The sequence below is a fragment of the Paramagnetospirillum caucaseum genome, from assembly GCF_000342045.1.
GTDB classification, from domain to species: Bacteria; Pseudomonadota; Alphaproteobacteria; order Rhodospirillales; family Magnetospirillaceae; genus Phaeospirillum; species Phaeospirillum caucaseum.
Map to the genome: position 1 here is coordinate 55273 of NZ_AONQ01000003.1, position 103450 is coordinate 158722.

The 103450-nt window shown below is 69.0% G+C and carries 92 protein-coding genes, 2 pseudogenes and 2 riboswitches (1 of these 96 cut by a window edge); of the genes and pseudogenes, 38 read left to right on the top strand and 56 right to left on the bottom strand.

The window, feature by feature from the left end; genetic code table 11:
- Together H261_RS01910 and H261_RS01915 are read right to left on the bottom strand one after the other, a co-directional pair.
- Window positions 1–345: the 5' portion of a glycosyltransferase 87 family protein gene (locus tag H261_RS01910; protein ID WP_040475590.1), read on the bottom strand. Its footprint begins 1122 nt before the window's first position; 345 of the gene's 1467 nt are visible here — the first part of the coding sequence; its start codon is at window positions 343–345; its stop codon lies off the left edge, out of view.
- Between the two features lie 103 nt (window positions 346–448).
- Window positions 449–3913 (bottom strand): pyruvate carboxylase, encoded by a 3465-nt coding sequence (locus H261_RS01915; RefSeq protein ID WP_008613716.1) that lies wholly within the window; start codon window positions 3911–3913, stop codon window positions 449–451.
- 147 nt (window positions 3914–4060) lie between these two features.
- On the opposite strand from H261_RS01915, the gene H261_RS01920 reads away from it, so the two are divergent.
- Together H261_RS01920 and H261_RS01925 are read left to right on the top strand one after the other, a co-directional pair.
- Window positions 4061–4837, top strand: a complete 777-nt coding sequence (locus H261_RS01920) for an FCD domain-containing protein (RefSeq protein ID WP_008613717.1) — start codon at window positions 4061–4063, stop codon at window positions 4835–4837.
- Window positions 4837–5274 (top strand): nucleoside deaminase, encoded by a 438-nt coding sequence (locus H261_RS01925; protein ID WP_008613727.1) that lies wholly within the window; start codon window positions 4837–4839, stop codon window positions 5272–5274. The genes H261_RS01920 and H261_RS01925 overlap by 1 nt, the downstream gene beginning before the upstream one ends.
- Before the next feature lie 4 nt (window positions 5275–5278).
- Here the strand turns inward: H261_RS01925 and H261_RS01930 are convergent, their stop codons facing one another.
- Both H261_RS01930 and H261_RS01935 read right to left on the bottom strand, forming a co-directional pair.
- Complete coding sequence (locus H261_RS01930; RefSeq protein ID WP_040475591.1) at window positions 5279–5755, bottom strand: TNT domain-containing protein; 477 nt, start codon at window positions 5753–5755, stop codon at window positions 5279–5281.
- Between the two features lie 95 nt (window positions 5756–5850).
- Window positions 5851–7371 (bottom strand): UbiD family decarboxylase, encoded by a 1521-nt coding sequence (locus H261_RS01935; protein ID WP_008613731.1) that lies wholly within the window; start codon window positions 7369–7371, stop codon window positions 5851–5853.
- Between the two features lie 191 nt (window positions 7372–7562).
- On the opposite strand from H261_RS01935, the gene H261_RS01940 reads away from it, so the two are divergent.
- Both H261_RS01940 and H261_RS01945 read left to right on the top strand, forming a co-directional pair.
- Window positions 7563–9341: an HD family phosphohydrolase gene (locus tag H261_RS01940; protein WP_008613733.1), complete on the top strand. Its 1779-nt coding sequence runs from the start codon at window positions 7563–7565 to the stop codon at window positions 9339–9341.
- A 3-nt stretch (window positions 9342–9344) separates the two neighbouring features.
- Window positions 9345–9866: a dihydrofolate reductase family protein gene (locus tag H261_RS01945; protein WP_008613734.1), complete on the top strand. Its 522-nt coding sequence runs from the start codon at window positions 9345–9347 to the stop codon at window positions 9864–9866.
- Here H261_RS01945 and H261_RS01950 read toward each other — a convergent pair.
- Genes H261_RS01950 through H261_RS01960 form a run of 3 tightly spaced genes read right to left on the bottom strand, consistent with a single transcriptional unit; the run spans window position 9851 to window position 13143 of the window.
- The gene (locus H261_RS01950) at window positions 9851–11164 is read right to left on the bottom strand and encodes a TAXI family TRAP transporter solute-binding subunit (RefSeq protein WP_008613735.1); all 1314 of its coding nucleotides are present in this window, start codon (window positions 11162–11164) and stop codon (window positions 9851–9853) included. The two genes, H261_RS01945 and H261_RS01950, sit on opposite strands and share 16 nt — an antisense overlap.
- A 22-nt stretch (window positions 11165–11186) precedes the next feature.
- Window positions 11187–12773 (bottom strand): copper resistance D family protein, encoded by a 1587-nt coding sequence (locus tag H261_RS01955; protein WP_008613736.1) that lies wholly within the window; start codon window positions 12771–12773, stop codon window positions 11187–11189.
- Between the two features lie 10 nt (window positions 12774–12783).
- Window positions 12784–13143, bottom strand: coding sequence for a copper resistance CopC family protein (locus H261_RS01960; RefSeq protein ID WP_052004127.1), 360 nt, complete (start codon window positions 13141–13143; stop codon window positions 12784–12786).
- Between the two features lie 160 nt (window positions 13144–13303).
- Between H261_RS01960 and H261_RS01965 the strand changes: the two genes are divergently transcribed.
- Window positions 13304–14269, top strand: a complete 966-nt coding sequence (locus H261_RS01965; protein WP_008613738.1) for a glycosyltransferase family 2 protein — start codon at window positions 13304–13306, stop codon at window positions 14267–14269.
- Here the strand turns inward: H261_RS01965 and H261_RS01970 are convergent, their stop codons facing one another.
- Together H261_RS01970 and H261_RS01975 are read right to left on the bottom strand one after the other, a co-directional pair.
- Window positions 14270–14686 (bottom strand): bacteriohemerythrin, encoded by a 417-nt coding sequence (locus H261_RS01970; protein ID WP_008613739.1) that lies wholly within the window; start codon window positions 14684–14686, stop codon window positions 14270–14272.
- Between the two features lie 47 nt (window positions 14687–14733).
- Window positions 14734–15501 (bottom strand): DODA-type extradiol aromatic ring-opening family dioxygenase, encoded by a 768-nt coding sequence (locus H261_RS01975; protein ID WP_008613741.1) that lies wholly within the window; start codon window positions 15499–15501, stop codon window positions 14734–14736.
- Window positions 15502–15593: 92 nt separating this feature from the next.
- Here H261_RS01975 and H261_RS01980 point away from each other — a divergent pair, with 92 nt between their 5' ends.
- The 3 genes from H261_RS01980 (at window position 15594) to thiC (ending at window position 19580) form a co-directional block, all read left to right on the top strand.
- Entirely contained in the window at window positions 15594–16523 is a 930-nt protein-coding gene (locus tag H261_RS01980; protein WP_008613742.1) for a LysR family transcriptional regulator, read from the top strand.
- A gap of 219 nt (window positions 16524–16742) precedes the next feature.
- The gene (locus tag H261_RS01985; protein ID WP_008613744.1) at window positions 16743–17507 is read left to right on the top strand and encodes an SPOR domain-containing protein; all 765 of its coding nucleotides are present in this window, start codon (window positions 16743–16745) and stop codon (window positions 17505–17507) included.
- A 48-nt stretch (window positions 17508–17555) separates the two neighbouring features.
- Window positions 17556–17668, top strand: a riboswitch (TPP riboswitch).
- A 55-nt stretch (window positions 17669–17723) separates the two neighbouring features.
- On the top strand, window positions 17724–19580 hold the full coding sequence (gene thiC, locus H261_RS01990) for a phosphomethylpyrimidine synthase ThiC (RefSeq protein WP_008613745.1): 1857 nt from the start codon (window positions 17724–17726) through the stop codon (window positions 19578–19580).
- Between the two features lie 76 nt (window positions 19581–19656).
- Here the strand turns inward: thiC and H261_RS01995 are convergent, their stop codons facing one another.
- Window positions 19657–20382 carry a pentapeptide repeat-containing protein gene (locus tag H261_RS01995; RefSeq protein ID WP_008613748.1) on the bottom strand — a complete coding sequence of 242 codons (726 nt, stop codon included), beginning with the start codon at window positions 20380–20382 and terminating at the stop codon, window positions 19657–19659.
- A 222-nt stretch (window positions 20383–20604) separates the two neighbouring features.
- On the opposite strand from H261_RS01995, the gene H261_RS02000 reads away from it, so the two are divergent.
- Window positions 20605–23028: a bacteriohemerythrin gene (locus H261_RS02000; protein WP_008613750.1), complete on the top strand. Its 2424-nt coding sequence runs from the start codon at window positions 20605–20607 to the stop codon at window positions 23026–23028.
- A 98-nt stretch (window positions 23029–23126) separates the two neighbouring features.
- On the opposite strand, the gene H261_RS02005 is transcribed toward H261_RS02000, so the two are convergent.
- Both H261_RS02005 and H261_RS02010 read right to left on the bottom strand, forming a co-directional pair.
- Window positions 23127–24488 carry a GH1 family beta-glucosidase gene (locus H261_RS02005; protein WP_008613753.1) on the bottom strand — a complete coding sequence of 454 codons (1362 nt, stop codon included), beginning with the start codon at window positions 24486–24488 and terminating at the stop codon, window positions 23127–23129.
- Window positions 24489–24538: 50 nt separating this feature from the next.
- Window positions 24539–24823: an acylphosphatase gene (locus H261_RS02010; RefSeq protein WP_008613754.1), complete on the bottom strand. Its 285-nt coding sequence runs from the start codon at window positions 24821–24823 to the stop codon at window positions 24539–24541.
- 130 nt (window positions 24824–24953) lie between these two features.
- On the opposite strand from H261_RS02010, the gene H261_RS02015 reads away from it, so the two are divergent.
- Complete coding sequence (locus H261_RS02015) at window positions 24954–25343, top strand: hypothetical protein (protein WP_008613755.1); 390 nt, start codon at window positions 24954–24956, stop codon at window positions 25341–25343.
- A gap of 12 nt (window positions 25344–25355) precedes the next feature.
- Here H261_RS02015 and H261_RS02020 read toward each other — a convergent pair whose 3' ends face one another.
- Together H261_RS02020 and H261_RS02025 are read right to left on the bottom strand one after the other, a co-directional pair.
- Window positions 25356–25763 carry a rhodanese-like domain-containing protein gene (locus tag H261_RS02020; RefSeq protein ID WP_008613757.1) on the bottom strand — a complete coding sequence of 136 codons (408 nt, stop codon included), beginning with the start codon at window positions 25761–25763 and terminating at the stop codon, window positions 25356–25358.
- A complete protein-coding gene (locus H261_RS02025; protein ID WP_235062845.1) occupies window positions 25760–27541 on the bottom strand; it encodes a potassium/proton antiporter in 1782 nt (593 codons plus the stop codon). The genes H261_RS02020 and H261_RS02025 overlap by 4 nt, the downstream gene beginning before the upstream one ends.
- A 115-nt stretch (window positions 27542–27656) precedes the next feature.
- On the opposite strand from H261_RS02025, the gene dapF reads away from it, so the two are divergent.
- The 3 genes from dapF to ftsY are packed head-to-tail and all read left to right on the top strand — an operon-like array spanning window position 27657 to window position 30759.
- The gene (gene dapF, locus H261_RS02030; RefSeq protein WP_008613759.1) at window positions 27657–28511 is read left to right on the top strand and encodes a diaminopimelate epimerase; all 855 of its coding nucleotides are present in this window, start codon (window positions 27657–27659) and stop codon (window positions 28509–28511) included.
- Window positions 28508–29764, top strand: a complete 1257-nt coding sequence (gene mtaB, locus H261_RS02035; protein ID WP_008613760.1) for a tRNA (N(6)-L-threonylcarbamoyladenosine(37)-C(2))-methylthiotransferase MtaB — start codon at window positions 28508–28510, stop codon at window positions 29762–29764. The genes dapF and mtaB overlap by 4 nt, the downstream gene beginning before the upstream one ends.
- Complete coding sequence (gene ftsY / locus H261_RS02040) at window positions 29761–30759, top strand: signal recognition particle-docking protein FtsY (protein WP_008613761.1); 999 nt, start codon at window positions 29761–29763, stop codon at window positions 30757–30759. The genes mtaB and ftsY overlap by 4 nt, the downstream gene beginning before the upstream one ends.
- A gap of 47 nt (window positions 30760–30806) precedes the next feature.
- Here ftsY and H261_RS02045 read toward each other — a convergent pair whose 3' ends face one another.
- From H261_RS02045 to H261_RS02060, 4 genes are all read right to left on the bottom strand, one after another.
- Window positions 30807–32138 carry a methyl-accepting chemotaxis protein gene (locus tag H261_RS02045; RefSeq protein WP_008613763.1) on the bottom strand — a complete coding sequence of 444 codons (1332 nt, stop codon included), beginning with the start codon at window positions 32136–32138 and terminating at the stop codon, window positions 30807–30809.
- An 11-nt stretch (window positions 32139–32149) separates the two neighbouring features.
- The gene (locus H261_RS02050; protein ID WP_008613765.1) at window positions 32150–32680 is read right to left on the bottom strand and encodes a PAS domain-containing protein; all 531 of its coding nucleotides are present in this window, start codon (window positions 32678–32680) and stop codon (window positions 32150–32152) included.
- Window positions 32681–32773: 93 nt separating this feature from the next.
- Window positions 32774–35818 carry a CHAT domain-containing tetratricopeptide repeat protein gene (locus tag H261_RS02055; protein WP_008613767.1) on the bottom strand — a complete coding sequence of 1015 codons (3045 nt, stop codon included), beginning with the start codon at window positions 35816–35818 and terminating at the stop codon, window positions 32774–32776.
- 111 nt (window positions 35819–35929) lie between these two features.
- A complete protein-coding gene (locus H261_RS02060) occupies window positions 35930–37582 on the bottom strand; it encodes a SpoIIE family protein phosphatase (protein ID WP_081608833.1) in 1653 nt (550 codons plus the stop codon).
- A gap of 378 nt (window positions 37583–37960) precedes the next feature.
- On the opposite strand from H261_RS02060, the gene H261_RS23170 reads away from it, so the two are divergent.
- Entirely contained in the window at window positions 37961–40168 is a 2208-nt protein-coding gene (locus tag H261_RS23170) for a putative bifunctional diguanylate cyclase/phosphodiesterase (RefSeq protein WP_152426648.1), read from the top strand.
- 34 nt (window positions 40169–40202) lie between these two features.
- On the opposite strand, the gene H261_RS02070 is transcribed toward H261_RS23170, so the two are convergent.
- From H261_RS02070 to H261_RS02080, 3 genes are read right to left on the bottom strand one after another with little or no spacing between them, the layout of a single operon-like run.
- Window positions 40203–41519, bottom strand: a complete 1317-nt coding sequence (locus H261_RS02070; RefSeq protein ID WP_008613772.1) for an ATP-binding protein — start codon at window positions 41517–41519, stop codon at window positions 40203–40205.
- Window positions 41506–42177, bottom strand: a complete 672-nt coding sequence (locus tag H261_RS02075) for a response regulator transcription factor (RefSeq protein ID WP_008613773.1) — start codon at window positions 42175–42177, stop codon at window positions 41506–41508. Before H261_RS02075 ends, H261_RS02070 begins: the two co-directional genes overlap by 14 nt.
- Window positions 42174–42464, bottom strand: coding sequence for a PepSY domain-containing protein (locus H261_RS02080; RefSeq protein ID WP_040475609.1), 291 nt, complete (start codon window positions 42462–42464; stop codon window positions 42174–42176). The genes H261_RS02075 and H261_RS02080 overlap by 4 nt, the downstream gene beginning before the upstream one ends.
- Before the next feature lie 114 nt (window positions 42465–42578).
- On the opposite strand from H261_RS02080, the gene H261_RS26465 reads away from it, so the two are divergent.
- Genes H261_RS26465 through H261_RS02090 form a run of 3 tightly spaced genes read left to right on the top strand, consistent with a single transcriptional unit; the run spans window position 42579 to window position 43995 of the window.
- Entirely contained in the window at window positions 42579–42701 is a 123-nt protein-coding gene (locus tag H261_RS26465) for a hypothetical protein (RefSeq protein WP_008613775.1), read from the top strand.
- On the top strand, window positions 42698–43534 hold the full coding sequence (locus tag H261_RS02085; protein WP_008613776.1) for a DUF1924 domain-containing protein: 837 nt from the start codon (window positions 42698–42700) through the stop codon (window positions 43532–43534). Before H261_RS26465 ends, H261_RS02085 begins: the two co-directional genes overlap by 4 nt.
- Window positions 43534–43995, top strand: coding sequence for a diheme cytochrome c (locus H261_RS02090; protein WP_008613778.1), 462 nt, complete (start codon window positions 43534–43536; stop codon window positions 43993–43995). Before H261_RS02085 ends, H261_RS02090 begins: the two co-directional genes overlap by 1 nt.
- Before the next feature lie 68 nt (window positions 43996–44063).
- On the opposite strand, the gene H261_RS02095 is transcribed toward H261_RS02090, so the two are convergent.
- Window positions 44064–44558 carry an SH3 domain-containing protein gene (locus H261_RS02095; RefSeq protein WP_040475592.1) on the bottom strand — a complete coding sequence of 165 codons (495 nt, stop codon included), beginning with the start codon at window positions 44556–44558 and terminating at the stop codon, window positions 44064–44066.
- Window positions 44559–44739: 181 nt separating this feature from the next.
- Here H261_RS02095 and H261_RS02100 point away from each other — a divergent pair, with 181 nt between their 5' ends.
- A complete protein-coding gene (locus H261_RS02100) occupies window positions 44740–45726 on the top strand; it encodes a 2-hydroxyacid dehydrogenase (protein WP_008613782.1) in 987 nt (328 codons plus the stop codon).
- Window positions 45727–45789: 63 nt separating this feature from the next.
- Here the strand turns inward: H261_RS02100 and H261_RS02105 are convergent, their stop codons facing one another.
- The 9 genes from H261_RS02105 to groES all read right to left on the bottom strand — a co-directional run bounded on the left by H261_RS02105 (window position 45790) and on the right by groES (window position 52916).
- Window positions 45790–46296 carry a Spy/CpxP family protein refolding chaperone gene (locus H261_RS02105; RefSeq protein WP_008613784.1) on the bottom strand — a complete coding sequence of 169 codons (507 nt, stop codon included), beginning with the start codon at window positions 46294–46296 and terminating at the stop codon, window positions 45790–45792.
- Between the two features lie 99 nt (window positions 46297–46395).
- The gene (locus tag H261_RS02110; protein ID WP_008613785.1) at window positions 46396–46842 is read right to left on the bottom strand and encodes a DsrE/DsrF/DrsH-like family protein; all 447 of its coding nucleotides are present in this window, start codon (window positions 46840–46842) and stop codon (window positions 46396–46398) included.
- Window positions 46829–47629: a HesA/MoeB/ThiF family protein gene (locus tag H261_RS02115; RefSeq protein WP_008613790.1), complete on the bottom strand. Its 801-nt coding sequence runs from the start codon at window positions 47627–47629 to the stop codon at window positions 46829–46831. The genes H261_RS02110 and H261_RS02115 overlap by 14 nt, the downstream gene beginning before the upstream one ends.
- A 10-nt stretch (window positions 47630–47639) precedes the next feature.
- Window positions 47640–48599, bottom strand: a complete 960-nt coding sequence (gene cysK, locus H261_RS02120) for a cysteine synthase A (protein WP_008613792.1) — start codon at window positions 48597–48599, stop codon at window positions 47640–47642.
- 55 nt (window positions 48600–48654) lie between these two features.
- Entirely contained in the window at window positions 48655–49110 is a 456-nt protein-coding gene (locus H261_RS02125) for an RrF2 family transcriptional regulator (protein ID WP_008613794.1), read from the bottom strand.
- 3 nt (window positions 49111–49113) lie between these two features.
- Window positions 49114–49578 carry a dUTP diphosphatase gene (dut, locus tag H261_RS02130; protein ID WP_008613796.1) on the bottom strand — a complete coding sequence of 155 codons (465 nt, stop codon included), beginning with the start codon at window positions 49576–49578 and terminating at the stop codon, window positions 49114–49116.
- Window positions 49578–50783, bottom strand: a complete 1206-nt coding sequence (gene coaBC, locus H261_RS02135) for a bifunctional phosphopantothenoylcysteine decarboxylase/phosphopantothenate--cysteine ligase CoaBC (RefSeq protein ID WP_008613798.1) — start codon at window positions 50781–50783, stop codon at window positions 49578–49580. The genes dut and coaBC overlap by 1 nt, the downstream gene beginning before the upstream one ends.
- Window positions 50784–50941: 158 nt before the next feature.
- The gene (groL, locus tag H261_RS02140) at window positions 50942–52600 is read right to left on the bottom strand and encodes a chaperonin GroEL (RefSeq protein ID WP_008613801.1); all 1659 of its coding nucleotides are present in this window, start codon (window positions 52598–52600) and stop codon (window positions 50942–50944) included.
- 28 nt (window positions 52601–52628) lie between these two features.
- Window positions 52629–52916 carry a co-chaperone GroES gene (gene groES / locus H261_RS02145; RefSeq protein ID WP_008613804.1) on the bottom strand — a complete coding sequence of 96 codons (288 nt, stop codon included), beginning with the start codon at window positions 52914–52916 and terminating at the stop codon, window positions 52629–52631.
- 244 nt (window positions 52917–53160) lie between these two features.
- Between groES and H261_RS02150 the strand changes: the two genes are divergently transcribed.
- Both H261_RS02150 and H261_RS02155 read left to right on the top strand, forming a co-directional pair.
- The gene (locus H261_RS02150; RefSeq protein ID WP_008613805.1) at window positions 53161–53811 is read left to right on the top strand and encodes a DUF2076 domain-containing protein; all 651 of its coding nucleotides are present in this window, start codon (window positions 53161–53163) and stop codon (window positions 53809–53811) included.
- A gap of 71 nt (window positions 53812–53882) precedes the next feature.
- Window positions 53883–54125, top strand: coding sequence for a DUF1178 family protein (locus H261_RS02155; RefSeq protein WP_008613806.1), 243 nt, complete (start codon window positions 53883–53885; stop codon window positions 54123–54125).
- Window positions 54126–54257: 132 nt separating this feature from the next.
- Here the strand turns inward: H261_RS02155 and H261_RS02160 are convergent, their stop codons facing one another.
- The 7 genes from H261_RS02160 to purD all read right to left on the bottom strand — a co-directional run bounded on the left by H261_RS02160 (window position 54258) and on the right by purD (window position 62861).
- On the bottom strand, window positions 54258–54794 hold the full coding sequence (locus H261_RS02160; RefSeq protein ID WP_008613807.1) for an NADH-quinone oxidoreductase subunit B family protein: 537 nt from the start codon (window positions 54792–54794) through the stop codon (window positions 54258–54260).
- Window positions 54791–56341: a hydrogenase large subunit gene (locus H261_RS02165; protein ID WP_235062846.1), complete on the bottom strand. Its 1551-nt coding sequence runs from the start codon at window positions 56339–56341 to the stop codon at window positions 54791–54793. The genes H261_RS02160 and H261_RS02165 overlap by 4 nt, the downstream gene beginning before the upstream one ends.
- Window positions 56308–57798: a hydrogenase 4 subunit F gene (locus H261_RS02170; RefSeq protein WP_008613811.1), complete on the bottom strand. Its 1491-nt coding sequence runs from the start codon at window positions 57796–57798 to the stop codon at window positions 56308–56310. The genes H261_RS02165 and H261_RS02170 overlap by 34 nt, the downstream gene beginning before the upstream one ends.
- Complete coding sequence (locus H261_RS02175) at window positions 57795–58463, bottom strand: hydrogenase-4 component E (protein WP_008613814.1); 669 nt, start codon at window positions 58461–58463, stop codon at window positions 57795–57797. The genes H261_RS02170 and H261_RS02175 overlap by 4 nt, the downstream gene beginning before the upstream one ends.
- 5 nt (window positions 58464–58468) lie before the next feature.
- Window positions 58469–59416, bottom strand: a complete 948-nt coding sequence (locus H261_RS02180; RefSeq protein ID WP_008613817.1) for a respiratory chain complex I subunit 1 family protein — start codon at window positions 59414–59416, stop codon at window positions 58469–58471.
- Window positions 59413–61422 (bottom strand): hydrogenase 4 subunit B, encoded by a 2010-nt coding sequence (gene hyfB, locus H261_RS02185; RefSeq protein ID WP_008613819.1) that lies wholly within the window; start codon window positions 61420–61422, stop codon window positions 59413–59415. The genes H261_RS02180 and hyfB overlap by 4 nt, the downstream gene beginning before the upstream one ends.
- Window positions 61423–61586: 164 nt before the next feature.
- The gene (gene purD, locus H261_RS02190) at window positions 61587–62861 is read right to left on the bottom strand and encodes a phosphoribosylamine--glycine ligase (RefSeq protein WP_008613821.1); all 1275 of its coding nucleotides are present in this window, start codon (window positions 62859–62861) and stop codon (window positions 61587–61589) included.
- Window positions 62862–62946: 85 nt separating this feature from the next.
- Between purD and xseA the strand changes: the two genes are divergently transcribed.
- A complete protein-coding gene (xseA, locus tag H261_RS02195) occupies window positions 62947–64458 on the top strand; it encodes an exodeoxyribonuclease VII large subunit (RefSeq protein ID WP_040475611.1) in 1512 nt (503 codons plus the stop codon).
- A gap of 83 nt (window positions 64459–64541) precedes the next feature.
- On the opposite strand, the gene H261_RS02200 is transcribed toward xseA, so the two are convergent.
- Window positions 64542–66155 carry a stimulus-sensing domain-containing protein gene (locus tag H261_RS02200; protein ID WP_008613825.1) on the bottom strand — a complete coding sequence of 538 codons (1614 nt, stop codon included), beginning with the start codon at window positions 66153–66155 and terminating at the stop codon, window positions 64542–64544.
- 9 nt (window positions 66156–66164) lie between these two features.
- Window positions 66165–66863: a response regulator transcription factor gene (locus H261_RS02205; RefSeq protein WP_008613826.1), complete on the bottom strand. Its 699-nt coding sequence runs from the start codon at window positions 66861–66863 to the stop codon at window positions 66165–66167.
- A 70-nt stretch (window positions 66864–66933) separates the two neighbouring features.
- Window positions 66934–67158: riboswitch (cobalamin riboswitch) on the top strand.
- 91 nt (window positions 67159–67249) lie between these two features.
- Here H261_RS02205 and H261_RS02210 point away from each other — a divergent pair.
- The 6 genes from H261_RS02210 to H261_RS02235 all read left to right on the top strand — a co-directional run bounded on the left by H261_RS02210 (window position 67250) and on the right by H261_RS02235 (window position 70506).
- Window positions 67250–67900, top strand: a complete 651-nt coding sequence (locus tag H261_RS02210) for an energy-coupling factor ABC transporter permease (RefSeq protein ID WP_008613827.1) — start codon at window positions 67250–67252, stop codon at window positions 67898–67900.
- Entirely contained in the window at window positions 67897–68169 is a 273-nt protein-coding gene (locus tag H261_RS02215; RefSeq protein WP_008613828.1) for an energy-coupling factor ABC transporter substrate-binding protein, read from the top strand. Before H261_RS02210 ends, H261_RS02215 begins: the two co-directional genes overlap by 4 nt.
- Window positions 68166–68900, top strand: a complete 735-nt coding sequence (gene cbiQ / locus H261_RS02220; protein WP_008613830.1) for a cobalt ECF transporter T component CbiQ — start codon at window positions 68166–68168, stop codon at window positions 68898–68900. Before H261_RS02215 ends, cbiQ begins: the two co-directional genes overlap by 4 nt.
- The gene (locus tag H261_RS02225; RefSeq protein WP_235062847.1) at window positions 68888–69691 is read left to right on the top strand and encodes an energy-coupling factor ABC transporter ATP-binding protein; all 804 of its coding nucleotides are present in this window, start codon (window positions 68888–68890) and stop codon (window positions 69689–69691) included. The genes cbiQ and H261_RS02225 overlap by 13 nt, the downstream gene beginning before the upstream one ends.
- A gap of 30 nt (window positions 69692–69721) precedes the next feature.
- Window positions 69722–70156, top strand: coding sequence for a rhodanese-like domain-containing protein (locus H261_RS02230; protein ID WP_008613834.1), 435 nt, complete (start codon window positions 69722–69724; stop codon window positions 70154–70156).
- 86 nt (window positions 70157–70242) lie between these two features.
- Window positions 70243–70506, top strand: coding sequence for a hypothetical protein (locus H261_RS02235; RefSeq protein ID WP_008613837.1), 264 nt, complete (start codon window positions 70243–70245; stop codon window positions 70504–70506).
- Window positions 70507–70570: 64 nt separating this feature from the next.
- On the opposite strand, the gene H261_RS02240 is transcribed toward H261_RS02235, so the two are convergent.
- The 4 genes from H261_RS02240 to H261_RS02255 all read right to left on the bottom strand — a co-directional run bounded on the left by H261_RS02240 (window position 70571) and on the right by H261_RS02255 (window position 74548).
- Window positions 70571–72610, bottom strand: a complete 2040-nt coding sequence (locus H261_RS02240) for a bifunctional aldolase/short-chain dehydrogenase (protein WP_008613839.1) — start codon at window positions 72608–72610, stop codon at window positions 70571–70573.
- Window positions 72611–72675: 65 nt separating this feature from the next.
- A complete protein-coding gene (locus H261_RS02245; RefSeq protein ID WP_008613845.1) occupies window positions 72676–72861 on the bottom strand; it encodes a hypothetical protein in 186 nt (61 codons plus the stop codon).
- Window positions 72862–72918: 57 nt separating this feature from the next.
- Entirely contained in the window at window positions 72919–73737 is an 819-nt protein-coding gene (locus tag H261_RS02250) for a M23 family metallopeptidase (protein WP_235062848.1), read from the bottom strand.
- A gap of 28 nt (window positions 73738–73765) precedes the next feature.
- Window positions 73766–74548, bottom strand: a complete 783-nt coding sequence (locus H261_RS02255; protein ID WP_008613849.1) for a hypothetical protein — start codon at window positions 74546–74548, stop codon at window positions 73766–73768.
- Window positions 74549–74727: 179 nt separating this feature from the next.
- On the opposite strand from H261_RS02255, the gene H261_RS02260 reads away from it, so the two are divergent.
- The gene (locus tag H261_RS02260; RefSeq protein ID WP_008613851.1) at window positions 74728–78186 is read left to right on the top strand and encodes an FAD-dependent oxidoreductase; all 3459 of its coding nucleotides are present in this window, start codon (window positions 74728–74730) and stop codon (window positions 78184–78186) included.
- A gap of 51 nt (window positions 78187–78237) precedes the next feature.
- Here H261_RS02260 and mutS read toward each other — a convergent pair whose 3' ends face one another.
- The 4 genes and pseudogenes from mutS to H261_RS26695 form a co-directional block, all read right to left on the bottom strand.
- Window positions 78238–80844 carry a DNA mismatch repair protein MutS gene (gene mutS / locus H261_RS02265; RefSeq protein ID WP_085988753.1) on the bottom strand — a complete coding sequence of 869 codons (2607 nt, stop codon included), beginning with the start codon at window positions 80842–80844 and terminating at the stop codon, window positions 78238–78240.
- A gap of 53 nt (window positions 80845–80897) precedes the next feature.
- The gene (locus H261_RS25915) at window positions 80898–81257 is read right to left on the bottom strand and encodes a DUF2442 domain-containing protein (RefSeq protein WP_407636084.1); all 360 of its coding nucleotides are present in this window, start codon (window positions 81255–81257) and stop codon (window positions 80898–80900) included.
- Window positions 81167–81355: a DUF4160 domain-containing protein gene (locus H261_RS26690; RefSeq protein ID WP_407636085.1), complete on the bottom strand. Its 189-nt coding sequence runs from the start codon at window positions 81353–81355 to the stop codon at window positions 81167–81169. Before H261_RS26690 ends, H261_RS25915 begins: the two co-directional genes overlap by 91 nt.
- Window positions 81333–81443, bottom strand: a pseudogene (locus H261_RS26695) (DUF4160 domain-containing protein); the annotation flags it as partial. The pseudogene H261_RS26695 and the gene H261_RS26690, both read right to left, overlap by 23 nt.
- Before the next feature lie 141 nt (window positions 81444–81584).
- On the opposite strand from H261_RS26695, the gene H261_RS02280 reads away from it, so the two are divergent.
- The 3 genes from H261_RS02280 to H261_RS02290 are packed head-to-tail and all read left to right on the top strand — an operon-like array spanning window position 81585 to window position 85859.
- Complete coding sequence (locus H261_RS02280) at window positions 81585–82112, top strand: hypothetical protein (RefSeq protein WP_008613863.1); 528 nt, start codon at window positions 81585–81587, stop codon at window positions 82110–82112.
- Window positions 82113–82139: 27 nt separating this feature from the next.
- A complete protein-coding gene (locus tag H261_RS02285) occupies window positions 82140–84440 on the top strand; it encodes an NADP-dependent malic enzyme (protein ID WP_008613865.1) in 2301 nt (766 codons plus the stop codon).
- Window positions 84441–84452: 12 nt separating this feature from the next.
- Window positions 84453–85859 (top strand): sensor histidine kinase, encoded by a 1407-nt coding sequence (locus tag H261_RS02290; protein WP_008613867.1) that lies wholly within the window; start codon window positions 84453–84455, stop codon window positions 85857–85859.
- Here H261_RS02290 and H261_RS02295 read toward each other — a convergent pair.
- Together H261_RS02295 and H261_RS02300 are read right to left on the bottom strand one after the other, a co-directional pair.
- Window positions 85828–87039, bottom strand: a complete 1212-nt coding sequence (locus tag H261_RS02295; RefSeq protein ID WP_081608834.1) for a multidrug effflux MFS transporter — start codon at window positions 87037–87039, stop codon at window positions 85828–85830. The two genes, H261_RS02290 and H261_RS02295, sit on opposite strands and share 32 nt — an antisense overlap.
- Window positions 87032–87739, bottom strand: a complete 708-nt coding sequence (locus H261_RS02300) for a M48 family metallopeptidase (RefSeq protein ID WP_008613872.1) — start codon at window positions 87737–87739, stop codon at window positions 87032–87034. Before H261_RS02300 ends, H261_RS02295 begins: the two co-directional genes overlap by 8 nt.
- A gap of 86 nt (window positions 87740–87825) precedes the next feature.
- On the opposite strand from H261_RS02300, the gene H261_RS02305 reads away from it, so the two are divergent.
- Window positions 87826–89280 (top strand): cobyric acid synthase, encoded by a 1455-nt coding sequence (locus H261_RS02305; protein ID WP_040475595.1) that lies wholly within the window; start codon window positions 87826–87828, stop codon window positions 89278–89280.
- On the opposite strand, the gene cbiB is transcribed toward H261_RS02305, so the two are convergent.
- Entirely contained in the window at window positions 89263–90258 is a 996-nt protein-coding gene (gene cbiB / locus H261_RS02310) for an adenosylcobinamide-phosphate synthase CbiB (protein WP_008613876.1), read from the bottom strand. The genes H261_RS02305 and cbiB overlap by 18 nt on opposite strands.
- Before the next feature lie 145 nt (window positions 90259–90403).
- Here cbiB and H261_RS02315 point away from each other — a divergent pair, with 145 nt between their 5' ends.
- From H261_RS02315 to H261_RS02340, 6 genes are all read left to right on the top strand, one after another.
- Window positions 90404–91375 carry a sirohydrochlorin chelatase gene (locus H261_RS02315; protein ID WP_008613878.1) on the top strand — a complete coding sequence of 324 codons (972 nt, stop codon included), beginning with the start codon at window positions 90404–90406 and terminating at the stop codon, window positions 91373–91375.
- Between the two features lie 9 nt (window positions 91376–91384).
- Window positions 91385–92002, top strand: a complete 618-nt coding sequence (locus H261_RS02320; RefSeq protein ID WP_008613880.1) for a precorrin-8X methylmutase — start codon at window positions 91385–91387, stop codon at window positions 92000–92002.
- Window positions 91999–93174: a bifunctional cobalt-precorrin-7 (C(5))-methyltransferase/cobalt-precorrin-6B (C(15))-methyltransferase gene (locus tag H261_RS02325; RefSeq protein ID WP_008613882.1), complete on the top strand. Its 1176-nt coding sequence runs from the start codon at window positions 91999–92001 to the stop codon at window positions 93172–93174. Before H261_RS02320 ends, H261_RS02325 begins: the two co-directional genes overlap by 4 nt.
- The gene (cobI, locus tag H261_RS02330; protein WP_008613889.1) at window positions 93171–93869 is read left to right on the top strand and encodes a precorrin-2 C(20)-methyltransferase; all 699 of its coding nucleotides are present in this window, start codon (window positions 93171–93173) and stop codon (window positions 93867–93869) included. The genes H261_RS02325 and cobI overlap by 4 nt, the downstream gene beginning before the upstream one ends.
- On the top strand, window positions 93860–95653 hold the full coding sequence (cobJ, locus tag H261_RS02335) for a precorrin-3B C(17)-methyltransferase (protein WP_040475596.1): 1794 nt from the start codon (window positions 93860–93862) through the stop codon (window positions 95651–95653). The genes cobI and cobJ overlap by 10 nt, the downstream gene beginning before the upstream one ends.
- Before the next feature lie 221 nt (window positions 95654–95874).
- The gene (locus tag H261_RS02340; RefSeq protein ID WP_008613903.1) at window positions 95875–97332 is read left to right on the top strand and encodes a M48 family metalloprotease; all 1458 of its coding nucleotides are present in this window, start codon (window positions 95875–95877) and stop codon (window positions 97330–97332) included.
- Here H261_RS02340 and H261_RS02345 read toward each other — a convergent pair.
- The 5 genes and pseudogenes from H261_RS02345 to gpmI form a co-directional block, all read right to left on the bottom strand.
- Complete coding sequence (locus H261_RS02345; RefSeq protein WP_008613914.1) at window positions 97325–97834, bottom strand: RNA pyrophosphohydrolase; 510 nt, start codon at window positions 97832–97834, stop codon at window positions 97325–97327. The two genes, H261_RS02340 and H261_RS02345, sit on opposite strands and share 8 nt — an antisense overlap.
- A complete protein-coding gene (locus H261_RS02350; protein ID WP_008613915.1) occupies window positions 97831–99252 on the bottom strand; it encodes a divergent polysaccharide deacetylase family protein in 1422 nt (473 codons plus the stop codon). Before H261_RS02350 ends, H261_RS02345 begins: the two co-directional genes overlap by 4 nt.
- 21 nt (window positions 99253–99273) lie before the next feature.
- Window positions 99274–100638, bottom strand: coding sequence for a S41 family peptidase (locus H261_RS02355; RefSeq protein WP_008613917.1), 1365 nt, complete (start codon window positions 100636–100638; stop codon window positions 99274–99276).
- Window positions 100635–102068, bottom strand: a complete 1434-nt coding sequence (locus tag H261_RS02360) for a murein hydrolase activator EnvC family protein (protein ID WP_008613919.1) — start codon at window positions 102066–102068, stop codon at window positions 100635–100637. The genes H261_RS02355 and H261_RS02360 overlap by 4 nt, the downstream gene beginning before the upstream one ends.
- Before the next feature lie 72 nt (window positions 102069–102140).
- Window positions 102141–103450: pseudogene (gpmI, locus tag H261_RS02365) on the bottom strand (2,3-bisphosphoglycerate-independent phosphoglycerate mutase); the annotation flags it as partial.

Genomic DNA, 103450 nt, shown 5'->3' on the forward strand with positions numbered 1-103450 from the left:
TCCCCCCGCCGAGCGGACGATGGAGCGCACCGCCAGGCAAAGCGCGATCACCGACGCGAAGGAGGCCAGCCGCCCGGCCATGTTGACGTCGCCGGTCAGGTGCGACAGGGCGCCCACCAGATAGAACGACAGCGGCGGGTAGTTGTTGAAGAAATAGGGCGAGCCGGTGTCGTAGAGCGGCAATCCGGCGGCGGCGCGCAGCTGGAGATAGGCGTTCCAGCCCTCGGTGTTGTCGATCTCGTAATCCCAGAAGATGCGGGCCAGGGGATAGGCGAGCAGCACCAGGGCCAGCCCGGCCAGGGCGTGGACGGTCAGCCTGTAGGACCGCTCGGCATCGCCGCTCACATCATTCCCCCCGCGCATCGCTCCTCCGTTCCCGACGGATTCGCCCTTCCGGAGCGGAGTGCCACAGAAGCTTCGGCCACGCAAGCGGGATGCGGGCGTCCCCTTATCCCCCCAGGATCACCAGCAGGTCCTTGGCCTCCACCTGGGTGCCGGGGGTGACCGCCACCGAGGCGATGGTGCCGGCCCGTTCGGCCCGCACCGCCGTTTCCATCTTCATGGCCTCGATGGAGACCAGCAGGTCGCCCTTTTCCACCATCTGCCCGGCATGGATGGCGACGCTGACCACCAGGCCGGGCATGGGGGCGCCCACATGGTCGGCGTTGCCGGGTTCCGCCTTGGGCCGCGCCGCCCTGGCGGGGGCTACCTTGCGGTCGAACACCCTGACGGTGCGCGGCTGGCCGTTCAGCTCGAAGAACACCTTGCGCGAGCCGTCCTCTTCCGGCTCGGCGGTGGCGAGGTAGCGGACGATCAGGCTCTTGCCCTTCTCCAGGTCGATGCTGATCTCCTGGCCGGGCTGCATGCCCCAGAAGAACACCTCGGTGGGCAGCGCCGAGACGTCGCCGTACTGGCGCTGGTGGGCGGCGAAATCGGCGAACACCTTGGGATACATCAGGTACGAGGCCAGTTCCGCCTCGGACAGCTTGCGCCCGGCCTTCTTCTCGGCCTCCTCCCGGGTGGCGGCAAGGTCGGCGGGCGGCAGCACCGCGCCGGGCCGCACCGTGATGGGCTTGGCCGCTCCCAGAACCTTCCTTTGCAAGGCCGCCGGGAAACCGCCCACCGGCTGGCCGAGATCGCCCCTGAAGAACGACACCACCGATTCGGGGAAGGCGATCTCCTTGTCGGGGTCCAGCACGTCGTCGGGCGAGAGGTTGCTGGTCACCATCATCAGGGCCATGTCGCCCACCACCTTGCTGGTCGGCGTCACCTTGACCACGTCGCCGAACATGGCGTTCACGTCGGCATAGGCCTTGGCCACCCAGTCCCAATGCTGCTCGACGCCCAGGCTCCGGGCCTGGGCGCGCAGGTTGGTGTACTGGCCGCCCGGCATTTCGTGCCCGTAGACCTCGGCGGTGCCCGAGCGGATCTCCGCCTCGAAGGGGGCGTAAAGGGTCCGCACCCCTTCCCAATAGCGCGACAGGCCGTTCAGCGCCCCCTGGTCCAGGCCGGGGTCGCGGTCGTGACCGGCCAGGGCGGCGCAGATGGAGCCCAGCGGCGGCTGGCTGGTCAGCCCGCTCATGGAATCCATGGCGGCGTCCACCGCGTCCACCCCGGCGTCCACCGCCGCCAGCACGCTGGCCGCCGACAGGCCCGAGGTGTCGTGGGTGTGGAAGGCGATGGGCAGGCCCACCTCCTGCTTCAGGGCCTTGACCAGCGCCGCGATGGCGCGCGGCCGGGCCAGGCCGGCCATGTCCTTGATGCCCAGAACATGGGCGCCGGCCTTCTCCAGCGCCTTGGCCATGGTCACGTAGTACTTGAGGTCATATTTGGGCCGGGCGGCGTCAAAGATGTCGCCGGTATAGCAGATGGCCGCCTCGCAGACCTTGCCGCTCTCGCGCACCGCCTCGATGGCCACATGCATGTTGTCGACCCAGTTGAGCGAGTCAAAGACGCGGAACACGTCGACGCCGTTTTCCGCCGCCTGGGCGACGAAATGCCTGACCACGTTGTCGGGGTAGTTGGTGTAGCCCACCGCGTTGGCCGAGCGCAGCAGCATCTGCAGCAGCAGGTTGGGCATGGCGTTTCGCAGGGCTCTAAGACGCTCCCACGGGTCTTCCCGCAGGAAGCGCATGGCCACGTCGAAGGTGGCGCCGCCCCAGCATTCCACCGAGAACAGGCCGGGCAGCAGCCGGGCATAGGCCGGCGCCGCCGCCAGCATGTCGTGGCTGCGCATGCGGGTGGCGAACAGCGACTGGTGGGCGTCGCGCATGGTGGTGTCGGTGACCAGCACCCTTTTGCTGTCCCGCATCCACCGGGCCAGGCCCTCAGGCCCCAGCCGGTCCAGCAACTGCTTCGAGCCGGCGGGGGGCTCGGCCGCGGGGACGGGCGGCAAATCGGGGCGGTGGCCCAGCAAGGGGCGCTTCAGGCCCATTACGTCCGGGTTGCCGTTGACCATCACGTCGCCGACGAAGGACAGCACCCTGGTGGCGCGGTCCTTGCGGTCCTGGCGGGCGAACAGTTCCGGCGTCTCGTCGATGAAGCGGGTGGTGTAGGCGCAGCCCACGAACTTGGGATGCTCGATCACCGCTTCCAGGAAGGTCAGGTTGGTGGCGACGCCCCGGATGCGGAACTCGCGCAGCGCCCGGTCCATGCGGGCGATGGCCTCTTCCGGGGTGGGCGCCCAGGCGGTGACCTTCTCCAGCAGGGAATCGTAGTGCCGGGTGATCAGCGCCCCGGAAAAGGCGGTGCCGCCGTCCAGCCGGATGCCGAAGCCGTTGGCGCCGCGATAGGCGGTGATGCGGCCGTAATCGGGAATGAAGTTGTTGGCCGGGTCCTCGGTGGTGATGCGGCACTGGATGGCGTGGCCGTTCAAGGGAATGTCGGCCTGCCGGGGCACGTCGGAACCCGGGGCGCCGATGGGCGCGCCGCCGGCGATCCTGATCTGCGCCTTGACGATGTCGATGCCGGTGACCACCTCGGTCACCGTGTGCTCCACCTGGACGCGGGGATTGACCTCGATGAAGTAGAAGGCCCCCGTCTCCATGTCCATCAGGAACTCGACGGTGCCGGCGTTCTCGTAGGCGGCGGCGCGGGCCAGGCGCACCGCCGTCTCGCACAGCTCGGCCCGCCGCTGGCCGTCGAGATAGGGGGCCGGGGCGCGTTCGACCACCTTCTGGTTGCGGCGCTGTACCGAGCAGTCGCGCTCGTAGAGATGGACCAGATTGCCCTGGGAATCGCCCAGGATCTGCACCTCGACATGGCGCGCCCGGCGCACCAGCTTTTCCAGGTAGACCTCGTCGTTGCCGAAGGCGGCCTTGGCCTCGCGCCGCGCCACCGCCAGCATTTCCTCCAGTTCGCTCTCGGCCTCGATCACCCGCATGCCGCGCCCGCCGCCGCCCCAGCTGGCCTTGAGCATCAGGGGATAGCCCACCGCCTGGGCTTGGCGCTTGCATTCGGCCAGATCGGCGGGCAGCGGACCGGTGGCCGGCATCACCGGCACTCCGGCCTTCTGCGCCAGCTCGCGCGCCGCCACCTTGTTGCCCAGCAGGCGCATGACGTCGGAGCCGGGGCCGACGAAGGCCATGCCCGCCGCCCGCACCGCATCGGCGAAATCGGGATTTTCCGACAGGAAGCCGTAGCCGGGATGCACGGCGTCGCAGCCGGCTTCCTTGCCCACCCGGATCATCTCGTCGATGGCGAGATAGGCCTCGATGGGGCCCTTTCCCTTGCCGATCAGGTAGCTTTCATCCGCCTTGAAGCGGTGGAGCGCGAAGCGGTCCTCGGTGGAATAGACCGCCACGGTGCCCAGCCCCAGTTCGGTGGCGGCGCGGCAGATGCGGATGGCGATCTCGCCGCGATTGGCGACCAGCAGCTTGCGGAAAGGGGGGTTGCCCGAGGCGGAGGGGATCATGGTTCACCACATTGATCATTGATGAAGCGTTGGATAAATCTTTTTACCACTCTTGTAAACAGGCGCTTTGAGCTTACCATTAATCAGAGGCGTCTTTACACGAGCGGAAGGTGGGGGTAGACAAAACCAGCATATAGAGGGCAGCACATGACGGAACCGATCAGGCCGGCCAAGCTGGCCGACACCATCGCCGACCACCTGGAACAGCTTATCCTCGAAGGAAGCCTGCGGCCAGGAGAACGCCTGCTGGCCGAGCGCGAGCTGGCCCAGCGCTTCGACGTCTCGCGCCCCTCCCTGCGCGAGGCGCTGGAGAAGCTGGAAAAGCGCGGCCTGCTGAAATCGGGGCGCGGCGGGGCGACCTTCGTGGCCCCCCTGCTGGGCGAGGGCTTCACCGAGCCCCTGTATTCCGCCCTGGCGTCGCGGCCGGAGACCACCTTCGACTATCTGGAGTTCCGCCGCTTCGTCGAGGGCTCGGCCGCCTATTTCGCGGCGCTGCGCGGCACCGACGTGGACCGCGACCTGATCCGCGAATGCTTCGAGAAGATGGAAGCCGCCCACCAGCAAGACGATTCCAGCGACGAGGCCGAATCCGACGCCGATTTCCATCTGGCGGTCTACGAGGCGTCGCACAATCTGGTCATGCTGCACATCATGCGCTCGCTGTCGGACATGCTGCGCAAGGACGTGTTCTACAACCGCGCCAAGCTCTATCAGCGCCAGGGGGTGCGGGAATTGCTGCTGGAGCAGCACCGCGCCGTCTACCTGACGGTGATGGCCGGCGATCCCGACGCCGCCAAGGCCGCTGCCGAGGCCCATATCGACTTCACCCGCGACGCCCTGACCGAGATCGCCAAGGCCGACGCCCGGCTGGAGGTATCGCTCCGCCGCATCGCCAAGACCGATCTGGTGACGGCCAAGCGCTGATGGCCGGCTTCATGGCCCAGGCCCTGGCCGAGGCAGCGGCCGCCGGCACCCGCGGCGAGGTGCCGGTGGGTGCGGTGATCGTCCGGGACGGCCGGGTGATCGCCCGGGCCGGCAACCGGGTCGAGGAACTGGGCGATCCCACCGCCCACGCCGAGATGCTGGCCATCCGCGCCGCCACCGCCCCCGGCGACCGGCGGCTGGAGGATTGCGACCTCTACGTGACCCTGGAACCCTGCCCCATGTGCGCGGCGGCCATCTCCCTGGCCCGCGTGCGGCGGCTGTATTTCGGCGCCTACGATCCCAAGGGCGGCGGCGTCGAGCACGGCGCCAAGGTCTTCGACCATTCCACCTGCCACCACCGCCCCGAAATCTATGGTGGGCTGGAGGAGAGCCGCGCCGCCCTCCTCCTGCGGGATTTCTTCGCCGCCCGGCGCTGATGCCTCAGCCGCAGGACGGACGCCCGGCCTCCGCCACCTCGATCGCCCCTTCAGCCAGCAACTGGGCGGCGGTGGCGGTGGTGCGGAACTGAAGGGCGCCGCCCTTCTGGTCGAACCAGGCCGGAGTCCTGCCCGACCAGGCCACCAGCGGCTTGACCACCCGGTAGCTGAAATAGGCGGCGCTGACGCAGTCGTAGGGCAGGGCCCGGGTCGAGAAGGCGGTGCCCTGCGGATTGAACCGGGTTCCCGTCTCGCAGCCGAAGCGGTCGATCACCATGCCGGGCGGCAGCACCACCGTGGTGGAGATCTCGGTGCTCCACTCGTGGACCGGCCAGCGCAGGTTGCCCCTGCCGTCCTTCCAACGGCTGGAGATGTCGGGACGGATATCGGCGACGCTACAGCCGGCCATGGCCGGACCGCCCGCCAGCGGCAGGCCCAGCCCGGCAAGGACAACAGCGGTCAGCAACAATCGCGTGCGCATGGATCATTCTCCCCCAGGCCCATTCCTTGGGGAGGATGATGCCTCGAACGGCGATCGCAGTCACGTCACATGCAACTATATAATGTGGCGAGTTGTTAGGGCTTGCGCCATATGGGCACCCCACTTCCGGGCAGGCCGTACTCCGCCCAGCGCTGGCTGACCCGGTCCACCACCTCCTGGTCCATGCGCAGCTTGACGCCCCATTCCCGGTGGGTTTCCGGCGGCCACTTGTTGGTGGCGTCCAGGCCCAGCTTGCCCCCTAGGCCCGATTCCGGGCTGGCGAAGTCCAGGTAGTCGATCGGGGTGCCCTCCACCACCGTGATGTCGCGGGCCGGGTCCATGCGGGTCGAGATGGCCCACATGACGTCCTTCCAGTTGCGCGCGTCGATGTCGTCGTCCACCACGATGACGAACTTGGTGTACATGAACTGCTTGAGGAAGCTCCAGATGCCGAACATCACCCGCTTGGCGTGGCCGGGATAGGCCTTCTTGATGGACACCACGGCGATGCGGTAGGAGCAGCCCTCGGGCGGCAGCCAGAAATCGACGATTTCCGGGAATTGCTGCGCCAGCAGCGGGATGAACACCTCGTTCAGCGCCTCGCCCAGCACGCTGGGTTCATCCGGCGGCCGTCCGGTGAAGGTGGAGAGGTAGATGGGGTCCTTGCGCATGGTGATGGCCGAGACGCGGAAGACCGGGAAGTCCTCCACCGAGTTGTAATAGCCGGTGTGGTCGCCGTAGGGGCCTTCCGGGCCGCTCTCGTCGAGCATGACGTGGCCTTCCAGCACGATCTCGGCCTCGGCCGGCACCTTCAGCGGCACCGTCTTGCACTCCACCAGCTCCAGCTTCCTGCCGCGCAGCAGACCGGCGAACTGGTACTCGGACAGGGTCTCGGGCACCGGGGTCACCGCGGCGATGATGGTGCCGGGATCGGCGCCGATCACGATCGCCGCCGGCATGGGCTCCGTCTTCTCCTTGGCCCAGCGCTGGAAGTGCTGGGCGCCGCCCCGGTGCTTCAGCCAGCGCATCAGGGTGGTGTTCCTGCCCGTCACCTGCATGCGGTAGATGCCCAGGTTGAAATTGTCGCGCTTGTCGTCGGCGGGATTTGGCCCCTGGGTCACCACCAGCGGCCAGGTGATCAGCGGCGCCGGCTCGCCCGGCCAGCAGCCCTGGATGGGCAGTTGCGACAGGTCGACGTCGCCGCCCTTCAGCACCACTTGCTGGCAGGGCGCCGAGCCCACCGTCTTGGGCCGCATGGCCATCACCGTCCGGGCCAGCGGCAGCATCTCCAGAGCTTCCCGCCAGCCGCCGGGCGGCTCGGGCTGTTTCAGGAAGGCCAGGGTCTCGCCCACTTCCCGCAATTGGGCCGGCTCGCGGTCCATGCCCCAGGCCACCCGCTCCACCGTGCCGAACAGGTTGACCAGCACCGGCATGCCGTAGCGGGAGCCGTCGGGCCGCACCACGTTCTCGAACAGCACCGCCGGGCCGCCCTCGGCCAGCAGGCGGGTCTGGATCTCGGTCATCTCCAGATGGGGCGATACCGGCGCGCTCACCCGCTTCAGCCGGCCGGCCTTTTCCAGGCGGGTGACGAAGTCGCGCAGGGATTCGTAGGGCATGGGGGCTCTCCTGTGGTCCGGCGCACAGGGGAGTACGATCCCGCCTTGCCGTCAAGGCCGACATGCCCCAGATAAGTTTCAGACACAAATGTGATAAGATGTAGTGTCCTCACCCGACTTCACGCCATGGCCGTTTCGGCGTAGGCTGGTCGGGGTTATCGCTTGATCTTCCCTGAGGGGGATGGCTGTCCATGGCTTCGGTCCATAAGAAGGAAGAGCGTTACCGGACGCTGATCGAGCTGGGCATCGCGCTGTCGGCCGAACGCAACCACAATCGCCTGATGGAGAAGATTCTCCTGGGCGCCAAGAGCATGTGCAACGCCGATGGCGGCACGCTCTACCTGATGACCGAGGCCAAGGACGGGCTTCGCTTCGAGATCATGCTGAACGACACGCTGAACATCGCCATGGGCGGCACTACGGGAAAGCCCATCCCGTTCCCGCCGCTGCGCCTCCACGACGACCAGGGCGAGCCCAACCACAAGAACGTGTCCAGTTCCTGCGCCCTGACCGCCCAGACGGTCAACATCGCCGACGCCTACGACGTGGACAAGTACGACTTCACCGGCACCAAGGCCTTCGACGCCAAGACCGGCTACCGTTCCAAGTCGTTCCTCACCGTGCCATTGAAGAACTACGAGGGCGAGGTGATCGGCGTCATCCAGCTGATCAACGCCCGCGACGGCCGCAACCGCATCGTGGAATTCGGCCCCGACATCACGCCGCTGATCGAGGCCCTGGCCTCCCAGGCGGCGGTGGCGCTGGACAACCAGCGCCTGATCGAGGCCCAGAAGAATCTGTTCAAGAGCTTCATCCAGGTGATCGCCGGCTCCATCGACGCCAAGAGCCCCTATACCGGCGGCCACTGTCACCGGGTGCCGGCCATCACCTTCATGCTGGCCCAGGCGGCCTGCGACGCCACCGAAGGCCCCTTCGCCGATTTCTCGCTGACCGAGGACGAGTGGTACGAGCTGGAAGTGGCCGGCGGCCTGCACGATTGCGGCAAGGTCACCACCCCGGAATACATCGTCGACAAGGCCACCAAGCTGGAGACCATCTACAACCGTATCCACGAGGTCAGGATGCGCTTCGAGGTGGCCAAGCGCGACGCGGTCATCGCCTATCTGGAAGGGCTGGTGGCCGGCGAGGAGAAGGCCGACATCCTGAAGGCCCGCATGGATGCCGAACTGGCCCAGCTGGATGCCGACTTCGCCTTCGTCGCCGAATGCAACGTGGGCGGCGAGTTCATGGCCCCCGACAAGGTCGAACGGCTGAAGGCCATCGCCGAGCGCAGCTGGGTCCGCACCCTGGACGACACCATGGGCCTGTCCCTCGACGAGACCCGGCGGCGCACCGGCGACGAGCCCAAGCCGCCGGTGGCGGAGAAGATGCTGGCCGACAAGGACTGGCACATCGTCCCCCACGAGATCAACGTGGACGTCAGCCGCTACGATTCCGAGGGCTTCAAGATGAAGCCGCTGGAGCACCGCTACAATCTGGGCGAGCTGTACAATCTGGCCATCGGGCGCGGTACCCTGACGGCGGAAGACCGCTTCAAGATCAACGACCACATCGTCCAGACCATCTTCATGCTGAAGGCCCTGCCGTTCCCCAAGAACCTGTCGCGGGTGGCCGAATGGGCCGGCGGCCACCACGAGAAGATGGACGGCGGCGGCTATCCCAAGGGCCTGAAGCGCGACGAGATGTCGCTGCCCGCCCGCATGATGGCGGTGGCCGACATCTTCGAGGCGCTGACCGCCGCCGACCGCCCCTACAAGAAGCCCAAGACCCTGTCGGAATCCCTCAAGATCATGTCGTTCATGGTCAAGGACCAGCACATCGATCACGAATTGTGGGAACTGTTCCTGACCTCCGGCGTCTGGAAGGAATACGCCGAGAAGTACCTGCGCCCCGAACAGGTGGATGCGGTGGACGTCTCCAGCTACCTGCCCAGGAAGGCGGCCGAATAGGGAATGGACGCCGGCTTTCGCGCCTATATCGCCGCCAGCCTGGACGGCTACATCGCCGATGGCGACGGCTCCATCGCCTGGCTCAAGCCGTTCGATGCCATCGATTACGGCTTCGACGAGTTCATGGCCCATATCGGCACGGTGGTGATGGGCCGCACCACCTACGAGCACCTGCACGCCATGGGGCACTGGCCCCACAACGACAAGCGCTGCATCGTGGTCACCTCGCGCTCCATGGACACCGCCCCCGACAACGTCGAGCCCTGGGTGGGCGACCTCGCCCAGCTGGTGGCCGAACTGAAAGCCTCGGCCGCCGGCGACGTCTGGGTGGCGGGCGGGGCCAAGGCGCTGCGCGCCTTCCTCGATCTCGGCGCCATCGACCATTTCGACCTGTTCGTCATGCCGGTGCTGCTGGGCCGGGGCCGCCCGCTGTTCGAGCCCAGCGAGCGGTGCGGCCGCATGACCCTGCTGGGGGCCAAGACCTACATCAACGGCGTGGTCCGCCTCAGCTACGTGGTGGGGTGAGGCGCGCCGCCTCCCCGCCGGGCCATGGTCAGCGCCTCGCGCGCCGAATCGTAGGCCAGGCGGAAGGCGTCCAGCCCGCGCGGCGAGATGCTGCCGTCGGCCAGTCCGCCCAGCACCTCGTCGAGCACCGCCTCCAGCTCGCTCTCCACCGCGTCCAGTTCCGTCCCGTCCCGGCCGGCGCGGGCCCGGTCGCGCAATCCCATCAGCGCCTGGGCGCGCCGCCCGGCGTGGATGGGGGCGCGGCGGAACACCGTGCCGTAGAGGGCGGCGGCGCCCGAGCCCAGGATGCCGGCCGCCGACAGCCCTACGTAAAGCAGGTCGGAATAGCGGTCGAAGAAGGTCTTCACGTCGCTGGCCACGTACTGGTCGGCGCCGGGATGGATGGCGATCAGCCCGCCCTTCTCGGTGGCGGGCGGCTCGATCCGGGTGGCGAAGCTTTCCTCGACGGCCAGCTGGCGGCCGCTTTCGAACAGGGCGCGCATCAGGTCGACCACCTGGGCTTCCGGCATCTTGGCGCGGGCCACCAGGATGCGCTGCAGCGCCACCGTCTCCAGCTCCTCGTCGGGAATGCGCGGCGAGCCGACCAGCAGCCCCGCCTCCAGGGTCTCGGCATAGAGGCCGGGCATCTTGCGCTCCAGGGCCTTGGCGTCGCGGATGGCGTGGACGGTGAAGCCCTTCAGCCTGTGCGCCAGATCCTGGAAATCGTCGGCGCCGGACAGGCGCGACAGCGGTTCGAGCACCACCACCACGTCGGCGGCCCCGCCGGGGCCGAGCAGCTGGTCCAGCGCCGCGCTGGGTGGCACGGTGCGCAGATTGATCAGCTTGGGATCGTGCTTGTACTGTTCCAGCAGACGGCGGACGAAGGTCTCGTTGCGGCCGTCGCGCCCCACCACCACGGCGCGGCGGCGCTCCATGTCGGCCAGCGACTTGAACTTGCTCCGGGGCGGGGTGATCAGCAGCAGCACCTCCTCCTCCAGGATGGCGATGGCCCGGGCGCTGGGGGGGATGCGGCGTTCGTCGGTGCGCACCACCACCAGGTCGGCCTCGTGCTGGGCGAAGCGCGGCAGATTGTGGATGGCGGCGTCGCTGGCCAGCACTTGCAGGCGGATCGAGGCGCGGTTGTTGGTCAGCACCTCGGCCAGCTTGCGGGCGAAGCGGTGCTCGGGCGAGGCCTCGGGGCCGACGGCGATGGTGACGGTGGTGGGCTTGTAGTACCAGTACCCCACCGCGCCGACCACCAGGGCGGTCAGCGCCAGGGTCAGCAGGGCGAGCAGCAGGATCTTGGTGCGGTTACGCATTAATCCCGCCTCCCGTCCGCCGTCAGGGCAGTTCCCGGTAGAACATCAGCAGCACGCCGACCATGGAGAAGCATACCGGCCACAGCAGGCCGGCGACCCGCCGGGCCCTTCCGTCGCCGCGGATTTCCAGCCAGCGCAGCCAGCCGGCCATGACGCCGAACAGGCCCATGGGGATGTGGCTGAACTCGATCAGGAAGCGCTCCTTGACGTCGGTCAGGGTGTGGTTGTGCACCAGCAGCAGCCCGGCCCCCACCGCGCACAGGATGGGGAAGATCAGGGCGGCGCGCTCGCTCTTGAGGCGGCCGGTGCGCACCGCCCATTCGAACAGGCCGAAAGGAAACAGCAGCAGCCCCACCACCCGGTGCTGGAAGACTTCCGGGTCGGCCAGGGTCTCGAAGAAGCCGTGCGGACCGATGGGCCAGCTTTCCGGGTCCGAGCGGATGATGATGGCGGTGCCGATCACCAGGAACAGCAGCGGCCAGTGCCGCGCCGGGCCGACGCCCATGCGGTGCGCCATGGCGCCCAGGCCCATGGCGAGCACGAAGATGCCGGCCCAGTTGTGGTTGAATTCCGACCACATCCTGTCGGCGGTCTCGCTGGCGGCGGTCTTCTCGATGCCGATGGAGAGGGTCTCCGACGGCGGGCTGACCAGGCGCGGCGCCCGCACCGGCGCCATGCGCTCGACGATCTCCATGATGGTCGCCTGATGCTGGGTCTGGTCGGCGGCCGGCGGCTGCGAGGCCATGGAGGCGGCGATCATCAGCACGGTGACGCCGATGCCGATCTCGACCTCGGCGAAGCGGCGCAGGCGGAACTGACCCTTGTCGGCGGCTTCCGAGCGGGTGGACTTGCGGTTCATGGCCGCCAGCAACAGCAGCACCGACAGCAAGATGATCTTGGCTCCGGTCATGATGCCGTAGGCGGTGCCGATCAGGGCGCCCGGCGTGGAGATGTAGCCCCAGGCCAGCATGGCGGCGCCCAGCAGCAGCAGCCCCACCGCCCCGGTGAACAGGTGCGAGAAGCGCATGCCGACCAGCAGGCGGTCGCGGGATTCCTTCACATGGGTCAGCGCCAGCAGCATGAAGGGAATGCCGCCGATCCAGAGCGAGGCGCCGGCCTGATGCAGGGCGTCGGCCAGGATGTAGTACTCGCGCTCGTCCACCCGGGCGAAGGCGTGGCTGGACATCACCGAGGCGCCCAGCACCACCGCCGCCAGCAGCGCCATGGACGGCACCTGGGCCGGGTTGGCCTGCATGCGCGCCGTCACCGCCAGGGCCATGGCGGCGGTCGCCATGATCAGGTTCCACTGGACGAAATCGGCGCCCATGGCGTCGCCGGGCTCGATCTTCAGCCCGGCCACCAGTTGGGAGAGGTTGGCGAAGATGGACAGCCCGGCCACCAGGGCCAGGGCCAGGCCGCCCCTGGCGGTCCAGGTCAGGCCGGTGCGCTCCATGGCCAGGACCCGGCCGCCCAGCTTGGGGGCCAGCGGCCGGGTGAAGCCGAACAGGAACAGCACGCCGCCCAGGATCACCGATTGGGCGGTCAACTGGAGCCCGCGCAGGATGACGGCGAAGAAGGCCAGGATGTCGGGAGGCAGGGTGGTCAGCATGGCCGCGCTCTTAGGGGGTGATGGTGATGAAGGGAACCTGGCCGCGGCTGACATGGCCGTCCACCGACAGCACGTCCCAGAACAGGGTATAGCGGCCCGGCCCCAGCCCCTCGACGCGGGCGATCAGTTCGGCCTCGCTGGCGCCCTGCAGGGGGGCGAGGGTCTTGGCCCCGCCCGCCCCCTTGAGCGACAGGCGCGAGCGCTTGGCGTCGATGCGGCTGTTGTAGCGCAGGCGGAACTCCACCTTGCTCCCCACCACCTCGGCCTCGGCGGGGGGCGAGGATTCCACCAGGACGGCGTGGGCGCGGGCATCGGCGGCGGCCAGAAGCCCCACGGCCACCATCAGCGGAAACAGCACGGATCGGATCATCGGATGAAAGCCCCGCAAGCGGTCGGAAGTTCGGGCCTGACCGTGCCATGGACCAGCGTTGCGGGCAAGTCCACAGCGCAGGGAAAACCCGCAAAGCTGCGTTGCTCCGAAAGGGCCATGGTGCGATGCTTGCGGCATCGCTCTTGCCGGACGGATTGTCATGACCGCGGATTCGCAACCGATTTCGCCGCCCACCCTGTCGGTGGTCATCCCCTGCTACAACGAGGGGGAGAACGTCGCCCTGCTGTTCGGCCGGCTGCTGCCGGTGCTGGAGGGGCTGGCGGTTCCGTTCGAGGTGATCTGCGTCAACGACGGGTCGCGGGACGACACCCTGGACCGCCTGCTGGAGGCGCAGAAGGGCGAGGCGCGCCTCAGGATCGTCGACCTGTCGCGCAATTTCGGCAAGGAGAAGGCGTTGTCCGCCGGGCTGTTCCACTCGCGCGGCCGGGCGGTGGTGCCCATGGACGCCGACCTGCAGCACCCGCCCGAGGCCATCGCCGATCTGCTGGCCAAATGGCGGGAAGGCTTCGAGGTGGTGTTCGCGCGGCGCGACGCCCGCACCGGCCAGGGCCTGTCGGAAAAGCTGTTCGCCAAGGGCTTCTACTGGGTGTTCGACCACCTGTCCGACGTACGCCTGCCGCGCGAGGTGGGCGATTTCCGCCTGATGGACCGCAAGGTGGTGGACACCATCAACCGCATGCCCGAGCGCTCGCGCTTCATGAAGGGCATCTTCGCCTGGGTGGGCTACCGCCAGGCCGAGATCGTCTATCACCAGGGCGAGCGGGCGGCGGGAACCACCAAGTTCAATTCATGGAAGCTGCTGCGTTTCGCCTTCGACGGCCTGACCTCGTTCTCCAACTTCCCCCTGCGCGTCTGGGGCGGAGTGGGCGCCATGATCTCGTCGCTGGCTTTCCTCTACATCGTGTTCCGGCTGATCCGCGCCATGATCTGGGGCGTCGACCTGCCCGGCTACGAATCCATCCTGATGTCGGTGCTGTTCCTGGGGGGCATCCAGCTGCTGACGCTGGGCATCATCGGCGACTATCTCGGCCGGGTGTTCGACGAGGTCAAGGGCCGGCCCCTGTTCATCGTCCGCCAGCTCTACGAGCCGGACGGGACGGGCTGATCAGGCGGCTCCCCCGCCGGAGACGGGTTCGGCATAGGGGCGGTAGCGCAGATCCTTGCCGATGATGTGGCGCATCAGCCACTTGGACAGGAAGTCCAGGGTCTCCGACGCGGTCACCGAGGCCGGGTTGTCCAGATGGCGGCTCCGCATGTCCAGCACCTCCTTGACCATGGAGCGGTGCACCGCCTGATGCTCCTCCAGGTCGGGATAGGAGCAGGCCGCCAGCAGCTTCTCCTCCTCGGCGAAGTGATAGCGGGTGTAGTCCAGCAGGTCGGCCAGCACGCTGTCCACGGCGGCGGCGGCATCGCCGCTCATGGCGTCGAATACCTGGTTGATCAGGTCCACCAGCTTCTTGTGATGCTCGTCCATGCGCGGCACGCCGACGCTCAGGTTTTCCGTCCACTGCAGATAGGCCATGGGCCACCCCTCATTTAACCTTGATCAAGTCTAGCATGGGGCGGGGGCTACCGGAACCCGTAGGCGTCCATGGCCAGCACGCCGGAATCCACGCCGCTATGCAGGCGGACCGCCTCGCCGCGGGCGGCGGCACCCAGGGCGACGAACAGCGGCAGCAGATGCTCCTCGGTGGGGTGGTTGTGCTCGGCATGGGGGGCGCGGGCGCGATAGTCCAGCAGCGCCGCCACATCACCCTGCTCCGCCTTTTCGGCCAGCCAGCCGGTGAACTCGGCCACCTCGGGCTCCACCGCCGCCTCGGTGCGGCGGCGGTAATAATCCTCGAGATTGTGGGTGGCGGCGCCCGAACCGATCACCAGCACGCCCTCGGCCGCCAGGGGCGCCAGCCGGCGGCCCAGGAAGTAGTGATGCGCCGCCCCGGCCTGGGGCTGCACCGACATGGGCACCACCGGCACGTCGGCCTCGGGCCACATCAGGCTCATCACCGACCAGATGGAATGGTCGATGCCCGCGCCGGGATCACGGCGGCAGGCGGCCCCCAGCCGGTCGGCGGCCCGGGCCGCCACCAGCGGCGCGCCGGGCGGCGCATAGCTCAGCTGATACAGTTCCGGGGGAAAGCCGAAGATGTCGTTGATCTTGTCCGGCCAGGCGGCGAAGCCCAGCACCGGCTGGCTGGTCTGCCAATGGGCGGAGACGGCGATGATGGCGGACGGCCTGGGCACCCTCCGGCCCAGCTCCATCAGGAAGCGGCGGGTGGGAGTGTCCTCCAGCACCATCAAGGGCGAGCCGTGCGACAGGAACAGGGTGGTGAAATCCATGGTCTTTCCCTCCAGCCGGAAAAGAATACCCTTTCCGGCGGGCCCGCAACAATGCAGGATGATTTAAACATATTGTTGCCTGGGAGGCATCGATGACGCCCCGTTTCGATACGATCCTCGCCTTCGTTCGGGTGGCGGAAACCGGCAGCTTCTCCGAGGCGGCGCGGCGGCTCAGCCTCTCCAAGTCCATGATCAGCCGTCAGGTCTCGGCGCTGGAGGCCGATCTGGGGGTGCGGCTTCTGCACCGGACCACCCGCTCGCTGTCGCCGACCGAGGCGGGACGGGCCTATCTCGAACGCTGCCAGCGCATCCTGGCCGATTTCGACGAGGCCAACCTGCTGGTCAGCCATCTGCAGGCGGTGCCGCGCGGCCGGCTCAGGGTCAGCGCGCCGCTGTCCTTCGGCGTCGGCCACCTGTCCGCCTGCCTGCCCGGCTTCCTGGAGCGCTATCCCGAGATCGAGCTGGAGATGGGCCTCACCGACCGCCACGTGGATCTGGTGGAGGAAGGCTGGGACGTGGCGGTGCGCATCGGCCGGCTGGCGGATTCGTCGCTGATCGTCCGCCGCCTCGCCCCGGTCCGCCGGCTGGCGGCGGCTTCGCCCGCCTATCTGGAGCGGCGCGGCACCCCCGCCCGCCCCGAGGACCTGGCCGGCCACGACTGCCTGACCCACGGCACCATGATCCATTCGGAATGGCGCTTCATCGAGGGTGACGGCAAGCCCATGCAGGTGGAGGTCAAGGGACGCTTCCACGCCGACAACGGCGACGTGCTGCGGGACATGGCCCTGGCCGGCCTGGGCATCGCGCTGCTGCCCAGCTTCTTTCTCGGCGACGACATCCGGGCGGGAAAGCTGGTGCCGCTGCTGGAAACCTATGTGCCGCTGGATTCGTCGCTCAACGCCGTCTATCCCCACGGCCGCCATCTCTCGCCCAAGGTGCGGGCCTTCGTGGATCATCTGGCGGCGAGCTTCGGTCCCGAGCCCTACTGGGACCGGGGCCTCACGGCACCAGGGACCAGGTAACGCCGCGCCGGCGGCGCGGCCGGGGCGGCATGGCGGCGGCACGGCATGGCGGCCGGATCAGGGAGGCGAGGGGGGCGAAGGGGGCCCTGGCTCCGTCCAGAACTTCCAACAGCGTCGCCCAGTCTGTAAGGTCTAGTGGCATGACAGCACCCAAGGATCGGCATCGGGGCCGCAGACGGCTCCGGATTTGAGACTACTCCCTTGAACGGATGGCCTTCTGTGAACCCGTGCGCAAAACTCAGGTATTTTCTTCCGCTGCTCGCCCTGGGCCTGCTCGCCGGCTGCTCCGACGCGCCGCCGCCCATGCAGACCGTCCGCGACCACTATTTCTACGGCGGTCTGGCGGCGTTCCACGAGGACATGCACCCCGAGGCCGCCCGCCAGTGGCAGCGTGCCGCCGAACTGGGCGACGGCGAGGCGGCCCGCAACCTGGGCCATCTCTACCGCCAGGGACTGGGGGTGGAGGCCGACGGCCACATCGCCGCCGCCTGGTACCAGGTGGCCGCCGATGCCGGGGTGATCAGCGCCGAATACAATCTGGGCATGCTCTACATGAAGGGCGGGACCGGCCTGCCCGCCGATCCCGCCGAGGGCCTGAAGCGGCTGGGCCAGGCGGCCGCGGCGGGCTTCATCCCCGCCAAGGCCGAACTCGACCGCCTGGCCGCGCCGCCGCCGCCCGCCGCCGCGGTGGCGGCAGCCGAGCCGCCGCCTTCCGCGGCCGAGCCCCCCGCGGCCGAGCCGGCTCCGCTGCGCATGCAGATCGGTTCGTACCGCACCAAGGCGGCGGCGGAACAGGACTGGAAACGCCTGCGCCTCAAGACTCTCCGCCCCGAGGTCGTCGCCAACACGGTGGAGGGCCAGGGCCGCTGGTACCGGCTGGTGGCGGTGGGCCCGCCCGAGGCGGTGGAAGCCTTCTGCGGCTCGGCCCAGGCCAAGGGCATGTCCTGCTGGTCGCGGAATCGGCGGAACCCCGTTGCAAAATAAGGTCTTGTAAAGCTTGACTCCCAGGCCGGGAAAAGCCCAATCTTTGCCATCTTTCCGAAGGGGAGCCCCGCTCGAGGGGCTGAGAGGCCGGCCATGGGCGCCGGCGACCCTTGGAACCTGATCCGGGTCATTCCGGCGAAGGGATCGGAACTTCCCAAGCTTCCGCCTCCTCCCGTCCGGACCCTGCCCGCCGCCAGCTGCGAAGGAAGCACGACGATGTCCGAGTCCGCCCTGAAGATCACCACCGGCCCCCTGCCGGGATCACGCAAGATCTACGTCGAGGGATCGCGTCCCGACGTCCGGGTGGCCATGCGCGAGATCGACCTGACGCCGGGCTGCGGCGAGCCGCCGGTGCGGGTCTACGACTGTTCCGGCCCCTACACCGACCCGGCGCTTTCCGTCGATATCGCCAAGGGCGTGCCGCGGCTGCGCGAGCAGTGGATCCTGGAGCGCGGCGACGTGGAGCATTACGAGGGCCGCGCCCACCGGCCCGAGGATGACGGCCTGAAGCCGGGCGAGACCATCGGCGTGCCGGTGTTCGACCGCGCCGCCCTGGGCCTGCGACCCTTGCGCGCCAAGCCGGGCAAGGCGCCGACCCAGCTGGCCTATGCCCGCGCCGGCATCATCACGCCGGAGATGGAATACGTCGCCATCCGCGAGAACATGAAGCGGGCCGAGCTGCACGCCGCCGCCGTCCGCGATGGCGAGGATTTCGGCGCCGACATTCCCGACCAGTGCACGCCGGACTTCGTGCGCGCGGAAATCGCGCGTGGCCGCGCCGTGCTGCCGGCCAACGTCAATCATCCGGAAGCCGAGCCGATGATCATCGGGCGCAACTTCCTCACCAAGATCAACGCCAATATCGGCAATTCCGCCGTGGCCTCCTCGGTGGAGGAGGAGGTGGAGAAGATGGTGTGGGCCACCCGCTGGGGTGCCGACACCGTCATGGACCTGTCCACCGGACGGCACATCCACGCCACGCGGGAATGGATCATCCGCAACTCGCCGGTTCCCATCGGCACGGTGCCGATCTATCAGGCCCTGGAGAAGGTGGACGGCAAGGCCGAGGAGCTGACCTGGGAGATCTTCCGCGACACCCTGATCGAGCAGGCCGAGCAGGGCGTGGACTATTTCACCATCCATGCCGGCGTGCTGCTGCGCTACATCCCGCTGACGGCGAAGCGGACCACCGGCATCGTGTCCAGGGGCGGTTCGATCATGGCCAAGTGGTGCCTGGCGCACCACAAGGAGAATTTCCTCTACACCCATTTCGAGGACATCTGCGAGCTGCTGAAGGCCTATGACGTGGGCTTCTCGCTGGGCGACGGGTTGCGCCCCGGCTCCATCGCCGACGCCAACGACGCCGCCCAGTTCGGCGAGCTGGAGACCTTGGGCGAGCTGACCCACAAGGCCTGGGCCCACGATTGCCAGGTGATTATCGAGGGGCCCGGCCACGTGCCCATGCACAAGATCAAGAAGAACGTGGAAAAGCAGATCGAGCTGTGCGGTGAGGCGCCGTTCTACACCCTCGGGCCGCTGGTCACCGACATCGCGCCGGGCTACGACCACATCACCAGCGCCATCGGCGCGGCGATGATCGGCTGGTTCGGCACCGCCATGCTGTGCTACGTGACGCCCAAGGAACACCTGGGCCTGCCCGACAAGCAGGACGTGCGCGAAGGCGTGGTCACCTACAAGCTGGCCGCCCATGCCGCCGACCTGGCCAAGGGCCATCCCGGCGCCCAGGTGCGCGACAACGCCCTGTCCAAGGCCCGCTTCGAATTCCGCTGGAAGGACCAGTTCAACCTGTCGCTCGACCCGGAAAAGGCCCTGGCCTTCCACGACCAGCACCTGCCGGCCGAGGGCGCCAAGCTGGCCCATTTCTGCTCCATGTGCGGCCCGAAATTCTGCTCCATGAAGATCAGCCAGGAAGTGCGCGACTTCGCCGACGCCCAAGCCGGCATGGCCGAGATGAGCGAGAAGTTCGTGGCCGAGGGCGCCGAAATCTACCATACCGAGCCGGCCCAGGCTCATCACGCCGAGACGCAGCGGGCCAAGCCGGCGGCGGAGTGATCCATGCGGGCGGGACGCCCGCGCTCCGGGGAGAGGCTGTTTCCTTGGAGTGCGGGCGTCCCGCCCGCTTTTCGTCCTACCGCCTCTCCTCGGCGGTGAACAGGGTGGCCAGGGCCTCGGTCACCCCCGGCGGCACGTTGCGGGCGCCGTCGAACACCGTGTGCAGCAGATCGGCCTTGGCGAAGTCGGCGCCGTCGAGATCGGCCCGCACGAAGCGGGCGAAGCGCATGGACGCCCCCGACAGCCGCGTTCCCTTGAGGTTGGCGCCGGTGAAATCGGCCCCTTCAGCCGCCGCGCCGGTCATGTCGGCGCCCGACAGATCGGCCCCGGCCAGTTTGGCCTCCTCGAACACGCCGCGCAGCATGTAGACCCCGGCCATCTTGGCCTGCGACAGGTCGGCGCGCTCCATCAGCACGTCCTTGAGGAAGGCGCCCTTGAACTCGGCGCCCACCAGCCTGGTGGCGATCAGGTTGGCCCCGAACAGATAGGTGTCGCTGAGATCGGCCCCCGTCATGTCGGCTTCGTCGAAGATGGCGTGGAACAGGTCCGCGCCGGCGAACACCGCCCCCTTCAGGCTGGCTCCGCTCAGATTGGCCCATTTCAGGTTGGCCTTGGCGAAGCGGGCGCCGTCCAGCCGGGCGCCGCGCAAATCGACGTTCTCCAGCATGGCCCCGGAAAAGTCGCAGCCCGTCAGGTCGGCCCTGGGGGCCGGGCGGCACTGGGCGAAGGCCGGACCCGCCGACGGCAGCAACCCCGCCGACAGCAGCAACACCGCCGGCAACAGCAACAACAGACGACGCATGGCGCCCCTCCCACTCTCTCCCCACTGTCATCGACATGGGGCGGCGCGGGCCGGACTTAAAGGGGTATATGCCATATACGTTAATGCCTGCTCGATACCTTGGTATGTAGGAAGTTTGTATCATTACGCTTTCTTCCTATCCCTCCCATTCTAAAGGACTGTGTGCCTTGGGTGCGCACATGCGCCTCGGCGCGGCCGTCGGCTTCTTGGGGGGAAGCGCCAATGTTCAATCTCAACGTTTCTGGCCGCATCTATGCGGGCTTCGGACTGGTCGTCCTGCTGCTGGCGGCGTTGGCCGGGCAGTCGATCATCACATTGGGCAATACCGGCGGCCATCTGGCCGACTATGCCCATGTCTCCGACAACGCCCTGCGGGTGCTGCGGATCAAGGCGGCCTTCACCGAAATCCGCCGCAACGTCGTCGTCTTCGCCAACAATGCCGACCCCAAGCTCCTGGAGCAGGTCCGCGCCATGCAGGGCGTGGTCGCCAAGACCCTGCCCGAGGCCGTCGCCGCCACCGCCGACGCGGGACGCAAGGCCAGCCTGACCAGGATGCAGGAGCTGTTCGCCGCCTATATGGCCGATTTCGACAAGGTCGCGGCGCTGCGCACCTCCCGCGACGACCTGGTCAACAACCGCCTCAACGTGGTCGGCGCCACCGCCCGCAAGGACCTGAGCGAGATCGCCCACGGCGCCATGGAGGATGGTGATTTCGAGGCGGCGGCGCAGACCGGCATCGCCGAGGAAGCCCTGATGCTGGCCCGCCTCAACGCCACCAAGTTCCTGGCCACTCCCACGGAGGAGCTGAACACGGAGGTCGAGGCCAATATCGCCCGCTTCGTCGCGGAAGCCGAGAATCTGTCGAAGCGGCTGCGCAATCCCGAACGCAAGCGTCTGGCCGGCGATGCCCTCAATAACGCCAAGGCCTATCGCGACGCCTTCACCGCCGCCTCGACGGCGACCCGCAGTCTCGACACCCTGGTGTTCAAGAATCTGGTGGGCCTGGCCATCCAGTTTGCCGATCTGGCCGACCAGACCGTCGCCTCCCAGGACCAGGCCATGCATCACGAAACCGACGAGATCAAGGAGGAGATGGCGCGCAGCACCACCACCACCTGGATCGGCGCCGCCCTCGCCCTTGGTCTGGCCGGGTTGCTGTCGGTGCTGATCGCCCGCTCCATCGTCACGCCGCTGTCGGCCATGACCGGGGCCATGACCGAGCTGTCCAAGGGCAACAAGACCGTCGACATCCCGGCGCGCGAGCGCACCGACGAGATCGGCGCCATGGCCACGGCCATGGAGATCTTCAAGGAAAACACCCTGAAGATGGACAGGCTGCAGGCCGAGCAGGAGGCGAACAAGGTGAAGGCCGAGGCCGACCGCAAGGCGGCGCTGCATCACATGGCCGACACCTTCGAGGAAAGCGTCGGCAAGGTGGTGCAGACGGTGACCTCGGCTGCCACCCAGCTGCAGGGGGCGTCGAGCCAGATGGCCGGCACCGCCCACGAGACCAGCGCCCAGGCCACCAACGTCGCCTCGGCGGCGCAGCAGGCCTCGGCCAACGTAGAGACGGTGGCCGCCGCCACCGAGGAACTGGCCGCCTCCATCTCGGAGATCGCCAAGCAGGTGGAGCGCTCGCAATCCGTGGCCTCCCGCGCCGAGCAGGAGGCGGAAAGCACCACGACCCAGGTCCGCTCCCTGTCGGACAATGTGGGCCGCATCGGCGAGGTGGTGGTGCTGATCAACGACATCGCCGCCCAGACCAACCTGCTGGCCTTGAACGCCACCATCGAGGCGGCGCGGGCCGGTGACGCCGGTAAGGGTTTCGCCGTGGTCGCCAACGAGGTCAAGAACCTCGCCAACCAGACCGCCAAGGCCACCGACGAGATCGCCAGCCAGATCAAGGCGGTGCAGGAAGGGACCGGCAACGCGGTCCGGGCCATCGACACCATTTCCAAGGTCATCTCGGAAATGGGCGAGATCAGCGCCTCGGTCGCCTCGGCGGTGCAGGAACAGACCGCCGCCACCGCCGAGATCGCCCGCAACGTCGAGCAGGCCGCCGCCGGCACCACGGAAGTGTCCAGCAACATCGACTCGGTGGAACAGGCGGCCCGTGAAACCGGCCACGCCGCCGAGCAGATCAGCGAATCGGCCACCGACCTGTCCAAGCAGGCCGAATTCCTGCGGGCCGAGGTCGGCCGCTTCCTGCATCAGGTCCGCGCCGACAAGTCGGACATGCGGCTGCTGGAATGGGAGAATGCCCTCAATACCGGCGTGGCCTCCATCGACCGCCATCACCAGGAGATGTTCGACCAGATCAACCGCTTCTACGGCGAGATGATGAGCGGCAACGGCGATGCCGCCATCAAGGGCATCATGACCCAGGTCGGCAAGTCCTTCGAACCCCACTTCCGGGAAGAAGAAGACATCATGACCCGGAACGCCTTTCCGAGCCTGGACGAGCACCGCCGCCGCCACCGCGAGTTCCTCGACAGGTTCGAAGGCCTGAAGCGCGAGGTGGAGGCCGGCAAGGACGGCGCCACCGGGCGGATGTTCCAGTTCGTCGCCGGCTGGTTGAAGGAGCATATCCGCCACGAGGACGGCCGGCTCGCCACCTTCCTGCGGGACAAGAAGGCCGTCGCCTGACGGCCGGCGGAGCGGAGGGAGCCGACTTACGCTCCGCCGGCCTCCGCGCCGGTGAGGGAACCCCCTCCGCCCAGGGGCGGAAGGGCTGACGGTCCCGGTTATTCCACCCGGCCGGTCCTGATCACCTCGGCGAACCATTTGTAGCTGTCCTTGGGGGTGCGCTTCAGGGTGTCGTAATCCACCCGGATGATGCCGAAGCGCTTGGACAGGCCGTAGGCCCACTCGAAATTGTCCAGGAGTGACCACACCAGGTAGCCCTTGACGTTGCAGCCGTCCTTGACGGCGCGCGCCACCTCGGCCACGTGGTCCCGGATGAAGGCGACGCGCTCGGCATCGTGGACCTGGCCGTCGGGGGCGACCACGTCGTCATAGGCGGCGCCGTTCTCGGCGATGAACACCGCCGGATTGCCGTACAGCTCCTTGAACTCGCGCAGCAGATCGTAGAGCCCGTCGGGCTGCACCGGCCAGGCCATGGCGGTCCAGCGATCGCAATGGGCGTCGCCCCAGAACACGTCGAAGGGGTGGCCCTCCTCGTGCTTCATGGTCATGCGGGAGTAATAGTTGATGCCCAGCATGTCGATGGGGAACTTGATGGTCTCCATGTCGCCCGGCTTGACGATGGGGGCCATCTTCTCGGCCAGCACGTCGGGAATGGCGCCGCGCATGACGCCGTCCAGCGGCACCCGGTTCCACACCGCGTCCCAGCGGATGGCGGCGGCGCGGTTCCTGGGGTCGTCGTCCTGGGAGCGGCAGGGCTGCAGGTTGATCACCGTACCCAGCACCGCGTCGGAATGCTCGGCCCGGATGGCGCGCAGCGCCGTGCCCTGGGCCAGATTCTGGTGGTGCAGGGCCTTGAGGATGCCGTCCTCGCCCAGCTTGTATCCCGGCGCGTGCTCACCGATGCCGTAGCCGATGATGGCGACCACGTTCGGCTCGTTCAGCATGTACCAGTCCTTGACCCGGTCGCCCAGGCGCGCCGTCGCGATGCGGGCGTATTCGGCGAAGGGGCCGACGATGTCGCGCCCCTGCCAGCCGCCCTTGTCCTCCAGCGGCTGCGGCAGGTCCCAGTGGTAGAGGCAGGCCATGGGCTTGATGCCGGCCTCGAGGATCTTGTCCACCAGCCGGTCGTAGAAATCGAGGCCCTTCTCGTTGATGGCGCCGGTCCCCGCCGGGACGATGCGCGGCCAGGCCAGGGAGAAGCGGTAGGCGCCGAATCCCGCCGCCTTCATCAGGGCGATGTCCTCGGGGTAGCGGTGGTAGTGGTCGCAGGCCACCTTGGCGCTGGACCCGTCCATGATCTTGCCGTCGGCGGTGAACTTGTCCCAGATGGTCATGCCGCGCCCATCGGTGTCATAGGCGCCCTCGATCTGGTAGGCGGCGGTCGACGCCCCCCAGAAGAAATCCTTGGGGAACTGGCGCCCTCCCTTGGGGGCGGCATCGGCGGCTTTGGCGATGGTCATGGCGGCGGCTCCAGCTAGGATTTGGCGGCGGGAAAGAGAGAGTTTCATGATCAGGCGGTGGGGCGCTGGTGGAAGCCCGACGGCGGCGCTTCGGACGAGCTTTCGCTCTCCACCCGGGTGACCAGGGCGGCGGGCGGCCCCCGGTGGCAGGCTTCGACCATGTCGCGGACCAGATGGGAGGGACCGTGGAACAGCGCCTCGACCCGCCCGTCCACCAGGTTGCGCACCCAGCCCGACAGCTTGCGGGCCTGGGCCTGCTCGACCGTCCAGCCCCGGAACCAGACTCCCTGGACCCGGCCCTCGATCAGGACGCGAACGGTGACCTCGCCTGTCATCTGCGCTCCTCCATGGGAATATATAACCACGCCCGCCGCACTCCCGGAAGGGGGGATGCTTGACCGGGCTCAATGTGGCCGGGGCGGCAATGCTGTTTTGGTGGGCCACCCTGCCCACGGAGCCCCCGCCATGAACATGATCGCCCCCGAACCCCAGGCCGAAATGCTGACCCTGCTGGAACACGCCGTCGTCGCCCATGCCAACGTGGTGCAGGTCCGCGTCGCCGGCGATCAGGCGGTGATCGAGATTCTGGCCACCGGCAGCGTGGTGGTGTCGCGGGAGATGCCGCTGGCCCGCTGCGCCGACCTGCTGCCTGCCGCCTTCAGCCTGTGCGACGAATCCGAGGACTACCAGTACAATACCTCGCGCTCGGCCCGCATGACCGGCCTCAAGTCGGCACTGCCCAAGGGCTTGACCATGGTGTTCCTGCAGTTCTTCCCGGCCCGCGACGGCCAACGCCACCTGGTGGCGCGGCTGACCTACGACAGCGACACCTGCTGCGGCACCTGCGGCGGGTGAGGGAAGGGGGGATCACCCCTTCCTGTGTTCGGGCTTGGGCCCCACCGGCCCGCCCGAGTCCTTCCAGGCCTTGAAGCCGCCTTCCACATGGGCGACGGGGGCGAGGCCCATGTCCTGTACCGCCCGCGTCGCCAGGGCCGAGCGCCACGCCGACTGGCAGTAGAAGACGAAGCGCTTGGCCTGGCCGAAGACCTCCTTGTAATAGGGGCTGGTGGGGTCGACCCAGAATTCCAGCATGCCGCGCGGCGCGTGGAAGGCGCCGGGAATCATGCCTTCGCGCTCCAGCTCGCGCACGTCACGGATATCCACGAACACCATGTCATCTCGGCCATGCAGGGCGATGGCCTCCGCCGTGGGAATGGTGGTGATCAGGGCGTTGGCCTCGTCGATCAGCTGCCGATGGGTTTTCACCAGGGTCATGCGCGTTTCCTCATCCAGCGTTTCAGCATCGCCTTCAACTCGGTTCCGGTCTGGAACACCGGCAGCCGGGGGGCGTCGATGCGGGTGGGTTCCACCGCCAGGCCGATTTCCGAGATGTGGTCGTTCCAGCTCAACCCCCGCACGATCAGTTCCACCTCGCCCAGCGGCACCCGGTCGCCGATGCCCGGGTCGTGGCCCAGTTCGCGCACCAGCCAGTCGGCGGCGGTCATCTCATGATCGGCGGGCTCGACCGGCAGGCCGTAGAGCAGGGCCAGGTCCTTCATGTGGGCGCCGGGCTCCAGGGCGAAATCGCCGAAGAAGCGCGAATCGGCCTCGGCGGCGGGGGCGGCCGAGGCGAACAGGCGATCCAGGTGCGGTACCCGCTCGGGCCGGGCGAACAGGAAGACGGTGTCGCCGGGCTTCAGACCCTTGGCGGCATGGGCGGAATAGGATTTCCGGTCGCGGACCACCAGGGACGGCTCGGCCCAGCGCGGCAGACGCTGGCCGCGCGCCACCAGGGAATCGGCGACGATGCGGTAGGACACCAGCTCGTGCCGCGCGCCGGGGATTTCCAGTTCCAGGCGCTCCACCGGGCCGATGCGCTTGGGCACGATCTGGCCGAGGAAGCGGGCGACGGCGCCGATGGTCCAGCCCTGCAGGCTGAGGCTGACCAGCACCACCAGGAAGGCGACGATGAAATAGTCGCGCCCCTGGGGCAGGCCCACCAGCATGGGCAGGATGGCCAGCAGCACCGAGACCGAGCCGCGCAGGCCGACCCAGGCGACGAAGGCCGTCTCGTTGCGGCTGAAACCGTAGGGCAGCAGGCAGATCCACGCCGCCAGGGGCCGGGCCACGAAGATCAGCACCGCCGCGACGGCCAGGGACTGCCAGGCGAAGGCGGGGAATTCCGCCGGCGTCGCCAAAAGGCCCAGCGTCAGGAACATGACGATCTGGGCCAGCCAGGTCAGCCCGTCCTGGAAACGGCGCATGGTCTCGGGCGCGTTGATGCGGGCATTGCCCGCCACCAGCCCGGCGACGTAGACGGCAAGGAAGCCGCTGCCGTGCATCTCCTCGGTGGCGGCGAACAGCGCCATGGCGAGGCTGAGCGCCGCCAGGGGCTGCAATCCGCGTTCGAAGCCCATCTTGTTGACCGCCAGCACGATCAGCCCGCCGCCGAACATGCCGGCCGCCGCGCCGATGCCGAACTTGGTGACGAACTCCATGCCGATGGCCACCGGCGAGACCGGCCCCTTGGAGACCAGCAGGCCGACCAGCGCCAGGGTCAGGAAGATGGCCATGGGATCGTTGCTGCCCGATTCCACCTCCAGGGTGGCGCGCACGCGGTCGCGCACGTGGATGCCGCCGACCCGCAGCAGGAAGAACACCGCCGCCGCGTCGGTGGAGCTGAGGATGGCGCCCATCAGCGCCGATTCCAGCCAGCCGAAGTCCAGCAGGAAATGCACGGGGACGGCCACCACGGCGGTGGTGACCACCACGCCGCCGGTGGCCAGCGCCGTGGCCGGCCACAGGGCGGCGCGGAAGGTCTTGAGGCTGGTGTGGAAGCCGGAATCGAACAAGATGATGGCCAGGGCGACGCTGCCGATCATGTAGGCGGCATGGACATTGTCGAACTTGATGCGGCCCAGGCCGTTCTCGCCCGCCACCAGCCCGACGCACAGGAACACCAGCAGCAGCGGCGCGCCGATGCGGAAACTGAGCAGACTCGAGAAGATGCTGAGCGCGACCAGCCCCGAGACGATCAGAATGGCGGTGTTCATGGATTCGATCATGGGATCAGGATAGGGGGCCGGACCGTCCCCGACAACCAGCCATGTGGTCCGGAACCTTGCGCAAGGCTGGACTCGGGCGCCTGCCGCCCCATATAACGCCATCATGAGCGAGACAGCCTGGCCCTTCCTGAAGATGCACGGCCTGGGGAACGACTTTGTCGTCCTCGACGCCCGCGCGCGCGCCCTTGATCTGACGCCGGAGCGGGTGCGCGCCATCGCGTCGCGCGGCACCGGGGTGGGCTGCGACCAACTGGTGGTGATGGCGCCCGCCACCGATCCTTGCGCCGACGCCCACATGCTGATCTACAACGCCGACGGCTCCGAGGTGGCGGCCTGCGGCAACGCGTCGCGCTGCGTCGCCTGGCTGCTGATGCAAGAGACCGGTGCGGACAAGGTGGTACTCCAGACCAAGGCCGGCCTGCTGGACGCCGAATCCCGCGGCCCCCATCTGGTGGCGGTGGATATGGGCCCGGCGCGGCTCGACTGGCGCGAGATACCCCTGGCCGAGGCGATGGACACCCTGCACCTGGGCATTTCCGCCGGCCCGCTCTCCGATCCCGTCGGGGTCGGCATGGGCAATCCCCACGCCGTGTTCTTCGTCGACGACGCCGGTTCCGTCGACCTCGCCGCCCTGGGCCGTGGCCTCGAGCATCACGCCCTGTTCCCCGAGCGCGCCAATATCGAGGTGGCCCAGGTCCTCACCCCCCCCGACGCCGGAATGGGCCGCATCCGCATGCGTGTGTGGGAGCGCGGCGCCGGCATCACCATGGCCTGCGGCACCGGCGCCTGTGCCACATTGGTGGCGGCGGCGCGGCGCGGCCTTAGCCCCCGCAAGGCCGAGATCATCCTGGACGGCGGCATGCTGACCATCGAGTGGCTGAAGGACAACCACGTCCTGATGACCGGCCCGGTAGCCGTGGCCTTTACCGGGGTGCTGGATTCCAGCCTGCTTCCATGACCACTAAAGCTCCAGAGGTCCTGACCTTCGGCTGCCGGCTCAACGCCTATGAGTCGGAAGTGATGAAGGAGCACGCCCGGGCGACGGAAAGCGGGGTCGAGACGGTGATCGTCAACACTTGCGCCGTCACCGCCGAGGCCGAACGCCAGGCGCGCCAGGCTATCCGCAAGATAAGGCGCGAACGTCCCGACGCCCGCATCGTGGTTACCGGCTGCGCCGCCCAGGCCAACCCCGAGACCTTCGGCGCCATGCCGGAGATCGACCAGATTCTCGGCAATGCCGAGAAGATGCGGCCCGACATCTTCGCCGCGCCGCCCACCCAGCGCATCGTGGTCGGCGACATCATGGAGGTGCGGGAAGTCGCCTCACACCTGGTGTCGGGCTTCGAGGGCCGGGCGCGCGCCTTCGTCGAGGTGCAGCAGGGCTGCGACCACCGCTGCACCTTCTGCATCATTCCCTTCGGGCGCGGTCCCAACCGCTCGGTGCCCATGGGCCGCATCGTCGAGCAGATCAGGGAGCTGGTGGCCGGCGGTTTCAACGAGGTGGTTCTGACCGGCGTCGACGTCACCGCCTATGGCGCCGACCTGCCGGGCAAGCCCAGCCTGGGCCAGTTGGTCCGCCGCCTGCTGGCGGCTGTCCCCGAATTGCCCCGCCTGCGCCTGTCGTCCCTCGATCCCGTCGAGGTGGACGAGGAGCTGCTGGCCGCCATCGCCGCCGAGGCACGGCTGCTGCCCCATTTCCACCTGTCGGTCCAGGCCGGCGACGACACCATCTTAAAGCGCATGAAGCGCCGCCACCTGCGGGACGACGTCATCGCCCTTGCCACCCGTATCCGCGCGTTTCGTCCCGATTCGGTGCTGGGCGCCGACATCATCGCCGGCTTCCCCACCGAGGACGAGGCGATGTTCCGGAAATCCCTCGATCTGGTGGACGAGGCGGGGCTGACCCACCTGCATGTCTTCCCCTTCTCGGCGCGGCCGGGCACCCCGGCGGCGCGCATGCCCAAGGTCAAGGGCGACGTGGTCAAGGAGCGCGCCGCCCGTCTCAGGGCCAAGGGCGCCCAGGCCATGGCGGCCTTCCTGCGGACCCGGATCGGCGGGATGGAAAGCGTGCTGGTCGAAAAGGACGGCAAGGGCCATTCCGCCCATTACCTGCCAGTCGCGGTGGCGGGTTGCGCGGCGGAGCCGGGGACGATATTGAACGTGCGCATCACCTCGGTAGACGGGGATGAACTGGTGGGGGACTTGGCATGAGCATCTTCGGGTTCGGTAAGAAGAAGGACGCGGCCCCCGCTCCGGCTCCCGACCCCGCCCCCACTCCCGCCGAGGAAAGCGCCTCGTGGTTCGGCCGCCTGAAATCCGGCCTCGCCAAGTCATCCTCCAAGCTGACCTCCGGGCTAGGCGACCTGTTCACCAAGCGCAAGCTGGACGACGAGGCGCTGGAGGAACTGGAAGAGCTGCTGATCACCGCCGATCTCGGCGTCGCCACCGCCGCCCGCGTCACCAAGCATCTGGCCAAGACCCGCTTCGGCCAGGACGTCACCTCCGACGAGATCAAGGCGACCCTGGCCGAGGAAATCACCCGCATCCTCGGCCCCGTCGCCCGGCCGCTGGCGATCGATCCGGCCCGCAAGCCGCATGTGGTGCTGGTGGTGGGCGTCAACGGCTCGGGCAAGACCACCACCATCGGCAAGATGGCCAAGACCTACAAGGATGCCGGCCTCAACGTCACCCTGGCGGCCGGCGACACCTTCCGCGCCGCCGCCGTCGAGCAGTTGAAGGTGTGGGGCGAACGCACCAACTGTCCGGTCATTGCGCGGGAAACCGGAGCCGACGCCGCCGGGCTGGCCTATGACGCCGTCGAGCAGTCGCGGGCCAGGGGCGACGACCTGCTGTTCATCGACACCGCCGGCCGTCTCCAGAACAAGGCCGACCTGATGGCCGAACTGGCCAAGCTGGTGCGCTCCATCAAGAAGGTGGACGAGACCGCTCCCCACGACGTTCTCCTGGTCCTCGACGCCACGGTGGGCCAGAACGCCCATTCCCAGGTGGAAATCTTCAAGGACATGGTCGCCGTCTCCGGCCTGGTGCTGACCAAGCTGGACGGTACGGCCCGGGGCGGCGTGCTGGTCGCCCTGGCCGAGAAATTCGGCCTGCCGGTCCACGCCATCGGCGTGGGCGAAAAGGTCGAGGATCTGCGGCCCTTCGAGGCGGACGCCTTCGCCCGCTCATTGGTGGGGATGGAATAGGACGGCGGTTTCCCGGCGGCATCGCACCCCCGTCCCCGGCAGGGCGGTCACCGCACCTTGCTGACGTACTGGTTGACCTCGGCGTTCAGCGCCTCGACCACCTTGGAGAGCGTCCGGGCGCTCCAGATGACGCGTACCGTGCCGCCGCAGGCCTGGGCGGTGGATTGCGACAGGTGGGCGACGTTCGCCGAGACTTCCGAGGCCTTGCCGGCCACCTCGTCGATATGGGCCGAGATGTCGCGGGTCACCGCCTCCTGCTCCTGCACCGCCCCGGCGATGGCCGAGGCGATGCCGTCGATGGTGCGGATGGTGGCGACCACGCCTTCGACGCCGCTGGCGGCGGCCCGCGCCGCGTCCTGCACCGCGCCCACCTGTCGCGAGATGTCGTCGGTGGCCCTGGCTGTCTGGTTGGCCAGGTTCTTGACCTCGTTGGCGACCACGGCGAAGCCTTTCCCGGCCTCGCCGGCCCGCGCCGCCTCGATGGTGGCGTTGAGGGCGAGAAGGTTGGTCTGGGCGGCGATGTCGTTGATCAACTGCACCACCACGCCGATCTGGCTGACCGATTCGGCCAGGCCGTTCATGCGCTCCACCGTCTCGCCGATATCGTTCACCGCATTCTGGGCCACCGAGGCCGACTGGGTGACCTGCTGGGCGATCTCGTTGATGGCCAGGGCCAATTGGCGGGTGGATTCGGACACCGCCGAGGCCAGCTGGGTGGTGGTCGATGCCGCTTCGCCCACGGTGATGGAGCGGCCGCCGGCGCTTTCCGAGCGGCTGGCCATGGTCTGGGCGGTGCGGCCGATGCCCATGGTGGCGCTGGACACCTGCGAGACCATGGCGTGGACGTTCTTCTCGAAGGCCTGGGTTTCCTGGTCGCGGGCCTCCATGTCGCCCAGCACCTTGTTGATCATTTCGGCGTAGACACGGTAATCGCCGCGCAATCCCTGCACGGGGATATAGCGGAAGTATTCCTTGGCGCCGGCCCGCTTCATGGCGGCGCCGGTATCTTTGGCGAATTCCTCGGTGAGATCGAGGACGTGGTTGAGGCCGTTCAGCATGCGGCCCAGCTCGTCCTTGCGGCCGATGCGCAGCACCCGGATATTGAGATCGCCCTGGGCGGCCTGATCGGCCACCGCGGCGCCGCGCTCGATCAGCCCCAGCACGGCGCCCGCCTCGCGGAAGGCGATCAGCGACACCACCAGCAGGAACAGGCCGGCCAGTCCCAGGGCCGCCAGCGCCCCGGCGGCGAAGCCGGTCCCGCCTTCGGCTCCGAACAGGCGCCAGATGGCGGCGGCGGCCACCAGCACGATGACGGCCACTCCCCCGCCCACCAGGAATGCGGCGGTGTTGGTCCGGTTCCGCAGCGACGGATTGGACATGATCTTCTCTCCTACCGGCTGATGGTCATGATCAGGCGGTCATAGCTGTCGAAGCCGAGATCGCCGATGGTCCTGACCAGGGCGGCGAAGCTCTGCTCCATGCCCTGCTTGCGGTCGGCGGCGCGGTTCTCGATGCCCAGCAGGGTCTCGTAGAGCGGCTTGACGGTGGCCACCGCCTCGGGCTTGGGGACGCGGCGGTTGGAATGATAGCCGACCATCCTGCCGGTCTGGTCGTAGCAGGGCGTCACATGGGCGAACACCCAGTAATGGTCGCCGTTCCTGGCCCGGTTCAGCACGTAGGCGAAGACCTCGTGGCCGTCGGCGATGCGGTCCCACAGGAACTTGAAGACGCAGCGCGGCATGGCCGGGTGACGCAAGATGGAGTGGGGCGCGCCGAGAAGCTCTTCCTCGGTATAGCCGCTGATGCCCAGGAACACGTCGTTGGCGTAGGTGATCTTTCCCGTCAGATCGGTCTTGGAGACGATGACGTCGTCCCACTGGAAGGTCCGCTCCACATTGGTGAGCGATCGGTCGATAGCCATGGCGGAGCCTTTCATCCAATAGATTTGTATATACCATATGGTTGATTGGAATGTGAGGCCGTGCCTGAGCGCGCCGCCGTTTCTTCCGTTTGGTCAGCGCCCGCCGCCGCCGTCGCCCACCAGGGAGAACGGCGCCCAGAAGGTGGGGTGGGCATAGGTGAACTGCTCCTTGCCCGCCTGGTCCAGGGGGCCGGGGTCGTCCATCAGGGCGAGCATGGTCTGGCGCAGGGCCTGGGCGCGCGACAGGGCGGGGTCGGCGGCCTGGCGGCGGAACAGATCGGTGGTCAGCAGGCGGGCCGAGGTGGTTTCGACCGGCCAGTTGCTGACCAGCAAGGCGCGGGTGCCGGCATAGAAGAAGGCGCGGCCCAGGCCGGAGACCGCCTCGGCGCCCGCCCCCTCGCCGGCGGCGGTGTTGCAGGCCGACAGCACCACCCAGTCGGCGTCCAGCTTCAACCCCATGATCCGCTCCATGGTCAGCACGCCGGCCGAGCCGTCGCCGCTCACCTCGGGTGAGGACAGCGCCAGGGCCGGCTGGTCCAGGCCGGCCAGGTCGCCGGGAATCAGCCCGTGGGTGGCGAACATGACGATGCGCCACTGGGAGAGGTCGAGGCTGCGCACCCTGGCCTCGCTGGCGCGGGCCTGCAGGAAGATATCCCGGTCGGGGTCGGCGCCCAGCACGAGGGCGATGCTCGACACCTCCTCGGCGGTATCGGGCAGACGCGGCAGCCGGGCCAGTTCGGCGGTGAAGCCCGGTCCGGTCTTGGGGGCGGCCCGGCGCTTGATGCCGCGCTGGGTGGCAGCGGGGGGCGGGGCCGCCGGCTCGTCGGCCTGATCCCGGGCGAACAGGGGATCGCCGAAGGCGACGAAGGTGTGGCGCGGCAGGCTGCGCTCGGGCAGGGCGCGCAGGGTGGCCAGCGCGCCGGCCGAAGGCAGTTGGGCGACCGCCACCTTGCGGGCCAGCCAGGGCACGTCGCGATACCGGGCGAAGAGCGGTCCACCGCCGGCGCCCTTGCCGGCCTTGGACGGCGGGGCGGTGGGCAGCAGGGCCAGCGGCAATTGCCCCAGCGGCCCGTGGGGCACGGTGAAGACGGTGCCGGCCTGGGCCCAGGCCGGCTCGATCGGGGCGAGGATTGCGGCATACAGCCGCCAGGCGCTGTCCAGGTCGAAATCGGGAATCTCGTCGATGTCGTTGATGGACAGGTCGAGGGCCCGGCGCAGCCCCTTGATCCGGCTTTCCAGCGCCACGCGGTCCAGGGGGGCGGTGACCGCCAGGGGCTCGCCAGTCGCCGGGACCGCCCAGGCGTGCAGCCGGTCGTCGGCGCTGTAGAAGGCCAGCATGGCTTCGCCGGGACGCAGATGGGCCTGGATGTCGGCCACGGTGCTGGGCCGGGGATTGGCCAGGCGGCCGTATTCGGGAAAGCGGCCGGCGATCTCCTTGAGATCGGCGCTCCGTCCGGCCTTCAGGGCCTTGAGGCGCATCTTCAGGTCGGCGATGGCGTCGGCGTCCAATTCCTCGGCCCGGGCGCTGATGGCATTGGCCAGCAGGCCGTTCAGCGCCGAGATCTGCTTTTCCGCGTCCTGGGCCCGCCGCGCCAGCCCGGCCAGGGCGGGGTCGGCGGCGGCGGCGCGCACCGCCGAGGCGGACAGGGCACGCTGTACCGATCGGCCGCGCGCCGCGTCGGCGAGGCGGAAGCTCTCCGCCACCCCCTGGGCGCCGCCCGCCTTGAGCAGCAGCGCCATGTCGGCCTCGAGGATCAGGCGCAGCTTCCGGTCGCGGGCCAGGTTGCCGGTTTCCTCGTCCTCGTCGTCGAGGCCCTCGACCAGCACCGGGATCGCCGTGGCGAAATGCCCGGCGGCTTCGTCGTCGCGGCCCAGCGCCGCCAGCGCGGCGGCCATGAAGCCCCGGGCCTGGGCGGTGGTGTAATGCTCGTCGCCCAGCCGCCGGGAAAAATCCTCCCAGGCGCGGGTGAACAGACCCAGGGAATCCTCGACGCTGCCGGTCTTGAGCATGGCCAGGGCGTAGTTGGGATTCTTGCGGACGAAGGCCTCCAGCCCGTCGGGGTCATCGGCGTAACCCTGGCGCATCAGGTCGAATTCGGCCCGGGCCTCGGTCCAGCGGGACTGGGCAGCCAGGATATCGGCCAGGACGCCGCGCGGGGCTCCGGTGCCCGCCACCCCGGCGGTCTGGATGATCTCGAGCCCCTTGCGGGCCAGGGATTCGCCTTCCTTGAGGCGGCCCTGCTCGGCGATGACGCGGCCCAGGGTGACCAGTCCGATCCCGGTGCGCTGCGACTTGGCGCCCACCGTGCTTTGATAGATGTTGAGCGCGGTGCGGGCCTCGTTCTCCGCTTCGGCCAGCCGGCCCTGCTGGCGCAGGTTCTCGGACAGCTGCGTATGGCGGTTGCCGACGATATAGGTCCCCCGCGTGTTGGGGGCGTTCTCGTAGACGGCGATGGTGCGGCGGTGCAGGGGTTCCGCCTCGGCCAGCTTGCCCTGGGCCTGCAGGACGGCGATCTGGCAGCGCAGCTCGTTGGTCTCGCGCCAGGTGGCGATGTTGGGATTGCGGTTGGAACGGTCGTTGGCGGCGCGGCGCGACATGGCCAGGCATTCGTCGCGGGCCGAGGCCGCCCCCTCGGCGTTGCCCAGCCTGGCGTATTGCTCGGCGATCAGCGCCAGGTTGCGTAGCGCCAGATTGTTCTGGGGGGTGGATTTGTTGGCCTCGCGCAATGCCGCGATGGCCGGCGCGAGACGGCCCAGATTCATCTGCGTCTGGGCCAGATTGTAGAAGATGTCGGCCCGGAGCTCGGCCTCCGGCGCCACCAGGCTCTCCGCCTTGCGCAGCGCCTTCAGCGCATCCACCTGCCGCCCCAGTTCGGCGGCGGCCATGCCGCGCGCGAAGAAGAAACCGGCGAGGACGTCGTTATCCTGGGTCTCGGGTTCGGGCTCGGCCAGCCGGGCGGCGGCGCGGGCGCGCCGTTCCGGGTTGCCGAGCAGGGAATCATCCAGCAGCCGGTCGGCCGAGGCCTCGGTGGCCTTGCGCTGCATGGGGCCGCCGCCGTCGGCGGGTTGGGCCGGAGCCGGGGCGCCCGGCAGCGCGGCCAGGATCAGGGCGACAGCGATGAGAAGCCGTGACGTCATGGCAGCCTTCCCGGGTCAGATCGGCGGCTCTGGTTTCCAGAACTGTGGTGGCGGCGGGGCGCCGGCGCAAGCATTTCCATCGCGGAGGACGGAGGACGGAGGGGGCGCCGGTCAGGGAGCCAGCGGCCGGATGGCGATGAAGGTCATGTCGTCGCGGCAGGGCTGCTCGCCGCGCCAGGCGTCGAGGGTGGCGAACAACCTCTCCTTCTGTTCCTCCAGCGGCAGATGGGCGAGGCCGCCCAGGGCTTCCTGCAGCCGCTTGCGGCCGAACAGCCGGCCGTTGGGGCCACCCATATGGTCGATCAGTCCGTCGGTGTAGAGGTAGAACACGGCGCCGGGGACGATGGGTACCTCGTGGCAGGCGAAGGTGGCGTCGGGCGGGCTGTCGCGATAGCCCAGGCTGCGCCGGTCGCCGCGGATCACTTTGATGTGGCCGCCGCTCCACACCATCAGCGGCAGGTTGGCGCCGGCGAAGGTGGCGACGCCGCGGCTCTTGTCGAAGACGCAGATGGCGGCGTCCAGCCCGTCGTCGGCGGGGGCGTCGGCCCGGTCCTGGCGCAGCGCCGACTTCACCAAAAAGTTGAGAAGAGCCAGGATCACCGCCGGGTCGTCATGGCCGTGGTGGTGGAGGATGCGGGCCAGGATCGACGACACCACGGCAGTCATGAAGGCGCCGGGCACACCGTGGCCGGTGCAGTCCATCACCGCCACCACGGTCTTGTCGCCGAAGGTTCCCGTCCAGTAATAGTCGCCGCCGACGATGTCGAAGGGGCGCCAGCCCACGGTGAACGCATCCACCGCCCCGTCCAGCGCCGCCGTGTCGGGCAGCAGCGCCGTCTGGATGCGGCTGGCGTAGCGGATGCCGTCGGAAATGAAGCGGTTGGCCTTTTCCAGCTCGGTGTTGGCCCGTTCGACGCCTTCCTTCTGCTGTTCCAGTTCGCGGGTACGCTCCTGAACCCGCAGTTCCAGATCGCGGGCCAGGGCGGCCAGCGCCCCTTCCGCGGCGTCGCGGCCGTCCAGGCCGCGCTGGGATTCGGCCAGCAGGGCGTTGACGTTGGACACCAGCAGCCCCAGTTCGTCGCCCTCGTGGCGGCGCGGCAGTTCGATCAGCGAGGCGCCAGGCCGGGCGGGGTCGACCGTGGCGATGGCATGGCCGATCTTCAGCAGCGGCTTGGTGATCAGGCCGTAGAACACCGCCACCACCAGCAGGCAGAGGATCACGGTGCGCGCCGCCCCCGAGGCGGCGCTGGCGGTGACGTGGTCCAGGTAGCGGTTGAGCAGCAGGGCCGGGTCGAGGTGCAGTTCCAGCTTGCCCACGTCGCCGGAGGTTTCCTTCATCCGGGTCTGGAGCAGCAGCGAATGCTGGGCCGTGTCGCCGAACAGGCGCTGGGCCAGGCCGGGAAAGGCGGTGGTGCCCGGCGGACGGCGGATCTGCCCCAGCACGTCGCCGAAATTGTCGGTGAGCCGGACCTCGGCGACCAGGGGGTCCAGGGCCAGGCCGCCCACCACCTCGCCGGCCAGGTCGTGGCTCAGCATGTAGGCGGCTTCCACCGCCATGCCGCGCACCAGGGCGAGGTCGGCCCGGCTGGCCTCGGCCACCTCGCGGCGCATCCGCTGGTAATCGGCCGACAGGTCCCAGATTCCCGACGCGGCGCCCAGGCCGAGGGCGATCAGCAGCGTCGCCACCGCCTGCTTGAACGACAGGCCGCGGAAGGTCCCGATGTCACGGGTTTGCGGGGGAGGAGGCGGTGTGTGGACGTTCACCGGCGGGCTCTCGACGGAAGGCGGACTGTCCCCATGATAAACAAGGCTGCGGGTCTGTCACGCTCATTCCATAGGCATTTTCCAGGATGGAACTGGTGATACCACCGGCGGGAAAAGGGGAAGATAAAAATAAGTATTTAAATACTTAAATACGCAATTAAGCGGGCCATGCCAAACCGCCGACTCTAATACTTTAGAAAATCTCCCTGAATCCGATGCTGATTCTTCTTGTAACGATAACCCGTCATCATATTAATACGGCCCGGACATTCGCCATCACAGATCGTCACAATCTCGATAGGAGTGTGAATTGGTCAGCGCGCCCAATACTTGCCCGAAGGTTCCGGTCATGACGGTTGCCTGCTCCGCGGGGCGGCCGTGAGCGGGCGCATGGGCAAGGCCGGCGCCGCCGCCCCCCTGGTTCTCGAGGATGCCCATGCATGGCTGGTGGAGGTGGTGGCCGGCACCCCGGTTCCCACCTTCGTGATCGACGCCGGGCACCGGGTCACCCACTGGAACCGCGCGCTGGAGGTGGTGACCGGCATTCCGGCGGCCGACGTGGTGGGGACCAGCCGGGCCTGGGTACCGTTCTACGCCGCCCCCCGGCCGGTGATGGCCGATCTGATCATCGACGGCACCATGGAGCGCGAGGTCGAGCATTACTACGCCGGCAAGTACCGGCGCTCGGCGGTGGTGGACGGCGCCTGGGAGGCCGAGGATTTCTTCCCCCATTTCCCCGATGGCGGCAAATGGCTGTCCTTCACCGCCACGGCGCTGCACGATTGCGCCGGCCGGGTGGTCGGCGCGGTGGAGACGCTGCGCGACATCACCCAGGAGAAGCGGGCCGAGCAGGCGCGGCGGGAAAGCGAGCACCGGCTGGCCGAGATCGTCGATGGCTGCCCGGTGCCGCTGTTCGTCATCGACGAGACCCACAAGGTTACCCACTGGAACCGGGCCTGCGAGGCGATCATCGGCGTTCCCGCCCCGGAAATGCTGGGGACCAGCGACCAGTGGCGGGCCTTCTACCCCTTCGCCCGCCCGGTGATGGCCGATCTGGTGGCCGACGGCAACGACGAGAACGCCATCTCGCTGCTCTATTCCGGCAAATACCACCCCTCCGCCCTGATTCCGGGAGCGTGGGAGGCGCTGGACCACTTCCCCCATTTCCGCGCCGGCGAGCGCTGGCTGGCCTTCACCGCCGCGCCGCTCAAGGGGCTGGACGGCAGCAATGCCGGCGCGGTGGAGACGTTGCAGGACGTCACCGCCCAGAAGCTCTACGAGGCCCGCCTCAGCCATCAGGCCACCCATGACGAACTGACCGGGCTGGCCAACCGGGTGCTGCTCACCGACCGCCTGACCCATGCCCTGACCCACGCGCGGCGCGACGGCTCGCTGCTGGCCCTGGTGTTCATCGACCTCGACCATTTCAAGGTGGTCAACGACACGTTGGGCCATCGGGTGGGCGACGAGCTGGTGCGCGCCGTGGCGCGGCGCATCGCCGCCTCGGTGCGGGAAGGCGACACCGTGGCCCGCATCGGCGGCGACGAATTCGTGGTGCTGCTGTGCGCCCCCGAATCCGAGGACGTGGTGGCCGAGATCGTCACCCGCCTGATCGCCGAGGTGTCGCGCCCGGTGATGGTCGAGGGGCACGAGCTGTGCGTCGGCTGTTCGGTGGGCATCGCGCTCTATCCCCGTGACGGCGGCGATTCCGCCACCCTGCTGATGCATGCCGACGCCGCCATGTACCGGGCCAAGGACAGCGGCCGCAGCACCTTCCACTTCTTCACCCCCGAGATGAACCAGCGCGCCACCGAGCGCCTGGGCCTGGAGCGAGACCTGCGCCACGCCCTGGACCGCGAGGAGCTGCGCCTGCTGTTCCAGCCCCAGGTGGATCTGGCCAGCGGCCGGGTGGTGGGGGCCGAGGCGCTGCTGCGCTGGGACCACCCGCGCGAGGGGCTGGTGATGCCGTCGCGCTTCATTCCCGTGGCCGAGGAAACCGGCCTGATCGTCCCCATCGGGCGCTGGGTGCTGGAGCAGGCCTGCCGGCTGGGCCATGCCTGGGCGGTGGACGCCGGGCGCTCCTTGCGCATTTCGGTCAACCTGTCGCCCCGGCAGTTCCGCGCCAAGGGGCTGGCCCGGGAGGTGGAGACCATCCTGCAGGCCCATGGCGGCGGGCATCTGTGCCTGGAACTGGAACTGACCGAGGGCACGGTCATGCACGATCCCGAAGAGGCCGCCGCCATCCTGCGGGCGCTGAAGGGCATGGGCGTGCGGCTGTCCATGGACGATTTCGGCACCGGCTATTCGTCCCTGGCTTATTTACGCGACTTCCCCTTCGACATGATCAAGATCGACCGTTCCTTCGTGGATTCGCTCCATCGCGGCCGGGGTGGCGAGGCCATCGTGCGCGCCGTGGTCGGGCTGGCCCGCTCGCTGGACCTCGGCGTGATCGCCGAGGGCGTCGAGACCGAGGCGCAGAAGGACTTCCTGACCCGCGAGGGCTGCGACGAGATGCAGGGCTTCCTGTTCTCGCGCCCCATTCCCGCCGGTGCCTTCCTCAACCTGCTGCGGACGGCGGCCACCTGAATGGAATGCGGGCGTCCCACCCGCCCCGTCCGGCTCAAGATGGTGGAATTTTCTCCGCCAGGCTGACCGCCAGCCCGCCCCATTCCGAGCGGCCGAAGGAGAGCGACAGGCCGCCCAGGGCCGCTAGGTCGGCGACGATGGCCAGCCCCAGGCCGGAGCCCGGCACGCTTTCGTCCAGGCGGATGCCGCGCCCGGCCGCCGCCTCGGCCTGTTCGGGCGACAGGCCCGGTCCGTCGTCCTCGACCCGGATCAGCCCCGGCCCGGCGCTGACCTGCACCCGTGTTCCCGCCCATTTGCAGGCGTTGTCCATCAAATTGCCGACCATCTCGGCCAGGTCGTCGGCCTCGCCGGCGAAATCGGCCTCGGGCGGGCAGGTGACGGCGATGTCCAGCCGGCGGCCGGCGTGGACCTTGCGCAAGGCGGCGGCCAGATCGGCCAGCAATGGCGCCAGGGGAATGCGCCGCCCCATGGCGCGGGCCGACGAGGAATCCGAGCCGGCGCGGGCCAGATGCAGGTCGATCAGGCGGGCGATGCGCTCGATCTGGGTGTCGGTGGCGGGCGCGCCGCCGCTTTCCGCCCGCAGCACCGCCAGCGGCGTCTTCAGCGCATGGGCCAGATTGCCCAGGTGGTTGCGGGCATGGCGGATCAGCCGTTCGTCATGGTCCAGCACCCGGTTCATGGCCTCGACCAGGGGGGCGATCTCGCGGGGATAGGCGCCGCCCAGGCGGGGGGCGCCGCGGGTCAGCTGGTCCAGTTCGCCTTCCAGTCGCCGCAGCGGCTTCAGGCCGTAGCCCACCTGCACCACCACCGCCGCCAGCAGCCCCAGCCCCAGCCCGCCCAGGGACAGGGCGAGCAGCAGGCGGAACCGCCCGATCTCGGCATCCACCTCGGCGCGGTCGGCGGCTACCGCCACATGCAGGCGGCGGTTGTCGTCGCCCAACAGCAGGTCGCGCTCCATCACCTCCAGAATCTGGCCGCGCGGCCCGGTTTCCCTGCGCACATGGACGGCGCCGGGCTCGGCGGCCACCACCACCGGCAGGGCGGAATCCCACAGCGAGCGCGAACGCGCCTTGACCTCGGCATCGTCGGAAACCTGCCAGTACCAACCGGAATAGGGCTGCTCGAAGCGCGGCTCGCCCACCGGGCGGCCCACGGTGATCCGGCCGTCCTCCGCCGTCTCGACCTGGGCCAGCAGGGCGCGCAGATGGGTGTCCAGCCGGCGGCAGAAGGCCTGTTCGGCGCTGTCGGCAAAGGCGTGGCCGAGCACCAGCCCGCCCGCCGCCAGGGCCAGCAACACCCAGGCCCCGGCGCCCAGGATCAGGCGGCGGCGCAGCGAGTCAGGCGCCGTCATCCGGGACCTCCATGCGCCAGCCCTGGCCGCGCAGGGTGTGGATCGCCTCCACCCCCAGCTTGCGGCGGATGCGGGCGACCAGCACGTCCAGCACGTTGGAATCCGGATCAGCGTCGCGGTCGTAGACGTGCTCCACCAGTTCCGAGCGGCTGACCACCCGTCCCTGGTGATGGGCGAGATAGGAGAGGATGCGGAATTCCTGGGCGGTCAGCGCGATGGGCATGCCGTCGCGGCTGACCCGCCCGCCATTGGTGTCGATGCGCAAGGGGCCGCAGGCGATCTCGGGCGCGGCATGGCCGGCGGCGCGGCGGATCAGGGCGCGGATGCGGGTCACCACCTCTTCCATCTCGAAGGGTTTGGTGACGTAGTCGTCGGCCCCGGCGTTGAAGGCCTGGGACTTCTCCGCCCAGCGGGCGCGGGCCGTCAGCACCATCACCGGCATGGTCCGCCCGGCCTCGCGCCAGCGGCCCAGCACGGTGATGCCGTCGATCTTGGGCAGGCCGAGATCGAGGATGGCCGCGTCGTAGCTTTCGGTGTCGCCCAGGTGCCAGCCGTTCTCGCCGTCATAGGCGGTGTCCACCGCGAAGCCCGCCGCCTCCAGGGCGCGTTCCAGCGCCAGGGTCAACTGCGGCTCGTCCTCCACCACCAGAACCCTCATCGCTTCTCCTTGACCTTCAGCCGGCTGCCGTCGGCGGCGTCGTAATAGAGCTTGAGCAGGCGTCCGTCGCGGGTCAGGCGCTTGATCTCGTAGACCGGGCGGCCGTGCTTGCTCTCCAGTTCGGCCTCGATCAGCTCGCCGGGATAGTCGCGGTCCACCTGCTCGAGGATGCGGGCGAGCGGTAGGATCTCGCCGGCCTGCACCGCCCGGCGGATGCGGTCGTGGTCCTCCCCCGCCCGGGCGGGGAGGCAGACGAGAAGCAGCAGGGCGGCCAGGATCGCTTTCATGTCCAGATCATCGTCCGCGCCGCATGAACGGCGGATGAACCGGCGGGTCACGCCCGGTTCAGGAGCAATGCCCCATCCTCTGCCCAGATCAAGTCACGGACAAGGAGTTCCGCCATGCTGACCCGCATGATCATTCACGGCCTGATGGCCGCCCTGGTTGTTGCCGGCGGCGCCTATGCCTATGCCGCCACGGTGCAGCCGGTGTCCTTTCCCTTCCATCAGGAGCACCACCGATGAGCGCCCGCTGGGAATTCCGCCTGCTCCGGCTGTGGCATGCCGCCCTGGCCGGGGGCTTCCTGGTGGCCTACGTCACCGCCGACGAGGACACCTATGCCATGCATGTGTTCTCCGGCTATTGGGTGGTGGCCGCCATCCTTCTGCGCCTGCTGCTGGCGCTGGCCGGTTCGGGCGGCGGGCCGCTGGCCCTGCCGAAGCCCCGCCTGACCTGGATCCGGCCGGGCCGCAACCCGCTGTTCGCCTGGATGGCCGTCCTGCTGCTGGCCGGCATGGCGGTGGCCGGGGTGAGCGGCATCGCCGCCGATTTCATCCCCTTCGTCGAGGATCTGCACGAGGGGCTGGCCGAGGCCTCGCTGTGGCTGGTCCTGGCCCATGCCGCCGTCATCGCCTGGATCTTCCAGGGCCGAAGGGTGCGCGAGATGCTGAAGGGCTCCGCCGCCGCCCTGCTGGCCGTCGTCCTTCTGGCGGCACCCGCCGCCTTTGCCGCCGATGCCGCCCGCGACGCCGTCAAGGCCGGCTACGCCCGGCAGGCCGGGCCGGGCTTCGCCGGCTTTTCCTCCGAGCGTGGCAAGGCGCTGTTCGAATCGAGGAACGCCGCCAGCCCCGACTATGCCTCGTGCACCACCTGCCACACCGCCGACCCCGCCGCCGAGGGCCGCCACGCCAAGACCGGCCGCGCCATCAAGCCGGTGGCGGTGTCGGCCAACCCCAAGCGTTTCACCGACGTCGCCAAGGTGGAGGAGCGCTTCGAACGCGACTGTCAGACCGTGCTGGGCCGGGTCTGCTCGGCCACCGAGAAGGGCGACTACATCGCCTATATGGAGAGCAAGTGATGAAGCGGATCATTCTCGCGGCGGCCCTTTGCCTCGCCGCCCTTCCCGCCCGGGCCGACCGGGTCCGCCCGGTGACCGATCCCGAAACCCTGGCGGCCTGCGGCGAGTGCCACATGGCCTTCCAGCCCGCTTTCCTGCCGGCCCGCTCGTGGACCCGCATGATGGGCCAGCTGTCCGGCCATTTCGGCGACAACGCCGCCATGGCCGCCGACAAGGCCGAGCGCATCCGCCAGGTGCTGGTGGCCGGCGCCGCCGACACCGGCGGCGGCAAGGCGGGGTCCAAGGCGCTGCGCGGCGTGGGGCAGTACGACACGCCGCAGCGCATCACCGAGCTTCCGCGCTTCGCCGCCAAGCACCAGCGCATCGCCGAGCGCGAGTGGAAGCGTCCCGAGGTGACGAGCAAGGCCAACTGCCCGGCCTGCCACAAGGCCGCCGAAGCCGGCCTGTACGACGACGACTGAAGACGGGACGCCCGCGCTCCGGCTCACTGTTCCTTTGGAGCGCGGGCGTCCCGCCCGCATCCCCTTCGCTATTCGATCCACTCGCCCTTGTAGACGCCCCAGATCTCGTCGCGCTTGAACCAGCCCTGGACCTGGTTGATCTCCACCCGGCAGAAATCGCGGTTGCGCGGGCATTGCAGCAGGCGGCCCAGCACGCCGGGCTCCACCAGGGCCAGGGTGTCGGCCCCGTCGGAATCGCCGGTGCGCAGGGTGCGCTGGCCGCCGATCACCACCATCATGCGCCGTCCCGACAGCATGGACTGGTGCACCCAGCCCTCGGTGCCCTGCCAGTCGCGGATCTTGCGCCAGGTCTCGAACTCGGCGATCACCTCGACGGGCAGGTCCTTGCGCGAATAGATCCAGTCGATGGGATAGCGCTGTCCCGGCCCAGCCCGCAGGTTGACCTCGTCCGAGCGGAGCGAGACGAAACGGGGCAGCGGCAGGCCGCCGGCCTCGGCCGCCAGGGCGGCCGGCGCAAGGCACAGCAGCCCGGCCGCCAGCACGCTCGCCCCCCATTTACGCATCGCGGATACCCCCCAACGTCGGCAGTCCATCATCCCTCCGGCGGCGTATTATAGGATGCGCCCGCCCGACCCGGTCAAGGCGGGCCGGCGTTTACGTTTTAAAGATGGTCCAAATGGGCTCTGGACAAGGGGTCCCCGAGTTGCTAGGTCGATAGGGAAACGTTCCGGGAGGAGTCAACAAATGCCGCACAAGAAGCCCGTCGTCGTGGTCAGCCGCAAGCTGCCCGACGCCATCGAAACCCGGATGATGGAACTGTTCGACACCCGTTTGAACGTCGATGATCATCCCATGACCAAGGCCGAACTGATCGAGGCCGTCAAGGTCGCCGATGTGCTGGTGCCCACCGTCACCGACCGCATCGACGCGGGCGTCCTGTCCCAGGCCGGCCCCAACCTGAAGCTGGTGGCCAATTTCGGCACCGGCGTCGATCACATCGATCTGGCCACCGCCCGGAGCCGGGGCATCATCGTCACCAATACCCCCGGCGTGCTGACCGAGGACACCGCCGACATGGCCATGGCGCTGATCCTGTCGGTGCCGCGCCGCATCGCCGAGGGCGAGCGCCTGATCCGGTCCGGCGACTGGAAGGGCTGGAGCCCGACCTTCATGCTCGGCCACCGCATCTGGGGCAAGCGCCTCGGCATCATCGGCATGGGCCGCATCGGCCAGGCGGTGGCGCGCCGCGCCAAGGCTTTCGGCATGTCCATCCACTACCACAACAGGAAGCGCGTCCATCCCGACATCGAGGGCGAGCTGGAAGCCACCTACTGGGAAAGCCTGGACCAGATGCTGGCCCGCATGGACGTGGTCACCGTCCATTGCCCGCACACCCCGGCGACCTTCCACCTGCTGTCGGCCCGGCGCCTGGAACTGCTGCCCAAGCACGCCTACGTGGTCAACACGGCGCGCGGCGAGATCGTCGACGAAAACGCCCTGACCCGCATGCTGATCCGCGGCGATCTGGCGGGCGCCGGCCTTGACGTGTTCGAGCACGAGCCGGCGGTGAACCCCAAGCTGCTGGCGCTGGACAACGTGGTGCTGCTGCCCCATCTGGGCTCGGCCACCATCGAGGGCCGCATCGACATGGGCGAGAAGGTGCTGGTCAACATCAAGACCTTCGCCGATGGCCACCAGCCGCCGGACCGCGTCCTGGCCTCCATGTTCTAAAGACTCTACTGACGGCAAAGCCCCCCGGAGCCATGCTCCGGGGGGCTTTTTTGTCGGGACGGCTCAGTGATGCATCATCTTCATCATCGGGCCGTGGCCGCCATGGCCGCGCCCGAGGCCGCCCTTGCCGCCGGGCATCAGGTCGTCGGCGGCCTTCTGCTGCTCCAGGGTGAGGGTGGCGTAGAAGGCGCTCATGGCCGGCACCAGCTTGCGCAGGGCCTCGGTCCGGGCCTCGGCCTGCCGCTGCATGCGGTCCATGCGCTCGGGCAGGGTGGCGGGCTTGGACGGATCGGTCTTGTCGTCGCACAGCTTGCGCATGGGGGCGGCGGCTTCCTTGATGACCTCGCCCAGGCGCTTGAACTCGGCCTTCTGGGGCTCGGTCAACTTCAGTTTTGTCTCGGAATAGGCCAGATGGGCGGCCATGCGGGCGTCCATGTCGCCGCACATGCGGGACATGCGGTCGAAGCCGGCGGCCTGGGGGGCCGGGTCGGCGGCGCCGGCCACGTTCACCAGGGCGGCAAGGCCCAGGGCGATGGCGACGGAAGCGGAAAGAAGGGTGATGCGGCTCATGGGGTCACCTGTGAACGGGTGGATCGGAATGACACCGTTCTACAGGGGGCGCGTAACCGGCGGATGTCGCCGGCGGGGGGAAATGGTAACAGCGGGTAACTAGATGAACAGCATGCCGCCGGTCCTGGACGCGTCGGCCAGGAAGGTCACCACGCCGCCCTTGGCGACGGGGATGTCGGGGCGCAGTCCGTCGGGGTCCATGCCCAGGGCCTTCAGGCCCATTTCGCAGACCATGATGGTGACGCCCAGCGCCACGCAGGCCTCGAGCAATTCCTCGAAGCGCCCGACACCCTTGGCCTTGAAGCCGTCATCCACCCATTTGGCGGCCCGCCCGTCCGAGCATTTGAGACGGGTCCAGGCCGGCTGGCCGTCGGGAAGGGACTTTTCCAGGACGCGCCCCGCCCACATGGTGAAGAACAGGGTCACCGGGGTGTTGGAGGCGATCGCCGCGGCGGCCATCACCAGGGCGTAGTGGATGCGGTCGAAATCGCCCGAGAACACCACGATGGACAGCTTGTCCGGGGAATTGCGCTCAGCCGCAGACATTGGCGGTGCTCCCGTGGCCGGACAGGTCGGTGATGGTGGGATGGTCGCCGCACAGCGGACAGCCGGGGTCGCGCGGCACCCGCACGGTGCGGAACGCCACCGCGAGGGCGTCGTAGATCACCAGCTTGCCGGCCAGAGATTCGCCAATGCCCAGCAATTCCTTGAGCACCTCGGTGGCCTGCATGGCTCCCATGGTGCCGGCGATGGCGCCCAGCACCCCGGCGCTGGAACAGGTGGGCACATGGCCTTCGGGCGGGGCCTCGCGGTAGATGCAGCGATAGCAGGGGCCGCCGGGCCTGTAGGTGGACAACTGGCCGTCGAAGCGCAGGATAGCCGCCGACACCAGGGTCTTGCCCTCGAGGCGCGCCGCGTCGTTGACCAGGAAGCGGGTGGGGAAGTTGTCCGAGCCGTCGGCGATCACCTGGAAGTCGCGGAAGATTTCCCGCGCGTTGTCCTTGTCGAGGCGCGCCCGGATGGGCACCACCTTGACGTCGGGATTGATGTCGGCCACCGCGTTGGCCGCGCTCGCCACCTTGGCCGTCCCCACCCCCGAGGTGCGGTGGATGATCTGGCGCTGCAGGTTGGACAGCTCCACGTCGTCGTCGTCGATCACCCCGATGGTCCCCACCCCGGCGGCGGCCAGGTAGAGGATCACCGGCGAGCCCAGCCCGCCCGCCCCGATCACCAGGGCGGAGGACCCGAGGAGCTTCGCCTGTCCGATGCCGCCCACCTCCGGCAGGATGATGTGGCGGGCGTAGCGGTGGATCTGCTCCTCGGTGAAGTCCATTGAGTGGCTCTTAAACCTGATCGAACAGGGCGGTGGAGAGATAGCGCTCGGCGAAGCTGGGGATGATGGCGACGATCAGCTTGCCGGCGTTCTCGGGGCGCGAGCCCAGTTCCAGGGCGGCGGCGATGGCGGCGCCCGACGAGATGCCCACCGGAATGCCTTCCAGCCTGGCGGCCTTGCGGGCGGTGGCCAGCGCCGTTTCGTTGCCGATCTGCAGGATCTCGTCGATGACGCCCTTGTCCAGGATGTCGGGCACGAAGCCGGCGCCGATGCCCTGGATCTTGTGCGGGCCGGGGGCGCCGCCCGACAGCACCGGGCTGTCCTCGGGCTCGACCGCCACCATCTTCAGGCCCGGCTTGCGCGCCTTGAGGATGTGGCCGACGCCGGAAATGGTGCCGCCGGTGCCGACGCCCGACACGATGATGTCCACCTTGCCGGCGGTGTCGTTCCAGATTTCCTCGGCGGTGGTCTTCTCGTGGATGGCCGGGTTGGCTTCGTTCTTGAACTGCTGCGGCATGATGGCGCCCGGGGTGGAGGCCAGCAGCTCCTCGGCCTGGCGCACCGCGCCGCTCATGCCCTTGGACGCCGGGGTCAGCACGATCTCGGCGCCCAGCAACTGCAGCATCTTGCGGCGCTCCAGGGACATGCTTTCCGGCATGCACAGGATCAGCTTGTAGCCCTTGGCGGCGGCGACGAAGGCCAGCGCGATGCCGGTATTGCCCGAGGTCGGCTCGATGATGGTGCCGCCCGGCTTCAACTGGCCAGACACCTCGGCCGCCTCGATCATGGCGAAGCCGATGCGGTCCTTGACCGAGGCCAGGGGATTGAAGAACTCCAGCTTGCCGACGATGTCGGCCTTGGAGCCGGCCTCGGCGGCCATGCGCTTGAAGCGGACCAGCGGCGTGGCGCCGATGGTGTCGATGATGCTGTCGTAAATCTTGCCGCGGAAGGCGGGGGCGGAAGCGGTCATCTGGAATTCCCCACAACTATGTTGTAATACGATGCTTAACTACATCGTACCAAGGTTAGATGATGAAGTCCAACTTCTGATGCGCCTCGCTGGGGATGCCGCCCTTGTAGGCGCGCATGCACAGCTCATCGATGGAGATGGCGTCCAGGCGGGACATGATCTCCTCGGTCAGGTCGCCCCACATGGGCCGGATGACGTGCTTGCCCAGTTCCGAGGCGGGCATGTCCTGGTAGGGGTCCTCGGCGGTTTCCAGGGCGCGGACCACGCGCACCACCTCGCCCACCGAGATGCGGCGGCGCTCCCGCGCCAGGCGGTAGCCGCCCCGGGGACCGCGCACGCCGACCAGGAGTCCGGCACGCACCAGTTGCTGCAGGGTCTGTTCGAGATAGCGGCGGGGAATGCCCTGGCGCCGCGTGATCTCGCGGCTCTGCACCGGTTCGCCGCCGGCATGGTAGGCGATGTCGAGAACCGCCTCGATGGCGAACAGCATTTTCTTCGACGGCCGAAGCATGTCCTATTCCTTCTTCCCCGTTCCCGTGGAGCCGAAGCCCCCGGTCCCCCTTTGGGTGTCGTCCAGAGTGCCGGCCTCGCGCCAGACGGCGCGCGCGACCGGGGCGATCACCATCTGGGCGATGCGCATGCCGCGCGAGATGGCGAAGGCGGTGTCGCCCAGATTGACCAGGATGACGCCGATCTCGCCGCGGTAATCGGCGTCGATGGTCCCCGGCGCGTTGAGCACGGTGATTCCGTGCTTGGCGGCCAGCCCGGAACGCGGCCGCACCTGCGCCTCGTGACCGTCTGGCAGGGCGATGGCGAAGCCGGTGGGGATCAGGGCGCGCCTGCCCGGCGCCAGCTCGATATCGGCCGGGATGCAGGCCATCAGGTCCATGCCGGCGGCATGGGCCGTCTCGTAGGCGGGCAGGGGCAGGTCGGCGGCATGCTCCAGGCGTCTGATGGCGACGGTTACATCCTTGCTCATCACATCTTCCCCAAGGCTTTGGCGATGCGTTCGGCCAGATTGCGGGCCACCTCGTCCTTGCCCATGGCGGGCCAGGATTCCGTCCCCGCTCCGTCGATGATGTGGACGGTGTTGGAATCGCCGCCGAAGGTGCCGGTGGCCTCGGACACATCGTTAGCGACGATCCAGTCGCAGCCCTTGCGCGCCAACTTGTCGGCGGCGTGCTCCAGCAGCCTTTCCGTCTCGGCGGCGAAGCCCACCACTAGGCGGGGCCGGACCGGCGCTTCCGCCTTGGACACCGTCATCAGGATGTCGGGATTGGGGGTCAACTCGATGGTGGGGGGCGGGTCGCCCACCTTCTTCTTGCGCTTCTCGGTGGCGCGGTTGGCCACACTCCAGTCGGCCACGGCGGCCGCGCAGACCACCACATCGGCGGGCAGCGCGCCCCGCACCGCGCCCAGCATCTGGAGGGCGCTTTCCACCCTGATGACGCGCAGGCCGGGCGGGTCGGGGATGGTCACCGGGCCGCTGACCAGGGTGACCTCGGCGCCCAGGGCGGCCAGGGCGGCGGCGATGGCGTGACCCTGCTTGCCCGAGGAACGGTTGGCGATGAAGCGCACCGGGTCGATGGCCTCATGGGTCGGACCGCTGGTGACCACGGCCTTGACGCCCTTCAGCGGGCCATCGCAGAGCAGCGTCTCGATGCGCTCCAGGATTTCCGCCGCCTCGGCCATGCGCCCCGCCCCCACCTCGCCGCAGGCCAGATCGCCGGCCCCGGGGCCGATGCGCAGGATGCCGCGCGATTCCAGCAGGGCCAGATTGGCCCTTGTGGCTGGGTGCTCCCACATCATGGTGTTCATGGCCGGGGCCACCAGCACCTTCTTGTCGGTGGCCAGCAAGGCGGTGGAGGCCAGATCGTCGGCGATGCCGGCCGCCATCTTGGCCAGCAGGTTGGCGGTGGCCGGGGCCACCACCACCAGATCGGCCTCGCGCGACAGGCGGATATGGCCCATCTCGGCCTCGTCGGTCAGCGAGAAGGTCTCCTGGTAGACCTTGTCCCCCGACAGGGCGGCGATGGCCAGCGGCGTCACGAAATTGGCCCCGCCCCGGGTCAGGATGCAGCGCACGGCGCAGCCCCGATCCTTCAGGCGGCGGATCAGCTCCAGCGACTTGTAGGCGGCAATGCCGCCCGAGATGATGAGAAGAACCCGTCTGCCAGCCAGCACTGTGAAGCCTCGGAAAAATACGGTAGCGTTGTGTGGATAACCGTAGCGGTCCGGGGGCGAGGGTGCAAGGGGGGAGTGGCCTCCATAAGAAAAACCCCCCTCCCGTTGCCGGGAGAGGGGTTTCCTGTAACGCGATGAGCGTCGGTCGGCTTGGACTTTTAGAAGTCCATGCCACCCATGCCGCCCATACCGCCCATGCCGCCCATGTCGCCGCCGGGCATGCCGCCGGCATCCTTCTTGGGACGCTCGGCGATCATGGCTTCGGTGGTGATCAGCAGGCCGGCCACGGAAGCCGCGTCCTGCAGGGCGGTACGCACGACCTTGGTCGGGTCGATGATGCCGGCCTTGATCATGTCGGTGTAGATGCCGTTCTGGGCGTCGAAGCCGAAGGACAGGTCCTTGGACTCGCCGATCTTGCCGGCGACGACGGCGCCGTCATGACCGGCGTTCTCGGCGATCTGACGCACCGGGGCCTGGAGGGCGCGGCGCACGATGCCGATACCCACTTCCTGGTCCGGGTTGCCGGACTTCAGGCCTTCCAGGGCCTTGACGGCATGCAGCAGGGCGACGCCGCCGCCCGGGACGATGCCTTCCTCGACCGCGGCGCGGGTGGCGTGCAGGGCGTCGTCGACGCGATCCTTGCGCTCCTTCACCTCGATCTCGGAGCCGCCGCCGACCTTGATGACGGCCACGCCGCCGGCCAGCTTGGCCAGACGCTCCTGCAGCTTCTCACGGTCGTAGTCCGAGGTGGTCTCCTCGATCTGCGCGCGGATCTGCTTGCAGCGGGCGTCGATGTCGCCCTTCTTGCCCGAGCCGTCGACGATGGTGGTGTCTTCCTTGGTGATGGTGATGCGCTTGGCGGTACCCAGCATCTCCAGGTTGACGCTTTCCAGCTTGATGCCGAGGTCTTCGCTGATCACCTGGCCGCCGGTCAGGATGGCGATGTCTTCCAGCATGGCCTTGCGGCGATCGCCGAAGCCCGGAGCCTTCACGGCCGCGACCTTCAGGCCGCCGCGCAGCTTGTTGACCACCAGGGTGGCCAGAGCCTCGCCCTCGATGTCCTCGGCGATGATCACCAGCGGACGGCCCGACTGGACCACCTGCTCGAGCACCGGCAGCAGGGGCTGCAGGCCGCTGAGCTTCTTCTCGTGCAGCAGGATGTAGGGGTTGTCCAGCTCGCAGGTCATCTTCTCGGCGTTGGTCACGAAGTACGGGCTGGTGTAGCCGCGGTCGAACTGCATGCCCTCGACCACGTCCAGCTCGGTGTCCAGGCCCTTGGCCTCCTCGACGGTGATGACACCCTCGTTGCCGACCTTTTCCATGGCCTTGGCGATCATGTCGCCGATTTCCTTCTCGCCGTTGGCGGAGATGGTGCCGACCTGGGCGATCTCGGCGTTGGTGGCGACCTTGCGCGAGCGCGACTTGACGTCGGCGACCACGGCGGCCACGGCGAGATCGACGCCGCGCTTCAGGTCCATGGGGTTGAGGCCGGCGGCCACGGCCTTGACGCCCTCGCGGACGATGGCCTGGGCCAGCACGGTGGCGGTGGTGGTGCCGTCACCGGCCAGATCGGCGGTCTTCGAGGCCACTTCGCGCACCATCTGGGCGCCCATGTTCTCGAACTTGTCGGCCAGCTCGATCTCCTTGGCGACGGTGACGCCGTCCTTGGTGATGCGCGGCGCGCCGAACGACTTCTCGATCACCACGTTGCGGCCCTTGGGGCCCAGGGTGACCTTCACCGCGTCGGCGAGGATGTCGACGCCGCGCAGCATGCGGGTGCGGGCGTCGGTGGAGAACTTGACTTCCTTGGCAGCCATTTGTCTTAACCTCTATAGAATTCGTGGGTTAGGCGAGAATGCCGAGAATGTCGGATTCCTTCATGATCAGCAGATCGACGCCGTCGATCTTGACCTCGGTGCCGGACCACTTGCCGAACAGCACGCGGTCGCCGGCCTTGACGTCGAGGGCGACCAGCTTGCCGTCATCGCCGCGGGTGCCGGAGCCGACGGCCACGACTTCGCCCTGCATGGGCTTTTCCTTGGCGGTGTCGGGGATGATGATGCCGCCGGCGGTCTTCTCTTCGGCGTCGAGGCGCTTCACCAGCACGCGATCATGGAGCGGTCTGAACTTCATTTTGGGAATAACCTCCGTAAGACGGTTCGATCCAGCCGGGGCGCTGTTAGCACTCTCCGGCGACGAGTGCCAACCATCTAGGAGGGGTCTGGGGGAGAGTCAAGCAAGATCGGGTGAATTTCTCCCCAAAGCCGGGAGGGCTTTAAGCCAACTTAATGATTCGTAATGATAATTTTCTGCCATGGACTTGCCGCGATTCGCACCTACATTCTTGGCTCCAGTTTCATAATCGGGATGAAGACCCATGACTCCCCAGGAACGTGACCTGATCCAAAGCGTGTTCGACCGTCTGGCCCGTCTGTCCGGCGGTCCCAAGGACCGCGAGGCCGAGGCCCTGATCCTCGACCGCCTGCGCTCCGTGCCCGATTCCGCCTACAATCTGGTGGAGGCGGTGGTGGTGCAGGAAATGGCCATCAAGGAGAACGAGGCCCGCATCCGCGACCTCGAGGCCCGGCTGGCCAACCAGACCCAGCCGCAGCAGCAGCCGGCGCCGGGCTTCGGCCGCTCGGCCTGGGGCGGCGGGCGCGGTTCGGTGCCGTCGACCCAGGCGCCGCAGCAGCAGGCCCAGCAGCAGCAATACGCCCAGCAGCCCCAGCAATACGGCCAGCCCTCGCCCTGGGGCGGCCAGCCCTCGGCCGGCGGCGGCTTCCTGCGCACGGCGGCGGGGGCGGCGGTGGGCGTGGCCGGCGGCATGCTGCTGGCCAACAGCATCTCCGGCATGTTCGCCGGCGGCAGCCATGGCGGGGGCGCGCCCAGCGCCCAGCAGGCCTCGGACACCGGCGGCCATGCCCCGGCCGACGCTCCGCCGGTGGGCTACGACACCAACGTGGCCGACGACCAGGGTTATGGCGGCTTCGATTCCGGCTTCGACATGGGCGGCGACGACAGCTTCTAGACCATCAACATTGCATTGGCGGAAACCGCTCCCCTATAAAGGGGGCGGTTTCCCTGCATCGAGAGCCCGACATGATCCTCTACACCCTGCGCTGCTCCCATGATCATCACTTCGAGGAGTGGTTCGACAACAGCGGTGATTACGATTCCAAGAAGGATGCCGGCGCGCTGACCTGTCCCGAATGCGGCGACAAGGAGGTGGGCAAGGCGATCATGGCTCCCAACGTGGGCAAGGGCCGCGCGGCGGCCGTCCCGCCGCCCAGTTGCGGCACGCCCATGGGCTGCGGCGGCTGCCCCATGGCGGGAAGCCATTGATATAGGCCCCTCAATCGCCGGGCGGGCTTGTCCCAAGCCCTTGGCTTTCGCCGCATAAGCGGCGGCGGCCCTTGGCCTTGCCTCCGGGCTTCGCCCGTCGGTGAGTTTCGTCCCCTCGGCGCAGGCTGCGTATTATCCCCTGTCCACCGTATCCAGCAGGGCCAGCAGCCCGGCCAGGATCTGGCGGGGCGACGGCGGGCAGCCGGGGATGTGCAGGTCCACCGGCACCACGTCCGAGACTCCCCCCACCACCGCATAGGAGCCGGCGAAGCAGCCGCCGTCCTTGCCGCAATCGCCCATGGCGACGATCCAGCGCGGCTCGGGCGTCGCCTCCACCGTGCGGCGCAGGGCTTCCTCCATGTTGCGCGTCACCGGCCCGGTGACCAGCAGCACGTCGGCATGGCGCGGGCTGGCGACGAAGCGGATGCCGAAGCGCTCCAGGTCGTAGATGGGGTGGTTGACGGCGTGAATCTCCAGCTCGCAGCCATTGCACGAGCCGGCGTCAACCTCGCGGATGGACAGCGAGCGGCCCAGCCGCCCCCGCGCCCGCCGGCCCAGGGCCTCGGCCAGTTCCGCCACGCCGTCCGGGTCGGGCGGCGGCGCGTCCTTCATGGTGTGGGGGCCCCTGAGCAGGTGGCGGGCCAGGATCCTGGCGATGGGCGGGATCATAAATCATGCCCCGAGTACGAGCAGTTGAACGACTTGTTGCACAGCGGGAAGTCGGCGACGATGTTGCCCTCGATGGCGGCCTCCAGCAGCGGCCACTGGAACCACGAGGGGTCGTGGGTATGGCAACGCTCGACCACATGGTCGGCGCCCATGCGCAGCCAGACCACCACCTCGCCGCGGAAGCTTTCGGCCAGGCCCAGTCCCTCGCCCGCCACCTCGGGCACCGGCACGCGGAAGGCGCCGTCGGGCATCTCGTGCAGCATGCGGTTGATGAGGTGCAGGGATTCCTTGGCTTCGGCGAAGCGCACCAGGACGCGGGCGTTGACGTCGCCCTCGGTCAGCACCGGCACGGTCATGTCCAGCTTGTCGTAGGGCGGGTAGCCCGGCGCCTGCCGGGCGTCGTGGCCGCGCCCCGAGGCTCTTCCCACGAAGCCGCCGGCCCCGAAGCGGTGGATCAGCGAGGTCTGGACGATGCCGGTGCTGACCGTGCGGTCCGACAGGGACGGGGTGTTCTCATAAAGCTGGTAGGCCTGGTCGAACAGGCGGACGAAACCGTGCAGCAGGTGCTTCAGCGCCTCGGCCCCCTCGTCGGAGAGGTCGCGGGCCACGCCGCCCGGCACCACCCGGTCCATGTTGAGGCGGTGGCCGAACAGGGCGTCGTTGGCCCGCAGGATCTTTTCGCGCAGCACGCCCATATGCGACAGCATCACCGCGAAGGCGGCGTCGTTGCATACCGCGCCGATGTCGAAGACGTGGTTGGCCACCCGCTCCATCTCGGCCATCACGCCGCGCAGCCAATGGGCGCGCTGGGGCAGCTCGCACCCTGTGGCGGCCTCGACGGCGCGGGCGAAAGCCAGGGAATAGGCCACGGTGGCATCGCCCGAGACTCTGCCTGCGATGCGCGCCGCCTTGTCCAGGGGGGCGCCCGACAGCAGTCCCTCGATCCCCTTGTGCTGGTAGCCCAGGCGCTGCTCCAGGCGCACCACCGCCTCGCCCTGGCAGTGGAAGCGGAAATGCCCGGGCTCGATCACCCCGGCATGGACCGGCCCCACCGGAATCTGGTGCAGCCCCTCGCCCTCGGCCTTCAGGAAGGGATAGGAATCGGGCTCGGCGGACGGCCCCATGGGCTGGGCGGCCAGGGGCATGCGGCTCGGCCAGCGGCCGTGATCCAGCCAGTGGCGCCGGTCCTCCAGCCCCACCGGAGTCAGGCCCCAGACGTCGTGGATGGCCCGCTCGATGCGGATGACCCCGGGCCGCACGTTGCCCAGCGCCAGGAAGCGGCGGTCGGCGCAATGGTGCGACGCCACGGCGATGTCGCCGGCGGTTTCGTCCCTGAGCGCCACATGGATGTGCTCGCGCTCGGCCCATTCGGCCATCACCGACCATTCCGCCACCCGCAGACGGTCGATCAGCTGGCGCCAGCCCTTGAGGTCGAGGAGGAAGCGCGGCCACGGCCGGTGCCCCTCGACCGGCCGGCCGAGCGACAGGAATTCCAGCAAGGTGACGTCGCCCATCATCCCAGGAACCCCGCCACGTGCTGGAACCACGCCACCAGTTCCTTGGGGAGATACAGCCCGGCCACCAGCACCAACAGCATGTGCACCCACAGTGGCGTCAGCGCCAGGGCGGTGGACAGCGGCCCGGCCCGGCCGTGGGCGTGGGAATGGGGCGGCGGCTCGCCGAAGGCCATGCTCTGCAGGCGGGCGACCAGGGCGGCGAAGGCCAGCAGCAGCCCGATGGCCAGGGGAATGGCCAGCAGCGGCTGGCGGGCGAAGGTGGAGCTGAGCACCAGGAACTCGCTCATGAACACCCCCATGGGGGGCAGGCCGGCGATGGCCAGCACCGCCAGCACGAAGCCCCAGCCCAGCACCGGGTGGGATTGGGTCAGGCCGCGGATGGCGGCGATGCGCTTGGTGCCCAGGTTCTGGCTGATGATGCCGACCGCGAAGAAGATGGCCGACTTGGTCAGCGAATGCATGGTCATGTGCATCAGGCCGGCGAAATTGGCCAGCGCGCCGCCCATGCCGAAGGCGAAGGTGATCACCCCCATGTGCTCGATGGAGGAATAGGCGAACAGCCGCTTGATGTCGCCCCGCCGGTACAGCATGAAGGCCGACAGGAACAGGGACGACAGCCCCATCACCACCAGCAGCGGTCCGGGGGTCAGCGTGTTGCCGTTGGCGGCGATGACCATCTTGAAGCGCAGCAGGGCATAGAGCGCCACGTTGAGCAGCAGGCCCGACAGCACTGCCGAGATGGGGGTGGGACCTTCGGCGTGGGCGTCGGGCAGCCAGGCGTGCAGGGGGGCGAGGCCCACCTTGGTGCCGTAGCCCACCAGCACGAAGACGAAGGCGAGATTGAGCAGGTCGGGCTGGAAGTCGTGGGCCCGCTTGATCATCAGGGTCCAGGCCATGGCGTCGGCGCCGTCGCCCATCACCGGCTGGGCGGCGAGATAGACCAGGGTGGTGCCGAACAGTGCCAGCCCGATGCCCACCGAGCACAGGATGAAGTACTTCCATGCCGCCTCGATGGCTTCGCGGGTGCGGTACAGGCTGACCATCAGCACGGTGGTCAGCGTCGCCGCCTCCACCGCCACCCACATCACGCCGGTGTTGTTGGCGGTCAGCGCCAGCAGCATGGTGAACAGGAAAGCCTGGTACATGGAGTGATAGAAGCGCAGATGCAGGTCGGAGAGGCGCTGCGCCTCGCTTTCCCGCGCGATATAGGCGGCCGAGAACACCGCGGTGGTCATGCCGACGAAGGCGGTCAGCACCACCAGATAGACGTTGAAATCGTCGATGAACAGCAGCCGGGTCGGCTCGGGCCGCACGGTGATCAGCAGCAGCGACGAGCCGAAGGTCACCACCGAGGCCAGCACGTTGACCCAGGCGGCCACCCGCCAGTCCTTGAGCACCGCCAGGAATCCGGCCGAACCCAGCGGCACGCCCAGAATCCACAGCAGCGGATTCTCGAAGCCGGGCAACAGGGTGAAGTTGCCGATCATTGGCGGTCCCCCCGGTGGGTTTCCAGATCGGCCAGGTCCAGGGTGTCGAAACGCTCGCGGATGCGGAAGAAGAAGATGCCGAACAGGGTCATGGCCACCAGCACCGAGAACGCCACCGAGATCTCCACCACCAGCGGCATGCCCTTGGCCGAGACGGCGGCCAGGATCAGCCCGTTTTCCAGCGCCATGAAGCCCACCACCTGGGTCACCGCGTTGCGCCTTGTGATCATCATCAACAGGCCCAGCAGCACCACGCTCATGGCCAGCGCCAGGCTTTCGCGGGTCAGGGCGGTGGCGTTGGCGGTGACGGGCAGCACCAGCAGGATGGACAGCGCCACCAACGCCACCCCGGCCATCATGGTCCAGCCGATGGACATGGCGGTCTCGACGTTCCTGTGGATGCCCAGCTGTTCCACCAGCCAATGCAGCGCGATGGGGACGATCATCGCCTTGAACACCAGGGCGATGGCGGCGGTGACGTAGAGATGCGGCGCGTGCTGGATGTGGGCCTGCCACGCGGCGGCGGCCGCCAGGGCCAGGGCCTGGAAGGCGAAGGTGTTCAAGACCGCGAACAGGCGGCGCTGGTAGAGCAGCTGGAAGCCGGCCATCAGCACCGTGGCGCCGATCAGGTGGGCGATGTCGTAGGAGATCTGGGCATTCGCCATGTCCGTCACACCGCCTCCGAGACGTAGAGGAAGATGGTGGCCAGCAGGCCGAGCAGCAGGGCGCCGCCCAGGAAGTCGGCGTAGCGGAACACCCGCATCTTGGCGATGGAGGTCTCGAACACGCCCAAGGCGGTGGCCAGGATGAAGCACTTGGCCAGGAAGGCCCCCAGCCCGACCAGCACGGCGACGGCGCCGTCGCCCGCCTGGGCCATGCCCCAGGGCGCGAACAACCCGCCGATCAGCGCCATGAACAGGGTCAGGCGCACCATGCCGGCCCCTTCCATCAGGGCCAGATGGCGGCCGGAATATTCCAGCACCATGGCCTCGTGCACCATGGTCAGTTCCAGGTGGGTGGCGGGGTTGTCGATGGGGATGCGGCCGTTCTCGGCGATGGCCACCATCACCAGGGCGGCCAGGGCCAGACCCAGCGAGACCTCGATACCCACCCCGCCCGACAGGATGAAGGCGATGATCTGGGCCGGCGCCGTGGTGCCGGAAATCAGCGACAGCGAGAAGGTGACCATCAGCATGGCCGGCTCGGCGAGACTGGCGATCATCATCTCGCGGGACGCCCCCAGCCCGCCGAAGCTGGTACCGATGTCCATGCCGGCCAGCGCCGTCCAGAAGCGTGCCAGGCCGAGCAGAGCCACCAGGGCGATCAGGTCGGCGGCCTGGGCCAGGAACAGGTTGGTGGTGAAGGCCGGCACGATGCAGGCGGCCAGCCACACCGCGCCGAAGGTGACGTAGGGTGCGGTGCGGAATATCCACGAGGCGGAATGGGCGACCACCGCCTCCTTCTGCAAAAGGCGGTAGATATCGCGGTAGGGCTGGAACGGCGAGGCCCCGATGCGGCCGTTGAGGCGCGACTTGACCAGGCGCACCCAGCCGGTGATCAGCGGGCTCACCGCCACCACCAGGACGATCTGCAGCAATTGCCAGGCGATGGCGCTCATTGGTTCTGCCTCACCGCGACCACCAGCAGCATCAGCACCAGGGTGGTGAACATCATCAGCAGGTAGCGCCGCACCGTCAGGTACTGGATGCGGTTGACCAGGTCGGCGATGAAATCCACCGCCCGGCCGATGGTGGCGTAGAGCCCCACCCAGATCGGATCGATGACCCGCACCTTGAGTTCCGCCGGGCGGTTGTCGCCGGGGTCGGGCATGTCGACGCTTTCCCGGGCGGCGAAGATCGAGGCGCAGAACACCCGGCGCAGCGGCTGCGAGAAGCTCTGGCCGGTGTACTGGCTTTGGGGGATGTCCTCCTTGTGGCCGCAGTCCCAGGCATCGGCGCGGCGCAGGCGTGAGGTGCCCAGCAGGCGGGCCAGCATCAGGGTGACGGCGCACAGCCCCAATCCGGTCATCACCAGCACCGTGCCGGAATAGGAGCCGCGCGTCGAGCTGACCGGCGACAGCCATGGCCAGCCCAGATCGGCCGAGACGGCGAACTGGACCCCGGTCAGCGGTGTCACCACATGGGACAGGGCGTCGGTGACGGTGACCGGAATGGCGCCCAGCACCACGCACATCACCGCCAGGAAGGCGACGGTGAGACGCATGCTGGCGGGAACCTGATGGGCCTCGGCCGCCGCCTGGGAGCGGGGCCTTCCCAGGAAGGCGATGCCGTAGGCGCGCACGAAGCAGGCGGCGGCCAGGGCGGCGGCCAGGGCCAGCATGGCGCCGACCACCGGGACGCCGAACTTCATGGCCCAATGGGGCAGCGAGGGGCCCTTGAACAGCGACTGAAAGATCAGCCATTCCGACACGAAGCCGTTGAGTGGCGGCAGGGCGGCGATGGCCAGGGCGCCGACCAGGGCGGCGACGCCGTTCCACGGCATGCGCTTGGCGAGGCCGCCCAGCTTGCCCAGGTCGCGCTCGCCGGTGGCGGTGATCACCGCGCCGGCCGACAGGAACCACAGGGTCTTGAAGATGGAATGATTGACGATGTGGTAGAGCCCGGCCACCAGGGCCAGGGCGGCCAGGGTCTTCTCGCCGCTACCCTTGAAGGCGATGGCCAGGCCCAGGCCGATCATCACCACGCCGATGTTCTCCACCGTGGAATAGGCCAGCAGCTTCTTCAGGTCGTCCTGCAGGATGGCGTAGAGCACCCCCATCACGGCGGTGATGCCGCCGATCACCATCATCACCGCGCCCCAGGCCCAGTTCACCTCGCCATGCAGGTCGAACAGGATGCGGATCAGGCCGTACAGCGCCACCTTGGTCATCACGCCGCTCATCAGGGCCGAGACATGGCTGGGCGCCGCCGGATGGGCCAGCGGCAGCCAGGCGTGCAGCGGCACCAGCCCGGCCTTGGACCCCGCCCCCAGCAGGGCCAGCAGCACCACCAGGAAGCCGGAAACGCCGTCCAGTTTGGCGGCGCGCATGGCGGGGAAGGAATAGGCCCCCTCGCCGCCGGCCATCAGGCCGAAGCAGGTCAGCAGGCAGAAGGTGCCGAAACAGGCCATCACCAGATAGACGAAGGCGGCGTGGCGGTTCTCGGCGTTCTTGTGGTCGGCCAGCACCAGCAGCCACGAGGCCAGCGACATGAACTCCCAGGCCACCAGGAACATGAAGGCGTCGTCGGCGATCAGCACCGCGTTCATGCCGAACAGGAACAGGGGATAGAACGGCGTCACCCGCCGGGGCTCGGGCAGATGCGAGCAATAGCCGATGCCGTAGGCCGAGGTGGCGGCGGCGGCGAGGTTGACCACCACCATGAACAGGGCCGACAGGTTGTCGAGGCGGAAATGGGCGGCCAGCCAGGGCAGACCGATGGGCAGCACGATGGCCGGACCGGTGCCCGGCGTCTGGCCCAGATGCTTGATGCCGCCGGCCAGCAGCACCAGCGAGGCAATCATGCAGCAGAAATAGATCAATCGGTGACGCCACATTTCCGCACCGGCCGCCACGCCGAGCACGGCGAGGGCCAAAAGGGCGGAAAGGGCGGCAGCGATCAGCATCGGCTGCGCGACCCCGCAAATACTCTGCTGCAGGACATGGTGACCGTCTCCCGTGAATCCCCTGTCACTGGAGCCGGTTTTTCCGGCCCTCTTCATCTCGTCTTATGGCGAGGAGATGGGAATCATACCCACCCGAGGGGGCGGGCGCAAGGCCCCCCCAAGGTCTAATTTCGGGCCAAAGCCCGCCAGGCGATGTCGCGGCGGCAGAAGCCGCCGGGCCAGTCCAGGGCGTCCACCGCCTTGTAGGCGCGCTCGCGCGCCTCGGCCACGGTCTTGCCCCGCGCCGTGATGCCCAGCACCCGTCCACCGGTGGCGACCACCTGCCCGTCCTTCGTACCCGTGCCGGCATGCAGCACGGTGACGCCCTCCACCCTGGCCGCGCCGTCCAGTCCGCCGATCACCGTGTTCTTCTCGTAGGAACCGGGATAGCCCCTGGCGGCCATCACCACCACCAGGGCGACGTCGTCGGACCATGTCAGCTCGACGCCCGCCAACCGCCCTTCCGCCCCGGCGGCCAGCACCGGCAGCAGGTCGGATTCGAGGCGCGCCATCAGCACCTGACACTCGGGATCGCCGAAACGGACGTTGTATTCCAGCAGCTTGGGGCCATCCTTGGTCACCATGATGCCGGCGAACAGCACGCCGGTATAGGGCTTGCCCATCTCGGCCATGGTCTTGACCAGGGGCAGGATCGAGCGTTCCATGATTTCGGCCTGGATGGAATCGGTGACCACCGGGGCGGGGGAATAGGCGCCCATGCCGCCGGTGTTGGGGCCGGTGTCGCCGTCGCCCACCCGCTTGTAGTCCTGGGCGGCCACCAGGGGGAGCGCGGTCTTGCCGTCGCACAGGGCGAAGAACGAGCATTCCTCGCCATCGAGGAATTCCTCGATCACCAGTTCGTCGCCGGCCGCGCCGAACACCTTGTCGCCCATCATCATGTCGACGGCGCCCAGGGCCTCGTCCAGGGTCATGGCCACCACCACGCCCTTGCCGGCGGCCAGCCCGTCGGTCTTGACCACGATGGGGGCGCCCTTGGCGCGGATGAAGGCCTTGGCCTTGTCCATGTCGGTGAAGCGGCCGTACCAGGCGGTGGGAATGCCGGCCTTGGCGGCGACATCCTTCATGAAGCCCTTGGAGCCCTCCAGCTCGGCCGCCGCGGCCGAGGGGCCGAACACCTTGATGCCGGCGGCGCGGCACTTGTCGGCCAGGCCGAGGACCAGCGGCGCCTCCGGCCCCACCACCACCAGGTCGACGGCGTTGGCCTGGGCGAAGGCCAGCAGTTCGTCCACGTTCTCCGCCCCGATGGCGACGCATTCGGCGGCATCGGCGATGCCGGCATTGCCCGGCGCGCACCACAGCTTGGTGAGCAGGGGCGAAGACTTGAGCTTCCAGCACAGCGCATGCTCGCGCCCGCCCGAACCGACCACCAGAACCCGCATTGTCGCCTCCCGGAGTGATGACAGGGGTCGTTTATCATTTCCGTCCGCGTTTGCAAATCACCGGCTCTTGCGCCACCATCCGGCCATGAACGACGACGCCCGTCCCGCCCCCACCAACGTCCCCGAATACTCGGTCTCCGAACTGTCTGCCGGCCTGCGCCGCACGGTGGAGGACGCCTTTTCCTTCGTCCGCGTCCGGGGCGAGATTTCCGGCTTCAAGCGCCATTCCTCGGGGCATCTCTATTTCGCGCTGAAGGACGCCGAGGCCGTGCTGGATTCCGTGTGCTGGCGCGGGTCCGCGTCCAAGCTGGCCATCGGGCCGGAGGACGGCATGGAGGTGGTGGCGACCGGGCGGCTGACCACCTATCCCGGCCGCTCCAAATACCAGATGGTGGTCGAGCGCATGGAGCTGGCCGGCCAGGGCGCCCTGCTCAAGATGCTGGAGGACCGCAAGAAGCGGCTGATGGCCGAGGGGCTGTTCGATACGGCGAGGAAGCGTCCCATCCCCTTCCTGCCGGACGTCATCGGCGTGGTGACCTCGCCCACCGGCGCGGTGATCCGCGACATCCTCCACCGGCTGGCCGAGCGCTTCCCCCGCCGCGTGCTGCTGTGGCCGGTGGCCGTCCAGGGCGAGGGCGCGGCCGCCCAGGTGGCCGCCGCTATCCGGGGTTTCAACGCCCTGGAGCCGGGCGGCGCGGTGCCGCGCCCCGACGTGCTGATCGTGGCCAGGGGCGGCGGTTCGCTCGAAGACCTGATGGCCTTCAACGAGGAAATCGTGGTGAGGGCCGCCGCCGAGTCCGGGATTCCGCTGATCTCGGCGGTCGGGCACGAGACCGACACCACCCTGATCGATTTCGCCTCCGACCTGCGCGCCCCCACCCCCACGGCGGCGGCCGAGAAGGCGGTGCCGGTGCGCGCCGAGCTGGTCGCCACGGTGGCCGACATGGGGGCGCGCATGATCGGCGCCATGCAGCGCGGGCTGGAGGAGCGGCGCACCCGCCTCTCCCACACCTTCCGGGCGCTGCCCCATCCCCGCCGGGTGATGGAGGATTGCGCCCGCCGCCTGGACGAGCGGGCCGAGCGCCTGAACAACGCGCCGCGCCTGCTGCTGGAGCGCCGCCGGGCCGAGCTGGACCGCCTGGGCGCGCGGCTCCGCCACCCGCGCGAGCAACTGGCCGAGGCCGGGCACAGGCTGGCGGCGCTCGCCACCCGGCTCGACCACGCCATGAAGACGGCGGGTGCGGCCGAACGCGCCGCCAATGAGCGCCGGGCGCTGCAGCTGGAGCAGTCGGCCGCCCGCCTGACCCAGGCCATGCCCCGCCTGCTCGACGAGAAGATCCGGCGAGTGGCCCATGCCGGCCAGCTGCTGGAAAGCTTTTCCTATCGCAAGGTCTTGGAGCGCGGCTTCGCCGTGGTGCGGGACGAGCACGGCGCGCCGGTCACCTCCGTCGCGGCGACCACGCCGGGGGCCGGCTTGGGCGTCGAATTCGCCGACGGCAAGGTCGGCGTCCGGGTCGAGGGCAGCGCCGCCCCGCCCGTGCCCAAGCCGCACCGCAAGCCGACGACGCCCGACGGGCGGCAGGGCTCGCTGCTGTAGGTCATTGCCGAGGATTGTGGCGCTGATACCGGCGGGCGTTCCATCCGACCTTTCCCGTCATCCCTCGCCGGGGCTCGGAGGCTCTATGCCGACGAGGGCAGGGCCACCGTGAAGCGCGCTCCGCCTTCCTCGCGATTCTCGGCGGTGATGACGCCGCCATGGGCCTCGACGATCTGGCGCGAGATGGACAGGCCCAGGCCGGAATGGGTGCCGAACTTCTCGCCCTCGGGCCGTTCCGAGTAGAAGCGCTCGAAGATGGCATCCAGCTTGTTGGGCGGAATGCCCGGCCCCTGGTCCTCGACGGCAAGCAGGATGCGCGCCCCCTCGCGCCGGGCGGCCAGACGGATCAGGCCGCCTTCGGGGCTGAACGACATGGCGTTGGCGATCAGGTTGCGCAGCACCTGGACCAGCCTTGATTCGATGCCCTGGATCATCAGGGCGTCCCCGGCCGGCCGTTCCATCTGGAAGCGCAGGCCGCGCTCCTCGCAGGTGCCGCCATAGATCTCGCCCATGGTGTCGAGCATGGCGGCGAGCGCCAGCGGCGCGGTCTCGGCCCGGCTCATCTCGGCGTCGATGCGCGACGCGTCGGAGATGTCGCTGATCAGCCGGTCCAGGCGCCCGACGTCGTCCAGGACGATGGCCATCAGGCGGGCGCGCTTGTCCGGGTCGTCGATCCGTGCCGCCGTCTCGACGGCGGAGCGCAGCGAGGTCAGCGGGTTCTTGATCTCGTGGGCCACGTCGGCGGCGAAGGCCTCGATGGCGTCCATGCGCCGCCACAGGGCCTCGGTCATCTCCTTCAGGGCCACGGACAGTTCGCCGATCTCGTCCCGGCGGGCCGACAGATCGGGGATGGCGTGGGCGCGGCCCTGGCCGTGGCGCACCCGCTCGGCGGCCAGGGCCAGCCGGCGGACCGGCCGGGCGATGGTGCCGGCCATGTAGAGCGAGACGCCGATGGTCAGCGCCAGCGACACGGCGAAGGCCTCCAGGATGGCGATGCGCACCTGGAACAGCGAGCGGGCGATGGTGGCCCCGTCGGCGGTGATCAGCAGGGCGCCCACCACCTGCTTGTAGCGCTGCACCGGCACCGCCACCGACAGGACCAGGGCGCCGTTCTGGCGCGAGCGCACCGTCCAGGCCAGCCGCCCGGCCATGGCGCTCATCACTTCCTCGAAATCGTCGGCGCGGGCGTTGCTCCGGTCGCGGTAGAGCGGCAGGGATTCGTCCCTGGGCATCCAGCGCGCCCAGCGGTCCCATTGCCGCGCCAGCCGGTCGGTCCAGTGGGGCGGCGTCGGCGACGGCAGTTCCTCGATATAGATCGAGCCCTTGGCGCCGCCCACCACGCGGGAATCGGCGGCCAGCTCGCCCACCGCCCCGAACAGCCGGGCGCGGAATTTGGCCGGCTCGGACAGGCGGCGGACCATCTGCTGCGCCATGTCGGGATTGATCTCGAAGAAGCCCATCTCTTCCTCGAACACCGCGCCCTCGCCGATGGCGCCGGCCACCATCTCGGCCTGGGTGCCCAGCCCGTCCAACTCGGCGCGGATCAGCCCTTGCTTGTAGCGGTCCAGGTAGAACACTCCCACCACCAGCACGATGGGGGCCAGCAGGTTGACCGCCAGGATGCGCCGGGTCAGCGGCGAGGCCAGCAGGCGCCAGCGGGTGCGGCGCCGCCGGGCGGGGGCGGGCTCACTCGTCACGATAGCGCCTCACTCGTCCCGATAACGGTAGCCGACGCCGTACAGGGTCTCGATCTGGGCGAATTCGTCATCCACCTCGCGGAACTTCTTGCGCAGCCGCTTGACGTGGCTGTCGATGGTGCGGTCGTCCACGTAGATGGACTCGCCATAGGCGGCGTCGATCAGCTGGTCGCGGTTCTTGACATGGCCGGGACGCATGGCCAGCGACTTCAGCAGCAGGAATTCGGTGACGGTGAGATCGACGGCCTTGCCCTTCCAGGTACAGACGTGGCGGCCGGGGTCCAGCACCAGCAGGCCGCGCACCAGGGTCTCGCCGCCCTCTTCGTCCGGCCCGGCGGCGTTGGCCTCCAGGCGGCGGATCAGGGCGCGGATGCGCTCGATCAGCAGTTTCTGCGAGAACGGCTTCTTGATGTAGTCGTCGGCCCCCATGCGCAGGCCCAGCAACTCGTCGATCTCGTCGTCCTTGGAGGTGAGGAAGATCACCGGGATGGCCGATTGCTTGCGCAGGCGCTGCAGCAGTTCCATGCCGTCCATGCGCGGCATCTTGATGTCGAGCACGGCGAGGTCGGCCGGCTGGCTGGTCAGGCCGCGCAGCGCCTCGGCCCCGTCGGTGTAGGTGCGCACCTTGAAGCCCTCGGCTTCCAGCGCCATGGAGACCGAGGTCAGGATGTTGCGGTCGTCGTCGACCAAGGCAATGGTGTGGGACAAGGCTACCCCTCCGTTCTGTCCTGGCCCAGCTTAGCAGGCCGGGAATGGTTTGCATCCCGATCATGGCGAAATTATAGTGCCCGGTGATGGTTCCCCGGGTCCGGTGAGGGCGCGGGGTGAAAATGGGAACGCGGTGCGGCCCTCGAAAAGAGGGTCAATTCCATGACTGCCCCCGCAACTGTAAGCGGAGAGGTTCCGGCCTTTAGAGACGCCACTGGCCCGATATGGGCTGGGAAGGCTATGCCGGACCCCACGACCCGCGAGTCAGGAGACCTGCCATCATCGAGAGTCGCTTGCGAGCCCGTTCGGCCGGGGTGTGCCGTCGGGTCAGTTTTCCGTTTCGCGGCGACAGGTTCAAGTCTCTCGACGAACGGAGTCTGTTCATCATGCATATCATGGAAGGGTTCCTTCCCGCCGGGCACGCGATTGCCTGGACCTGCATCTCCGCCCCCTTCGTGGTGCTGGGGGCGCGAGGCCTGAAGCGCATCCTGGCGGAACGGCCGGAGGCGCGGCTCGACATCGCCGCATCGGCCGGCTTCACCTTCGTGCTGTCGGCCCTGAAGCTGCCCAGCGTCACCGGCTCGTGCTCGCATCCCACCGGCACGGCGTTGGGCGCCGTCCAGTTCGGTCCCGGCATCATGGCGGTGATCGGCACCATCGTCCTGCTGTTCCAGGGGCTGCTGCTGGCCCATGGCGGCCTGTCGACCATGGGGGCCAACGTGTTCTCCATGGCCATCGCCGGGCCATGGGTGGCCTATGGCGTGTGGCGGCTGGCCGGCCGGCTGGGCGTCCCCTTCGCCGTGGCGGTGTTCCTGGCCGCCTTCCTGGGCGACCTCGCCACCTACGTCACCACCTCGGTCCAGCTGGCTCTGGCCTTCCCCGACGCCGAGAGCGGCTTCGGCGGCGCCTTCGCCAAGTTCGCCGGCATCTTCGCCGTCACCCAGCTGCCGCTGGCGGTGGCCGAGGGACTGGTCACCGTGGTGGTGATGAACGCCCTCAAGGGCCGCCGCATCCGCGTGGAAGGAGCCAAGGCATGACCGCCCGCACCAATTCGCTGCTGCTGGGGCTGGCGGCGCTGATCATCGCCGCCCCGCTGATCCTCGATCCCGCCGGCCAGTTCGGCGGCACCGACGACGCCGCCAGCCAGGTGGTGGAGTCCAGCAATCCCGGCTACGAGAAGTGGACCGCGCCGTTCTGGCAGCCCTCCAAGGAAATGGAGGGCCTGCTGTTCGCCCTGCAGGCCGCCTTCGGGGCCGGTCTGCTGGGCTATGTCCTCGGACGCAGGCACGGTCGTTCCGGTAAATGAGCCTGACCATTGACCGCCTGTCCCAGGCCGGTCGCTGGCGAAAGCGGGCGCCCATGGAAAAGGCGGCGCTCGCCCTCGGCCTGCTGGCCCTCGCCCTGGTGCTGCCGCCGTGGCCGGGCGGGGCGCTGGTGCTGGGGGCCGCCTGGGGGCTGGCCCTGGGCGGGGCGCGGATTCCCCCCGGCGACTGGCTGCGCCTCAACGCGGTGCCGCTGGGCTTCGTGCTGACCGGTGCCGCCGCCCTGGCCGTGGACGTGGATGCCCAGGGGCTGCATCTGGCCGCCGATCAGGGGCGGCGCGCCGCCCTGGTGGTGCTGCGCGCCGCCGCCGCCGTTTCCGCCCTGCTGCTGCTGGCCGCCACCACCCCGGCTCCCGATCTGGTGCGCGGTCTGCGCCGCCTGGGCCTGCCGGCGGAGATCGCCGAGATCATGCTGCTGACCTGGCATTTCCTGTTCCTGCTGCTGGATCAGGCCGCCGCCATCCGCACCGCCCAGGAGGCCCGCCTCGGCTGGTTCGGGCCGAGGCGGCAGGTGCGTTCCCTGGGCCTGCTGATCGCCCAGCTGCTGCCGCGCGCCATGGACCGCGCCCGCCGCCTGGAGGTGGGGCTGGCGGCGCGGGGCTTCGACGGTTCGCTGCCGATGATCTCGACGGCGCGGCCGGCGTCCCGGCCGGTGCTGGCGCTGATCCTGGGCGGCCAGTCGGCCCTGGCGGGGGTGAGCCTGTGGCTGGGGTGATTGTCGAGGCCCGGGGCCTGTCCTATGCTTATCCCGGCGGCGTTCCCGCCCTGTCCGGTCTCGACCTCGCGGTGGAGCGCGGGCGGCGTCTCGCCGTGCTGGGTCCCAACGGGGCGGGCAAGACCACCCTGCTGCTGCATCTCAACGGCACCCTGAAGCCGGCCGCCGGCAGCGTCCTGCTGGATGGGACCGCCATGGGCTATTCGCGGGCGGCGCTGACCGGCTGGCGGAAAAGGGTCGGGCTGGTGCTGCAGGAGCCCGACGACCAGTTGTTCGCCGCCAATGTGGCCGAAGACGTGTCGTTCGGGCCGCTCAATCTCGGCCTCGGCGAGGCCGAGACCCGCCGGCGGGTGGACGCGGCGCTCGACGCCCTGGGCATCCTTGATCTGGCCGACCGTGCCACCCACATGCTGTCCTTCGGGCAGAAGAAGCGCGTCGCCATCGCCGGCGCCCTGGCCATGGAGCCCGAGGTGCTGCTGCTGGACGAGCCGCTGGCCGGCCTGGACCATCAGGGCGGCAAACGCCTGCTGGCCGCCCTGGACCGGCTGGCCCGGGCGGGAACCACCCTGGTGTTCACCACCCACGAGGTGGACCTGGCCTACGAATTCGCCGACCGGGTGGCGCTGTTCCAGGGGGGGCGGGTGATCGCCCAGGGCGAGGCCGCCGCCGTGCTGGCCGACCGCGCCAGTCTGGCCGCCTGTGGCCTGGAACCGCCGCTGCTCCTCGAACTGGGGGTGCGGACCCGCGACGAGGCCTTGGCCTTGATGGCAGCCCGGCGGAAGGTGTATTAGATACGCCTTAATCAATGAGAGGCGAATGTGATGCGTACCCTGATATTGGCGGCCCTGGCCTGGATGATTCTGGCCGGAACCGCCCTGGCGGCGGAGATCAAGATTCTTTCGGCGCCCGAGGCGCTGCGGGCCGCCAAGGCCGGCGAAGTGGTGCTGGTCGATATCCGCCAGCCCGAGGAATGGAAGCAGACCGGGGTGGCCGAGGGCGCCCGGCTGATTCCCATGCGCCATCCCGAAGGCGGGGCCGGCTTCGTGCGCGACCTGCTGGCCGCCGCCCAGGGCGACCGCAACGCCCCCATCGCCCTGATCTGCCGCACCGGCAACCGTTCGGCGGCGACCGCCAAGGCCCTGGCCGATGCCGGCTTCACCCGCATCCTCGACGTGTCCGAGGGCATGGCCGGTTCGGGTGCCGGGCCGGGCTGGATCAGGCGCGATCTGCCCATGACTCGCTGTCCGGTGTGCTGATCCCCTCTTCGCAAAGGATGAGGGCATCCCCATATGCCTTTCTTCCAGTTCCCCCGGAGGGGGGAGGCAAAGGAAGGGAGGGGAGCATGAAAGCATTCGTCGCCATGGCCTGCGTCGGCCTGTCGCTCATGGCGTCCGGCACGGCCTTCGCCGCGTCCGACGACGCCAAGTGGGTGGCCAAGTGCATCAAGGACAACGCCGACGCCAAGGTATCGGCCGAGGTGGTCAAGACCTACTGCACCTGCATGAACAACAAGATGGACGACAGCGAGACCCTGTCCATCAGCGCCTGGGAAAAGACCCATCCCAACGAGATGAAGGCGTGCGAGAAGGAAGCCGGCTGGAAGTGAGTCCGGTTGACGGGGACGGGGCGGGCGCCAAGCCCGCCCCCGGCTCTGCCGCCCCCCAGAGGTCCTACCGCAGGCTCGCCTCGATGTTGCCGCCGTCGACGGTGACGGTGCAGGCGGTGACCTTGGCGGCCTTGGCCAGCCACAGGAAGGCGTCGGCCACGTCCTCGGCGGTGACTTCCCGGCCCAGCAGATTGCCGCCCATGTAGTCCTGTTCCGTCAGGCCGCGTGCCGAGGAGCGGCTCTTGATCATGTCGTCGGTGAGCAGCCCCGAGCGGATACGGTCGGCGTTGACCGCGTTGGAGCGGATGCCGTCCTTGCCGTAATCCAGCGCGTATTGCTTCATCAGGAACAGGGTTGCCGCCTTTGGCAATCCGTAAGGGCCGAAATTCTTGCCCGGATTGACCGCCTGCTTCGAGGCGTTGAACAGCAGGGCACCGCCGGTGCCCTGGGCCTTGAAGACGCGGACGGCGTTCTGCGCCACGCTCTGATGGCCGAAGAAGTTCAGTTCGAACGAGGCGCGCAGGGTGGAATCGTCGACCTCGCCCACCGCCCCCTGCCAGGCGGCACCGGCATTGCTGACCACCACATCGACGCCGCCGAAGCGCTCGGCGACGCGGTCGAAGGCGGCCCGTACGCTTGCCGGGTCGGTGACGTCGCAGGCCAGGCCCAGGGCCTTGCCGCCGCAGGCCTTGGCGGCCTTGAGGGCGGCCTCGGAATCACGGTCGAGCACGGCGACCTCGGCGCCTTCACGCGCGAAGGCCTTAGCGGTGGCGGCGCCGATGCCGGACCCGCCACCGGTGACCACCACCACCTGGCGGGCCAGGGGCTTCTCGGCTCCCTTGCCCAGCTTGGCCTGTTCCAGCGACCAGTATTCCAGGTCGAACAGATCGGCCTCGCCCACCGGCTCGAAGCGGCCGATGGCCTCGGCGTCGGTGATGCTTTCCACCGTGTTGACGGCGATGTCGGCGGCGATGGCGGCATCCTTGGCGCTGGCGCCGATGCCGAACAGGCCGAGGCCGGGCACCAGGGCGACGCAGGGCTTGGAATCCAGCTCGGTCTTGATGCCGCCCAGGCGCTGGTTGTTGCGGCTGAAATAGGCGTGGTAGCGGGCCTCGAAGGCGGCGATGGCCGCCTGGGCGGCCTCGGCCCATTCCGCCAGCCGGCCGGCTTCGGGGGCGGGCAGCACCACCGGCCAGTTCTTGGTGCGGATGGTGTGGTCCGGCGTCACCACGCCCTGCTGGGAATAGCGGGTAACCTCGGCGCCGTCCACATAGGCGCGGATGGACGCGCTGGTGCGGAAATCGAGAATGCGGCGCTTGGGGCCATTGGCCAGCAGGCCGCGCAGGATGGGCGCCACCTCGGCCAGGGGGGCGGGGGCCTTGGGCAGGGTCTTGGCGGGAACCAGGGTCTTGCGGCCCTTCTCCAGGCGCTGCTCGGCCAGGGTGACCATCTCGATCATCAGGTCATAGGCTTGGCGGGCGTCGGGGCCGAAGGTGAAGATGCCGTGCTTGACCAGGATCAGGCCGTCCACGCTCGGGTCCTGCTCGTAAACCTCGGCGGCCTTCTTGGCCAGGGCGAAGCCCGGCATGATATAGGGGACATAGCCCATGCGGGACCCATAGACCTCGCGGGCCAGGGCCTCGCCGTCGGGCTGGTCCACCAGGGACAGCACGGCGGTGGAATGGGTGTGGTCGATGAACTTGTGCGGCAGGAAGCCGTGCAGCAGCGTCTCCACCGAGGGGTTGGGCGAGGCCGAGTTCATCAGATTGCCGCGCTGGTAATCCACCATGTCCTCGTCGGACAGCCTGTCCAGCTTGCGCAGCTTCAGCAGCGGAGCGAGGCGCACGGCGGGCAGGCCGGCGGGTTCGATGTCGCCCATGTCCCAGCCCGAGCCCTTGACGCACAGCACCTCGACATCGTCGCCCAGCAGGTCCTTGATTGTGGTCTTGCACGAAGTGTTGCCGCCGCCGTGCAGCACCAGCCGGGGATCGCCGCCCAGCAGCCGGGTGGTGTAGACGCGAAGGGCCAGATCACGGTTGACGCCTTCAGGCGCGTAGCGGGCGACGAAGGACTCGGCATCGGTATCGGACCACAGCGACTTCATGGAAACCTCGGGACGGCGTGACGGAAGCCGGGATTATTACGCCATGTCCGGGAGGCTGGGAAGAGTCACGCGGCCTTGGCGCGGCGGCGCAGGCGCTCGATGATCTCCAGGGAGGAGCGCGCCGTGGCGATGGTCACCGCCATGTAATGGTCGGGATGCTCCAGGATCACCAGAGCCTCGCCCTCTATCTGGTCCAGAATGTCGTCGCCAAGGGTGTGATTGTCACCGATGGCGGCTAAGCGCGTATGCATGGCGTCCCCACAGAGCCTATCCGCAGGGAGTGTATATCATACCAAGGAGTAATAAATCTACCTCCTTATTCCATTTATTATACCTACGTATATTCCGCATAGGGTGTTCTCCACCGCCTCGGGGTCGAGGCGGACGTCCAGCCAGGACATGCCCCAGTGCAGGTGGGCGCCGGTGGCCAGTCCGGTGGCGCCGATGGCGCCGACCGGGTCGCCCTTGCGCACCTTCGCCCCGGCGGCCACGTCGATGCGCGACAGATGGGCATAGCTGGAGATCAGCCCCAGCCCGTGATCGATCATCACGGTACGCCCGGTAAGGAACAGGTCGGGCGCCGCCAGCACCACGGTGCCGTCGGCGGTGGCGGCCACCGGCGCGCCGGTGGGGGCGGCGATGTCCAGGCCGGAATGGGGGGCGCCGCCGATGCCGTTATAGACCCGCTGGCTGCCGAACACGCCCGACACCGTTCCCTGGGCGGGCCGCAGTACTCCGTTGCCGTCGAGAACGGCGGAGTCCAGGGTGACGCGGCCGCGGATGGCGCGGACCATCTCGGTTTCCGCCTTCAGCCGGGCCAGCGAGGCGGCGTCGGGCTCGGTCTTGTCGCGCGGCAGTCCCTCGATGCGCTGCACCGGCCAGTCGCGGCGCGACACCGCCAGGGCGCGGCTTTCCTCGGCTCCGTCGGGAAGGGTCACCCGCAATTCGGCGGTGGGGGCGGAATCGCGGACGAAGCCCAGCAGGAAGCGTCCCTGGCCGTCCACCGGCACGGAGCGGCCGTCCAGGCTGACCTTGGCCCCGGCTTCAGTGCGGCCGATCATCAGCCCGCCCTGCTCGGCATGGCCGGACAGGGCGGTTCCGGCCATGGCGGCGACGGTCCATGACAAGGAAAGCAGCAGGACGAGGAGAGCCGCCCTACTGTTTGGGCGCCCACATGAGCGTGGCATCGCCGCCGCCCTCCTTGTTGCATAATTCGGTGATGATGGCCGAGGAGACGCGCGACGGGGTGACGCCGTTGACGCTGAGCAATCCCTTCTTGACCAGCTTCATGCCCGAGGCCGAACAGATGCGCGGCGGGACGCGCTCGGCGATCACCACCGGCACGCCGTTCATGGAGGTGACGCGAATGGCGCCGCCGAAGATATGGGACGGCGGGGCGTTGCCCTGGCTGGATTCGACCATCTGGGCGACGAAGCGGTCGGTTTCCGAGCCGGTGTTCTCGACCGGCTCCTGCGAGCGGCTCCAGAAGATGTAGCCGCCGACGACCAGGGTGAGGACCAGCAGCGCCGCCCCGGCGATCAGCGGGCCGCGGCTGCCTTCCTCCTCCGAGGCGTGGTGGCGGGGGTGGAATTTGCCGTCCTTGCTCTGGGCCCAGTTGTCGGTGACCGAGCGCGGCAGGCGCTGCTCCTTGGCGGCGCGCAGCACCTCGACGCAGCCGCGCGCCGCGAAGCGCATCTCGTTGCGGTGGACCTCGGGGGTGTGGCCAGGCTTGACCCCGGCGATGACTTCGGCGACCCGGCGCCGGAGCGCGTCGCGCAGATCCTTGTCGTAGGGGCGGCGCAGCATCAGGTCGAGGGCGAGCATGGTCAACTGCTCCAACCTGGCCGGGTCGGCCACGCCGGGCATCTTCAGGATGATGGCCTGGAACAGGGCCTCCTGGTCCTCAGCGGTCGCCGGTTTTTCCACGGGATGGTCCATCCTGTCCGTCCTGCAACCCAGTCCCCATGTATAAAGGTAGCGCCGACGGCGTTAACGAGGTGTTACACGCATTCTCCACAAAAATTTTGTCGTTGTGAATAATTCTACACAATGCCATATCAGGTTGACGGGTGGGGGTTTCCGCTGATCCTGAGGCTTTTCAAACCATGAGTGTGGACATGACGCATCCGGCCCTTGGGCATGGCCTTTCCTTCAACGACCTGTACCAGCGCTCCGGCCTGGAGCGGGTTGACGCCGCCTTCCTGGGCGCGCTTGCCGCCGCCGATGCCGCCCTGGCCGCCCGGCTGAAGGCCGCCCGGGCCGAACCGGCGGCGCTGGCGCCCAAGGACGAGGCGGCGCTGCTGGTCGAGTTGGCCCCCCATCTGGACGATTTCCTGGCCGAACTGTTCGCCATCCGCGCCGCCCTGGCCGACCTCTCGGCCCGCCAGGATGCCCTGGCGCCGCTCTATCAGGCCAAGCGCCTGTTCGTGCAGCGCCGCGCCCTGAAGGAGGTCAAGCCCGACGAGGCCGCCACCCTGGACGCCCACGCGCTGGAGATGGAATACGCGCTCAAGGTGGGCGAGCCGTTCTCGGAAACCGGCTTCGCCAAACGGGTCCTGGCCTGGATGGACGACCCGGCCGCCCATGCCGGGGCACTGGCCCTGGCCGCCCGTCTGGCCGCCGCCAAGGTGGCCGCCAACGAAAGCGCCTATCACCCCGAAGGCATCCTGTTCAAGGTGCCGGCCAAGCACGACCCCCTGCACGAGGTGCCGGCGGTGCGGGGCGAACTGTGCGGCGTGCCGGTCCTGGAATTCGAATCCTCCCGCCTGCGCCGCCGCGAGGGCTTCAACCTGACCGATGCCGGCACCGATCTGGCCGGGGCGCTGGACGAGATCAACTACTGCATCCTCTGCCACCACCAGGGCCGCGATTCCTGTTCCAAGGGCATGAAGGACAGGAAGACCGGCGAGACCCAGAAAAATGCCCTGGGCGTCGTCATGGAGGGCTGCCCGCTCGAGGAGAAGATCTCCGAGATGCACGAGGCCAAGGCCGCCGGCCATGCCCTGGCCGCCCTGGCCATCATCGTCGTGGACAACCCCATGGCGGCGGGTACCGGACACCGTATCTGCAACGATTGCATGACCGCCTGCATCTACCAGAACCAGAACCGCGACCCGGTCAACGTGCCCGAGGCCGAGACCCGCACGCTGAAGGACGTGCTGGAACTGCCCTGGGGCTTCGAGATCTATTCCCTGCTGACCCGCTGGAATCCCGCCAATATCCGCCGCCCGCTGCCCAAACCCGATTCGGGGCGCAAGGTGCTGGTGGTGGGCATGGGGCCGGCCGGCTACACGCTGTCCCATCACCTGATGCAGGACGGCCACGCCGTGGTGGCGGTGGACGGCTTGAAGATCGAGCCGCTGGCCGCCGACCTGTCGGGCGTCGACCCCTATGGCAAGCGGGTGCCGTTCCGTCCCGTCCGCGACATCCGCGCCCTGTGGCAGCCCCTGGGCGAGCGGGTCATGGGCGGCTTCGGCGGCGTCGCCGAGTACGGCATCACCGTGCGCTGGGACAAGAACTTCCTCGACGTCATCCGCCTGCTGCTGGAGCGCCGCAGCGAATTCGCCCTGTTCGGTGGCGTGCGCTTCGGCGGCAACCTGACGCTCGACGAGGCGTTCGAGATGGGCTTCGACCATGTGGCCCTGGCCACGGGGGCGGGCAAGCCGACCATCCTCGACATGCCGGGAGGCCTGGCCCGCGGCGTGCGGCAGGCCTCGGACTTCCTGATGGCGCTGCAACTGACCGGCGCCGCCCGGCCCGGCACCCTGGCCAGCCTGCAACTGCGCCTGCCGGTGGTGGTGATCGGCGGCGGGCTTACCGCCATCGACACCTGCACCGAGGCCCTGGCCTATTACCCCATCCAGGTGGAGAAGTTCCTGTCCCGCCACGAGCAGCTGGTGGCCGAGCGGGGTGAACACGCGGTGCGCAGCCACTGGTCGGAAGAGGATCACGAGATCGCCGACGAGTTCATCGCCCATGCCGATTCCATCCGCGCCGAGCGCCGCGCCGCCGCAACGGAGGGCCGTGCGCCGCGCATCCTGGAATTGCTGCAGTCGTGGGGCGGGGCCACCGTGGCCTATCGCCGCAGCCTGACCGACAGCCCGGCCTACCGCAACCACGAGGAAATCTCCAAGGCGCTGGAGGAGGGCATCCGCTTCCTCGAGAACATGACCCCCGTGGCGGTGGAAACCGACGATTTCGGTTCGGCCAACGGCATCCAGCTCAAGGACCGCGACGGCCAGCCCCACCGCCTGCCGGCCCGCGCCGTGCTGGTGGCGGCGGGCACGGTGCCCAACACTACCCCGGCGCGCGAGGCCAAGGGCATCCACCTGGACGGCAAGTACTTCCAGGCGGTGGACGAGGAGGGGCGGCTTGTCTCCCCCGATCGCCGCACCAAGCCCGGCGCCGTCCATGTGCTGATGCACATCGACGGCCACGACCGTACCGTCAGCTTTTTCGGCGACCTGCATCCCTCCTATGCCGGCAACGTGGTGTCTGCCATGGCCTCGGCCAAGCAGGGCCACCCGGTGGTGACCCGGACCATGGAACGGCGTGCGGCCAATCCTGTGCCGGCCTCCCGGCTGTTCGCCACTCTCAACGACCGGCTGCGCGCCCAGGTCCATGCGGTCAACCGCCTGACGCCGACCATCATCGAGGTGGTGGTCAGGGCTCCGGCGGCGGCCCGGGCCTTCCGCCCCGGCCAGTTCTTCCGCCTGCAGAACTTCGAGATGCTGGCCCGCAAGGTGGGCGACACCTCGCTGGCCATGGAGGGCCTGGCGCTCACCGGCGCCTGGGTGGACACCGAGAAGGGGCTGGTCGGGCTGATCGTCCTCGAGATGGGCGGCTCTTCCGACCTGTGCGCCCATCTCACCCCCGGCGAGCCGGTGGTGCTGATGGGGCCGACCGGCGCCCCCACCCATGTCTGCGGCTCGGAAACCGTGCTGCTGGCCGGCGGCGGCCTGGGCAACGCCGTGCTGTTCTCCATCGGCGCCGCCTTCCGAAGCGCCGGCTCCAAGGTGCTGTATTTCGCCGGCTACAAGAACGCCCGCGACCGCTTCAAGGTGCCCGATATCGAGGCCGCCGCCGATGTGGTGGTGTGGTGCGTGGACGGCGGCGAGTCCTTCGCCCCCGACCGGCCCCAGGACCGCGCCTTCGTCGGCAACATCGTCGAGGCCATGGTGGCCTATGGCGAGGGAAGGCTGGGCGGGCAGGCCATCCCCATCACCGACGTGGACCGCATCATCGCCATCGGCTCGGACCGCATGATGGCGGCGGTGGCCAAGGCCCGCCACGACCGCCTCGCCCCCTTCCTCAAGCGCGAGCATCAGGGCATCGGCTCCATCAACTCGCCCATGCAATGCATGCTGAAGGAGGTCTGCGCCCAGTGCCTGCAAAAGCACAAGGACCCGGTCACCGGCGAGGAGAAAGTGGTGTTCACCTGCTTCGACCAGGACCAGCCCCTGGACAAGGTCGACTTCGTCAGTCTGGCCGAACGCCTGGGCCAGAACTCGGTCTGGGAGAAGCTCAGCAAGGCATGGATCGACCGCTCGCTGCGGCAGGCGGGCCTGCGGACGTAACAGCGCGGGCGGGACGCCCGCGCTCCATCCCCATTCGGAGCGCGGGCGCCCCTACAGCAGCCGCTTCATCTCGTAGAGCAGGTCCAGCGCCTGGCGCGCCGTCAGGTCATCGGGATTGACCGCCTTCAGGGCCTCTTCCACCGGTGACGATTGCGGCAGGGCGGCCGGGGCGGGCCTGGGCCGGGCCAGCGCCGCGAACAGCGGCAGGTCGTCGGCGAGGCGCGCTATCCCCGAAGCCTGATCCGACTTCTCCAGGGTGCCCAGCACCTCCTCGGCGCGGGTCAGCACGGCCGGCGGCAGGCCGGCCAGGCGCGCCACGTGGATGCCGTAGGAGCGGTCGGCGGCGCCGGCCCCCACCTCGTGCAGGAAGACCACGTCGCCCTGCCATTCCTTGACCCGCATCATATGGCAGGACAAGGCCGACAGCCGCGAGGTCAGCCGGGTCAGCTCGTGGTAATGGGTGGCGAACAAAGCGCGGCAGCAATTGACCTCGTGCAGGTGCTCGACCACCGCCCAGGCGATGGACAACCCGTCGAAGGTGGCGGTGCCGCGCCCGATCTCGTCGAGGATCACCAGGGCGCGCGGCCCGGCCTGATTGAGGATGGCGGCGGTTTCCACCATCTCGACCATGAAGGTGGAACGGCCGCGCGCCAGGTCGTCGGCGGCGCCGACGCGCGAGAACAGGCGGTCGACCACGCCCATGTGAACCGACTCGGCCGGTACAAACGAGCCCATCTGGGCCAGGATGGCGATCACCGCGTTCTGGCGCAGGAAGGTGCTCTTGCCCGCCATGTTGGGACCGGTGACCAGCCACAGCCGCTGGGTATCGGCCAGATCGCAGTCGTTGGCGACGAAGGGTCCCGATTGGGCGGCCTCCAGCGCCGCCTCCACCACCGGATGGCGGCCGCCCTTGATGTCGAAGGCGGTGCCGCCGTCGATCCTGGGCCGCGACCAGCGCGCCGTCGACGCCATCTCGCCCAGGGCCGCGGCACAGTCGAGGCCGGCCAGGGCGGACGCCGCCAGGGCGATCCCCGGCGCGCTGGCCGTCACCTCGCCGATCAGCTCGGCCAGCAGCTCCATCTCCAGCGCCAGGGCGCGGTCGGCGGCGCCGGTGATCCGGCCGGCCAGCTCGATCAGTTCGGTGGTGGTGTAGCGGGCGGTGGTCGCCATGGTCTGGCGGTGGATATAGCCCTCGCCCAGCTTGTCGGCCTGCTTGGATGAGACCTCGATGTGATAGCCGATGATGTTGTTGTGGCTGATCTTGAGCGCCGCGACGCCGGTTTCCTCGGCATAGCGGACCTGAAGGCGCATCAGCGCGCCCTTGCTCTCGGTCTTCAAGGATTTCAGCTCGTCCAGTCCCTCGTGGTAGCCCGGCGCGATGAAGCCGCCGTCCCGCGCGTTGAGCGGCAGGTCGGGAGAAAGGGCGCGGGTCAGCCGGTCCACCAGGGCGGAATGCTCGCCCAGGTCGCGGGCGCATTGATTGATGCCGGGCGGCGTGTCCAGCTGCGGCTGGGTGACCAGCATGCGCAAGGCGGGAATCTCGGCCAGGGCGTCCCGGACATTGGCGAGGTCGCGGGGGCCGCCGCGCCCGAGCGACAGCCGCGACAGGGCGCGCTCCACGTCGGGGCAGCGCTTCAGCGTCTCGCGCAATTGGGCGCGCACCCCCTCGTGCTCGACGAAGAAGCCCACCATGTCGAGGCGCCATTCGATGGCCGGGGGATCGGTCAGCGGCGCCGCCAGCTGGGCGGCCAGCAGCCGCGCCCCCGCTCCCGTCACGGTGCGGTCGATGGTGGCGAGCAGCGAGCCCCGGCGCTCGCCCGACAGGGTTTCGGCCAGTTCCAGGTTGCGCCTTGTGGCCGCGTCGATCTCCATCACCGCGCCCTCGGCCAGGCGCTTCGGGGAAGACAGGCGGGGCAGCTTGCCCTTCTGGGTCAGCTCGACGTAATCGACCAGGGCGCCGCCAGCCGCCAGCTCGGACCGGGTGAAGGCGCCGAAGCCGTCCAGGGCGCCGACGCCGTAAAGGGCCTCCAGCCGCCGCCGGGAGTTCTCGGAATCGAAGCGGGCGGTGGGCAGCGGCGACAGCACGCTCTTCCACTCGGCCCACACGTCGGTGAAGTCGGCATTGCCCAGCAGGCGGTCGGGGACCAGCAACTCGCCGGGCGACAGGCGGGCCAGGGCGGCGGCCAGGGTCTTCGGCGCGATGGCCTGCATGGCGAAATCGCCGGTCGACACGTCGACCCAGGCGAGGCCCAGCGTTCCTTGCGCCTCGGCCACCGCCGCCAGGTAATTATGGGACCGCGCGTCGAGCAGGGTGTCCTCGGTGAGGGTGCCCGCCGTGATGACGCGGACCACGTCCCGGGCCACCACCGATTTGGAGCCGCGCTTCTTGGCCTCGGCCGGGTCTTCCATCTGCTCGCCGATGGCCACCTTGAAGCCCGAGCGCACCAGTTTGGCGAGATAGGCCTCGTAGGCGCGGACCGGCACGCCGCACATGGCGATGTCCTCGCCGGCATGCTTGCCCCGCTTGGTCAGCGCGATGTCCAGCGCGGCGGACGCCTTGACCGCGTCGTCGAAGAACAGCTCGTAGAAATCGCCCATGCGGTAGAACAGCAGGCAATCGGGATGGGCCCGCTTGATGGCCAGGTACTGGGCCATCATGGGGGTGGCGTCGCCAAGATCGGAAATGGGGGGAATGGCGGGCAGGTCGGCGGTCACGGAAGGGCCTTGGGCAAAGTGGCAGGAACGCTCTTGAGGTACAGGGTGTCGGGACTGAAATCCTGCTCGTGCGGCCAGGAAACGAAGCCGGAAATCGCCCGGACCGACCGGAAATAGGCGGGATCGCGTAATTCGCGGAAGATGCCGCGGTCAAGATAGGGCTCGACCGAGAAGATCCGCTTCTCGCCGTTGGCAAAGGTCAGAAGCAGGGCATACCCTTCGAGAACGTCCACGGTGATGACATCGGGATGCATGGTCTTCGGCCTCAACGCAGCGGTTCGATACGGAATACGGCTTCCCCTTGGACCGCCAGGTCCCAGTCGGCCCGCAATTCCTCGCGGTGGATTTCGATCCATGCCTGGACGAGGCGAAGCTTGGCGGCGGGAAAGCCTCCGGCCGAGAATCTCTCCCTCGGCAAGGGACAACACCGCCTTGTGTTCCCCATATTCCACATGGATATGGGGCAACTGATGTTGGTCCGTGTCGAAATAGAACATCCGGACGATGATGCCGTAAAACATGGAAATGACGGGCATCGGCATTCCTTCGCGGCCCTGAGGCGATCGTTGCCACAGCTATGCCGAAGCGGCCGGGATTTTCAAGTCCTTCTGCGCCCCGCCCTCTTTGCAGACTCCCGCTTTCGGCGCACAATGGTTCCCCAAGGCCGACACCAGGAGAATCCCATGACCGCCGTCCTTAAACCCCAATCCGGTGCCCTCCGCGAAGTGGTGGGGACCTTTGCCGACCGCGCCCATTTCGAGGCCGCGGTATCCGCCCTGCTGGCCGAGGGATTCGGCCGCGACAAGCTGTCGGTTCTCACCTCCCACGATTCCCTGGACGCGGCGGAAGGGCCGGAAGGGGCCAAGGCGCGCAAGTGGCGCGACGGGCTGGTGGCCATGATGGGCGAGCTGAAATACGAAGGCCCGCTGGTGGCCGCCGGGCTGATCGCCCTGGCCGCCGGTCCGGTGGGCGCGGTGATCGCCGGGCTGGTGGCGGCCGGTGTCGGCGGGGTGGCCATCAAGGAAGTGCTGGACGAGGTCGCCGCCATTCCCGATTCCGACGGTTTCGTCCGCGCCCTGGCGGCGGGCAGCGTGATCCTGTGGGTCAGCACCGACACGCCCGAGGAGGAGACCCGGGTCCGCGCCCTGCTGGCCGATGCCGGCGGCGCCAACATCCATATCTTCGAGCGCGCCATGGGCGCCCGCCACTAAAGACAACCGCAGGGGTACCGGACTGACATGGCCAGCAACTTTCACTCCGAGGCGTCGCGCGACGCCGATATCAAGGGCACCGACGCCCTGGAGCGCGACACTCTCCTGATGCATGCCTCGGGCCGTCCGGGCAAGATCGAGGTGGTTCCCACCAAGCCGCTGGCCACCCAGCGCGACCTGTCGCTGGCCTATTCGCCGGGCGTCGCCTTTCCCTGCCTGCACATCGCCCGCGATCCGGCGCTGGCCTACGACTACACCGCCAAGGGCAATCTGGTGGCGGTGATCTCCAACGGCACCGCCGTGCTGGGCCTGGGCGACCTGGGGGCGCTGGCCAGCAAGCCGGTGATGGAGGGCAAGGCGGTGCTGTTCAAGCGCTTCGCCGACGTGGATTCCATCGACCTCGAGGTCGATACCCGCGACGTGGAGGAATTCATCGGAGCCGTGCGCTATCTCGGCCCCAGCTTCGGCGGCATCAATCTGGAAGACATCAAGGCGCCGGAATGCTTCATCATCGAGCAGCGCCTGCGCGAGCTGATGCCCATTCCGGTGTTCCATGACGACCAGCACGGCACGGCGATCATCTCGGCGGCCGGTCTGATCAACGCGCTCGACCTCACCGGGCGCGACATCTCCCAGGTCAAGATCGTGGTCAACGGCGCCGGCGCGGCGGGCATCGCCTGCATCGAGCTGGCCAAGGCCATGGGTATCCGCCACGAGAACGTCATCCTGTGCGACACCAAGGGCGTCATCTACCAGGGCCGCACCGAGGGCATGAACCAGTGGAAGTCGGCCCATGCCGTGCCGACGGCGGCCCGCACCCTGGCCGAGGCGCTGGACGGCGCCGACGTGTTCATGGGCCTGTCGGCCAAGGGCGCGGTGACGCCGGAGATGGTGGCCTCCATGGCGCCCCGGCCGATCATCTTCGCCATGGCCAATCCCGATCCCGAGATCACTCCGGAAGAGGTCAAGGTGGTACGCTCCGACGCCATCGTCGCCACCGGGCGCTCGGACTATCCCAACCAGATCAATAACGTGCTGGGCTTTCCCTACATCTTCCGCGGCGCGCTGGACGTACGGGCCAGCACCATCAACGAGGCCATGAAGATCGCCGCCGCCAGGGCCATCGCCGCCCTGGCCCGGGAAGACGTGCCCGACGAGGTGGACGCCGCCTATTCCGGGCGGCGGCTGCGCTACGGCCCCGACTACATCATCCCGGTGCCGTTCGACCCGCGCCTGATCTCCTCGATTCCGCCCGCCGTGGCCAAGGCGGCTATGGATTCCGGGGTGGCCAGGAAGCCGATCATCGACATGAACGCCTACAAGCGCGAACTGGCCGCCCGTCTCGACCCGGCCAGCGCCGGCATGCAGGCCATCACCGAGGCGGTCAAGGCCAATCCCAAGCGGGTGGTGTTCGCCGAGGGCGAGGAGGAGAAGCAGATCCGCGCCGCCGTCGCCTTCTCCAACGCCGGCCTGGGCCATCCCATCTTGCTGGGGCGTGAGGAGCGCATCCGCGAGACCATGAAGAATATCGGCCTGCCGGCGGCCGAATCCCTGGAGATCATCAATTCGCGGATCTCGCCCCGCACCAGGGATTACACCGACATCTTGTACCGGCGCCTGCAGCGGCGCGGCGCGCTGTACCGCGACGTCCAGCGCCAGGTCAACCAGGAGCGCAACATCTTCGGCTCGCTGATGGTCCAGGCCGGCGACGCCGACGCCATGGTGACCGGCCTCACCCGCAATTACTGGCAGGCCTTCGAGGAGATCAAGAAGGTCATCGACCCGACGCCGGGCGAATTGCTGTTCGGCATGACGGTGTTCGTGGTCAAGGGCAAGCTGGTCTTCGTCGCCGACACCACGGTGATGGAAACGCCCACCCCGCAGCAACTGGCCGACATCGCGGTGCAGACGGCGGGCAAGGCCCGCCAGATGGGGCACGAGCCCCGCGTCGCCATGATCAGCTATTCCAATTTCGGCAATCCCAGCAGCGAGCGGTCCGACCGCATGCGCGAAGCGGTCAGCCTGCTCGACGCCCGCAAGGTGGATTTCGACTATGACGGCGAGATGGCCGCCGACGTGGCGCTGGACCCGGAACTGCTCAGCCACTTCCCGTTCTGCCGCCTGAAGGAGCCGGCCAACGTCCTGGTGATGCCCGGCCTCTATTCGGCGACCATCGCGTCCAAGCTGCTGCAGAAGCTGGGTGGCGTCAGCGTCATCGGACCCATCCTGGTGGGCCTCGCCAAGCCGGTGCAGATCACCTCCATGGACGCCACCGCCAACGACATCGTCAACATGGCGGTGCTGGCCTGCCATGACGCGCTGCGCTGATCCGGGGCGGGCGTGATCAGGGGACCCGTCACCTCCGCCCGCGTCCTGCTGATCGCCCTGTTCCTGTCCAGTCCCACCGCCATCATGCTGGTGGTGCTGGCCGGAGCCGGGCGGCTGGACGTCTGGCCGGCGCTCGGCACCTGGATGGTGGTGACCTCGCTGCTGCTGCCGCTGGTGCGCTCGCATCTGGGTGAGCTGGCGGGGCTGGCCAACTGGGTGCGCACCTTGGCCCATGGCGGCGACATCGCCGCCGCGCCGGGCAAGGAGGGCATGGCCCTGGCCGAGATCGCCGCCGCCGTGGCGGCGCTTCGCCGCCTGTGGCAGCAGCGTTCCGCCGAACTGGCCGAGACCGCCCGCTGGAACGCCAGCCTGCTGGAGAACCTGCCCGATCCGCTGCTGCTGCTGGATGCGGGGCGCAAGGTGGTGCGGGCCAACCGCGCCGCCACCCGGCTGTTCGGCCGCGACCCGGCGGGCGGCGATCTGGCCGCCGTGCTGCGCGACCCCCTGGTCACCGAGGCGGTGCAGGCGGTGCTGTCGGGGGCCTCCGCCTCCCGCGAATGCGAGTTCACCCAGGCCATTCCGGTGGAGCGCACCTTCACGGCGCGCATCGACCGCCTGGACGGCCAGCCGGCCTTCGAGGCGGCCATCGCCCTGCTCACCCTGCACGAGCTGACCGCCATCCGCCGCATGGAGCGCATGCGGGCCGATTTCGTCGCCAATGCCAGCCACGAACTGCGCACCCCCCTGGCGGCGCTGTCCGGCTTCATCGAGACCCTGCAGGGTCCGGCCAGGGACGACGAGGAGGCGCGGGAAAAGTTCTTAGGGATCATGGCCGAGCAGTCGGGCCGCATGAGCCGGCTGGTCGCCGACCTGCTGTCCCTGTCGCGCATCGAGCTGGACGAGCATTCGCCGCCCGGCGAGGCGGTGGACCTGGCCCGGCTGGTGACCAGCGCCGCCGAGGCGCTGAAACCCCTGGCCAGCCGGCGCGGCATGGAACTGGCGCTGGACGTCGCCGCCGGCCTGCCCGAGGTGGCGGGCCAGCCCGACCAGCTGGCCCAGCTGTTCCAGAACCTGATGGACAACGCCGTCAAATACGGCAGCGACGGCACGGCGGTGGAGATTTCCGTCACCCTGGCCGAGGGCCTGCCCGCCGGGGCGGGCGCGGCGCTGCGGGCCGGGCCGGCGGTCCGGGTGGCGGTCCGGGATCACGGCGAGGGCATCGCGCCGGAGCACCTGCCCCGCCTGACCGAACGCTTCTACCGGGTGGACACGGCGCGGTCGCGCAAGATGGGCGGCACCGGCCTGGGGCTGGCCATCGTCAAGCACATCGTCAACCGCCATCGCGGCTGGCTGGCCATCGACAGCCGTCCGGGCGAGGGCTCGACCTTCACCGTCTGGCTGCCGGCCGCACCACCTTGAGATAGACCAGCAGCGCCGCCAGCCCCATGACCGCCATCATGGCGGCCAGCGGCCGCGCCGAGCCGTCGTGGAAATGGCCCACCAGCCAGCCGGCCACGGCGCCGCCGGCCATCTGGATGAAGCCCATGGCCGACGAGGCGGCGCCCGCCGCCCGCGGGAAGGGGGCGATGGCCCCGGCGGTGGCGTTGGGCAGCACCAGGGCGCAGGCGATGAAATAGGCCATCACCAGCCCCATGATCATGGCCACCCCGTCCATGCCGCCCGGCTTGGCCAGCCCCGACCACACCACGGCGGCCAGGGCGAAGCCGGTCGCCGTGCAGCCGATGGTGCCGGCGAACACCATGCGATCGACGCCGAAGCGGTGGGTGAGCCTGGCCCCGGCGAAACCGCCGATCAGATAGCCCGCCGAGGCCAGGGCGAAGGCCAGGCCGAAGAAGCGCGGCTCCATCCCCATGACGTCGATCAGCACGAAGGACGAGGCGGAGATGAAGCTGAACAGCCCGCCGAACGCCGCCGTCATGGTCAGCACGTAGCCGAGGAACAGGCGGTGGGTCAGCAGCTCGCGGAAGTTCCCGAGCATGCGGCCGGGATCGAGGGCCCGGGGGTCCTTGTGACGGTTGGTCTCGCCCAGCATGCGCCAGACCAGGACCATCAGGACGATGCCGAACAGGGCCAGCAGCACGAAATTGGAGCGCCAGCCGAACCAGGTGTGGAACCAGCCGCCGACGGTGGGCGCCACCAACGGGCCGAGGGCCATGGCGCTGGCCATGTAGCTCATCACCTTGGCGGCCTGCTCGCTGGCGAACAGGTCGCGCACCACGGCGCGGCCCAGCACCGGGCCGCAGCAGGCGCCCAGGGCCTGGACGAAGCGTCCGGCGATCAGTGCCTCGATGCTCGGCGCGACGACGCAATACAGGCTGGCCGCCACATAGAGGACGATGCCGCCCAGGATCATCGGACGGCGTCCGAAGCGGTCGGACAGCGGGCCGTAGACCAGCTGCGCCACCGCGAAGCCGCCGACGAAGGCCGAGAGCGTCAGCTGCACCATGGTGGTGGTGGTGGCGAGGTCGCGGGCCATGTCGGGCAGCGAGGCAAGGTAGAGGTCGGTGCAGACCGGGCCGAAGGCCACCAGAAGGGTCAGCAGTACCGCGATGCGCCGCGACGGCGTTACATTACTCAACGGGTCCCCCGTATCGGTGCAGTTGCGGACCAAAACGCTTCAGCCAGGCGCGCGGCGCGGCGCAATCGCCGGCCAGTCCCTCGACCAGCGCCCAGAAATCGGGTCCGTGATTCATCTCGGCCAGGTGGGCGACCTCGTGGGCGGCGACGTAGCGCCCGACGAAGCCGGGGGCCAGCACCAGCCGCCAGGAAAACGACAGGTCGCCCCGCGCGGTGCAGCTGCCCCAGCGCGACGTGGTGTCGCGCACCGAGACGCGGCCCACCTTGCGGCCCAGCCGGGCGGCCAGTTCGCGGGAATGATGGGCCATCACCATGCGGGCCTCGTCCCTCAGGAATTCCTCGACCCGGCGCGACAGGTGCTCGGCCCGGCCCGAGACGTGGATGACGCCGTCCTCGGCCCATACGCCGCGGCGCGCCTGGGGCTGGTGGCGGATCGAATGGGCCACGCCCAGCAGCGGCACCTCGCCGCCATGGGCGAAGGGGATGTGGCCGGGCAGCACGGCCAGCCGGCTCTCGATCCAGGCGCTCTGGCGCCGCGCGAAGCGCTCGGCCTCGTGTTCGGGCACGCCGTCGGGCAGCACCACCACCACCGACCCGCCGGTGGGGTCGAGGCGAAGGCTCATGTTGCGGGCCCGGCCCGACCGCTTGACGGCGATCGGCAGCGAGCGTCCGTCGAGGTGGAGGAGAAACGCTTTACCCATCGCCCCCTCATATCGTGTTCGCGCCGGCTGAGACAACCCTTGCTCGCGCCTTGCCCCCATGCGCGCGGTCTGCGACGATCCGCTCCATGAAAAGAACACCCGCCCTCATGCTGCAAGGCACCGGCTCGGACGTGGGCAAGTCGCTGGTGGCCGCCGGCCTGTGCCGGCTGTTCGCCCGCCGGGGCCTTTCCGTCCGCCCGTTCAAGCCGCAGAACATGTCCAACAACGCCGCCGTGACGGCGGATGGCGGCGAGATCGGCCGCGCCCAGGCGCTGCAGGCCCGCGCCGCCGGGGTCGAGCCCCGCTCGGACATGAACCCGGTGCTGCTCAAGCCGCAAAGCGAGACCGGCGCCCAGGTGGTGGTGCAGGGACGCGTCATCGCCAGCGCCACGGCGCGCGATTACCACGCGCTGAAGCCCACACTGCTGCCCCGCGTGCTGGAAAGCTATGGCCGCCTCGCGGCGCAAGCCGACCTGATGGTGGTGGAAGGCGCCGGCAGCGCCGCCGAGGTCAATCTGCGCGCTGCCGACATCGCCAACATGGGCTTCGCCGAGGCCGCCGATCTGGCCGTCGTGCTGGTGGCCGACATCGACCGGGGGGGCGTGATCGCCAGCATCGTCGGCACCTGGGCCATCCTGCCGGCGCCGGAGCGGGCGCGGCTCGGGGGCTACATCATCAACCGCTTCCGCGGCGATCCCGCCCTGTTCACCCCGGCGCTCGACATCATCCGCGACCGGACCGGCCTGGAGTGCCTCGGCATCGTGCCGTGGTTTGCCGACGCCGCCCGGCTGCCGGCCGAGGATTCCGCCTCGCTGGGCAAGGGACGGGCGGGCGGCGGGGCGATGAAGGTCGCCGTGCCGCGTCTGGCGCGCATCGCCAATTTCGACGATTTCGATCCCCTGGCCGCCGAGCCGGGGGTCAGTCTCCACATGGTGGAGCCGGGCCGCCCGCTGCCGCTGGACGCCGACCTGATCGTCCTGCCCGGCTCGAAATCCACCATCGCCGACCTCGCCTTCCTGCGTGCCCAGGGCTGGGACATCGATATCGCCGCCCATGCGCGGCGGGGCGGCCGCGTGCTGGGCATCTGCGCCGGCTATCAGATGCTGGGCCGGACCGTCGCCGACCCCCTGGGGGTCGAAGGCCCGGCGGGGGGCGTGGCCGCCGGTCTCGGCCTGCTGGCGGTGGACACCGTCATGGCCGGCGACAAGGTGCTGCGCCGCGCCGCCGGCGCCGATGCCGCCGGGAACGCGGTCGAAGGCTACGAGATGCACATGGGCCGCACGGACGGCCCCGACGCGGCGAGGCCCTTCCTGACCCTGGAGGGGCGGCCCGACGGCGCGGTGTCGGCGGATGGGCGGATCATGGGCTGCTACCTGCACGGCCTGTTCTCGTCGGACGCCTTCCGCGCCGGCCTGCTGGAGTGGGAGAGCGGGCTGGAATACGAGCCCATGGTGGACGCGGTGCTCGACCGTTTGGCCGATCATCTGGAGCGGCACCTGGATGTGGGGGCGTTGCGCCGGCTCTCAGGCCTGCAACCATAGCAGGAAGATCACCAGCCCCGCCTGCATCAGGCAGGCGACGGTATAAAGGTGAAGTGCCCGCTGGATGTCCGGGGCTTCTGCCCGCGCCCGGCCCGATCCGATCCACTTCTCGTCCACCACCAGCCCGGGATACTTGCGCGGGCCGCCCAGCGCCAGGTCCAGGGCGCCGGCCGCCGCCGCCTCGGGCCAGCCGGAATTGGGCGAGCGGTGGTGGCGGGCGTCGCGCAGCATGGTGACCAGGGCGCCCCACGGCCGGCCCTCAGGCACGAAGGGGGCGGCGAGCACCAGCAGCAAGCCGGCCAGACGGGCGGGGATCAGGTTCAGCAGGTCGTCGAGCCGCGCCGAGGCCATGCCGAAGGCGCGGTACTTGTCGTTCAGGTGGCCGATCATGGAATCGGCGGTGTTGACGGTCTTGTAGAGCAGCAGACCGGGCAGGCCCAGCACCGCGTACCAGAACACCGGCGCCACCACCCCGTCGGCGAAATTCTCGGCCAGGCTTTCGATGGCGGCACGGACCACGCCGTGGGAATCGAGGCTTTGCGGGTCGCGGCCGACGATGCGCGACACGGCGTAGCGCCCGGCCTCCAGCCCGTTCTCCTTCAGCGCCACCGCCACGTCGTGAACATGCTCGAACAGCGAGCGCTGGGCGATCAGGGTGGCGGCGACGAACACCTCGAACAGCCATGCATGGGGCAGCGTCCGGGCCAGGAAACTGATCACCGCGCCTGTCCCCAGCGCGCCCAGGGAAAGACCCAGCGCCACCAGCACGCCCCGGCGGCGGCGGTCGGATTCGCTGCGCTCCGGCCGGTTGAGCCGGCGGTCGAGCCCGCCGATGACCCGGCCGATCAGCACCACCGGATGGGGCAACAGGCGGAACAACGGCCCCATCTCACCCAGCGCCGCATCGACGGCGATGGCCATGAACAGCAGCATCAGGCCGTCGGGGGCGTGGGCCGATTGGGTGAACAGCGGAAACATCGGGCCAAGATGGTCGGGCGGGGCGGCTCTCGTCAACGGGGATGATTTGGCTGGAAACGTTTGCGCCCTCCCGCCTATAGTCCGCGTTCAAACCGGCCGGAGGCATTGACCAGCCGGGCGGCTCGAAGGCAAGGACCAGGGCGAGATGAGCGAGAAGATCGGTGTGATGTTGTGCGGCCACGGCAGCCGCGACGTGGATGCCATCCGGGAATTCCAGGCATTGGCGGGTCATCTGGCCCACCGCCTGCCCCAATACGAGGTGGATTCGGGTTTCCTGGAATTCGCCACCCCCATCATCCGCACCGGTCTCGACGCGTTGAAGGCCAAGGGCGTCGGCCGCATCCTGGCGGTGCCGGGCATGCTGTTCGCCGCCGGCCACGTCAAGAACGACCTGCCGTGGGAGATCAACTCCTTCGCCGCCGAGAATCCCGGCCTGCCCGTCACCTTCGGGCGCGAACTGGCCATCGACATCAAGCTGCTGGCTGCGGCAAAGGCCCGCATCGAGGAGGCCGAGGCAGCCTCCGCCGCCGGAATCGACCGCAAGGACACCCTTTTGCTGGTGGTGGGACGCGGCACCAACGACCCCGACGCCAATTCCAACATCGCCAAGGTGGCGCGCATGCTGTGGGAAGGCATGGGCTTCGGCTGGGCCGAGATCGCCTTTTCCGGCGTCGCCTATCCCCTGGTGGATCAGGCGCTGGAGCGGGTGACCCGGCTGGGCTACAAGCGGGTCGTCGTCTTCCCGTACTTCCTGTTCACCGGCATCCTGGTCAAGCGCATTTACGAGTGGACCGATCAGGCCGCGAGCGCCCATCCCGGCGTCGAGTTCCTCAAGGCGCCCTATCTCAACGACCATCCCCTGGTGGTCGACAGCTTCGTCGAACGGGTGGGCGAGATCCTCGACGGCTCGCCGGCCATGAACTGCAGCTTGTGCAAGTACCGCGAACAGGTGGTGGGCTACGAGGCCTCGGTGGGCGCGGTGCAGGCCGGCCATCACCACCATGTGCGCGGCATCGGCACCGATGGCGATCATGATCACGGGCATCATCATGACCACGATCATGGCCATCACCATGGTGGCCATGGCCATGCCTACCGTCCCCACCGTCACGACTGAGGCCGCGCGGTGAACGCCTGGATCAGCGATCCCGCCGAGATCTACCGCCAAAGCTTCGCCACCATCCGGGCCGAGGCCGATCTGGCGCGCATGCCCGCCGATCTGGCCGATCTGGCGGTGCGCGTGGTGCATGCCTGCGGCATGACCGAGATCGCGGCCGATCTGGCGTGGAGCGAGGGGGCGGGACTGGCCGGGGCGCAAGCCCTGCGGCGGGGGGCGCCCATCCTGGTGGACGCCGAGATGGTGGCCCATGGCATCATCCGCCGCAATCTGCCCGCCGCCAATCCGGTGATCTGCACCCTGAACGAGGTCACTCAGGCCGATGCCAAGGGTGCCTCCACCACCCGCTCGGCCCTGGCGGTGGAGAAATGGCTGCCCCGCCTCGATGGCTCGGTCGTGGCGGTGGGCAATGCACCGACCGCCCTGTTCCGCCTGCTGGAACTGATCAACGCGGGGGCGCCGCGTCCGGCCCTGATCCTCGGCTTCGCCGTGGGCTTCGTCGGCGCGGTGGAAAGCAAGGACGCCCTGATCGCCTCGGACCTGCCCCATGTGGCGCTACGGGGCCGCCGCGGCGGCAGCGCCATGGCGGCGGCGGCGGTCAACGCCCTGGCGGGAGGGCTGTCGTGATCACTGTGGTGGGCATCGGCGAGGACGGTCTCGACGGATTGTCGCCCGCCGCCCGGATTCTGGTCGATGGCGCCGAGGTGCTGGTGGGGGGCGCCCGCCATCTCGCCATGGTCCCGGCCGGTGCGGCCGAACGGCTGGAATGGGCCTCGCCCTTCGCCGAATCCCGCGCTCTGCTCGAATCCCGCGCCGAGCGGCGCGTGGTGGTGCTGGCCAGCGGCGAGCCCCTGTGGTTCGGTGCCGCCGCCACCCTGATCGGCTGGTTCGGGGCCGCGGCGGTTTCTGTCGTGCCCCATCCCGGCGCCTTTTCCCTGGCCGCCGCCCGGATGGGCTGGGCCATGCAGGATTGCCTGTTCCTGACCATCCACGGCCGGCCGGTGGAGTCCCTGGCCCTGCATCTGGCCCCCGGACGCCGCCTGCTGGTCCTGGCCGGGGACCGCGCCAGCCCGGCGGCGGTGACGGCGCTGCTGCGCGCCCACGGCGCCGGCGCCAGCCGGGTATTGGTGCTGGAAAACCTGGGCGGGACGGGCGAGCGGATCACCGATGCCGATGCTTGCGCCTCGGACCTCTGCGTAGTGGCGGTGGAATGCGTCTTCGACAAGGGCGTCCGCCCGCTGTCCCTGGCGCCCGGCCTGCCCGACGAGGCCTTCGAGCATGACGGCCAGCTGACCAAGCGCGACATCCGCGCCGCCACCCTGGCCGCCCTGGCGCCGCTGCCCGGTCAGGTGCTGTGGGACGTGGGGGCGGGAAGCGGCTCCATCGCCATCGAATGGATGCGGGCCGGCGGGCGTGCCCTGGCCATCGAGGGCAAGCCCGACCGCCTGGAGCGCATTGCCCGCAACGCGGCGCGCCTCGGCGTGCCGGGGCTCGAGATCGTCGCCGGCCGCGCCCCCGACGCCCTGCCGCTCGACCGCGAGCCTCCCGACGCCATCTTCGTCGGCGGCGGGGTGTCCGAGGCCGGGCTGCTGGATATCTGCTGGTCGGCGCTGGGCCGGGGCGGGCGGCTGGTGGCCAACGCGGTGACCATGGAGGGCGAGGCGGCGCTGGTCGCCCTGTTCGGCCTGCACGGCGGCGAGATGACCCGTCTCGCGGTGGCCCATCTCGACCGGGTCGGAGGTTTCCACGCCTGGCATCCGGCCATGACCGTCACCCGTTACGTGGGGTGGAAGAAATGAGTGCCACCCTTTACGGCATCGGCATCGGCCCCGGCGATTCCGAGCTTCTGACCCTGAAGGCGGTGCGCCTGATCAAGGAGGCGCCGGTGCTGGCCTGGCCGGCGCCGCTGGAGGGCGACGGGTTGGCCCGGACCATCGCCGCCCCGCACATCCCGGCGGGCAAGGTCGAGATCGCCATCCGCATGGGCTTCACCGTGGACCGGGCCGGCACCGAGGCGGCCTATGACCGGGCGGCGGAAGAGATCGCCGCCCATCTGGAGGCGGGGCGCGACGTGGCCGTGCTGTGCGAGGGCGATCCCTTCTTCTTCGGCTCGTTCATCTACCTGTTCGCCCGCCTGTCGCCCCGCTTCGCCGTCGAGGTGGTGCCGGGCGTGTCGTCGATCATGGCCGCCAGCGCCGATCTGCGGGCGCCGCTCTGCGCCTGGGACGACGGGGTGGCGATCATTCCCGCCACCCGTTCGGACGCCGAGATCGAGGCGGCGCTGGCCGCTTCGGACGCCGCGGTGATCATGAAGGTCGGCCGCCACCTGCCCAAGGTCAAAGGCGTGCTGCAACGCCTCGGCCTGTGGGAAGACGCCCGCATCGTCGAACGGGTTGGCCTGCCGGGCCGCAAGGTCCACCATCCGGCCGACGTCGCCGAGCTTCCCTATTTCTCCCTGATCCTGGTGCACCGCAGAGGAAACGCATGGCTTTGAACATTGCCCTGGTGGTGGTGACCCCCGCCGGACTGGAAACCGCCCGCGCCCTCCAGGCGGCGCTGCCCGGCGCCGTTCTGCACGGCCTGAGCGGCCGGGTGGAGGCCGAGGTGGGCTTCCTGGACACCGTGGCCCATCTGCGCGCCCTGTTCGCCGCCCGCACCCCCATCGTCGGCATCTGCGCCGCCGGCATCCTGATCCGCGCCCTGGGGCCGGTGCTGGGCGACAAGCAGGCCGAGCCGCCGGTCCTTGCCGTGGCGGTGGACGGTTCCTCGGTGGTGCCGCTGCTGGGCGGCCATCACGGCGCCAACACCCTGGCGCGGCGCATCGCCCGCCACCTGGACATCCACCCGGCGCTGACCACCGCCGGGGAACTGGCGCTTGGCGTGGCGCTGGACGATCCGCCGCCCGGCTGGCGCGTCGCCAATCCCGCCGCCGCCAAGTCGGTGACCGCCGCCCTGCTGGCCGAGGAGAGCGTGGCGCTGGAGGTGGAGGCCGGCGATGCCGGCTGGCTGGACGGCCTGCCCTTCGCCGACGGCGCCGAGTATTCCATCCGCATTACCGACCGGTCGGTCGAATTCGACGATCACGAACTGGTGCTGCATCCCCCCACCCTGGCCCTGGGAGTGGGCTGCGAGCGCAATGCTCCGGCCGGGGAACTGATCGCCCTGGTCAAGGGCGTGCTGGAGCAGGAGGCGTTGTCGCCCCAATCCATCGCCTGCGTCGCCAGCATCGACCTCAAGGCCGACGAGGGGGCGGTGCACGCCCTGGCCGCCGAACTGGGCGTGCCGGCCCGCTTCTTCACCCCGGCCGAGCTGGAGGCCGAGGCGTCGCGCCTCGCCAATCCGTCCGAAGTGGTGTTCGCCGAGACCGGCTGCCACGGCGTGGCGGAGGGCGCCGCCCTGGCGGCGGCGGGAGCGGACGGCGCCCTGGTGGTGGCCAAGGTCAAGGGGGCGCGCACCACCATGGCGGTGGCGCGGGCGCCCCGCGCCATCGCGGGCGACGGCGTCGGACGGGCGCGCGGCAAGCTGTTCGTGGTGGGCATCGGCCCCGGCACCCTCCACTGGCGTTCGCCCGAGGCCTCGGCGGCGGTGGAGGCCAGTTCCGATCTGGTGGGCTACGGCCTTTATCTCGACCTGCTGGGCCATGCGACGCAGGGCAAGGAACGCCATGAAAGCGCGCTCGGCGCCGAGGAGGCCCGCGCCGCCCGGGCGCTGGACCTCGCCGCCGAAGGCCGTACGGTCAGCCTGGTCTGTTCCGGCGACCCCGGCATCTACGCCCTGGCCACCCTGGTGTTCGAACTGCTCGACCGCAGGGCGCGCGCCGACTGGAACCGGGTCGAAATCGTCGTGGTGCCGGGCATCTCGGCGCTGCAGGCCGCCGCCGCCCGGGCCGGCGCCCCGGTCAACCACGATTTCTGCACCATCTCGCTGTCGGACCTGCTGACGCCCTGGGACAGCATCGAGACGCGGCTGAAGGCCGCCGCCATGGCCGATTTCGTGGTGTGCTTCTACAATCCCGTCTCGCAGCGCCGCCGCGACCAGTTGCCCCGGGCCCGCGACATCCTGCTGACCGGCCGTGGCCCCGACACCCCGGTGATCCTGGCCCGCCAGCTGGGCCGGTCCGGCGAGACGGTGGAGGTGATCCGCCTGGCCGATCTCGACGCCGACAAGGTGGACATGCTGACCATGGTGGTGGTGGGCTCCAGCGAGACCCGCACCTTCACCGCCGGCCAGCACGCCTGGACCTACACGCCAAGGGGCTACGGCAAGAAGATGGTGTAGAGGATCCGTCCGGTATTTGATCCGCGACAGATCATGTCATCCCGAGCGTCAGCGAGGGATCTCATTCTGGATATGGCATCGGCGTTCCAGGCGGAGATCCCTCCGCCCAAGGGCGTCGGGGTGACGGGCTATTGCAAATGCCGACCGGCATCAGGCGGCACTTGCCCCCGCCTGCGAACGTCGTATCATTTCCCGGTCACGGCTTTTCGCCCGAGGGAAACATGCGCCGCACCTCCGCCCTGTTCGCCGCCCTGCTGGCCTCGACCCTGCTCACCTCGTGCCAGGTGACGCCCGGCACCGGGCGCAGCAACTTCAACGTCCTGTCGTCCGAGGACGAGCAGAAGATGGGCGCCGAGGCCCATCCCGACATTCTGAAGCAGTTCGGCGGCGCCTATGACGACCCCAAGGTCCAGGCCTATGTGGCCGGGATCGGCAAGCGGCTGGCCGGCAACACCGAGACGCCCGGCGCCCCCTTCCGCTTCACGGTGCTGAACAGCGACGTGGTCAACGCCTTCGCCCTGCCCGGCGGCTATGTCTACGTGTCGCGCGGCCTGATGGTCCTGGCCGAGGACGAGGCGGAGCTGGCCGGAGTGGTGGGCCACGAGATCGGCCACGTCACCGGGCGGCATACCGCGTTGCGCTACAGCCAGGCCATGGCCGCCAACGTGGCGACCGGCGTGCTGGGCGTGGTGGTCGGCGTGCTGACCGGCGTGTCGGGGGCGGGCGACATCGCCCAGCTGGGCGCGGCGGCCTATCTCCAGGGCTATTCCCGCGACCAGGAGAGCGAGGCCGACCAGCTGGGCATCCGCTACATGGCGGTCAGCGGCTGGAATCCGGAGAACATGGCCAGCTTCCTGGCCAAGCTGCGCGACCACGCGCGGCTCGAGGCGGTGCTGGCCGGGCGCTCTCCCGACGCGGTGGACGAAACCTCGCTGTTCGCCAGCCACCCCCGCACCATCGACCGGGTCAAGGACGCCGCCGCCGCCGTCCAGACCGCCGACCGCAAGGGGGCGGTGGGGCGCGAACCGTATCTGGCCCAGTTGGACGGCCTGCTGGTGGGCGACGATCCCGACGAGGGCGTTGTGCGTGGCCGGGTGTTCTCCCATGCCGGGCTCGGCATCCGCTACGAGGTGCCGGCCGGCTTCCGGCTGGTCAACGGCGCCACGGCGGTGACGGCGGTCCACAAGGACGGCTCGCTGATCCGTTTCGACATGGGGGCCGAGGCCCACGGCGACATGACCAACTACCTGCAGACCCAATGGGCCAAGGGCGCCCGGCTGACCGCCATCGAGGCCCTGGAGATCCACGGCATGCCCGCCGCCACCGGGATGACCAAGCTCAACACCAACAAGGGCACCATGGACGCCCGCCTGCTGGCGGTGAAGAACGGCAAGGCCACCTACCGCTTCCTGTTCCTCTCGCCGCCCAACTTGACCAATGCCCATGCCCAGGAATTCAAGACGGCGGGCCTGTCGTTGCGCAAGCTGTCCGAGGCGGAGAAGTCCGCCATGAAGCCCCTGAAGCTGAAGATCATCACCGCCAAGGCCGGCGACACGGTGGAAAAGCTGGCCGAGCAGTTGCCCTACGACGACCACAAGGTGGAGCGCTTCCGGGTGCTCAACGGCCTCGAGGCCGGCGAGGGCATCAAGCCGGGGCAGAAGCTGAAGATGGTTATCTGAGGGCGATCGTCCGCGCCAGGGGCAGGAACTCGGCGACCACCGTGTCGTAGAGCGCCCGCTTGAACGGGATGATCAGCGCCGGCACTTCGTCCAGCGCCATCCATTGCCAGCGGCAGAACTCCGGGTGCTCGGTGTCCAGGTCGATGTCTGAATCGGCGCCGGTGAAGCGGGCGCAGAACCACTTCTGGGTCTGGCCGCGATAGCGCCCCTTCCAGCTCCTGTCGGCGATTTCGGGCGGCAGGTCGTAGGAAATCCACGCGGCGCTTTCGGCGATGATCTCGGCCTTATTGGTGCCGATTTCTTCTTCCATCTCGCGCAATGCGGTGGCGCGCGGGTCCTCGCCCTCGTCGATGCCGCCCTGGGGGAATTGCCAGGAATTGCCGGGGGTGTCGATGCGCTGGGCGACGAAGGCCAGCCCTTGCGCGTTGAGCAGCACCAGCCCGATGCCGGGACGGTAGGGGCGCTGGTCGTAGGGCAGGGTGGGCTTGTGCTTCTTGCTCATGATTTTCCGGGGGCGGGTGGGGGCTGGACCAGGGTGGAGACCGGCACGATCACCAGCTTCTGGCCGTCGAAATCGTTGAGCCAGGGCAGCAGGCGGTCATAGGACAGCGGCCGGGGATGGATCACCACCAGGGCCTTGCCCTTGGTGCGCGCCGCGATGGATGCCTGGTTGAGGCGCATCTCGATGGCCTCGCGGAACAGGTCGGCATCGGCCACGGCGGTGACCGGGGACAAGGCGGGGGTACGGTCGGCCGGCGCGGCGCCCGGTCCCACGTAGAGCAGGCCGTGCTCGCGCAGCTTGCCCAGCGTTTGGACCATCTGCTCCGAGGCGGCGAAGCGGTCGCCCAGCGAGATCACCCCGGTATAGCCGGCACCGCGGCTCATCACCCCTTCCAGGCGGGCGAGGTTGCTTTCCGGCGGCATGGTGTCGGTCATGCCCAGCGGGCCGGGGTCGCGCGGCTGGGAACCGCCCGAATCGGCGGGCAGCACCATCATCACCTCGTGGCCGAAGTCGCGGGCCTTCTTCACCCACTTGTCCAGGCCCTGGGCATAGGGGCTGAAGGCCAGGGTCACCTCGGGCGGCAGCTTGGCGATGGCGGCCTCGGTGGCGACCTTGTCCAGCCCCATGTCCATCACCACCACCGCCACCTTGCCGCGGTCGGCGGGGCCGGACCACGGGCGGGCGTAGACCTGCCAGGGCTGCTTGCCGTCGGGCGACGGTACCGGCAGGTCGCCGATGGCCGTCTTCTTCAGCATCTCCTTGACCGGGGCGGCGGGCAGCGCCTTGACCTCGCCCTTGAACGCCGGCAGGCCCTCGTAACTGGGCGGCTTCTCGGCGCTGCGCGGATTGGGTTGGGTGGGAATGCCCGACGAATCCACGGCCGGCGGCGGCTTGGGGGCGAAGGCCTTGGAGACCGGCGATTCCGGCTCGGCCACATAGCCGCCCTCGGGCGGGACCGTGGCCGTGGCGGCGGGCTTGGCGCCGGGGGCGGCCTCGGCGGGGGGAAGGGCCGGCTTGTCGGGGGCGATGGCCGGCGGCAGGGAATCGGGGGACGGTGTGTCGTCGGGCACCGCCTTCAGCATCTCGCCGGAGGGCGGGGCCGCCCCCGGCGCCACCGGCGGGGTCAGCAGGCCGGCGCCGGAACCGGGCTTGGGTGGCTCGCCGCGTCCGGGCAGTTCGAAGGACAGGGTGGGCGGATTCTCGCCCACGTCCATCAGGCCGATCAGGTCGCGGGTCTCGAAGGCGGTGAACAGATAGGCCACGCCGCCCAGGCCGCCGCCAAGCACCAGCACCAGCAGGCCGATCAGGATCGGCTTGAAGTTGATGGGCTTGCGTTCGGGCTTGATCTCCTCGACGACGATCTCGGGGACCGGATCCTCGTCCAGTTCTTCGAGATCGTCGTGCCGATCCGATGCCATGGCCTGGTGTCCGAGCCCCGCTTACCGCTGGGCCGGACGATAGAGCGACAGGCCGCGCAGCAGGTCGAGAGCCCGGGCCAACTGGTAGTCCTGGGCCGGATCGCCCAGCTTGATGGGGGCCGGCGCCTCGGCCTTGCCGCCCTCGCCCTTGTGATCCGGGGCGGGCGCCTTGGTCTCGGGCGCCTTGGGCTGTTCCGCCGGCTTGGCGGGGGTCTTGTCCTTGTCGCCGTTGGGGTTGGGCAGGGCTTTGCGCAAGGACGCTTCCGAGCGGCGTTCCACGGCGGCGCCGGCGATGGGCTCCACCTTGGATTGCTGCGCCTTGATGTCGGGCTCGATGCCCACCGCCTGGATGGAACGGCCCGACGGCGTGTAGTAGCGCGCCGTGGTCAGGCGCAGCGAGCCGTGGCCATGCAGCGGCATCAGGGTCTGGACCGAGCCCTTGCCGAACGAGCGGGTGCCCAGCAGCACGGCGCGCTTGTGGTCCTGCAGGGCGCCGGCGACGATCTCCGAGGCCGAGGCCGAACCGTCGTTGATCAGCACCACCAGCGGCAGGCTGTCGGCGATGTCGCCGGGCCGGGCGTTGAAGCGCTGGGTGTCCTCGGGGCGGCGGGACCGGGTGGAGACGATCTCGCCCTTGTCGAGGAAGTCGTCGGACACCGCCACCGCCTGATCCAGCAGGCCGCCGGGATTGTTGCGCAGGTCGATGACGAAGCCGGTCGGCGTCTTGCCGATGTCCTTCTTCAGCTGGCCCATGATCCGCACCAGATCGGCGTGGGTGGTGGCGCTGAACTGCGAAATGCGGATGTAGCCGATATCGCCGTGCAACTGGCCCTTGACCGTCTGCACCTTGATGACGGCCCGCGTCAGCTTGATGTCGAAGGGCTGCTCCACGCCGGCGCGGCGCACGGTCAGCTTGATGTCGGTGTTGACGGTGCCGCGCATGCGGTCCACCGCCTCGGACAGCGACAGGCCCTGGACCGGCTCGCCGTCCAGGTGGGTGACGAAGTCGCCCGGCTGCATGCCGGCGCGGTAGGCCGGGGTGTCGTCGATGGGCGACACCACCTTGACCCAGCCGTTCTCCATGGTCACTTCCAGGCCCAGCCCGCCGAACTCGCCACGGGTCTGGATGTCCATGTCCTTGGAGTTCTTGGGGTTGAGGTAGGCCGAGTGGGGGTCCAGCGAGGTCAGCATGCCGTTCAGCGCCGCCTCGATCAGTTCCTCGTCATTGACGGGTTCCACGTACTCGCTGCGGACCTTTTCCAGCACCTCGCCGAACAGGTCGAGAAGCTTGTAGGTTTCCTTGCGCTCGGCGGCGGAAACGGGGGTGAGGGCGGTCGTCGACAGCAGGGCGACGCTGCCCGCCGCGATCAGGATCTTGCGAATCATCCACTGGCCTTACTTTTTTGTGCCATGAGCCAAGGCAACGGGTTGACCGGCTGGCCATTGCGGCGCAGCTCCACGTAAAGGTTGGGCTTGCTGTCGTCCTGCCCCATGACGCCGACGGGTTCGCCCGTCAACAGCTTCTGGCCGACCGCGCAATCGATCTGCGCCATTCCCGCCAGAAGCGTATGATAGCCCTCGCTGTGTTCGATGATCAAGAGAAGGCCGTAACCCCTGAACGGGCCAGCAAAAGCCACATGCCCGTCGTAAGGGGCGATCACCTGGGCGGCCTTGCGGGTGGCGATGGTGATGCCCTTGGCGACGTGGCCGACGTCGTTGGGCTGGCCGTAGGTCTCGACCACCCGGCCGCGGGCGGGATAGGGCAGCCGCCCGCGGGCCTGGCTGAACGGCGTGTCGTTCTTCACCGGGCGGGTGGCGGCGGCCTCGCGCGAGGCCTGCTCGGCCTGATGGGCGGCTTTCTCGGCGGCCAGCTGCTTTTCCTTGGCCTCGGCCTGGGCCCTCATCTCCACTTCCTGAGCGGCGCGGGCGGCGGCCTCCTCGCGGGCCCGGGCCTGGGAGGCGGCCTGCTGGGCAGCCTTGCCGGCCTCCTCCTCGCGGGTCCTTGCCTCGGCGGCGGCTTGGCTCGCAGCCTTCTGCGCCGCCAGTTCGGCGTCGCGGGCCGCCTTTTGCGCCGCCAGTTCCGCCTCGCGGGCGATGCGCCGCGCCGTGGCCTCGGCCTCGCGGGCGACCTTTTCCACCGCCGCCTTGCCGGCGGCCTCGGCCAGACGGCGTTCGCGTTCCTGGTCCAGGCGGCTGAGCAGGTCGCGCAGATCCTCGGCCTGGCCGCCCAGATCCTGCAGCCGGGCCTCCAGGGCGCGGCGCTCCTGCTCGGTGGCGTTCTGCACCTGGAACTTGCGCTCGAACATGTCCTTGATGCGGACGTGCTCGCGCTCCAGGGTGGTGGTGGTGGTGGCGATCAGCCGGCGCTGGTCGCCGATCTCGGTGCGCAGCTTGGCGACGCCGTCGATCTCCACCTTGAGTTCGCGGGCCGATTGCTCGATCTGCGGCACGGCGGCGCGCAGCAGGATGGCGGAGCGCACCGTGTCGGCCGGGCTTTGCGGCTGGGCGATCAGCGCCTCGGTGGGACGCCATGCCAGCCGCTGCAGGGCGGTGAGAACGCCGACCATCTGGCGCGAGCGGCGCTCCAGGGCGTCGGAGCGGCTGATTTCGCGCTTGCCCAATTCCTCCAGCTGGGTTTCCAGCTCGGAGAGCAGGTCCTCGCTCTCCTGGGCGGCGCGGGCGGCCTTGACCATGTCGCCGCGCAGGCGCGCCGTCTCTGCGGACAGTTCCTCGGCCTTGCGCCGCACGTCGTCGTGCTCGGCGCGCGAGCGCTCCAGCTGGCCTTCCAGTTCCCGCAGGCGTTCGCCGGCATCCACCGGCTTGTCCCAGGTGGCAAAAGGCGGGCGCCGCCCCCACGCAGGAGCAGCGCCGCCGCGAAGAAAGCCCCCTTAACCCGCCGCACGGAGGGTCTGGCGGAGCAGGGATTGCCCGCTCATCTCGGCCGGCTGGGGCAGGCCCAGCAGGGCCAGCAGGGTCGGCGCCACGTCGGCCAGACGGCCATCGCCGATGCCGGCGACGGCGGCGGGCGGGGCCACCAGGACCGCGGGCACCGGGCCGGTGGTGTGGGCGGTGTGGGGCTCGCCGGTCTCGGGGTCCTTCATCTGCTCGGCATTGCCGTGGTCGGCGGTGACCAGCATGGTGCCGCCGGCCTTGGCCACGGCGGCTTCCAGCCTGCCCAGGCAGGCATCCACCGTCTGCGCGGCGGCGATGGCCGCCTGGAGGAAGCCGGTATGGCCGACCATGTCGCCGTTGGCGTAGTTGACCACCACCACGTCGAAGGCGCCGCTTTCGATGGCCGCCACCAGCCTGTCGGTGACCTCCACCGCGCTCATTTCCGGCTGCAGGTCGTAGGTGGCGACCTTGGGGCTGGGGACCAGGATGCGCTCCTCGCCGGGGAACACCGTCTCGCGCCCACCGTTGAAGAAGAAGGTGACGTGGGCGTACTTCTCGGTCTCGGCGATGCGCAACTGCGTGAGGCCGGCGCCGCTCAGAACCTCGCCCAGGATGTTGGTCAGCGTTTCCTGCCCGAACAGGGGGGCGAGGAAGGCGTTCAGGTCCTTGGAATACTCGGTCAGCCCCAGGCGGGCGGCGAAATCCACCTGGCGGGGACGGGCGAAGCCGTCGAAGGCCGGATTGACCAGGCAGTCGAGAATCTCGCGCGCCCGGTCGGCGCGGAAATTGCCCATCAGCAGGCCGTCGCCGTCGGCCATGCCCCGGTAGGGACCGATCACGGCGGGCAGCATGAACTCGTCGGTCTTGGACGTGGCGTAGGAGGCGGCGATGGCCGCCAGCGGATCGGCGGCGGCCACGCCCTTGGCCTCGACCATGGCGTTCCAGGCCAGCGAGACGCGGTCCCAGCGCTTGTCGCGGTCCATGGCGTAATAGCGGCCCGACACCGTGGCGATGGCGACGTCGTGGCCCTCCACCTCGGCCAGGAAGCGCTCCATGAAGCCCTTGGCGCTGGACGGCGGCGTGTCGCGGCCGTCGAGGAAGGCGTGGACCTTCACGGGAACGCCGGCATCGGCGACGGTGCGGGCCAGGGCGGCCAGATGGTCCTGGTGGGAGTGGACGCCGCCGGGGGCTGAGCAGCCCCATCAGGTGCATGGCGCCGCCCCTGGCCTTCACCGCGGCGATGGCCCCGGTCAGGACGGGATTGGCGGCCAGCGAGCCGTCGGCCACCGCGCTGTCGATGCGCGGC

Coding starts and splice junctions, on each gene's coding strand:
- H261_RS01970 (WP_008613739.1), bottom strand. CDS start 14,686: ATGGCCTATCTGCAGTGGACGGAAAACCTGAGCGTCGGCGTGCCGCGC.
- H261_RS02350 (WP_008613915.1), bottom strand. CDS start 99,252: ATGGCATCGGATCGGCACGACGATCTCGAAGAACTGGACGAGGATCCG.
- ftsY (WP_008613761.1), top strand. CDS start 29,761: ATGAGCATCTTCGGGTTCGGTAAGAAGAAGGACGCGGCCCCCGCTCCG.
- mtaB (WP_008613760.1), top strand. CDS start 28,508: ATGACCACTAAAGCTCCAGAGGTCCTGACCTTCGGCTGCCGGCTCAAC.
- H261_RS01965 (WP_008613738.1), top strand. CDS start 13,304: ATGACCGCGGATTCGCAACCGATTTCGCCGCCCACCCTGTCGGTGGTC.
- H261_RS01945 (WP_008613734.1), top strand. CDS start 9,345: ATGGACGCCGGCTTTCGCGCCTATATCGCCGCCAGCCTGGACGGCTAC.
- cobI (WP_008613889.1), top strand. CDS start 93,171: ATGAGTGCCACCCTTTACGGCATCGGCATCGGCCCCGGCGATTCCGAG.
- H261_RS01950 (WP_008613735.1), bottom strand. CDS start 11,164: ATGCGTAACCGCACCAAGATCCTGCTGCTCGCCCTGCTGACCCTGGCG.
- xseA (WP_040475611.1), top strand. CDS start 62,947: ATGAACGACGACGCCCGTCCCGCCCCCACCAACGTCCCCGAATACTCG.
- H261_RS02285 (WP_008613865.1), top strand. CDS start 82,140: ATGGCCAGCAACTTTCACTCCGAGGCGTCGCGCGACGCCGATATCAAG.
- H261_RS02080 (WP_040475609.1), bottom strand. CDS start 42,464: ATGAAAGCGATCCTGGCCGCCCTGCTGCTTCTCGTCTGCCTCCCCGCC.
- mutS (WP_085988753.1), bottom strand. CDS start 80,844: ATGATGGCCCAGTACCTGGCCATCAAGCGGGCCCATCCCGATTGCCTG.
- cysK (WP_008613792.1), bottom strand. CDS start 48,599: ATGACCGCTTCCGCCCCCGCCTTCCGCGGCAAGATTTACGACAGCATC.
- H261_RS01980 (WP_008613742.1), top strand. CDS start 15,594: ATGACGCCCCGTTTCGATACGATCCTCGCCTTCGTTCGGGTGGCGGAA.
- H261_RS02110 (WP_008613785.1), bottom strand. CDS start 46,842: ATGTCTGCGGCTGAGCGCAATTCCCCGGACAAGCTGTCCATCGTGGTG.
- H261_RS02245 (WP_008613845.1), bottom strand. CDS start 72,861: ATGCATACGCGCTTAGCCGCCATCGGTGACAATCACACCCTTGGCGAC.
- H261_RS02235 (WP_008613837.1), top strand. CDS start 70,243: ATGAAAGCATTCGTCGCCATGGCCTGCGTCGGCCTGTCGCTCATGGCG.
- H261_RS02095 (WP_040475592.1), bottom strand. CDS start 44,558: ATGCGTAAATGGGGGGCGAGCGTGCTGGCGGCCGGGCTGCTGTGCCTT.
- H261_RS02340 (WP_008613903.1), top strand. CDS start 95,875: ATGCGCCGCACCTCCGCCCTGTTCGCCGCCCTGCTGGCCTCGACCCTG.
- dut (WP_008613796.1), bottom strand. CDS start 49,578: ATGAGCAAGGATGTAACCGTCGCCATCAGACGCCTGGAGCATGCCGCC.
- H261_RS02160 (WP_008613807.1), bottom strand. CDS start 54,794: ATGATCCCGCCCATCGCCAGGATCCTGGCCCGCCACCTGCTCAGGGGC.
- H261_RS01925 (WP_008613727.1), top strand. CDS start 4,837: ATGGCCGGCTTCATGGCCCAGGCCCTGGCCGAGGCAGCGGCCGCCGGC.
- cobJ (WP_040475596.1), top strand. CDS start 93,860: ATGGCTTTGAACATTGCCCTGGTGGTGGTGACCCCCGCCGGACTGGAA.
- H261_RS02345 (WP_008613914.1), bottom strand. CDS start 97,834: ATGAGCAAGAAGCACAAGCCCACCCTGCCCTACGACCAGCGCCCCTAC.
- H261_RS02085 (WP_008613776.1), top strand. CDS start 42,698: ATGAGCGCCCGCTGGGAATTCCGCCTGCTCCGGCTGTGGCATGCCGCC.
- groES (WP_008613804.1), bottom strand. CDS start 52,916: ATGAAGTTCAGACCGCTCCATGATCGCGTGCTGGTGAAGCGCCTCGAC.
- H261_RS02125 (WP_008613794.1), bottom strand. CDS start 49,110: ATGCTTCGGCCGTCGAAGAAAATGCTGTTCGCCATCGAGGCGGTTCTC.
- H261_RS02170 (WP_008613811.1), bottom strand. CDS start 57,798: ATGATCGGCAACTTCACCCTGTTGCCCGGCTTCGAGAATCCGCTGCTG.
- H261_RS02355 (WP_008613917.1), bottom strand. CDS start 100,638: ATGATTCGCAAGATCCTGATCGCGGCGGGCAGCGTCGCCCTGCTGTCG.
- H261_RS02180 (WP_008613817.1), bottom strand. CDS start 59,416: ATGAGCGCCATCGCCTGGCAATTGCTGCAGATCGTCCTGGTGGTGGCG.
- H261_RS02055 (WP_008613767.1), bottom strand. CDS start 35,818: ATGACGTCACGGCTTCTCATCGCTGTCGCCCTGATCCTGGCCGCGCTG.
- H261_RS02000 (WP_008613750.1), top strand. CDS start 20,605: ATGTTCAATCTCAACGTTTCTGGCCGCATCTATGCGGGCTTCGGACTG.
- H261_RS02230 (WP_008613834.1), top strand. CDS start 69,722: ATGCGTACCCTGATATTGGCGGCCCTGGCCTGGATGATTCTGGCCGGA.
- H261_RS02305 (WP_040475595.1), top strand. CDS start 87,826: ATGAAAAGAACACCCGCCCTCATGCTGCAAGGCACCGGCTCGGACGTG.
- H261_RS02175 (WP_008613814.1), bottom strand. CDS start 58,463: ATGGCGAATGCCCAGATCTCCTACGACATCGCCCACCTGATCGGCGCC.
- H261_RS02115 (WP_008613790.1), bottom strand. CDS start 47,629: ATGGACTTCACCGAGGAGCAGATCCACCGCTACGCCCGCCACATCATC.
- H261_RS02025 (WP_235062845.1), bottom strand. CDS start 27,541: ATGAACACCGCCATTCTGATCGTCTCGGGGCTGGTCGCGCTCAGCATC.
- H261_RS02155 (WP_008613806.1), top strand. CDS start 53,883: ATGATCCTCTACACCCTGCGCTGCTCCCATGATCATCACTTCGAGGAG.
- H261_RS01920 (WP_008613717.1), top strand. CDS start 4,061: ATGACGGAACCGATCAGGCCGGCCAAGCTGGCCGACACCATCGCCGAC.
- H261_RS02010 (WP_008613754.1), bottom strand. CDS start 24,823: ATGACAGGCGAGGTCACCGTTCGCGTCCTGATCGAGGGCCGGGTCCAG.
- H261_RS02105 (WP_008613784.1), bottom strand. CDS start 46,296: ATGAGCCGCATCACCCTTCTTTCCGCTTCCGTCGCCATCGCCCTGGGC.
- H261_RS02260 (WP_008613851.1), top strand. CDS start 74,728: ATGACGCATCCGGCCCTTGGGCATGGCCTTTCCTTCAACGACCTGTAC.
- cbiB (WP_008613876.1), bottom strand. CDS start 90,258: ATGTTTCCGCTGTTCACCCAATCGGCCCACGCCCCCGACGGCCTGATG.
- H261_RS02215 (WP_008613828.1), top strand. CDS start 67,897: ATGACCGCCCGCACCAATTCGCTGCTGCTGGGGCTGGCGGCGCTGATC.
- H261_RS01935 (WP_008613731.1), bottom strand. CDS start 7,371: ATGCCCTACGAATCCCTGCGCGACTTCGTCACCCGCCTGGAAAAGGCC.
- H261_RS02045 (WP_008613763.1), bottom strand. CDS start 32,138: ATGTCCAATCCGTCGCTGCGGAACCGGACCAACACCGCCGCATTCCTG.
- H261_RS02280 (WP_008613863.1), top strand. CDS start 81,585: ATGACCGCCGTCCTTAAACCCCAATCCGGTGCCCTCCGCGAAGTGGTG.
- H261_RS01960 (WP_052004127.1), bottom strand. CDS start 13,143: ATGATCCGATCCGTGCTGTTTCCGCTGATGGTGGCCGTGGGGCTTCTG.
- dapF (WP_008613759.1), top strand. CDS start 27,657: ATGAGCGAGACAGCCTGGCCCTTCCTGAAGATGCACGGCCTGGGGAAC.
- H261_RS02315 (WP_008613878.1), top strand. CDS start 90,404: ATGAGCGAGAAGATCGGTGTGATGTTGTGCGGCCACGGCAGCCGCGAC.
- H261_RS02090 (WP_008613778.1), top strand. CDS start 43,534: ATGAAGCGGATCATTCTCGCGGCGGCCCTTTGCCTCGCCGCCCTTCCC.
- H261_RS02150 (WP_008613805.1), top strand. CDS start 53,161: ATGACTCCCCAGGAACGTGACCTGATCCAAAGCGTGTTCGACCGTCTG.
- groL (WP_008613801.1), bottom strand. CDS start 52,600: ATGGCTGCCAAGGAAGTCAAGTTCTCCACCGACGCCCGCACCCGCATG.
- H261_RS25915 (WP_407636084.1), bottom strand. CDS start 81,257: ATGGATCGAAATCCACCGCGAGGAATTGCGGGCCGACTGGGACCTGGC.
- H261_RS01915 (WP_008613716.1), bottom strand. CDS start 3,913: ATGATCCCCTCCGCCTCGGGCAACCCCCCTTTCCGCAAGCTGCTGGTC.
- cbiQ (WP_008613830.1), top strand. CDS start 68,166: ATGAGCCTGACCATTGACCGCCTGTCCCAGGCCGGTCGCTGGCGAAAG.
- thiC (WP_008613745.1), top strand. CDS start 17,724: ATGTCCGAGTCCGCCCTGAAGATCACCACCGGCCCCCTGCCGGGATCA.
- H261_RS01940 (WP_008613733.1), top strand. CDS start 7,563: ATGGCTTCGGTCCATAAGAAGGAAGAGCGTTACCGGACGCTGATCGAG.
- H261_RS02240 (WP_008613839.1), bottom strand. CDS start 72,610: ATGAAGTCGCTGTGGTCCGATACCGATGCCGAGTCCTTCGTCGCCCGC.
- H261_RS26690 (WP_407636085.1), bottom strand. CDS start 81,355: ATGTGGAATATGGGGAACACAAGGCGGTGTTGTCCCTTGCCGAGGGAG.
- H261_RS01955 (WP_008613736.1), bottom strand. CDS start 12,773: ATGCTGACCACCCTGCCTCCCGACATCCTGGCCTTCTTCGCCGTCATC.
- H261_RS02005 (WP_008613753.1), bottom strand. CDS start 24,488: ATGACCATCGCCAAAGCCGCCGATGCCGCCCCCAAGGGAGGGCGCCAG.
- H261_RS02255 (WP_008613849.1), bottom strand. CDS start 74,548: ATGGACCATCCCGTGGAAAAACCGGCGACCGCTGAGGACCAGGAGGCC.
- H261_RS02100 (WP_008613782.1), top strand. CDS start 44,740: ATGCCGCACAAGAAGCCCGTCGTCGTGGTCAGCCGCAAGCTGCCCGAC.
- H261_RS02050 (WP_008613765.1), bottom strand. CDS start 32,680: ATGGCTATCGACCGATCGCTCACCAATGTGGAGCGGACCTTCCAGTGG.
- H261_RS01930 (WP_040475591.1), bottom strand. CDS start 5,755: ATGCGCACGCGATTGTTGCTGACCGCTGTTGTCCTTGCCGGGCTGGGC.
- H261_RS02300 (WP_008613872.1), bottom strand. CDS start 87,739: ATGGGTAAAGCGTTTCTCCTCCACCTCGACGGACGCTCGCTGCCGATC.
- hyfB (WP_008613819.1), bottom strand. CDS start 61,422: ATGCTGATCGCTGCCGCCCTTTCCGCCCTTTTGGCCCTCGCCGTGCTC.
- H261_RS26465 (WP_008613775.1), top strand. CDS start 42,579: ATGCTGACCCGCATGATCATTCACGGCCTGATGGCCGCCCTGGTTGTT.
- H261_RS01975 (WP_008613741.1), bottom strand. CDS start 15,501: ATGGATTTCACCACCCTGTTCCTGTCGCACGGCTCGCCCTTGATGGTG.
- H261_RS02210 (WP_008613827.1), top strand. CDS start 67,250: ATGCATATCATGGAAGGGTTCCTTCCCGCCGGGCACGCGATTGCCTGG.
- H261_RS02015 (WP_008613755.1), top strand. CDS start 24,954: ATGAACATGATCGCCCCCGAACCCCAGGCCGAAATGCTGACCCTGCTG.
- H261_RS01995 (WP_008613748.1), bottom strand. CDS start 20,382: ATGCGTCGTCTGTTGTTGCTGTTGCCGGCGGTGTTGCTGCTGTCGGCG.
- H261_RS02075 (WP_008613773.1), bottom strand. CDS start 42,177: ATGAGGGTTCTGGTGGTGGAGGACGAGCCGCAGTTGACCCTGGCGCTG.
- purD (WP_008613821.1), bottom strand. CDS start 62,861: ATGCGGGTTCTGGTGGTCGGTTCGGGCGGGCGCGAGCATGCGCTGTGC.
- H261_RS02020 (WP_008613757.1), bottom strand. CDS start 25,763: ATGACCCTGGTGAAAACCCATCGGCAGCTGATCGACGAGGCCAACGCC.
- H261_RS02070 (WP_008613772.1), bottom strand. CDS start 41,519: ATGACGGCGCCTGACTCGCTGCGCCGCCGCCTGATCCTGGGCGCCGGG.